We start from the raw sequence: 110,437 nt of genomic DNA, 5'->3' as shown, positions 1-110,437 counted from the left end.
AGGAAAAATATAGCATAGAACCGATGTTAGTTCTATGCCTTTTAGAATACTTAAAATTAAATTCCCGAAGGGAGCGTGGCGAAAGCCACTTTTTTATTTCATATTGAAACACTAATATTCTTTCAGTAGGATATGCTAAAAATTTATAACTCGCTGTCGCTCAGACAAATAAATTTTCTTAACGCATATTCTCCTTCAGGAATAAAGAGTTTCTAAGACTTATTCAGATATTTCCTCCAACTTTATATTATTCTTATAGCTAAAGGAAACAACTCTTCATTACACTCGGAGTTGTAGAATTGATGATATAGGCACTTTCTATGAGGGTAAAACTTCATAGGAGGTGCTTTTTATTTTGCTTTGAAAAACTATGATTCCTTCAGTAGGATATACTAAAAATTTATAACTCGATAACGCACAGACAAATAGATTTTCTTAACGTATTTTCCAATTTAGGAATAAAGAGTTTCTAAGGCTCATTCAAAATTTTATTGATGTTGCAGAGTTGATGGTATATAATTTTGTAAAAAAGTATTAAATTATTTTTAGATAATATGCTATAAAATTTTTATTAAAGATGGTGATTAATATAAATATAGAGGAATTAATTAATGAACTTGCAAAAAATACAGGAAAATCATTATTGCAAAAAGAAGAAGATAACAATGAAATAATAAATTTAGATGAAGCTGATTCATCTGACTATATACGAATACTTTTAAAAAGCCTTGTTCTAAAACATGAGTATAATAATGCTGAGAATATTCTTTTTTAAGAAATTAAGAAAAATAAATCTGAAAAAATTTACAAAATTGCACTTGATTTTTACTATTTATTAATGGATCAAAGCGATGATAAATTGAAAAATGGTAACTTTTCAAGAGAGGAAATTTTTCAAGGTTTGAAAGATGTGAATATAATTTTTAATAAAGAGAGTCTTACAACTATATAAGAGTCTACACTGAAATTAAATGGACAGATACCTGTCCGTTTTTAATATAACATAAAATTAATAATTATCTTTAAATCCTAATGGATAATTAAAGAGTAACATTGGTGCTCTTTAAAATTATACTATAACACTAAATTAACAGTTAAATTTATATATTTAACTCCATAATAAAGGTAGCGTATTAGTTTTAATAGGACTAGTAATAGTAACTACGGTGAATATTTTAGATAAACTGATTGAATTAAATGAATTTGTTGCAGTGGGACTAGATTTAATTGCTTTAGTATGTTTTATTGTTTATTTAGTGGGGTTTTTTAGAAACAAAAAGTAAGAGGTAGTTGAGTATCTTAGTGAGATTAAAAAGTAATAATATATACATTGTTCATGAGTAACTGTATTATTAGTCTCATTATTAGAATGGAGGGGTTATATGAGAATTTGCAAACAATGTAACAGTGAAATGATAGAAGGATTTAATGTTAAAATGGATGGAGCCGGTTATGGAATAAAGATAGTGAAAACTGATGAAGTAATAATTCCAAAAAGCATAGGAAAAACCAAAGCTTGCATTTGTCCTAAATGTGGAGTGGAAAAGCTGAAAAAATATATTGGTAAATAAATTTAACGAAAGTTTTAAGTGTTCAGAATGTGATTATTATAATTTGAAAATAATAGTTGAAAAAGAAAGTAAAAGTTATAATCATATAAGTGGTATTTTAGGAGCTAAATGCTTTGTGTTATAATAAATCAGATGATATAAGTAAATATATATGATTTTTGCAGAAAATGTGAATGGTATACAAAGGATAGAAAGGAATACTTTAATTATGAATAATGATGAAAAAGAAATTAAATTAGAGAGTATTGAAAATCATGGTTGTAATGATAAAATAGAGGAATTTATAGTAGTGCAGAATGCTAGACTTGATTCTGAAGAGATATATTATACAGGGTTTAGTGAAATTGAAGCTTATAGAACTTATAAGAGAATCAAAGGTGGAAAGAAAAATATTTTTAAAGCATATATTAAAAGAGATTTAGTGTTTAATGTGCCCTTTATTGATACATATGAAATCATAGAAGTAATAAGATAAAATCATAATAACAATAGAATTAAGGTAGCTTTACATAGATATTGTAAGGCTACCTTATATTTATATATTAGGATCTATTTTAATTGCAACTTCTTTTTACTGGAGACATAAGCTGACAACCGATATTTATATAAATTCTATTTTATTACATAACAACTGAATTATATCTATAAATTATGTATAATAAGATAATAGTTGTTAATTATAGAGGGTGAAATTTATGAGTGAAAACAATAATAAAAAGAATAATAGTTATTACTTCCCGCTTTTTACTGGAGTAGGAATTATCTTTGGTGTGATATTCAATCAAATACCAATAGGCTTATGTTTAGGGGGAGCTATTGGTCTTACTTTAGATTATAAAAAGAAAAAATAGATTGAATTTGAATATTAATTAATGGGTAATTTAAGGGGAGATATGATGAATTTTAGAATGGCTAAGATGGATGATTTACCAGAGTTTAAAGTGGTATATGAAAAGATAATTGAAGAAATGAATTGTAATAATATTGAGATTTGGAATGAAATAATTGATGATAATCTTACATTACACGAATATGGCTTTGAAAGACAAGTATTAATTTAAAGCATGTTTTAGGGGTTGAGGAAAAGTGTTAGATGATTATAAGTGTCAGTATGTTAGTAGAATACATAAGGTTCAAGATTATATTGAAAATAACTATTGGAGGAATATGTCTACCAAAGAGTTGTCTGATGTAGCTGGTTTTTCAAAATATCATTTTAACCGTATTTTTAAAAGTGTATTACATGAGTCTTTATCTCATTATGTAAATAGAATTCGTATGGAGTATGCTTTGTTTATGCTGGCCCATAGAGAAGATAGAAATATTACTGATATTGCATATGATTTACTGATTCAGCTATTTTTTCAAGAGCTTTTAAAAATTATTATGGAATAAGTCCCTTTGAGTATAGAAAAAAATATAGCACGAAATGCAAAGAAAATATTTTTATATCCATGTACAATAAATCTGAGAAAAAGAAAGAATGGGTAACAAATCCGTTTTCTATAACTGGACAAATTCAACTTAAAAAAGTGGAAGAATTTCAGGTGGTATATATTAGACACACTGGTAACTACACTTCGTTAGCTAAGGAATATGCAAGATTAATGGAAAATCTTTTTAGAGCTGCAGCAAAACAGAAACTTTTGAAAGCTGATGAAAATCAAGTTCTTGCCATGTATCATGATAATCCTGAATTCGGAAAGGAAGAACAGTTTCGAACTAGTTTATGTATAACTGTTCCTAAGTCTTGTACAGCAAAGGAAGACGGAATTCTTGGCGTAATGACTATAGAAGGTGGATTATACAATTTTAGATTTTTTTCCTGATTATATTGTAAAGAAACGTGAAAAAACAATTCAGAGCATTACACTTTATCATATGATAACCATGACTGCTCCATATAAATACAAATATGCACCGTATACAAAGTACTTTACAAGTGAAGATTGGGTGAAATCTTCTTTAGATTTACTTGGGGGAAAAGGAAAGATAGGAGAATATGGTAATTATTATTGCTTCATATTTTAAACCAAGGATTAAGGACAGAATGAAATTGATAAAGGAATATATAGAGCCTATGTGGAAGGAATAGAAGGATTCATATTAATAATGGAAAATAGATAAGCTTATGACATGTTCAGCATAAAAATGAGAGCACCTTTTCTTTGGTGCTCTTATTTTTATAAGTATATTTTTAATTAGATTCATAAAGGTTCTCAGAACATAGAGTTATTTATATTTTTTTACAAATTACAGAAATATGATATTATATTATTAATAGGAAATATTTTGTATTTATATGAATAGAATATTATAAATGGTAAAAAGGAAGGGAAGCTAAATGTATAAGTCGTGTGAAAATGATGAACAAACGGCTAAGTTATATATGATAAACATGGAAATTATAATATAGGACATAGTCTGCATTTTTATTTAAAATGGAGGTTATGTCTTTTTGCATTTATATTTTTTGAAAGGATTAATGAACAAATTTAAATAAATGGCATTCATATAGAAAATGAAGAGTTAAATTAAAGATAAGGGGAAATATGTATGGAAGATAGTATATCGAGTATCTTAATTTTAGTTTTATTAATTACAATGTCTGCTTATTTTTCAGCAACAGAGACTGCGTATTCTTCGTTAAATAAGATTAAGCTAAAAAGTATAGCTAATAAGGGTAATAAAAAAGCAAAGCTTGCTTTAGAGCTTTCTGAAAAGTATGACTCAGTGATATCAACAATTTTAATTGGTAATAATATTGTTAATATTGCCACTGCATCTTTAGCAACAGTTTTATTTACAAAGTTACTAGGTAGTTCAGGTGTTACAGTATCAACTATTGTTATGACTATTCTAATACTTATTTTTGGTGAAATTTCACCAAAGAGTATAGCAAAAGATATTCCAGAAAGTTTTGCCATAGTTTCAGCACCATTGCTTAATGTTTTTTGCATTATTTTAAAGCCTGTAAATCATATATTTTGTCTTTGGAAAAAGCTCATAAGCAAGGTATTAAAAATACAAAAGCATTCAGGTATCACTGAAGATGAAATATTAACAATAGCTGAAGAAGCAGAAAATGAAGGTGGAATAAATCCACAGCAATTAGAAATAATTAAAAGTGCCATAGAGCTTAATGAACAAGAGGTTATAGAAGCTTTCACACCACGTGTTGATATGATTGCCGTAAAAGATAGTTGTAGCAAGGAAGAACTGCTGAACCTATTTATTGAAAGTGGATTTTCAAGAATTCCAGTTTATCATGATAATATAGATAATGTCATTGGTATAATCAATGAAAAGGATCTTATTAATATTGTAGTAAATAATAAGAATGAAGAAATAAGTAGCATAATTAAACCGCTTAATGTTATACAACCTCATATGAAGTTATCGCACTTACTAAAAGTTTTGCAAAATAATAAATCTCATATGGCTCTTATAGCAGATGAGTATGGTGGAACCATGGGGATTATAACTTTAGAGGATATTTTAGAGGAATTGGTAGGAGAAATTTGGGATGAACATGATAAGGTAGTAAATGATATTGAAAAGATAGGTGAAGATGAATATATTGTTAGAGGTAACGCTAATATAGAAAAGGTATTAGAAGAGGTTGATTTGGAAGATGAATTTGAAGTGAATTCAGTTAATGGCTGGGTTATTCAACAGTTTGGAAAGATACCAAAGGTAGGAGAAAGTTTTGAATATAAAAATCTTAAGATAGTAATCCAAAAGGCCACTAAGCGATGTGTTCTAGAAATAAGAATCACAGTAGATGAGCCAATGGAAATATCAAGTTAATTTAGAAGTAGAAAAGTAATAGGATGCAAAAATACATCCTATTACTTTTTAGATTATATATTTTTGATTAATAATTATAAATTTAATAAAAGTTGATGTTTATTTTACAATGGTAGATACTTCACTTAGGGGTTGACGTTTCTTAGGAGTGGCAGGCTTAGCACGGTAACCAAAAGCACAACCAAGGGTTACTTGGAACTTTTTAGTGTCTAGCAAACCTTCCTCCACAAGAATTTTAGTAACAGCTTTCTTATCCATTCCTCCAATAGGGCAAGAATCAATTTCTAGCATAGCAGCAGTAAGCATCATGCTTGATAAAGCAATATATGTTTGTTCAGTTGCATAGGCTTGGAAGGCTTTATCATTATCAAACATATTATCTACATTTTTTAAAAAGCCTTTCATCATATTATAATGTTCATCAGTAAGGTTTTGCACATCTTTTAGTAAATATTCGATGTAATGAGAATCAGATTTGATTTCATCAGCAGTTCTAGTTAATAATACAATAAAGTCACTGCAAGTTTGAATTTGTTTTGCTCCACCAAAGCATACTTCACTTAATTTATCTTTTAGATTTTTATTTTCTACAACAATAAAGTGCCAAGGTTCAATACCTACAGAGCTAGGAGCTAAGCGACCTCCTTCTAGGATAACATCTAAATCTTCTTTACTTATACTTTTTTGGTTATTAAATTCTTTACAGGCATGTCTAAAGTTTAATATATTAATTACTTCATTTTTATTCATAAAAAGCATACTCCTTTATTTATAATTTATATTAAATTAATTTTTATGTATATCAGCATATATTATTATGTTATCTATAAAAAAATAATAATATACATAAAAATTAATAAAAGTTATATTATTATTGTCTTATTTTAACATATATATAAGGAGCGTTTCAATACTGTGAACAGGAATCATCTTTTTAAATCAATGGAAAAATTTTATATAAAGTGGTAGTATAGATTCATATAAAAATATTAAAGTGGGAGCTATATATATGAGTGAAGTAGAAAAAAAATTAAAAGAATTTGCTGAATATTTAAAAAAAATAAATCATTATACTACAGCAGGAAACCTTATGTATTGGGATATGACTACAGGAATGCCAGAAGCTATGGCAGAATCAAGGGCAGAAACATTATCATTTTTTCAAACAGAAGTGCATAGCTTGAATGTATCACCAAAAATTGCAGAATTTATAGAATTTTTTGAAAGTCATATGGATGAATTTGATTATATTCATAAGAGAATGACCGAACAGCTAAAGAAAAAGTATGAAAATCAAAAGAGATATCCAGAAGAATTTATCAAGGAATTTTCACTAGCAGCATCAAGAGGAGAAGTGGCATGGGAAAAAGCAAAAAATGCTAGTGATTTTGATGTGTTTAAACCAGCCTTAGAAAAAATAGTGGATCTTACTAAAAAGTCTATAGAATACAAAGGCTATGAAGATAATAAATATGATGCCCTTCTTGATGATTATGAAGCAGGCCTTACAGTAAATAAGCTTGATAAAGTTTTTGGAGAGTTAAGGGATGGTATAGTAGAAATATTAAATAAAATAAAGGTCACAGGAAAGACAATAGATGATTCCTTCTTCCATAATCATTTTCCTAAATCAGAACAAGAAAGCTTATCTTTAAAGATTTTAGATCTTATGGGTTTTGATTTTAAGAGAGGAAGAATGGATGAAACAGAGCATCCTTATACACTTGATATGACTAATAAGGATGTTAGAATAACTAATAATTACTATGAAAATGATTTTACTTCAGCATTATTTTCAGCTATTCATGAAGGTGGTCACGCACTTTATGAGCAAGATATACCAGATTTATTGGAAGGTACTGGTTTAAATGTTGCTTCTTCTATGGCAGTTCATGAATCACAATCAAGATTTTATGAAAATATCATTGGAAAGAGTAGAGAATTTAGCAATTACTTATATAAGGAAGTAATTAAGCAATTTAATGAACAATTTGATGGAGTTTCAGAAGAAGAGTTTTATAAGGCATTAAATAAAGTTACACCATCGCTTATTAGAACAGAAGCAGATGAGCTAACTTATAGTCTTCATATAATAATAAGGTATGAAATAGAAAAACTTTTAATTAATGATATTATAGAGGTTAAAGACCTTCCAAAAGTATGGAATGAGAAATATAAGGAATATTTAGGAGTAGAGCCTACAAGTGATAAGGAAGGTGTATTACAAGATGTACATTGGTCAGATGGATCATTTGGCTATTTCCCAAGTTATGCATTAGGAAATCTTTATGGGGCACAAATGTTAAATAAGATGATTAAGGATATACCAGAGGTTTATCAAGAAGTGAGCAAAGGAAACCTTGAGCCAGTGCATAAATGGTTAAAGGAAAATGTTCATGAAGCAGCTAATCTTTATGATCCTGGAGATCTTATTAAAAAGATTACAGGAGAAGATTTGCAAGCTAAGTATTTCCTTGAATACTTAGATAATAAATATAAAGAGATATATAATTATTAATATCAGCAAAGAGGTAGGATATAGTAAGCTACCTCTATTTTTACGCAATGAAAAGAGATAAGTGTTAAAATTAATTCTCAGTACTCTTATTAGGATACAATGAAGTATTCTCCTTTAAATTCTTATACATGTGGCCATTAAAAGTTTCTAAGGAAGAACAAATTTTATCGGATAAATTGACCAAAATACTTTCACGATGATGAGGTGGAACTAAGGTTAAAGGAAACATATGATTTTTGATTATATCTATTTCCCTTTTGTTTAAAGAATAATGTTTTAAAGCATTGTTAAGTGCTGTTTTGGGATGCTTGAATCCATGAAACCTATGGGATTTGTCATGAATATGCCAATCATATAAGAAGTAATCATGAAGCAACGCACCATATATAAGGCTTTTTTCATCACATTTAATATTAAAAAACTGTGAAAAACAATATGCATAGTATGCTACTGCAATGCTATGCCAAAGGCAAGTAGTATTTCCATGTTGTATGAAGTTATCAAGCATTAGAAGATTAGTTTCTTCACATATATTTTTTAAACAGTCATTAAAAAATGACATTTGCTTTTCATTTAGCTTAAATGTTTTTGATTTAATCTTTGAAATATTTAAGTAGAGAGTATTAACAAAAAACATTATTATCACTTCTTTTTTTATATTATTTGAAATTAAGTTTCATAAGATTATTTTAACATAAATATAAATAAATTATTAATTAAAATTAAAGATATTTCATGAAGATTTTATTAAAAGTGTATAGAAAATTAGTGAACAATATTATTTATTTGAAAAAACACAAAAAATTTACAAAAGCATAATATATTTATAAAACAATCATTTTAATAAGAGGATACAATGGCAAAAGAAATAACTGATATTATAGAAGAAATACATGAATATTTTGGTGGATATAATGAATTTGTAAGTGCTGAAATGGGAGTTATGGCTGAAGAGATTAAAGAAGCAGTTTATGCAATTAACAATAGAAACTTTAGAATTGGACTTGAAAAATGTGATTTTATTACTGAAAAAGCTGTAGAAGGTGGGCAGTGTTTAGCTAAAATCATCTTGCCAGAGATACAAGTTCCAGAATTAAAGCTAAGCTTATGTAAAAAGACTATGACATTAGAAAATAGCAAAATTAATGAAATTTGTGAAAAATTTAAATCTATGATAAAATTACGATATTTTATTGATGATGAAGAAATAAGATATTACAGTATGGAAGATGAAGGTTGGAATAGGATTGATTTAAGAGAATCTACTACTAAGAAAAAAATTGGAGAAGTTGGAGAAAAGATTAAGACTGCCACCAATACAGCAGTTGAAAAAGTAAGTAAGCAGAAGAAAATAGTTACTGATTTACAAGATAATATGACAGATGCATTAAAAAAAGTAGTGAGTACATTAGAATTACCAATGCCATGTATGCTTATTAGAAAGAATAAAATTAATATAGGAATAGAAGTAAAATATCCATGTAGCTATGATGTTGTTATTAGTAAGGGCTTGTTACTTGCTCAAAAAGTATCAATGTCAGAAGTACTTAAGGTTATTTTAGGAGAAATGCTTCAAGTAGTTACAGATGTTAAAACTAATATTGAAGATATATTAAAAGAAGCGGTTAAAGTTGGAGTTGCTACTTTTAAGGAAACTTTAATTTCAATCTTAAAGATTTTAAGTATATCAGATATTAATTATGATTATATACTTTGCAAAGGAATAAATGAAACTAGTTTAGGAAAATGGGTTGAGTTAAAATCAGATTTATCTAAATCAATTGTAACTAATTAAAAATGCGCATCATTTTGATGCGTATTTTTAATGGAGAGAATAAATTATTATTATAACTATATTCAGCTATATTGACAATAAAAGTAAAAATAAATAAGATATAAATTATATAAGAGGTTGTAATTTAAAGAGGATTATGTGAGGTAAAAATGGATATAAAGCATATAATTAATAAGTTATATTGTGAAAATAATGCAACAAAAGAGGAACTTATATATGTACTAGATACGATAAATGAAGATGAAAGAGATTATTTGATAAAGAAAAGTGATAAGTTAAGAACAAGGTATTATGACAATAAGGTTTATATGAGAGGGCTTATTGAGTTCACTAATTATTGTGTAAGAAATTGTAAATATTGTGGAATAAGAAGCGATAATAGCAAAGCAGATAGATATAGATTATCTTTAGAGGAAATATTAGAATGTGCAGCCATAGGTAATAGATTTGGATACAAAACTTTTGTCCTTCAAGGAGGCGAAGATCCTTATTTTACTGATGAGAGAATGGTGAAAATTATACAAGCTATAAAGGAAAAATATCCAGAAAATGCAATAACATTATCTATAGGTGAAAGAAGTTATGAGTCTTATAAAAGAATGTTTGAAGCTGGAGCAGACAGATATCTTTTAAGACATGAAACTGCAACAAAGAAATTATATGAAAGCTTGCATCCTAATGCCAGTTATGAAAATAGGGTACAGTGCTTATATAATCTAAAGGAAATAGGTTATGAAGTAGGTGCAGGGTTTATGATTGGTTTACCTAATCAGAGTAATGAAGATTTGGTAAATGATCTTTTATTTATAAAGAAGCTAAATCCACATATGTGTGGTATAGGGCCTTTTATTCCACAAAAGGATACACCATTAAGAAATGAAGTAGGTGGTACTGTAGAAAAAACTATGATAATGTTGGCTTTACTACGACTTATGGTGCCTAAAGCTATGTTACCAGCAACTACTGCCTTAGGAAGTATAGATCCATTAGGCAGAGAAAAGGGATTGAAAGCTGGAGCAAATGTAGTAATGCCAAACTTATCACCAAAGCAGGTGAGAGATAAATATGCTTTATATGATGGAAAGATATGTACTGGTGATGAAGTAGCCGAATGTAGAAATTGCATTGAAAGAAGAATAAATTTATCAGGTTATAAAGTGGAAATTGGTAGGGGAGATAGTGTGATAAAGAAAGAGCAAATGAAGGTAGGTGATAATGATGAATAGCACACCGAATTCAAATAGAAAACACATTTCAATATATGGTAAAACCAATGCAGGAAAATCATCACTTATAAATGGGATTTTAGGACAAGACTTATGTCTTGTATCAAATGTACCAGGAACAACAACTGATCCTGTGTTAAAAGCCATGGAATTAATCCCTGTAGGACCGGTGCTATTTATTGATACAGCTGGTCTTGATGATCACACGGAGCTTGGATCAATTAGAATGAAGAAATCCATTGAAATGCTAAAAAGAACTGATTTTGCACTGTATGTAATGGATGGAAATGATATTGATGAAGACAGCTATGATCATATGAAAATAGAATTTAAAAAGTATAATATCTCAAGCATTTTAGTAATTAATAAAATTGATGTAATACCAAGAGAAAGTCTTCACTACTTAAGAAAAAAATATATAGGAGCCTTTTTTGTTTCAGCAGAAACCGGTGAAGGTATTGAGGAATTAAAAAAAGGAATTGCTATAAGATTGGAAGAGGAAGAAGAGGAAATGCCTATAATAGGTGATCTTGTACCTTATGATGGAAAAGTAGTTCTTGTAATACCAGTAGATTCAGAAGCACCAAAGGGAAGGATAATATTGCCGCAGGTGCAATGTTTGAGAGATTGTTTAGATCATGGGATAAAGGCGTATGTAGTAAGAGATACTGAGTTATCATCAGCTCTTGAAGATATTCAGAATGTAGAGTTGGTAGTTACCGACTCACAGGCTTTCAAAAAAGTATCAAGAATTGTACCAGGAGATATTAATCTTACAGGTTTTTCTATATTATTTGCAAGACATAAAGGTGATTTAAAAAGTTTTGTAGATGGAACTGAGAAGATAAAAGAATTAAATGAAAACTCTAAAATACTTATTTGTGAAAGTTGTACACATAATGTTTCCCATGAAGATATAGGAAGAGTGAAGATTCCTAAATTATTAAATAAAGCAGTGGGAGTAGATTTAGAATATCATTATAAGATTGGTCATGACTTTCCAGAGGATTTATCAAAGTATGATTTAGTTATTCATTGTGGTGCATGTATGATAAATAGAAAGACTGTTACATTAAGAGTGAAGAGATGCAAGGAGCAAAATGTAGCTATAACCAATTATGGTGTTATACTTGCTTATTTAAATGGAATCTTATATAGAAGTATAGAAATCTTTGATTTATAAAAAATACTCAAATCCAGGATAGGATTTGAGTATTTTTTTTAGTTTTTGTTATAAGATATTGAAGAATCAAAATATGGAGCATACCAACCATTTTCATCAGCACTTGGAGCTGCTGTATATTGAATATTATTAAAGTAAAGAGAAACTTTATTCACCTTATAATTATAGGCATAAGTATTAATTAAAGTATATATAAGTTCATAGGAAGAAGCAGGGTCAAGATTCATATATTTTTCAAATGAATCATTGAATTTAACTGTAAGTGCATTGTTAGCAGCATCTACTGTGGCACTGCTGACACCAATTTGATTAGATAATAATATAAAGTCAGAGCTGTATTTATTATCTTGTAATGCAGAAGTTAAAGCAGATACTAGGGCATTTTCTTCAACATGAATGTTTTCATCTACATAATATCTTCTTCCGTCAACGGAATTATAAAAGAATAATCTACATGTTTGTGATGAGTAACTAGAGTCTTCAGTAGAAGATAAGTTTTCAACAGTAGTATTTTTTTCAATAGCTGAGGAAGTGTTAGTATTTTCTTTCGGATTTTCAGAGATAGTTGATGTAGAAACATTAGTAGTGGCTTCGTTATCTTGCAAAGTGGATTCATCAACAGATAATGCATCGTTTATTAAAGTTTCATCTTGGGAAGAGATACTAGTATTATCACTAGCTGAAGTGATAATACTAGTATCATTACCATCTAGAGAACTCTTTACTTGGCTACAGCATATAAGTGATAGAGAAAGGAAAAAGCAACAGCTTATACTTAAAAATTTTCTTTTCATAATCATACTCCTTACTTAAAAAATATCATACCTATATTATATTACCAAAATATGTAAAAAAGAATAGTTATTTTAATAAAAATTTATATTTAGTATTAGCTGGCTTAACTTTAATAAAGGATAAAGAAGAAATATCATAAGAGTTTAGAGAAAGTACTAGCTTTCTCTATAATTTTTTTGTAATAAATAATATAGGAAAATACTATAAATAAAAAGGAAAGTAAAATTATAGGGGGATCTTATGAATTATTTAGAAGGTGAAAAGTCAGAAGTATTTGAAAGTCATAAGGCAAAGGTCATAGAAAATATAAATAAAAGTAAATCAATGGGAATGAATAAGATTACAGCAATTTTAGCTATAGATGATGAAGATGAAATAATACAAGGAGCATTAATTAACTGGCTGATAAAAGAAGGATATAGAATATCTTTAATAAAGGAAGATTATAATATTTTAGTTATTGAATGGTGAAGATATTAAATTTTATTTAAGGCTATAATTTTTTGATAAATGATAATGATTTTATTTAACCAAATTGGTATAAAGGAGTTATTAAATGGGCATTAAAATTGTACTGGCAGACGATGATAGTCTTATAAGGGAAAGTTTTAAAATTAATGTACAAAAGCATAGATTGGTCAGATAGAGATGTATTTATTGAGAAAATTTTTCAAAATAAAGAAGAGTTATTAAATTTTACACGAAAAGAGAAGGAAATAGTAAAAGAAATTGCAAGTGGACTTACCAATAAGGAAATTGCAAAGAAGCTGTTTATTTCTGAAGGGGCAGTAAAAAGATATATAAATTCAATATTAAACAAAACAGGATTGGCAAGAAGAATACAAATTGCTATGTTTTATTTAAATGGTACTGTTGTATAAACTTATAAGGTAAGGATGTATCTTGATGAATATTATTTTAGATAGAAAATCTTTTGAAAATTAAAAAATGTTGAATAACAAAGAAAAAAATGGAAATAATTATTCATAAAAGGAGTGATTGATTATGAATAATAATTTCCAAGATTATAATGAAGAAGAATATAATAACGAAGATAAGAAGGAAAATAAAAAAAGAATAAGAAATCGAGTGAACTTATTTATAGTTTTACTTATAGTATGCTTTTTTTCAACTTATTTTATTGTAGATAGATTAACTAATAGTAAATATAAAGATGTCAGTGATAATCAATCTAAAACCGCAGTATATAATAATACCAACTTATTAAGTGATGATATGAAGATAATACTAAAGGTAGATGGAGTAGTAGAAAAATCAGAAACTTTAAAAGACTTTAAACTTGATAATGAAATTGACAGTGTAAATGAACAATTTTTAGTAGATTACTATGCTTCTAAAGGCTATAGTGTGGAAAGTTTAAGTGAAAAGAAAGTAGTGTTAAATAAGGATCAGGAAGAAGTAACAGTTGAACCTAATAAATACTATTTAGGTGAAAAAGACGGATATTTTGCAATATATAAGAGTGATCAAAATGGCAAGGTATTTATAGAAGATGAAAGTGATATATACAGAAGTAGTGGAATGGTGAATACAATTCCAGAAAATGATCAAGAAGATATTAAAAATTTTAAGCTTGGTTATGATACTAAGAATGAAGCAAAAGAAATACTAAGTGGATATATTAGTTAATGAAAGTAAGATCCCATTTTTATGCTATTCTCCCTTTATCATATGTCCTAGCGTTTGTATAACAAAAATGATAAAGGGGGACAATAAAAATGTAAAAGAAATAAAAAACAAAACTAATAAATATCAAAAGTATTTAGTAGCAAAGATGAAATGGAGGGAAGTATATGAATATAGTTCCAAGCAATGAGTATTTGCTAGTTATGCCTAGTGGTAATGTAAAAGGTTTTGATGATTATGCAATGGCAAAAGCATATATAAATAATTATTATTACTATAAAACTAGACGAGTTGAAGAAGTAGAAGCATATGATGATTTAACCAATGATTTTGATGATATAGTAGATACAGTTTGTTATAAAATTGGTATAGAAGAAGGAGAATGTCAACTATATTATACATCTAATATAATTGAAAAATTGCAAGATGAATTAGTATTTAATGAAGAAAAAGAAGAGGTTATTTCAAAACTAATGGCTCATAAAATAGAGTTTAATACATACGATTACGCTATTGATAATATTTTTCGAGATGTTCAATCAATTGATATTATGGAACAATATGGTAGTTCTATTACAGGACAATAGTTTCATTGATTAAAATTATATAAAAGTAAATAAGCTGACAAACAATATTATTTGTTTTGTCAGCTTTTTTCATTGAAAAATAGATATTAAAATGTTAAAGTAGAATGTAGGCGAAATAGTGGGGCAGGAGGATAAATATAGTGTACGAATATATTAAAGGAAAATACATGGGAATAAATAAAGACTATATAATTATTGAAAATAATAATATAGGATATAAGATATTTACTTCCGGTGCAACAATGGCAGAAATGCCAGGAATAAATGATGAAGTTATGCTTTATTTAGAACAAATAGTGAGAGAAGATTTTATTGGGCTTTATGGCTTTAAAGATAGAGAAGAACTTGAAATGTTTAAACTTTTATTATCAATTAGTGGTGTAGGATCTAAAGCAGCTTTATCTTTATTATCTATCAGCAGAATAAATAATCTAAAATATGCTATTATTATGGAAGATGATAAACATTTATGTAGAGCCCCGGGAATTGGTAAGAAAACTGCTGGAAGAATTATATTAGAGCTTAAGGACAAAATTAAGAAAGAAGATATAATGAGCGGTGTTGATATTCAAGAAGGATTTGAGGACTTACAGCCAACGGTAAATACAAATACAGTTGGAGAAGCTTTAGGTGCATTATTAGCTTTAGGATATTCAGAAAAAGAAGCAGAAACAGCACTTAAACAAGTAGATAAAACTGCATCATTGGAGGATATCATTAAAGATTGTTTAAAAGTTTTAATGGGATAGAGGTGAAATAGTGGAGAGAATTATTACACCAGTTGAATTGAAGGAAGATGGCAACAGTGAATTAAGTTTAAGACCACAGAAAATCAATGAATATATAGGTCAGGATAAAGTTAAAGAGAAACTTAATGTATTTATTAAGGCAGCACAATCTAGAGGTGAAGCTTTGGACCATGTCTTGCTTTATGGACCTCCAGGTTTAGGAAAGACCACATTAGCTAATATAATTGCTAAAGAGATGGGAGGAGATCTTAAGATTACATCAGGTCCAGCTATTGAAAGAGCAGGAGATTTGGCAGCTATACTTACAACATTAAAAGATAATGATGTTTTATTTATAGATGAAATACATAGGTTAAATAGAAATGTTGAAGAAATACTATATCCTGCTATGGAAGATTATGCCCTTGATATAGTTATAGGAAAAGGAGCAGCAGCAAAGTCTATTAGACTTGATTTACCACATTTTACACTAATAGGAGCAACTACTAGAGTGGGAATGCTTACAGCTCCATTAAGAGATAGATTTGGTGTAATGTGTAATATGGTTTATTATACAGATGAGCAGCTTAAGGAGATAATAGTAAGGTCTGCTTTTGTTTTAAGTTGTGATATTACAGAAAAAGGTGCCATGGAAATAGCTAGGAGATCAAGAGGAACTCCAAGAATAGCTAATAGGTTATTAAAGAGAGTAAGAGATTATGCTCAAGTATATTCAGATTCCTTAATAAGCTATAAGGAAGCAAGGGCAGCACTGGAATTATTGGAAGTGGATAATAAAGGCTTTGATAATGTTGATAATAAGATATTAGAAGCTATTATAGATAACTTTAAAGGTGGTCCAGTAGGAATAGAAACTTTATCCTATTATATAGGTGAAGAATTGGGGACTATTGAAGATGTATATGAGCCGTATTTATTGCAAAAAGGATTTATTGTAAGGACGCCTAGAGGAAGAATGGCTACAGATAAAGCTTATGAACATCTTGGACGCACAAGAGTAAATAAGAAGAATAAACAGCAAGCAAGTTTTTTTGAGGATTAAGGAGTAAAAGATGAAAACAAGTGATTTTAACTTTCATTTACCAGAAGAGCTAATAGCTCAGCACCCTTTAGAGAAGAGAGATACTTCAAGATTAATGGTGTTAGATAAGGCTACAGGTGAGATAGAGCATAAACATTTTTATGATGTTTTAAACTATTTAAATCCAGGAGATACTCTAGTATTAAATAATACTAGAGTGTTACCTGCTAGGCTAATAGGTGAAAAAGAGAATACTGGTGGGAAAATAGAATTTCTTCTTTTAAAAAGAATAGAAGGAGATAAATGGGAATGTCTAGCTAAGCCAGGTAAAAGAGCAAAGATAGGAACAATATTCACTTTTGGAGAAGGAAAACTTAAATGTAAAGTGGTTGATATAGTAGAGGAAGGAAATAGAGTAATTGAATTCATCTATGATGGAATATTTGAACAAGTTTTAGATGAACTTGGAGAAATGCCTCTTCCACCTTATATCACTGAAAGATTAGAAGATAGGGAAAGATATCAAACTGTATATTCTAAAGAAAAGGGATCAGCAGCAGCACCAACGGCAGGTTTACATTTTACAGAAGAACTTTTACAAAAGGTAAAAGAAAAAGGTGTCAATATTGCATATGTAACTTTACACGTAGGACTTGGAACTTTTAGACCTGTAAAGGTTGATGATGTAAATGAACACGTAATGCATTCAGAATTCTATCATTTAGAGGAAGAAGATGCTAAAATTATCAATGATACAAAGAAAAATGGTGGAAAGATTATTTCTGTTGGAACTACTTCTACAAGAACTTTAGAAACTATTGGTGATGAAAATGGAATGGTTAGAGCACAAAGTGGATGGACTAACATATTCATTTATCCAGGATATGAGTTTAAGGTAGTAGATAAGCTGATTACTAATTTCCACTTACCAGAATCAACACTAATAATGCTTGTATCTGCTTTAGCAGGAAAAGAAAAAGTTATGAATGCATATAATGAAGCTGTAAAAGAAAAATATAGATTTTTCTCATTTGGAGATTCGATGATTATAAAGTAACATAAGTTAAAGGACGTGAAATTTTGAGTAAAAAATATACTTTATTAAAAAAGGAAGGTAAAGCAAGAAGAGGTAGATTTGAAACTCCTCATGGAACAATAGAAACACCAGTTTTTATGAATGTTGGTACTTTAGCAGCTATTAAAGGTGCAGTATCATCAATGGATTTAAAGGAAATAGGATGTCAAGTTGAGTTATCAAATACATATCACTTACATTTAAGACCATCTGATAAAGTTGTAGCTGAAATGGGTGGATTACATAAATTTATGAAGTGGGATAGACCAATACTTACAGATTCAGGTGGATTCCAAGTATTTTCATTATCTGGTATGAGAAAGATAAAAGAAGAAGGGGTGTACTTTAGTTCTCATATAGATGGTAAGAAGATATTCATGGGGCCTGAAGAATCAATGCAAATTCAAAGCAATTTAGCATCTACAATAGCAATGGCTTTTGATGAATGTATACCAAATCCGTCTACAAGGGAGTATGTTCTTCAATCAGTAGCAAGAACAAATAGATGGCTTGATAGATGTATAGCAGAAATGGATAGATTAAATTCACTACCTGATACAATCAATAAAGAGCAAATGCTATTTGGTATTAACCAAGGTGGATGTTATGAAGATATAAGAATTGAACATGCTAAGCATCTTGCTAGTTTAGATATGGATGGATACGCAATAGGTGGATTAGCTGTTGGTGAAACACATGAAGAAATGTATAGAGTAATTGATGCAGTAGTTCCTCATTTACCAGAAGATAAGCCAATTTACTTAATGGGCGTTGGTACACCTGAAAATATTTTAGAGGCAGTGGAAAGAGGAGTTGATTTCTTTGACTGTGTTCTTCCAGCAAGAAATGGTAGACATGGACATTTATTTACTGCCAATGGTAAGATAAATATCATGAATAAAAAGTTTGAAACAGATGAAAGACCAATAGATGAAGGATGTAAGTGTCCAGCTTGTAAACACTATACAAGAGCATATATAAGACACTTATTTAAGGCAAAAGAAATGCTAGCAATGAGACTTGCAGTATTACATAATCTTTATTTCTATAATAATATGATGCAAGAGATAAGAGATAATCTTGATAATGGTACTTTTGCAGAATACAAGGCAGCTAAGCTTGAATCATGGGGATGTAAAAAAGATAAATAAAAATACTTTGCCTATATCTAAATTAATGATATAGGCAATATTTTGATAAATATTAAAAAAATGTTAAGTTTATATTTTAAATTTGACAGTATATTTAAAATGAAGTATGATTTATAGTGATACAAAAGTTATGTAGATTAAATACGGAAGGGTGAACTTAATTATGGCACAAGCTTTAATTCAAATAGTAATACCTTTTGCAGCAATGTTTGCAATAATGTATTTCTTATTAATATTACCAGAAAAGAAAAGAAGTAAAAAATATAATAATATGTTAGCTGAATTACAAGTTAATGATGAGGTTTTAACAAGAGGTGGAATCGTTGGAAAAATCATCACAATAGATGAAGATCAATTAGTAATTCAAAGTGGTCCAGATAGAGTTAGAATAAGAGTAACAAAGAATTCTGTTGCTCAAAAAATAACTAAAGACGCATAAGATGTAAGGAATAATACCTTCTACTGATTCATATTATGAAGCATAGGAGGTGTTTTTTTATGGACTGGAAGAATTATTTTTCTTGTGTCTTAAAGGGATTAATAGGTTCTATTGCAGTAACAGTAATTTTAACAGCAATATTATCTCTATTTATGACATTTGTTAAAATAAGTGAATCTATGTTTAGTGGCCTTTATGTTGTTATTACTTCGCTTGGTTTGGTATTTGGAACAATTTTAGCAGCAAAGCTTCATGGTAAAAACGGATGGTTAGTTGGACTAGCAGTGGGAGTATTCTTTTACATAGCACTATATATAACAGGAGTATTATTAGGTGCCAGCTCAAAGTTTGGAATTTATGAACTTATACGATTTGCATTATGTGTTATAGTAGGTTTTTTATCAGGAATGCTAGGAATAAATATAGGGGAAAGTTAGATATTTAATTATCTAGTATCTATTATCAATTTTAAAAAAATAAAATATCCTGAAAAATTTTATGGAAAAGATTAAATAAAAAGGCAGCTTACATTAGCTGTCTTTTAGTATTAAAAGAAAAATTCAAATATACCCATGGTTATTATGATAATTGCAGAAAATAGCGGTGAATATTCACCAAAAATTTTTGATAAGTACCTTGCTCCAAGTTTTAATCCTATGATCATTGTAATGACGCTAAAAACAAAGGTTAAAATTGTGGTGAGAAATATGCTTATGCCTGAAATACTAGCACCAATTCCTAAAGCAAGATTATTGATGCTTAAGGATAATGCTAAAGTTATTGCTTCACTTATTTCAATGTTTCCAGAGCCGTTTATGTCGGCAGTTTTATTAAGCTCAACTATCTCGTCATAATCTAAAGAGTTAATAAATTCTACTAAGTTTTCTTCCGTATGCTTATGCTTTTTTTTATAATAATCCCAAAGAATATATAAGCCTACTATTATTAACAAACTTGAACCTATATAGGTGCAAATATCAGTGGGAATATAATTACAAATAAGGTGTCCTAAACACATAGCAAGAAATGTTGTTAGCGTTACAATTATGGAAATTACTAAATTAATGATGAGTTTTATTCTAATTTGTTTTACTCCATAGGCAATGCCTATTATCAGACTGTCAATACTTGAGGAAAATGCAAGTAAAATAGAAGAAAAAATATGCATTTTTATACTCCTTTAATTGATATAATATCTAATATATTCGAAAAAACTAAAATTAGTTACTTTAATCTTTTAAATTAATATTGTTATGAGATATATAGGTGATGAAGGAAATAAAAGATTTATCAATATGAATTTAAGCCCAGCACAATTTGCTGGGCTTAAATAATATTAGTAGTTAATTCCAGCAGCTTTGATGTTATTAACATCTCCTTGGCTACATGGTGTAACTCCATATGTCATATTACAATGAGGGCATCTATCAACTAATATTTCCATAGTAAAAGTTTGTCCACAAGAACAATTTATCTCATAAGCATTTCTTAATTTAAGATCAGCTTTTCCTTTACTTCTTACTAAATCTACTACAGCTTTTCCGTCATTTCCTAAGTTTGAACATCCACAACTCATTTTAGTACCTCCAAATTTAAATGTATATTTATTTTGCACATTTAGTATAACCTATGAAGGTATATTAAGGCAATATTAAAATTTATATATTATCCCTAAACTCTCTTGGAGTAAGATGATATTTTCTTTTAAATAACTTATTGAAATACGATAAATTGTTAAAGCCACATTCTAAAGAAATATCTGTAATAGAATAGGCAGTGGATTTTAATAATTCAGCAGCTTTTTCTAATCTATAGTTATTAATATATTTTAAACAAGAAGTACCAGAATATTTTTTAAAAAATCTCATAAAATAATATTCACTGAAATTACATAACTTAGAAATTTCTTTAATAGAAATATCTCTATTGTAATTTTCCTGTACATAATTAAGGATGGTTTTCATTTTATTTTGAATATCATTAGTAAGTTCACTATAGTTATTTTCTTTATGGACATAGTTATATTTATAGAAATTTGCAAAGAGGTTAAACAGCATGGATTTTAGTTCTAATTCATAAGCAATATCTTTTTTATCATATGTAGAAAGGATTTCCTTAATAATTGAATAAATTTTTTTATAACCAGAGCTTTCAGAATTGATTATTACAGGTAGCTTATAACTTTTATTCAGCAAAGGGGAAATATAATTTAGTGAGCATCCATCAGTAAGATGACTTTTAAGCAAATCAAGACTAAATATTATAGTTGTCCATTCCATATCATAACTGTTAATTTTATTGATGGTGTGAAGACTTTCAGGAGAAATAATAACAATATCTCCTTCATTCACTGTAAATGTAGCAAAATCTATTTTATATTCAGCTTTTCCCTTTAAGATTAAGGTCATTTCTATTTCCTTATGCCAATGCAATACCACATGAGGAAAGGCTTCTGTTATTTCACCTTTATAAGTGCTAAGCAAAATATTAAAATCTCCATGATTTTTATTTTCTTTTAAATTAAGTAAATCTGAATTCATAAATCCTCCTAGAGCAGTTTTGTTATATAAAAATGTAATTTTTAATGAAGTATTAAGGTGAAAGTTAATATATAATTACAGTATTATATTAATAATAACATAAATTGTTTATTAAAGAGGAGCTAATTATGAGAAGTGAGAAAGAAAAAATGACTAATGGGGAAATGTATTTATCTGGAGATGAAACTTTAGTAAATGAAAGAATAAATGCTAGAAGACTTACGAGAATTTATAATAATACAATTGAAACTGAAATGGAGAAGAGAAAAGAAATATTAGAAGAACTTTTAGGAGAAGTAGGAGAAAATATATTTATTGAACCAACATTTAAGTGTGATTATGGATATAACATCAAAGTAGGTGATAATTTCTATGCCAATTTTGATTGCGTAATATTAGATGTATGTCCAGTTACTATAGGAAAAAATGTATTTTTAGCACCAGGTGTTCATATTTATACAGCCACTCATCCGCTAGATGCAGTAAAAAGATGTAGTGGTGCTGAATATGGTAAGGCAGTTACCATTGGTGATAATGTGTGGTTAGGTGGAAGAAGTATAATTACACCAGGTGTGACCATTGGAAATAATGTAGTTGTAGCAGCTGGAACTGTTATTGTTAAAGATGTGCCAGACAATGTAGTTGTAGGTGGGAACCCTGCTAAAATAATAAAAGAAAATATATAAAAATAAGAGGGTATTATGATGGAGAAAATTGGGAAATTATTAAGTTATACTATTGATGAAAATACAGTAAGTGTTAATTATGAGAAAAGTACTGCATATATAAAGATTATTACGAAAGATATAATAAATTTCTTTGTACCAAAGATTTCTAAGGAAAGAAAATCTAAGGCTATAGAATATTTAGATAGTAATATATGTAATTTTACAGTGGAGAAAAGAACTGGTGTTATCGACATTATCACAGAAGCTCTTATAATAAAAATTTATGATGAATTTATGATAGATATATATAACATAGAAAATGAGCTTATATGTTCAGATCATCGAGGAAAAAGAAGTCCCTTTATAAGACGTAGTGGTGATTATACTTTACTAGAGGATGAAGGACATGAATATGCTAAAGAAGAAGAGTTTAAAGTGTTTGTCAAAAAAACTATGAATGAGGATACTTTATTTTATGGGTTAGGAGAGAGAACAGGATCTTTAAATAAGCGAGGATATCATTATAAGAATTGGAATACAGATAATCCAGCGCCACATGGAGAAACCTTTGAAGCCTTATATAAATCTATTCCATTTCTAATAGCATTAGAAAAAGGAAATGCCTATGGAATATTCTTTGATAATCATTTTGAAACTCATTTTGATATGGGTAAGGAAAATAGTAATTATTATTACTTTTCAGCAGTAGATGGTAATATTGATTATTATTTTATTAATGGACCACAAATTAATAAAGTGGTAGAGCGATATACTTATCTTACAGGAAGAACACCTCTTCCACCACTTTGGACATTAGGTTATGCTCAAAGTAGATGGTCATATGGCAATGAAGAAAGATTGATGGAAATTGCCGATAGCTTTAGGGAAAAAGATATTCCTTGCGATATCTTATATTTAGATATTGATTACATGGATAGATATAAAGTCTTTACTTGGAATAATAACAGGTTTAGTAACCCAGAGGAAATAATGAAAAAATTAAGGGAAAAGGGATTTAAGGTAGTGACAATTGTTGATCCAGGAGTTAAGAAGGAAAAAGGCTATAGTATATATGATCAAGGACTTAAAAAGGGATATTTTGCCACTGATAAAGATGGAGTGGTTTATGTTAATAAAGTATGGCCAGGCGATGCAGTATATCCTGATTTTATTAACAGTACTGTGAGAAATTGGTGGGGTAATAATCAAAAAATAATGTTAGATTCAGGTGTATCAGGTATCTGGAATGACATGAATGAACCAGCAAGCTTTAATGGACCATTGCCAGATGATGTAATGTTTAATGATGATGGAGTTCCTATGGCCCACAAAGAAGCTCATAATATTTATGGTCATATGATGGCGAAAGCCACTTATGAAGGTTTAAAGAAAGCTACAGGAAAAAGGCCATTTATCGTAACTCGTGCATGTTATTCTGGTACACAAAAGTATTCAACTATATGGACAGGAGATAACCAAAGTACTTGGGAACATCTTAGAATGTCATTACCAATGCTTATGAATTTAGGATTAAGTGGATTAGCATATTGCGGTACTGATGTAGGTGGATTTGGATTTGATTGTACTGGAGAGTTATTAAGTAGATGGGTGCAAGTTGGTACATTTACACCATTTTTTAGAAACCATTCTTCACTGGCAACTAGGGATCAGGAACCTTGGGCTTTTGATAGGGAAACAGAAGAAATAAATAGAAAATATATTAAATTAAGATATAAGTTTATTCCATATTTATATGATGCTTATAGAAAATGCGAGCTTGATGGTACACCAATATTTAAGCCATTATTATACAACTATCAATATGATAAAAACACTTATGAAATAAATGATGAGTTTTTATTTGGTGATAATATATTAGTAGCACCTGTAGTAGAGGCTGGTGCTAGGAAGAGGCTTGTATATTTACCTAAAGGTGATAGTTGGATAGATTATTGGACTAAGGATGAATTTACTGGTGGTCAGTATATCATAAAAGATGCACCGCTAGATACATGTCCTATTTATATAAAGTCTGGATCTATAATTCCTATTATGGAGGAAATGAACTATATAGGTGAAAAGGAAAATAATGTGCTTCATTTAGAAATCTATGGATCAAATAATGGGGTAGAGCATATGGCATATACTCATTATTGCGATGATGGTGAAAGCTTTAATTATAGAAATGGAGAGTATAATGAATATAGGATAGAAGTTTCAATGGAAGAGGAAATGAAGGTAAAACTAAATCTTATTCATGATGGATACAATAGAAAATATGAAAGCTATGACTATATGATTTTTTAATACTCTAAAAGGGAGCCTAGATAGTAAGGCTCCCTTTTAATATTGAAAATTATTATGTTTTTGATAAAGCTTCTAAAGCATAAGCTAAGTATAATTGTGTGCCAATAATCACTGATTTTTCATCTATATTAAACTTTTCACTATGGTTAGGGTGATCACAGCCAATTTCATCATTGCCACTACCTACAAAGGCAAAAGCACCAGGAATCTTTTTCTGATATATGGAAAAATCTTCTCCTAGCATTATAGGAGGAGTTTTAATGAAAGTATTGTCAGTAAAGATTTTTTTTGCACCATTAAGAGCGGTATTTACCACATTTATATCATTAATTACTGCTGGATGGGCAGAAGATTCATAGTCAATATTTACAGTAGCTCCGTAACTTAGGGCAGTAGCATAGCTAATACGCTCAATGGATGCTTTTATATGTTTAGCAGTGGAAACGGAAAAAGTACGTACTGTACCTTCAATAAAGGCTTTACTGGAAATAATATTATGAGTTGAGCCAGATTCAATATGGCCAACGGTTACTACGGCATTATCAAGAGGATCTATCTCACGGCTGATAATTGATTGGAGGTTCATGAGTATGGCAGCGCAAACTAAAGAAGCGTCAATGCATTGGTGAGGAGTGCCAGCATGTCCAGCTTTACCGTTTATATGAATGATGAATTTATCTGAGGCAGCCATTCTAGCACCAGATTCTATAGAGAGTTTTCCACAGTCTATGTCAGTAAATACATGTAGGCCAAATATTTCATCCACATTATCTAAATAACCATGTTCACATATTAGTTTTGCGCCTTTGGCATTTTCTTCAGAAGGTTGGAATATAAGAAGTACTTTTCCTGGAAGAAGATCTTCATATTTTTTTAATACGATGGCAGCACCTATAAGTGAAGCCATATGGGCATCATGACCACAAGCGTGCATAATTCCTTTATTAATTGAAGCATAAGGTACACCAGTATTTTCAGTTATTTTTAAACCATCCATATCACAGCGTAAGGCAATGGTTCTACCTTGATTATTACCGATGGAAGCAATTACTTCCGTTTTTACTTCATTTAAATATGGAACATTTATCTTCTTAAGTTCTTCTTGAATTTTTTTACTTGTTTTAAATTCTTGCATACTTAGTTCAGGATACATATGAAAATATTTCCTTAAGTTTTTAATATAGTTAGCAATAAGTTTTGTTTCAACTACAATATCAATCATTTTAAATTCCTCAAAAAATAATATACCTAATATATATATGCAATACCCATAAAAAAATCTTTTATAAGAAATAAGATAGGGTATATTGATAGATTATTAGTAGATGCAGTTATTTTTATTGTGCTATAATTGTGTATAAAATATAGAGGAATCGGGGTGAAATTTATGGATTTGAATGAAATGCTTGACCTTATATTACTATCAGGATCAAAGATAAGTAGAATTGAAGGAAAAAGGCTTTATCAAAATAAATTGGTAAGTGATATTAAAGGTAAGAAGATAGAAAGTATATATCATATATATGGAAAAGTTAAAGATGAAAAAATTGAGAAGTATTATAATGTTCACATAAAAGTTGACTTACCAAATAAAAAAATTTCAGGTGAAAATTGTAGTTGTGAGGATTTCTTAGATAATAAATATGTACATAGAGATTTTAAATGTAAGCATATGATGGCTGTGGCCTATAAATTTTATATGATAGCAAAAAAGAATGAAAAGAAAAAAGGTAGTAAGGAGCCTATAAAGATTGAAAAAGTTTCCCTTAAAATAGAGCCAAGGCTTAAAGCTATTAAGGAAAATGGTCATGAAAAGTATATTGCTCAGTTGTGGATTGGTGATAGTTCATTAGCACTTATGAAATCTATTAATGAGTTTATTTACTGCATGGAAAATAAGAGATTTTTAAGTCTTAATGATAATTTTGTGTATAATCCTCATAAACATATACTTAATGAAGAGGCAGAAAGAATCATCAGTTATATTAATAAAAATATAATCAGCAAAGATTCCAAGGGAAAAAGGATAATAGGAAGATACTTTGAAATTAAAGCAGAGGAGTTGAAAGAATTTTTAATGCTTTTAGAGGATAATAAAAGTATCATCTTTAATTATGATTATGTTAATTATAAGGCAGAAGTTATTAAGAAAGTGCTGCCAATGCATTTTAATATAAAGATTAAAGAAGGAAAAATATTAGTAACAACTACCAATAAGATGCCAATTCCTTTAAATGATTCTTTAGATGTATTTTTATATGACAGAAAAATATATGTTCCTACTAAAGAGCAAATCAAATTTTTAAAAGTAATCTATAAGCCGTTGATGGATAAAGGACAGGTTATGATTGCTAATAATGAGGAAAGTTTAGTGAAAATTTTAACAATTCTTTCTAATATAACAGAGGACATATCCTTAGGAGAAGGAGTTAAAAGATTAGTTAAAGGTTTAATAAAACCAGAATTTTATTTCATTAAGGCTAATGGTGAAATTTATTGCAAGGTAGATATAAATTATCCCGTAGGAAAAATAACATTGCTTGAAGACGTAAGTAAATTAAGTTTTATCCGTGACAAGATATATGAAGAAAAAATTGTTATGGAAATGGAAAAACTTAAATTTATTAAAGAGGCTAACAAATTTAAATTTATTGGGCAAGATGAAGATATATATGATTTGCTTTCAGTTAGATTTAAAGAACTTTTAAAAGAAGGTAAGGTATACCTGAACAATTCCTTTAAAGATATAAGACTTATTAAAGGAAAAGATTTAGACTATTCATTTATAGAAGAGGATGAAGGGTATTATTTTAAGGTAAAGGGTTTTACTATTAAAGAGCTAAATTCAGCTTTACATGATATGAAAAATAAAAAAGGATTTTATAAGACAAAAAATAATAACTATCTTGATTTAAAGGATAAAACAGTAATTAGAATATTAAATATCTTAGATAGTTTAGATATATCTGATGATAATATAACGATAGATAAAAATAAGATGCTTTATATAAATGAAAGCTTGAAAAATCAAGGAACAGCTTTTGATAAAGGTGAAGAGACCATAAAGGAAATTGATAAAGGCTTAAGTAATAGGAAACAGAGGGAAGTACCTGATGATTTAAATGCTAAACTTAGAAACTATCAAGTAGAAGGATTTAATTGGCTTAATGAAATTGCCAACTTGAAGGTTGGAGGAATATTAGCTGATGAAATGGGATTAGGAAAGACAATTCAAATAATAGCTTTTCTATTAAGTCAAAAAGGTAAAAAATCAATTGTTATCACACCCACATCTCTTATATATAACTGGCGAGATGAGTTTAATAAATTTGCACCAAACCTTAAAGTAGGAATAATTCATGGAGATAAAAAAATAGGTTAGCAATGATAGACGAAGACTTTGATGTCATTTTAACTACTTATGGTCTAATAAAGAGTGATTATGAATATTATAAGGAAAAAAAATTTCATTTTTGTATTATTGATGAGGCACAAAATATTAAAAATTCAAAGGCACAAAACACCAAGTATGTTAAGGCAATAAAAGCTGATTGTCGTATAGCATTAAGTGGAACTCCTATGGAAAATAATTTAATGGAATTATGGTCAATTTTTGACTATATTATGCCGGGTTATTTATTAAGTGAGGCAAAGTTTAAAGAGAAGTATCTTAAAGAAGATATGCATGAGGAGCTTAAAGAACTTATTAAGCCATTTATATTAAGAAGATTTAAAAAGGATGTAATTCAGGAACTGCCAAATAAAATAGAAAAGAAGTTTATGGTAGAAATGGGGAAAACTCAAAAGTCAGTTTATCAGTCCTATATAAAAGAAGTGAGGCAAAAGTTATATAGTGGAGAAGAAAATAAAATTACTGTATTTTCTTATCTAACTAATTTAAGGCAATTATGTTTAGATCCAGCACTTATTTTAGATGAATATGAAGGTAGAAGTGCTAAGATTGAAGCAGCCTTAAATATTGTAAATGGGGCAATTAGTGAAAATAGAAAGGTACTTATTTTTTCACAGTTTACATCTGTACTTAAGAAATTAGGTGGTGAATTATCATCAAAAAGCATAGGGTATTTATATTTAGATGGTAGCACAAAAGCTAATAAAAGAGTGAAGATGGTTAAGGAATTTAATGAAAGTGAGGATTTAAAAATTTTCCTAATTTCCTTAAAAGCAGGAGGTACTGGCCTTAACCTTACATCATCATATTTGGTGCTACATTTTGATCCTTGGTGGAATCCAGCCATTGAAGATCAAGCTACTGATAGGGCTCATAGAATTGGTCAGCAGAATATTGTTGAAGTAATCAAGCTTATAGCTAAAGATTCTGTGGAAGAAAATATCATAAGATTGCAAGAGGATAAGAGAGAGCATATTAATAAAGTCATAAGTGGTGAGGAAATAGGAAGTAATGTCATAGGAAAGCTTTCTAGAGATGAAATAATAGATTTATTCAGTTAATTCTAAATAATATAGATGCAATTTATATTTATTGACCAAAGAAAGAAAATAGTTTTAAATAGATTATGTAAAGAAGAGTTGGGAGGAAATGGTTATGGAATATAATGTGAATAGAGAATTTCTATTAAATACGTCAAATGAAATATTAAGTTTTAATAGTCCAACAGGATTTTGTTTTGAGATAATAGATAAAATTGAAGAGATGCTAAAACCTTATGGATATAATTTTCAAAGAACTAATAAAGGTTGTGCAGTTATAACAATACCAGGAGAAAGTAATGAGAGAGTTGTAGGGCTTTCTGTTCATGTGGATACTTTAGGAGCTATGGTTCGTTCAATAACAGGTAGCGGAACATTAAGATTCACTCTTTTAGGTGGACCTATAGTACCTACTTTAGATGGAGAATATTGTACTATTAAGTACAAGTCCTGCTGCCCATGTTTTTAAAGATGCCAGCACTAAAAAAAGAGATGATGAAAACATGGAAGTTAGAATTGATGAAGTGGTAAAATCAAAGGAAGATGTGGAGAAGCTAGGTATAGCACCAGGTGATTTTATCTTTATAGATCCAAAGACTACCATAACAGAATCAGGTTTTATTAAATCAAGGTTCATTGATGATAAGGGAAGCGTATCAGCACTTATAGCTATGATTGAAATGTTTAAAAGAGAAAATATAACTCCAAAGTATACTACCAAGATAGTTATTTCTACTTATGAAGAAGTAGGACATGGAGCAGCATATATACCAGCAGATATAACTGAAATGATTTCAGTGGATATGGGATGTATAGGAGAAGATTTAAGCTGTAGCGAATATGATGTTTCAATTTGTGCTAAAGATTCAAGTGGGCCATATGATTATAATATGGTAACGGAGCTTGTAAACTTAGCTAAGAAAAATAAATTAAACTATGCAGTGGATATTTATCCAATGTATGGTTCTGATGTTAGTGCTGCTTTAAGAGGTGGAAATGATATTAGAGGGGCATTAATTGGACCAGGAGTACATGCTTCCCATGGTATGGAAAGAACTCATGTTTCAGCTCTTGAGAATACAATCAAGCTATTAACAGCATATTTGGTTTAAGTAACAGAATAAAGTTATTATATTAAATGGTGGTGTGGATTTATGGAATGGTGCAAGGCACTTGTTGGACCAGTTGTAACTATAGTAGGGTTTTTTATTAATTATAATTACACTAAAAAGATGGTAAAGAACGAAATTGCAAAAAAGCAAATTAATATGAGTATCGACAATTTGAAAGATATTCCTAGTGATTTATTAAACATTTTAGATGATTATAAAGAAGTATCATTGTCCAATACATTTAAAAATGGAAGTTGGGAAAATAAAAGATTGATAGATGAAAAGCGTGACAAAACTTTTAATAAAATATTTACTTATGGAAGTAATGATGCAACTAGAATATGCACAGAATTACAAGTGTTTTCTAATAACGTCGATAAGCAGTTTGTTGAAAAAATATTTGTTTATTATATATTATTATTTTGCCAAGTAAAATACGATTTAACAGGGATTAAAACTAATCCAGATCATTGGTATAAATGTAAACTGTATAAGGCTTATATATGTGACGAGGGCAGAAAATATAAAGATGCAAATAATGAAATTGTAAGGCAATTATCATTACCAGAGTTTTTGATTGTAAAGTAAAGTATACTGTATTTTTACAGTATACTTTCTAGTTTAGATGAATAATATTAATTATAAATAGGTTAATTACTAATATTTCAAGTTTAAATAATGGAGTGATATTATAGAAATAGAAAAGGTTGTAGAACTTATAAAGAATACAGATGAGAAATGTCCAGTTAAAATGGCGTATAAAAATAATCATAGATATTGTCATGATTTTATATATGATTAGAAGATTTAAAGATGTTCTGTCAGACTAGAAGTAAAGTGCCCTAATCTAGAAAAAAGATTAAATAGTCAAGATGAAGATGCATTGAAAATTTTTTGTGAGGATAGGATACTAGACTTTAAAGAGGTTATTGATGATTTAACCAATATTATTTATCCACAGATACAAGAAAGCAATTACTGTGGAGTGGAAGTGAAAAAACTCTTATTTTAATATATTAGCATTTTCTTTAAGATTATCATAAGATTTAGATTAATGGTATTTGTATATATTTAGGAATGATGGGGGTTTTACGGATAATTCATTCATAAGTGAAAGTTATGATAATGTTCACACAATACTTCTTACAATACCAATATGCAAGCATATAGAATTGGATAAATATGATGATATAAATATATGGAACTTAGAGAAAACAACAAATATATTATTTCTAAATCCTAAAAATGAACAGTCCGTAATTGGAGAGTATTATATAAAATATGAAATATATATATTTGGGGATAGTACACGTAAATTTCTTTGTTTTCTACAGAGTCAAGATATACAGTTTAGTGAACAATGGAAAAAATACAAATCTTAATGATGAGTTTATACGAAAACTAAAATATATAGAATTTGAAAATAATGACATGAAAATTATAACAAGAGTTTACAGTTATCTAAACAAATAATTGGAGAAATACACATGATGAATAATATAGAATACATAAACGGTTTAAAGATAGATTGGAATTTATATAAAGGGGCTACAAGTGGAAATAATGCAAATAAATCTAAATCTGGATTTGTTGATTTTATTATTAAAGTTAATGAAGTTGGATTTGAGTTAGTTAGTGAATATAAAAACGCTACAAGTGAAGTTGAAATTAAACATAATAATGTACTAATAAAAAGAACTCCAGCTAAATTTAAAGGACGTAGCTATAACCAAATAAAATATTTTTTACATAGGGCTATAGAAAATGGAGACAAATTTATAGAGTTTGTTGGAGTTGATGGAAAAAACTCATTAATAGCTAAAATAGAAACTGTAGATGGTGGTATTATTGAAATATCAATTGAAAAATATAATAACTTTATTGAGACTAGAGATAGTTTTTTTAAAAAAGCTAAAAGTGTAGATGCAGAAATTATAACTCCATATTTAGGAGCTTTTGAAAAGATAACATTAAAAATAGATAGTATTGTTTTAAAAGACAGAACCCCTTCAGAATTTACATCACAAACAATAAAATCAATTAATAAATTTAAGTTAGATTTAATTGAAAATAAGGATAAATTTATTGAATTTAATGGAGCTTCTGAAAATAATGTATTAATAGCTAAAATAGAAACTAGAGATGGTGGAATTATTGAAAAGTCTATTAGTGTATATAGTAAATTTTATAATGCTAGAGAAAAGTTTGAGAAGTTGCTTGAAGAGTTTGGAGTACAAGCATTAACTCCATATTTAGGAAGTATGGAAAAAATATTATTAAAATGGGACGATGCTATTATAGAAACAACTCCTAGCGACTTTAAAATAAAAACACTAAAGAGTGCATTAGTTAATATTAAAAAATGTGAAGTTGAGGGAGATAAGTTTATTAAATTCTCTAAATATATTATAAATGGATTATATATGATTATTAAAGAAGGCAGATTTAATGAAGAAGTAGAAGTTTATATAGGAAATTATAATGATTTTATAAAATCAAGAAAGGATACTTATGATTATTGCAAAGAAAATAATATAGAAGTATTAAGTCCGTATATTGGTAGTGATAAAAAGATATTATTTGATTTTAATTGTGGTCATAGCTTAAATTGGGCAATTCCTCCCAACTTAAAGAAAGGAGCAAGATGTCCTATTTGTTCAGAGAGTAGGGGTGAGAAAATAATAAGAGAATATTGTGATAAAAATAATATTAAATATGACACTCAAAAAACATTCCAGGGAATGAGAGGTAATAGAGAACTGAAGTGTGATATTTTCATTCCTGAATATAACTTAGTAATTGAATATGATGGAGAGCAACATTATAGACCAGTTGATTTTGCTAGTAATGGTGAAAAGTGGGCTTTAGAGGAATTTAAAAAAATTCAAAAAAAGAATACCTTACTGGGAAAAAGACAATATTGATGGCATATTAGATAAGTATTTTAGTGAAGCACACAATAAATAGTTTATAGATTTAGGATTAATAGCTGAAAAATAAATATCTTTTAATGCATAAGGAGCTGATTATCAGTTTTTTTTACATTTTAAGAATAGTGTACGGATAATAAATTAGTATTACAAATATATATAACCAAGGAGATTTAAAATTGATAGAATTAATAACACAATAGCAAGACTTTATGAGAAAGTAGTTGAAGTAAGAAAAGATATTGATAAGAGTGAAAAGAATTTAATAGCAGTAGAAGAAGACTATGGAGATTTATATTTAATTTATGATTATAAGTAAGGTTGGATTATTCCAGCCTTATTTTTTTACAAATATATAACCAAGGAGTAGAGATAATGCCTAAAGAAACAGAACAACTAATGACAAAAACTATAAGTATAAGAATGAGTAGTGAAGAGTATGAGATACTTAAAGATTACTGCTGGGATAATAGAATATTATTTTTCAACTGTTAAGTTTACATTTACTAAACTTAGTAAAGAGAGAGAGGATTAGAAATAGTTTGCAGAAAAACTGATTAAAAAGAAGAAATTTAGGGAAAAACTCATAAGACTTTAGTTGAGAGTGCTATTAAAAGAAAAAAAATTCAATCAGGAAGAAAGTATAATAGCATTAAGTGAAGCTAGCGTTATGAAAGAAGGATTTACTGATAAGAAGTTTGTAAATTATATTTATGCTTATGAAGATTATATGCAAAGAATAAATATAATGTTAAAAACTATGTGCAAATGCATTATAATTTTAAAGTAAAAGCACCATTTTATAAAGAAATGCAAAGGTCTGTAGAAGAAGCATTAAAGGAATGGGATAAGAAGGAATAAAGAAAAAATTATAATATCATAAGATAAAATTAAGTAGCGGAAGTAATCTCAAACCGCTGCTTTTATAGTGTTTTAGGGAATTAATCATAGGAAAAATTGACAATGAGGCAAATATGATTATGATGGATGTAAAAAGTATATGGAAATTCAATATATGTATTGAAAAATGTGTATAGAATTTTATTGGGAAAAATTTGACAAAGTATTATTCATAATGTAATATGAGTTATATAATACTACATAAAAGGGAGGAGAAAACTTTGAGTGCGTTAAAATTAGAGGTAAAAGGTTTAAAGAAGGTTTTTGGCGAAACTGAAGTTCTACATGGAATATCTTTTACAGTAGAAAGTGGAAAAGCCTTAGGGTTATTAGGAAGAAATGGTGCAGGTAAAACCACAACAATTCGTATATTGATGGATGTTTTCAGAGCAAATAGCGGTGAAATATTAATAAATGGGAAAAAATTCAAACCATTGGATTATAAGATAGGATATCTGCCAGAAGAAAGAGGTTTATATCCTAAAAGAAAGGTTGCAGAACAAATAATTTATCTTGCTACTTTAAGAGGATTATCTAAAAAGGAAGCAAAAGAAAATACTTATAAGTGGCTTAAAAAATTAGGTGTAGAAGAGTATGCAGATAGAAAATTAGATACATTATCAAAAGGTAATCAACAAAAAGTGCAATTGGCTCAGACACTGGTAGCTAATCCAGAAATAGTAATACTTGATGAACCTTTCAGTGGACTAGATCCTGTTAATTCACAAATATTGAAAGATTGTATCAATGAACTTATTGCAGATAATAAGTTAGTAATTTTCTCAAGCCATCAAATGAGCTATGTAGAAGAGTTTTGTGAAGACATTGCCATAGTTAATAAGGGAGAAATTATTCTAAGTGGTAACCTAAAGGACATAAAAAAGAAATTTGGTGAAAATAGGCTTGTATTAAGTGCTTGCAACTATTCATTAGAGAAATTAAAGGAAGTTTGTGAAAATAACTTTTCAGAGCTTGTTGACGTAAATGAAGTTAAAAAGGAATTCATTGTATTGGAATTGAAGAAAGATATAAGTAAGAAACAGCTACTTTTAGCACTTATAAATAGTGGAGTAGATATAGAAAAGTTTGGTGAATATGAGCCTACCCTTACTGATATATTTGTTTTGAAAGCAGGTGATAATAATGAATAATTTTTTTAAGGTAGTAGGATTTGAATTAAACAATTATTTTAAAAGTAAGGCATATATACTGACAACAGTTTTAATTACAGCTTTTTTGATAGTAGGAATATGTCTACCATCAATGGTAGATTTATCAGGTATTATTCCACAGCTAGCTACAGAAGAAAAAGCTGAAGAAGATGAAAAAGCAAAGTCAGAGGAAGATAAAAGTAAATATGCCATTTATGATGAAAATAATATAATAGATATGGAGTATTTAAAGAGTTTTTATCCAAATTCAGAATGGCAAACAGCAAGTAGTAATGATGAATTGGAAAAATTAGTGAAAGATGGACAAGTTGAAGGTGGATTTGAAGTTGAAAGCCTTACAAAGTATACATACTTTGTAAAAAATAAAGGATTACATGATTCAGAACAAGCTGTTTTTGATCAAGCTTTAGGGTATATGTATAAGCAACAAGCTATAAGTGAAAAAGGTCTTGATTTTAATGAAATAGATGCAATATATAATATGCCAATAGAATCAAATGTTAATGTTCTTGGAAAAGATAGTTCAGAAAACTACTTCTATGCTTATATATTAGTGTTTGTTTTATACTTTATGATAATCATGTATGGACAGCTTATAGCAACATCAGTTGCTTCAGAAAAAAGCAGCCGTGCTATGGAAATATTAGTAACAAGTACATCAACAAATAGCTTGATTTTTGGGAAGGTAATTGCAGGTACTATCGCCAGTGTTATTCAAGTAGGAGTAATGCTTGGGGGTGGAGTTATTACTTATAAAGTCAATGGAGTAGCTTGGAATGGGTTATTAGATAACTTTCTTGCTATACCAGCAAATATAGTACTAACATTTGCAGTCTTTGGGCTTATAGGATATATATTCTATGCATTTATTTATGCAGCATTAGGTGCGCTTGTATCAAAAACAGAGGATATTGGTAAGAGTATTGGAAGTATCAACTTTGTATTTGTGATTGGATTCTTTATTGCTTTATTTGGATTAATGAATCCTGATAATGTAATTGTTAAGGTGGCATCATATGTTCCATTTACTTCATGTATGACTATAGTTACTCGTGTAGCTCTAGGATCTATTTCAATAATGGAAATGATAGTTTCAGCATTGATTTTAATAGTATCAACTTTATTAGTTGGAGTATTAGCATCAAAAATATATAGAATGGGTACTTTAAGATATGGTAATCCTATAAAATTAACTCATGCAATAAAATCTTTAAGAAAAAAAGAGGATTAATATAATATATAGGATAGCCTTTTAGGCTATCTTATATTTTGTAAATAAAATTAGATAAATATATTTACAAAATGTAAAATATGTATTATTATGGAATGGTAATAAGTTATGTTTTTTTATTAGGTATATAGGGGCATCGTTCAACGGTAGGACAACGGATTCTGACTCCGTCAATGTTGGTTCGATTCCGACTGCCCCCGCCAAGAGCTTATATAAAAAAGATGGGAAAGCTTTTTATTAAAGTTTTTCCATCTTTTTTATTTATATATTAAGTAAAAGGGAGGTTATCAAGTTATTATAAATCTGACAATCTACCTTTAGATTTAAGGTGTGCTATTAATTTTTCGGGATCATTCATTACTAGTTCCTCTGGCATTTGTATTTCCTTTAAAAGCTCAATTCCTTTATTAAATACCCCTATGCATGTGTTAATATGAGCATCAGAAGTTAAAATTACCTTTGTGCCTATTTCTTTGCAAAGAAGGGCAACTTTTTTGCAGTTTACATCACTACCAATTCTTGATGAACCAAGTAATGAACTATTATTTATTTCAATCATAATGTCTTTTTCTTTAGCTTTTTTTATTATGGCTTCATAATTCAGCTGATAGTTAGGATTTCCTAGATGTCCTAGGATTTCTACTTTATCATATTTATCCATAACATTTAATATGGCTAATGTATTTTCTTCCCTTGATCTAGGTTTGAATACAGGTTCATGGAATGAAGCAATCATATAATCAAGATTTTTTGATGCTTCATCTGACATATCTAATGAACCTTCAATGTCTAATATATTGGCTTCACAACCTTTTAAGATGGTAACTCCGTTTATAACTCTAGGAACAACCTTTAAGTTACCAAAGTACCAATAGTGTGGAGCACCAGGCATAGAAGGTGCATGTTCAGAAGTACCTAAAACTTTTATACCTTTTTCTGCACAATAATTTATATTTTCTAATAATGTTGTATATGCATGCCCACTAACTATACTATGGGTATGTAAATCAGATAAATATTTCATATAATTCTCCTTAAAATATTAAATATATTAATATACTTATATAACTTAGTATAGTTGGAAAAAGAAGTTTAATCAACTATTGTTAAGAATATCTTAAAATATTTAGAGAAAGTTTAACAAAAAATATAAATTATACACTCAAAGCTGGTAGAAATATAGTTTCTCCTAAAGGAAGCACATTATTTGGAAGCTCATTTAAATCAATGATAAAGTTCATAAAATTATCTATATCATAATTTTTATAATAAGTATCTCTTATCTTATACCAGGAATCCCCTTCCTTAATTTTATATAAAGTACCACTTACAAAAGTACTTTCAGGTATTTTTAATGTATTTCCAATGGTTAGCTCTTCAGGGTTGGTAATATTATTAATAAGAGTAACCAAATTTATGCTGGTGTTTAAATTGCAGTAAGTATTATATTTGCTACATATAGAAGTTAGTGTATCGCCTTCTTTAATTGTATAGTTTACACAACTAAGTGATGAGGCAAAATCATTTAGTGAAAGGTAAGTCATATTAGCTGTTACTGTTGAAGCTGAAGAACCAGTGGTACTTGCTTCAGAATCAGTGGTAGTGGGTTCAGTATTCTTATTGCTGCTATTATTTTTAGAACCATTAGAATTTGAACTATTATTGGAAACATTAGTATCAGTATCATTACTTCCACTAGTACTGGTAGATGAAGTGTTTTTTATAAGCGATTTATCACTATAATTAAAGTAAAGAAAAGCTGGTATACTTATTATTAAGACTATGACAATTCCAATAATTATTTTAGTATGTTTCATTTTTCTCCCTCCTTCAATAAATTTATCTACAAGTATATCCAAAAGTATTTTAAAATATTCAAGTAAAATATTTACTCTTGACATAAAATATATTTAGTTAAAGAGAAGAAAATAAAGAATTTATTGTAAAAAATATACAAAAATGATAATATAATATTATAAAATAATTATAAAAATTAATTTTTTGAGAATAATAAATAAAAGAGTAAGTTAATAGTAAATTGCGATGAAAAGGAAGAGTATTATAAAAATACAGTTTACAGAGAGGAAATGACTTGGCTGAAATCATTTCTAAATATGATTTATAAGAAGACTATCCTTGAGCTATGGTTTAGTATCATATGAGAAATGCCATCGGCAACGCCGTTATAAAAATAAGATGAATTAAATTTTAATTTAATTTGGGTGGAACCACGGATATAAGCATTCGTCCCATTTGTTTGGGATGGATGTTTTTTATATTTATTAAACAAAAGAAAGTAATAAAAGTTATAACAATATAAAAGAAAATAAAGGTAAAGAGAATTTTGTAAAAAGAAAGGAAGTGAAAAATAATAGTTATCATTATTTTCGGTAGCTATTATATAGATTATGATAAAAGTAAAATTAATTGATGGATGTATGAAAGAAATAGAGGAAGGTAGCAATGGTTATTCTCTAGCAGCATCAATAAGTAAAAAACTTGCTAAGGAAGCAATAGCTGCAAAAATTAACGGTAAGTTAGTAGATTTAAATCATGGCCTTAAAAATGATGATAAAGTGGAAATAATTACAGCAGATAGTGAAGATGGTATAGAAATAATTAGGCACTCTACTGCTCATGTAATGGCTCAGGCGGTAAAAAGAATTTATGGTAATGTAAAACTTGCTATAGGACCTACTATTAAAAATGGGTTTTATTATGATTTTGATTTAGATATATCACTTACTCAGGATGATCTTAAAAAGATAGAAGATGAAATGAATAAAATAATAAATGAGGATTTAAAGTTTAAGAGAGATGATGTTTCAAAGGAAGAAGCTTTAAAGATTATGAGTGAAAAAGGCGAGTATTATAAAGTTGAGCTTATTAATGCTCTTGATGAAAGTGAAAAGATTTCTTTATATGAGCAGGGAGATTTTACAGATCTTTGTAGAGGACCACATATTCCATCTACAAAGTTTATTAAAGCCTTTAAGCTTACTTCTGTTGCAGGAGCATATTGGAGAGGCAGTGAAAAAAATAAGATGCTGCAAAGAATTTATGGAGTGGCATTTTCATCTAAAAAGGAATTAGAGAAATATTTAAATATGATAGAAGAGGCTAAGAAAAGGGATCATAGAAAGCTTGGCAGAGAGTTAAAGCTTTTTGAAATAATGGATGAAGGGCCTGGATTCCCATTTTTCTTACCAAAGGGAGTTATATTAAAGAACATCTTAATTGATTATTGGAGAAAACTTCATAATGAAGCAGGATACGTTGAAATAGAAACTCCTATAATGCTTAACAAAGAGCTTTGGATTAGATCAGGACATTGGGATCATTATAAAGAAAACATGTATACTTCCATGATTGATAACAAAGAATTTGCTTTAAAACCAATGAATTGTCCAGGAGGAATGCTTGTTTATAAGAGTGAAGGGCATTCATATAGAGATTTACCACTTAGAGTAGGAGAACTTGGAAGGGTTCATAGACATGAGATTTCAGGAGCATTGCATGGGCTTATGAGAGTAAGAGCTTTTACTCAGGATGATGCACATATATTTATGTTACCTGAACAAATAAAATCTGAAATTCTCGGAGTAATAAAGCTTATTGATGAAGTGTATGACACATTAGGATTTAAATACAATGTAGAGCTTTCAACTAGGCCGGAAGACTCCATGGGAAGTGATGAAGAATGGAATATGGCAGAACGATCATTAAAAGAAGCACTAGATGAAGGTGGACTAGATTATAAGATTAATGAAGGAGATGGAGCTTTTTATGGACCTAAGATAGACTTTCATATTGAAGATAGCTTAGGCAGAAGCTGGCAATGTGGAACTATCCAGCTTGATTTTCAATTACCACAAAGATTTGAACTGGAATATATAGGCAGCGATGGAGAAAAGCATAGACCAATAGTTATTCATAGAGTAATCTTTGGAAGTATTGAAAGATTTATTGGTATCCTAATTGAACATTTTGCAGGAAAATTTCCAGTATGGATTTCACCTATACAGGTAAAGGTTCTACCAATTTCCGATAGTTTTATGGAATATGGCCATGAAGTTATTGATAAATTAAGAAAATATGGTATAAGATGTGAAATAGATAATAGAAGTGAAAAGATAGGTTATAAGATTAGGGAAGCAAGAAATGAAAGAGTACCTTATATGATTATTGTAGGTGAAAAAGAGAAAAATCATGGAAATATTTCTTTAAGAAGTAGGGATATGGGAGAGGAGGGAAGCACATCACTAGAAGAATTTATTACAAGAGTGTTAAAAGAAGACCAGGAAAAGAAATAATATTAAATTAATTTAAGATAATGAAAAATAGGGGGATTTTATGAAGGTTGTTGATATGCACTGTGATACTATAGGTGCAATATTTGAAAAAAGGAGTAAGGGAATAGTCTGTAATTTAAGGAAGAATGATTTACACCTTGATATAAATAAGATGGAACAAGGAAATTATCTTATGCAGAATTTTGCCATGTTTATCGATTTTAGAAGATATAAAAATACTTATAAGACATTATTGGAGATGATAGAGTGCTATGATAAGGAAATATCAGATAATGGAGATAAGATTGCTAAAGTTTTAAAATATGAAGATATTGTAGTAAATGAAGCAAATGGAAAAATATCAAGCCTTTTGACATTAGAAGAAGGTGGAGCAATAGAAGGAAGTCTAGAAAATTTGCAGCATATATATAAAAGAGGTATTAGAATGATTACTCTTAATTGGAATTATCCCAATGGAATAGGATATCCCAACGTGAAAATTAATGTTGATAAAAAGGGAGAGATAATTGGTAAGCCAGACTTCACTAAGCCAGATAAGAATAATGGCCTTACATCATGGGGATTTGAATTATTAGAAGCTATGGAGTATTTAGGAATAATACCAGATGTATCACATTTATCAGATGCAGGTTTTTATGATGTTTTAAAGCATAGCAAAAAGCCTTTCGTAGCAAGTCATAGTAATGCAAGAAGCATTTGTAACCATGTGAGGAATATGGATGATGAGATGATTAAGCAATTGGCTCATAAAGGTGGAGTTATGGGAATAAATTTTTGTGCTGACTTTATATCCTCAGAAAAGAATGGTTATACTTTTGGAACTATAAGTGATACCATCGAGCATATAAAATACATAAGAAATATTGCTGGAATTGATTGTATTGGTTTAGGTTCTGATTATGATGGAATACCAGGAAACATTGAAATGAAAGACTGTTCATATATGCCAATGTTGGCAGATGAACTATTAAAGCATAAATTTACTTATGATGAAGTGGAAAAGATATTTTTTAAAAATGTCTTAAGACTTTATAAAGAATTATTATAATTAGCATGACTTTATGAAATATTATATGAAAAATTATTTAAAATCAAAGAGGATTTTCTTGTAGATAAGAAAATATAATGAGACATGGAAGGCTTTCATCACTTTAAAATAGAAAGGGGAGTACGAAAGCAGCACATGTCTCATATTTTTCATTTGCTTAGTGTTATTTATTTTGTTTTCTCCAATGACGAGGAGAGATACCTAAAATCGTTTTAAAGGCACGAGAAAAATGTAGTTGATTTTCATAACTAACGGCTTTTCCTATATCTGCTATAGATAAGTCTGTTAACTTTAATAATTCAGTGGCCTTTACCATTCTATAATTCATTAAAAATTCTTGGGGGCTTTTACCTACGTTCTTTTTAAAAATTTTTCCTAAATAACTACGGTTAATTCCACATACTTCAGCAATTTCTTCAATTGAAATATCATTTTGAAAGTTTTGTTCTATAAAATTAATCGCTTCTTTAATATAGTAGTCACTCATCTTGCTTGTTTCAAAGAGACGTTTAGATTTTGAAGAACGAGTAAAATAGTCCCAAAATAGAAATAAGTGTCCAATGAGATGAAAAGGAGTTTCCTTTGGATGTTGTACAATATATAGCATTTCATTGAACATTGATTCTCTTAAATATGTTGATTTATCATTATAAATAGGATTATCTAAGGACAAGTCAGTTAAATTAAGAGCCTCTTTAACTCTTAAACCATCAAACTCAAGCCATGTATACTCCCAAGGATCTTCATTATCAGCAATATAAGTTGTAATTTGTTTAGGAAAAATTAAAAAGCCTTGTCCGCTTTTAATTTGATAAGTTTGAGTAACTCCTTTGGAATCATTTGCCATAAGTGTTCCACTGCCTGAAATTACATAATGAAATAAATAATGATTTCGTGAACTTGGACCGAAAGAGTGAGCAGGAGAACAATGTTCCCAGCCGTATTGATATAATCCTAAGTCAATAAAATTTTTATTTGGAAATATGGAAAATAAAATATCCTCCATGTTATTGCCTCCTTAAATGGGTAATAATTAAATATATACCAAAATGATACATTAATTTAAAGTATAACATAAAATAACTCATTTTGGTATAAATTATCTAAAATGTAGATATTCATAAGTCACATAGTGGTATGTTAAAATAAAATCATAAAGAAAAAATGTATAAAAGAGGTAAAAATATAATGGAAGGAGAGTAAATATGGCAAGAAAGAAAATAGCAATTTTAGGAATGTTATTGGGAACTACTGCATTTATAGGATGTGGACAAGAAATTAGCAATAATGTAATTGAAGTAGAAATGGTATCATATAAACCAGAAGCTGTAGCTGCTTTTGAAGAAATTCAAAACAAATTTAATGAATCACATGATAATATTCATTTAACAATTAATTCACCTAATGAGGCTATGACAATTTTAAAGACAAGATTTATCAAAGAAGATTATCCAGATATTGTTGCAATTGGAGGTGATGTAAACTATTCCAATTTTTTAGATGCTGATTTATTTATGGATGTATCAGATTTTGAAGGAGTTAAGAATATAAAACAGTCTTATCTTGATATGGAAAAAGAACTAGAATTTACCCCGCATGAAGGTATATATGGCTTACCTTATGCAGCTAATGCAGCAGGAATTTTATATAATGAGGATATGTTTGTAGAACATGGATGGGAAATACCAGAAACATGGGATGAATTTATAGCTTTATGTGACACAATAGAAGAGGAAGGTATAGTACCAATCTATTTAGGTTTTAAAGATACATGGACATGCCTTGCACCATGGAATGCTTTGGCAGTTGGATTAACAGATTCAGATGTATATAATCAGGTAAATAAGGGAAACACCACTTTTGAAAAAGAATATAAAGAAGTTGCTGAAAAAATGAAGATGCTGCTAAATTATGCTGAACCAAATCCATATGCTTATAGTTATAATGATGCATGTACAGCATTTGCAAGAGGTGAGGCAGCAATGTATACCATTGGAAGTTATGCAGTACCACAAATTAAATCAGTAAATCCGGATATGAATATTAATTCATTTACATTTCCAGCCAATGAATCAAAGGAAGACAATGTACTTAATTCAGGTATTGATCTTAACTTTGCTGTTATGAAAGAAAGCAGTGAGAAAAAAGAGGCAATTTATGAAGTATTAAGTTTTTTATATGAAGATGAAACTATTCAGATTTATTTAGATGATCAAGGAGGAATCACTTGTAAGGAAGGAAATTTCAAGGTTCCTAATGAGATTGGGGGCATGAGAGAGTATATAGAAGCTGGAAAAGTAGCAGATTTTCATGATCATCATTATCCAAGTGAGATGAGTGTAGATGCATTAATTCAGACTTTCTTAATGGATGAAAGCGATGAAGCTGTGGAAACTTTCTTAAAACGTTTTGATTCTGAATGGGAAAGATATAATAGAGATTTAATAAGAAAAGTAAAAGAGTATTATAAGGAGGAGCATAATGAAGAATAAAATGACAAATAAAGAAAAAACATTCTTAGCAATTATTATACCTGTTGTAATCCTTTTCTTTATATTTAATACATTACCGATGATTAAGGGATTTATATATAGTTTGACAAATTATAAGGGATATGGTTCTTACCAGTTTGTAGGATTTAGAAATTATATAGATTTATTTTCAGATGTCAGAGTAGGAAAAAGTTATTTATTTACTTTTAAGTATGCCTTAGTAGGAACAGTTCTTGTAAATGTTTTAAGTATTATTATGGCCTTAGCATTAAATGCACAAATTCGTTTTAAAAGTGCGTTAAGAGGAATATATTTTGTACCTAATATTTTAGGGGGACTTGTAGTTGGATATATATTTAGTTTCTTTTTTACTTATATATTGCCTGCAGTAGGAGATACATTTAATATTTCATGGCTACAGAATAGTATTTTAGCAAGTGAAAAATATGCATGGATTGCAGTAATAGTTGTAGGAGTATGGCAGGCTGTAGCAATGAATACAATAATTTATATTTCAGGTTTACAAACAGTACCTGAGGAGGTATATGAAGCATCTATGTTAGATGGAGTAAACAAATGGCAACAATTTTGGAAGGTTACTTTTCCTTTAATAATGCCTTTTGTAACAATAAATTTAGTGCTTAGCACAAAAAATATGCTGATGGTCTTTGATCAAATTATGTCTTTAACAAAAGGTGGACCAGCACAGAGCACCGAATCTATATCTTATTTGATTTATCAAAATGGTATGTCAGGTGGGCAATTTGGATTCCAAAGTGCCAATGCAGTGATATTCTTTTTAATTATTGTGGGTATATCACTATTTCAAATGACTGTATTAAATAAAAAGGAGGAGCAACTATAATGAAAAAGATAGGAAAGACAAACTGGCTATTAACCGGTGTACTTATTTTAGGAACTATAACAGTATTCTTCCCTTTATATATGGCATTGATTATTGCTTTTAAGAAACCTAGTGAAATGACTAATGATGTGGCAGGTTCGCTAACACTTCCTGAAAAATTTAGTTTTAGTAACTTTAGTAAGGCCATGGAAGTAACAGATTTTTGGCACTCTTTATTCAACAGTCTTCTGATTACAGTTGTAACTATTATCTTGGCAATATTAATTCACAGTATTGCTGGATATGTTATAGGAAGAAGTATGAATAAGAAAAAGGGGTATAAATTAACATATTTTTATATAGTAAGTGGTATGTTTGTTCCTTTTTCAATCTTAATGATGCCTCTCGTAAAACAAACAGCTCAAATGCATTTAGGAAATCGTGCTGGCGTTATTATTCTTTATTTAGTATTTTATATGCCAATGAATATATTGCTTTATTCAGGATATATGAAGAATATTCCTACAGCTCTTGAAGAAGCAGCGGAAATAGATGGAGCTACTACTTGGAAAACTTATTGGAAAGTTATTTTTCCAATGATGATGCCTATGCATGCAACAGTAGCAATATTAACAGCTCTTGGAACATGGAATGATGTGATGACTCCATTAGTTATTATGTCAGGGACAGGCGAAAATACTCTTCCATTAGCACAATTAAATTTCCAAACACAATTTGGTACAAATTATAATTTAGCATTTGCATCATATATATTAGCCTTAATTCCAATTTTAATTTTCTATATAATTTGTCAAAAACAAATTTTAAATGGAGTTGCTAATGGTGCAGTAAAAGGATAAAGGAGAAGTAATATATGAAACTTAAAAATGAAATTATGTTGATAACTTATGCTGATAGCTTAGGAAAAAATTTAAAGGATTTGCACACGGTATTAGATAAGTATTATAAAGAAGCAGTGGGAGGAGTACACATTCTTCCTTTCTTTCCTTCTTCGGCAGATAGAGGTTTTGCACCAATGTGTTATGATAAAGTTGATGAAGCATTTGGAAATTATAATGATATTGAAAAAATTGGAAAAGACTATTATTTTTTTTGCACCAGGGATTCCACAAATATATTATGTGGGAATGTTAGCTGGTGAAAATGATTTAGAGCTTATGGAAAGAACAAAAAATGGACGTGATATTAATAGACATTATTATTCGTTAGAAGAAATAGAAGTTGAGCAAGAGAGACCTGTTGTAAGAAAGTTAAAAGAATTAATGGAATTAAGAAACAATCATCCAGCCTTTAATTTAGATGGAGATATTAAGATTCAGTGTGAAGGCTCAAAAATGAGAATTACTAGATCTTATAATGCTGATAAAATTGTACTTGTAGCAGATTTAATGAACTATGAATTTGAAATTCAATAAGTAGTAAGGGAGAAAGATATATGGCTATTAAAATAGAGAATAGATTATTTCAAATTGAAACAGAGCATACGTCATATCAAATGAAGGTAGATAAGTATGGCGTATTAACCCATCTTTGGTATGGTGCAAAAACTGAATGTTCTATGGATTATTTATTAGATTATCCAGATGTGGGTTTCTCTGGCAATATATATGAAGCAGAAAATCAAAGAACTTATTCACTAAATACATTACCACAGGAATATTCAACTAGCGGTGTTGGGGATTTTCGTATACCAGCTATTACTGTGACCCATGATGATGGTAGTAGGGCGTTAGATTTAAGATACAGTGGGCATAAAATAAGTAGAGGAAAATATAATATTGATGGTTTACCAGCTGTATATGCAACGGAAGAAGAGGCCGAAACTTTAGAAATAGTGATGGAAGATACAGCTACTAATATTGAAGTAATATTAATGTATGGAGTTCTACCAAAGAAGGATATTATTACAAGAAGTACGGTAATAATCAATAATGGAACTACACCAATTACCATAAATAAGGCTCATAGTTTATGCCTTGATTTACCAGAGGGAAACTGGCAAAGCATTCATTTCCATGGAAGACATGCTATGGAACGTCAAATGGAAAGATGTGAGCTAATTCATGGCATTGAAGAATTCAGTAGTAGCAGGGGAACATCAAGCCATCAGCAAAATCCAACTATTCTTTTATGTGAAAAAGAATGTACAGAAACAAGTGGATTTTGTGTAGGAGCAGCCTTAATGTATAGTGGTGGTTTCCAAACACAAATTGAAAAAGATCAATTAAAGCAAGTTCGTGTTGTAATGGGGATAAATCCTGAAACATTTTCTTGGAAGTTAAATGCCAGTGAAAGATTTAATACACCAGAAGTGATATTATCTTGTTCAATGGAAGGAACAGCTAAATTATCACAGCAATTCCATAAGATAATTAGACATAATGTATGCAGAGGAAAATATCAGTTATCTCAAAGACCAATCTTAATTAATAACTGGGAAGCAACTTATTTTGATTTTGATGAAAAGAAAATATTGGATATTGCTAAAGAAGCTTCAAAAATTGGTATTGATATGTTTGTTTTAGATGACGGATGGTTTGGTAAACGAGATTCAGACAATTCAGGCCTAGGTGATTGGTATGTCAATGAAAACAAGATTAAAGGTGGTTTAGCTACTTTAATTTCTAAAATTAATGATTTAGGAATGAAATTTGGTATTTGGTTTGAGCCAGAAATGGTTTCAGAAGATAGTAATTTATATAGAGAACATCCGGAATGGGCCATTAAGATACCAGGAAGAAATCCTATGAGAAGTAGATATCAATTGGTTCTTGATATGTCAAATCCAGAGGTAATTGAATATTTATATAATTCTATTAGTGATATATTAAAAAACAATAATATTGAATATGTAAAATGGGATATGAATAGAAGTATTAGTGATTGGTATAGTACTTGTTTACCAAGCAGTAGACAAGGTGAGCAGCCTCACAGATATATACTTGGCTTATATGAACTGTTGGAAAGATTAATAACTGACTTCCCACATATTCTTTTTGAAGGATGCAGTGGTGGTGGGGGAAGATTTGATGCCGGAATGCTATATTATTCTCCACAGATATGGTGTAGTGATAATACCGATGCTCATGAAAGAACTTTTATCCAGTATGGAACAAGTTTCTTTTATCCAATTTCTACAGTGGGATCGCATGTGTCAGCAGTACCAAATCATCAAACTGGCAGAATAACTTCCCTTGATACAAGAGGAATAGTTGCTATGGCAGGTAGTTTTGGTTATGAGTTAGACTTAAGCACTTTAACTGAAGAAGAAAAAGAGACTATGAAAGAGCAAGTTAAAAAGTATCGTCAGTATCAATTATTAATTCACAATGGAGATTATTATCGTTTGACTAATCCTCATAATAGTAGAATAGCAGCATGGCAGTGGAATGATAATACTAATGGCAATGTTTTAGTGCAAGGAGTTGTTTTTAGAGCTGTAGCTAATATGGTGAGAGATAAAATTAAGCTTATGGGCGTAGATGCTTTAGCAAAATATAAACTTAAAGGTACCGGTGAAATATATTCAGGCATGGCACTGATGACTGGTGGAATTCTTATACCACGTACTACAGGTGATGATGCTGCTTTTGAACTTTTCTTTGAAAAACTAGCCAATTATGAAGAAAAATAATTGGAATAAGAATAGTAAATAAAAAATAATATATTCATAGTAATAAAAAAGAGATGAGGATATGAAAAAGAAAACAATTTTATCTTTAATACTATGTGCAGCAATGATGATTACATGTACGTGTGGTAATTCAAAGGATAAAGAGAGATTTACTCCAGAAGTAAATGAGACAACTGGAGGTGAAGTTATAAAAAATACTCAGCCTGAGGAAAGCACTGAACTTGTATTAGATGAAGAAATGAGTGAGAAAGTAAAAAATTATATCTTTAATGAGCAAAGTGGTTCAGAAGCAACTAAGATTAAATGGAGTTCTACATTTTTAAATGCTGTTGATATAGATAGTTTATATAAACAGTTTGTGGCCAATGGAGGTGAAGTTGAAGATGTAAGTGGGGTTGCAGCATATATAACAGCTAATGCACCTATAGCAGATAATTGGCAGGAAATGTTTGAGAAAGAAATCAATAGTACTTATGGAGAAAAAATAAGTAAAGTAGAATATTTAGAAGGTGACTTGTACACTGCATATGTTATAAAGGATGGAAAAGAAGTACCTTATGTTACAGTAAATGCAAGAACAGGGTATTTTCATGGATAAATAAGAAGCAGCAGTAGAAATACTGCTGTCTTTTATATGGTTTATAACAGAACATAATTTATAATATATAATAAGGTTAAATGATAAAGGATGTGATATGGAGATGGGTTCAAATAAATGTACTTTAAGAAAAGAAATTAAAAATGAAATAGCAAAATACATAGACAATGAATTTATGAATGAAACCATGAAGGAAATTGTTAATTACATAAATACTACTAGTAAAGTTCTAATTGATGATTCTAATTGATAAAATATGATATAATAAATAAAAACTGTAACGAAGAGGTAAATATATGAGTAAAATATTAGTTTTAGCTGAAAAACCTTCAGTAGGAAGAGATTTAGCAAGAGTTTTAAAATGTAATCAAAATAAAGGTTCATATATAGAAGGAAACAAGTATATAATTACTTGGGCAATGGGACACTTAGTTGGACTTATGGATCCAGAAGGGTATGATAATAAATATAAAGAATGGAAGATGGAAACACTGCCAATGCTACCAAAGCATATGAAGCTTACCGTACTTAAAAAAACTGCTAAGCAGTATAATGAAGTTAAAAAGCTTATGAATAGAAGCGATGTTAGTGAAATAGTTATTGCCACAGATGCAGGAAGAGAAGGAGAGCTTGTAGCTAGATGGATTATTAAAAAGGCAGCAGTTAATAAGCCACTTAAAAGATTATGGATTTCATCACAAACTGACAAAGCTATCTTAGATGGTTTTAAAAACTTAAGGCCTGGTAGAGACTATGACAATCTATATAAAGCAGCTGTTTGTAGAGCAGAGGCAGATTGGTTAGTAGGTTTAAATGTGACTAGGGCTTTAACTTGTAAGCATAATGCTCAATTATCAGCAGGTAGAGTTCAATCTCCAACACTTGCCATGATAGTAAATAGAGAAGAGGAAATTAGAAGTTTTAAGCCTAAAACATATTATACTTTAGGGGCTAATGCCAATGGATATAAATTATCATGGGTTAATAAGGATAATAACTCAAGAATATTTGATGAAGAATTTGCCAAGAAAATTGAAAGTAAGCTAAGAAGTGCTGAAGGGAAAATTGTAAATATAGCAGAAGCTAATAAAAAGAAATACGCGCCAGCTTTATATGATTTAACTGAGCTACAAAGAGATGCTAATAAGATTTGGGGATACTCAGCAAAGCAAACCTTAAGCATAATGCAAAGGCTTTATGAAAATTACAAGATATTAACTTATCCAAGAACTGATTCAAGATATATTACTACTGATATAGTTGCAACCATTCCAGATAGATTAAAGGCTATTGCCATTGGAGAATATAGAGCAACAGCTGATACACTACTTAAAACTAAGATAAATGGTCATAAGGGATTTGTAGATAATTCTAAGGTAAGCGATCACCATGCAATTATTCCTACAGAACAAAAACCTAATTTAGCACTACTTTCTTCAGAAGAAAGAAAAATCTATGATTTAGTAGTTAAGAGATTCTTAAGTGTAATGCTGCCACCATTTGAATATGTGCAAACTACCATTGAAGCTAATGTATCAGGTGAAAAGCTAATAGCTAAAGGTAAAGTTGTTAAATCAAAGGGATGGAAAAAGCTATATGATCATTTAGAGGAGGATAATAGCGAAGAGGATATTAAAGAACAGGTACTTCCACAAGTTAATAAAGGTGATAAAGTTAATTTAACTAAGGTAGAATTAAAGACTGGGCAAACTAAACCGCCGGCAAGATTTACGGAGGCTACACTTTTATCAGCTATGGAAAATCCTCATAAATATATAAATGTAGGAAAAGAGGCAGCTAAGACATTAGGTGAAACAGGTGGACTAGGAACAGTTGCCACAAGAGCTGATATTATTGAAAAGTTATTTAACTCTTTTGTTATAGAAAAGAAAGGTAAAGATATAATACCAACATCAAAAGGAAAACAACTTATAGAGCTTGTACCAGCAGATTTAAAATCACCACTTTTAACAGCTAAATGGGAAAAACAGCTTGATGAAATAGCTAAAGGTAAGAGAAATGATCATGGATTTATTAAAGATATGAAAAATTACTCTGTAGCTTTAGTTGAAGATGTAAAATCAACAAATTCTAAGTTTGTTCACGACAATAAGACTGGTAAAAAATGTCCTAACTGTGGAAAATACCTTTTAGAAGTTAAGGGTAAAAACGGTACAATGAACGTTTGCCAAGATCGAGAATGTGGTTATAGAGAAAGTGTATCTAGAACTACTAATGCAAGATGTCCTGAATGTAAGAAAAAATTAGAAATTAGAGGACAAGGTGAAGGAAAAATATACGTTTGTACGGGAGTTAATTGTAACTTTAGAGAAAAAGCTTCTTCTTTTGAAAAGAGATTTGATAAAAAAGGAAAAGTAGATAAAAGAGAGACTCAAAGAATCATGGCAAAAATGAAAAAAGAAGCAGAAAAGGAAGCAATGGAGGATAATCCATTTGCAGCTTTACTTGGAAATATGAAATTTGATAACAAGTAACAAAAATAAATTATTATATATATATTTATTAACTGAAATCGCTAATAGAAATAAATATAATTATAATCTAATAACAAATAAGTCATATCAAAATTTATTTTGATATGACTTATTTGTTTTATTGTTCTTTTTCCACAATTACAGGAATTATCATAGGTTTTCTTTTAGTTTTTGTATATAGGAATTGTCCAAGTGAATTTTTAATCTTAGATTTAATTGAATACCAATCTACAATATCATTAGCTAGACAGTTTTCTACTTCACGTTCTATTAACGTAGTAGCTTCACTCAATAAATCATTAGAGTCTTTTACATAGACAAATCCTCTGGAAATTATGTCAGGTCCTGAAATGATTTCTTTTGATTCCTTATCTATTGCTAGAACAGCAGTAAGGATACCATCTTGAGATAAGACTTTTCTATCTCTTAATACGATATTTCCTACATCTCCAACACCACTGCCATCAACATAAACAGTTCCAGTATGAATAGATTTTGCTTTTACAGCTTTTTTACCTGTAAGTTCAAGAACATCACCATTATCTAAGAGGAAAATATTTTTTTCGTCCATACCTAAAGATTTTGCCAATTCAGCATGTTCTTTAAGATGTCTATATTCACCGTGTACAGGAACAAAATATTTTGGTTTTATCAGAGAATGAATAAGTTTTAATTCTTCTCTACATGCATGACCAGATACATGGACTTCTTCCATGGCATCATAGATAACTTCTGCACCTTTGCTTATTAATATATCAATAAGTTTTGTAATAAGTTTTTTATTTCCAGGAATAGGAGAAGCAGAAATAATTATATAATCTCCTTCTTTTAAACCTATATTTTTATGGCTACCTGATGCTATTCTTGATAAGGCAGACATTGGTTCTCCTTGGCTTCCTGTAGTGATAATAGTAACCTTGTTATCAGGATACTTATGTATATCATCAAGTTTTATAATAGTATTTTTAGGAACTTTTAAGTATCCTAAATCCATGGCAATTTGTGAAATCTTCTCCATACTTCTACCACTAAATGCAACTTTTCTTCCGTATGTTATAGAAGAATTAATTACCTGTTGAACTCTATGTACGTTAGATGAGAAAGTAGCAACTATTACTCTTCCTTTAGCATTTCTAAATAATCTTGTAAGATTTTGTCCAATTATAGTTTCAGATATAGTAAAGCCTTCTCTTGTAGCATTTGTACTATCAGCCATTAATAAAAGAACTCGTCTCTTACCTATTTCAGATATACGTTGTAAGTCGATAACTTCTCCATCTACAGGTGTATAATCTATTTTGAAATCACCAGTATGGAAGATTACGCCTTGAGGAGTTGTTATTGCTAGTGAACATGAATCAGCTATACTGTGACATGTTCTGATGAATTCACAGGCAAAGTGCTCTGTCTTTATAGGTTCCTTTAAGGTAATTTCGTTTAATGAGCAGCTTGATACCATATTAAATTCAATTAGCTTGCTTTCGATAAGGCTTAAAGTGAATTTACTTGCATAAACTGGAACATTAATTTCCTTTAATATATATGGAAGAGCACCTATATGGTCTTCATGACCATGTGTTATAAAGATACCTTTAACCTTTTCTCTATTTTCTAAAAGATAAGATATATCTGGAATTACTAAGTCTATTCCGTACATCTCATTGTCCGGGAAAGAAAGACCGCAATCAATTACAATTATTTCATCTTCATATTCAATTGCAGTGATATTTTTCCCGATTTCGCATAATCCGCCTAACGGAATTAATTTTACTTTGCTTTTTTTAGTTCTCATATAATCTCCAATTCTTAACGCAATTTATAATAATTATTATTAAAATTTATAATTTTTCCATATTATAATTAGTAGTTTAATTATATATAATGGTTTCTAATTAATCAATAAAATTTTATTAACTTAAAATAATATCAACTTAATTATATTCTTTTTTTTATTCTATGGAAAAAATTTTTGATAAATGAGGTTGATTGTAAGTATAACATAAAATTAACTATGAAATAAATAAATTTTAATATATAATAGTCATAATTACTTTTATGAAGGTAATCATTGTTTAGGTTTTACAATATACTGATAAGGAGAAATAAGGATGAAGAAAATAATTATGGTTATTATTGTTATATTAGCATTACTTTGTGCTTTAATTTTAGGAATAGGTGGCAACTATTTATATAATCTTGCTGTGAACCCTAGTGTTTCGAAAGATATGGTTTTTAATTCATCAAAAAATGATGTGGCACAAGAAGAAACTAGTGGTGATGTTACTGAAGAAACAAAAAATTGGCTGGAGGATGAGAGTGGATATAGTGATGTATATATCACGTCAGATGATGGACTAAAGCTTCATAATTATAAGATTATTAATAAATATACCAGTAATAAGTGGGTTATACCAGTACACGGATATACATCTAATGGAGTTGGTATGGCTTTTTATGCAGAGAAATTTTATAATATGGGATATAATGTAATGATTCCAGACTTAAGAGGACATGGAGAAAGTGAAGGAGATTATATAGGTATGGGGTGGGATGATAGAAATGATATCATGAATCTTATAGATTATATAATTGCTGAAGATAGCAAAGCAGAAATAGTACTGTTTGGTGTTTCAATGGGAGCAGCAACAGTGATGATGGTTTCAGGAGAAGAGCTTCCTTCAAATGTAAAAGCGGTTGTAGAAGATTGTGGATATACGTCAGCTTGGGATCAATTTGCCTATCAGTTAAAAGTATTGTTTAATTTACCAGAATTTCCAATGATGAATATTGCAAATATTATATGTAAGATAAGAGCAGGGTATTTTATTAGCGATGCTTCAGCAATTAAGCAAGTAAAGAAATCAGTGACTCCAACACTATTTATTCATGGAGATAGTGATAGCTTTGTACCTTTTGAAATGCAGGAAGAATTATATGAGGCGTGTAATGCTGAAAAGGAAAAGGTTGTAATAGAAGGTGCAGCACATGCAAAAGCTTCTTCTACTAATCCAGAATTGTATTGGACAAGTATAGTTGATTTCTTAGAAAAATATGTAGAATAGTTAAAGTTAAGTTGTTATAATTAAGGTGTAAAAATAATTGTGTATACTTTTATGAAAAAATTATTTTTATAATAAAAAAATTATAATATACATTGACATTAATAAAATAAAGATATATTATATTAGTATAATATAAATGAATAAAATTTTAGAAGACAACGGCGTTTTCAAATGTTTAGGTATCTTGTTTTGAGATAGATATCTAAAATATTTGAGGACGCCTTTTTTGTTTGATGGAGGTCTGTAATGAGTAGATTAAATGAAATATTTGGTTCAAATGTATTTAATGATTCTGTAATGAAGGAATGTTTACCAAAGGCTACTTATAAAGCGCTAAAAAAGACTATTGAAGAAGGCAAAGAATTAGAGCTATCAGTGGCAGAGGTTGTAGCTTCAGCAATGAAAGATTGGGCAATTGAAAAGGGAGCAACACACTTTACTCATTGGTTTCAACCAATGACTGGAATTACAGCAGAAAAGCATGATGCATTTATTAATCCAACAGGTAATGGAGAAGTTATTTTAGAGTTTTCAGGTAAAGAACTGATTAAAGGTGAGCCTGATGCATCTTCATTTCCTTCTGGTGGTTTGAGAGCTACATTTGAAGCAAGGGGATATACTGCATGGGATTGTACATCTCCTGCTTTTGTAAAAGATGATACACTTTGTATTCCAACAGCTTTCTGTTCTTATAACGGTGAAGCATTAGATAAGAAAACTCCGCTTTTAAGGTCTATGGAAGCTATTTCAAAGCAAGCGGTAAGAGTACTTAGAGCGTTAGGCAATACAAACACCAAAAGAGTTATTACTACAGTGGGACCAGAACAAGAGTATTTCTTAATAGATAAAAAATTATATGATCAAAGAAAAGATTTAATTTTAACCGGGAGAACTTTATTTGGTGCTAAAGCTCCAAAGGGTCAAGAACTAGAAGATCATTATTTTGGAACTATTAAAGAAAGAGTTTCAAACTATATGAAAGAAGTTGATGAAGAACTTTGGAAGCTTGGGATATATGCTAAGACTAAGCATAATGAGGTTGCACCAGCACAACATGAATTGGCTCCTGTATTTACTACTACTAATATAGCAACAGATCATAACCAACTTACAATGGAAGTAATGAAGAAGGTAGCATTAAGACATGGTTTTGTATGTCTTTTACATGAAAAACCTTTTGCAGGGGTTAATGGTTCAGGAAAGCATAATAACTGGTCTATGGCTACAGATGATGGAATAAATCTTTTAGAGCCAGGAAAGTCACCGGAAGCAAATGAACAATTCTTGTTATTTTTAGTGGCTGTAATTAAGGCAGTTGATGAATATGCTCCACTTTTAAGAGCTTCAGCAGCTAATGCAGGTAATGATCATAGACTTGGAGCTAATGAAGCACCACCAGCAATAGTGTCTATGTTCTTAGGGGAGCAACTTACTAATATACTAGAGCAAATTGAAAATGGGGACGAGCTTGCAGTAACAACAAATAAAAAGTTAAGAATTGGGGTAGCAACTTTACCAGTTCTTCCTAAAGATGCAACAGATAGAAATAGGACTTCTCCTTTTGCCTTTACAGGAAATAAATTTGAATTTAGAATGTGCCCATCATCAGGTTCAATAGCTGGTCCAAACTTTATTCTTAATACTATAGTGGCGGAAGTACTTTCAGAATTTGCTGATAGGCTTGAAAGAGCACATGATATAGAATCTGAAGTTAATGACATAATTATTGAAACTGTTAAGAAGCATAAAAGAATTATCTTTAATGGCAATGGATATTCTGAGGACTGGATTGAAGAAGCGGCAAAAAGAGGACTTCCTAATATAACAACAACAGTTGAAGCAATAAAGTCATTGTTAGACAAAAAAAATATTGAAGTATTAGAAAAACACAAGGTGCTTACAAGGGAAGAGGTTCATTCAAGATATGAAATAATTTTAGAAAACTATAGTAAGACAATTAATATTGAAGCATTGACTATGCTTCAAATGATTAAGAGAGAGATATTACCAGCAGTAATAAATTTTGCAGGAAAACTAGCTAAAGGAATTAATGAAATGAAATCTACTGGATTATCACTTAGATTAAATTGTCAAGATGAACTTTTAGAAAAAATATGTATTTTGACAAATAGTGTCGATGAAAAGGTAAAAGTCCTTGAAAATGTTCTTATTAAGGTTGAAGGTATTGAAGAAAGTTATGAACAAGCATATGCTTATAAGTCTGAAGTTGTTGTAGCAATGGATGATTTAAGAGAGGATATTGATGCTCTTGAAACAGTAGTAGGAAAAGAGTATTGGCCTTTACCAACTTATACAGATTTATTATTCAGCATTTAGTTAAAACGTAGATAGAATTTATCTGAAATTTTTATGAATTCCATCATTGGTATAGATATATTTGATATAACTATAGATGATGGAATTTTATATTCTGTAATAAAATTTAAAAAAATTAAAATATTATAGAATAGAATGTCTAAAAATACCATAAGATATTAATGTTGCTTGATATTATAAGATATACATAATATAATGAATAATGATATGAAACCAACAGAGGGGGAAGAACATGAAAACAAAAGGCAGAAGTACAATACTGTTTATACTATCCTTTATTGTTATAATCTTTTTAGCATTTGCAGGTTTTAAAGGTTTTGAAATAGGTGGATGGGAAGTTAAAAATTTTGAAAAAAGTATCACTAAAGGACTAGACTTACAAGGTGGAGTATCTGTCCTAATGGAAATAAAAAATGAAAATGTTAGTGCAGAAGATTTAGAAAAAACTCGTGAATTAATTGACTTAAGAGTTAATAAATTAGGTGTTGCCGAAACTACAGTTATCACAGAAGGAAGCAACAGAATAAGAGTGGAAATTCCAGGAAAATATGATTCTAAACAATTAGTTGACAGTTTATCTGCTACTGGGGAATTAACATTTAAAGATTCAGATGGAAATGTTGTTATAAGCGGTTCAGATATTGAAAGTGCAAGTGTAGTTATGGATAACCAAACTAATAAACCAGTAGTATCATTAAAGCTTAATGCAGAAGGAAAAAATAAATTTGCACAAGCAACAGCTGCAAATATTGGTAAAACAATAAGTATTTATATGGATGATGAATTAATATCAAAACCAAAAGTTCAAAGTGCAATAACAGATGGTGAAGCTATAATATCTGGTAGCTCAAATGTTGAAGAAGCTAAAACATTAGCAAGTTTAATCAATGCTGGAGCATTACCAGTAAGTATAGAAGTGGCATCAATTAGTAATGTTGGAGCTCAATTGGGGGAAGAAGCTTTACCTAATGCTATTAAAGCAGGGGTTATTGGTATAGCAATTATCTTTATATTCATGATTGTATACTATAGAGTTCCAGGAATTATTGCTTCAATGGCATTAACTTTGTATACAACATTAGTGCTTTTAATATTTGCAGAAAATGGTGTTGCACTTACATTACCAGGAATTGCAGCATTCTTGCTTACAGTTGGTATGGCAGTAGACGCTAATGTACTTATATTTGAAAGAATAAGAGAAGAATTAAAGAAGGGATTATCAGTAAAAACAGCAGTTGATAAAGGATTCCATAATGCATTATCTTCAATTTTGGATTCAAATATCACTACTATAATAGCTGGTTTAGTTCTTTACTATATGGGAACTGGAACTGTAAAAGGATTTGCAGTGACATTAATGATTGGTATAGTGGTAAGTATGTTTACAGCGTTAGTTGTAACAAAGACATTAATGAAATTAGGAGTTAACATGGGATTGTTAAAAACTCCAGCTCACTTTAGAGTAAAGAGGGGGTAAGAAAATGATAAAAATTGTAGAAAAGAAGAAAATATGGTTTTCAATATCCCTTACAGTAATATTATTAGGATTAGTTTTATTATTCACTAGAGGGTTAAATTTTGGAATAGATTTTAAAGGAGGAACTAAGCTACAGATAGAGCTTGGGGAAAAGCTTGATACAGCAGCACTGGATGAAATCATAAAAAAATATGATTCATCCGCATCTTGTAAAATTGTTAATAATACTCAGTATGAAATAAAATCAACAGCATTAGATGAAACAACAACTTCGGAACTTTTAAAAGAAATTAAAGAAACTTTTGAACTTGATGATACAGCATTGGTAGAGCAAAATCAAATAGGGGGTGCTGTTGGTAAGGAACTTACTAGAAAATCATTAATTGCAGTTGGAATATCATGTATAGCAATGCTTATTTATATAGCTATAAGATTCCAACTTGCTTTTGGTGTTGCAGCAATCATCGCTTTATTACATGACGTTCTTGTAACACTAACTGTATATTTAGTTTTCGATATAAATGTAAATACTCCATTTATTGCAGCGATGCTTACAATTGTAGGTTATTCAATCAATGATACAATTGTTGTATTTGATAGAATAAGAGAAAACTCAAAAAGTATGAGAAGATCAAACTACACTGAAATAGCTGATAAGAGTATTAATCAAACTTTATCTAGATCAATTAATACATCTTTAACAACATTGGTGATAATTGGTGCTGTAAATGTATTTGTGCCAAGTGTAAGAGAATTTGCTTTCCCATTATTTATTGGTATTGCAGTAGGAGCATATTCATCAATATTTATAGCATCACCATTATGGGTATTAATTAAGGAAAAAAAGAATAAGCATAATGCAGCAAAAGTAACTTAAGGTAATTTACAAAAAGCAGTCGTTCAAATGAATGGCTGCTTTTATTGCGAAAATAGTAGATAAATAGTATATAAGTAAGAAAGTTGGGAAAAAATTATTTTTTTATATAAAACATTTGTAAAGTTCATTAATATACATTATAATATAACTGTTTTCTTAAATATTGTGGAGGAGTTTGTCATGCGTAAGTTTTGGGAAAGTATATATAGTCCAAATTACATAAGTGGATATAATCCCTTTTTACTTAAAGATATGAATAGAGCAATTGAACGAATGGTATCAGCAATAAATACTAGAGAAAAAATTGTTTTATATGGGATACCGAATGTAGATGGATTATGTGCTATTTCATCCCTTATACTGGTTTTGAAATATTTAAATGCAGATATTGAATATGTAGTCCATGATGATTCTTCGGGAAATTCAAAAATCAATTGTCAAGATATAGTGAATAATGTTCATTTTTTAGGTGGAGAGCTACTTATAAATTTAGGAATAGATTTAAATTCAAAAGAAGAAGAAGAATATGTAAAAATCTTGGAATTGATATTATTTCAATTGAGAATAAAAATATAAATACTGATAAAGAATACATATATATAAATCCATGTCAAAAAGGATGTCAATATAGATATAAAAATTTATCTATAAGTGGACTAACATTCAAATTAATGCAGGCTATTGCAATTTATTATAATATAAAAAGTATAAATAAGTATTTAGATTTGATTTTGATTGGAGAAAAATGGGCTAATGTACCATTGAAGGGTGAAAATGGTGTAATATTAAAAGAAGGAAAGAAATTTTTAATAAATACCAATAACTATGGGTTAAGAGCAATAATGGATGCATATGATACTGTTGAAATAGATGATGAATTTATTTGTAAGATAACGGATGTAATTACACCAACAATAAATGTAGTTACAATGATGGATAATGCTCGTATTATAATTGAATTATTAATAACAAATAAAAAGGAACGAGCACAACAAATTACAAAGTATTTAAATAAATCCAGAGAGAATATATAATTATGTATATATAAATATTAGTGATATTGGAGGAAGATTATATGGATCTTAAAGAAAAGATAAGAGTCATTGAAGGGTTTCCTAAAGAAGGAATAAGTTTTAAGGATATTACTACTTTAGTAGCTGATGGAGAAGCATTTAAAGAATCAATAGATAGAATAGCAGAACATTTAAGAGATAAAAATGTAGATGTAATATTAGGACCAGAAGCTAGAGGGTTTATCTTTGGAGTGCCTGTAGCATATGCTTTAGGTGTAGGATTTGTTCCTGTAAGAAAGAAAGGAAAATTACCAGCAGAAACAGTTTCTGTGGATTATTCATTAGAATATGGTGTTGACGTCTTAGAAATTCATAAAGATGCTATAAAAAAAGGGCAAAGGGTAGCTATAGTTGATGATTTATTAGCTACAGGAGGAACTGTTGATGCAGTTGCTAAGCTTGTTGAAAAAGTAGGGGCTGAAGTTGTAGCACTAGATTTTGCTATTGAACTTACTGAATTAAGAGGTAGAGATAAATTAGAAGGTTATGAAATTATGTCATTAGTACAATATGATGTGTAATTTTATTGAAAATAAATGAATTATAATATATAATATTAATAAAAAAATGGCTGGTTAGTTAACCAGCCATTGACTTTAGAGTAATAAATTTATCTTAAGGAGATAAATCTTAATGTTAGAGATGTTAGTAAAAAAAATTAAAGAAAACTGTGTAAATATTAATATGGATATGGTAAATAAAGCTTTTAATTTAGCTTTTGAAGCCCATAAGGAACAAAAGAGAGATTCTGGTGAGCCATACATAATACATCCAATAGAAGTTGCTACTATTTTGGCAGAATTAGGAATGGATACAAGTACTATTGTAGCAGGGCTTTTACATGATGTTATCGAAGACACTGAATATACTTATGATGATATAAAAAAAATATTTGGTGAAGAAGTAGCTAATTTAGTTAGTGGAGTAACTAAAATAACTAAGATGGAATATAAGTCTAAAGAAGAACAGCAAGCAGATAATTTTAGAAAGATGCTTCTTGCTATGGCTGATGATATTAGAGTAATAATAATCAAATTGGCTGATAGACTACATAATATGCGAACACTTAAGTATAGGAAAAAAGAAAAACAAAAGAAAACTGCTATGGAAACGTTAGATATTTATGCACCACTTGCACACAGACTAGGGATTTCTAAGATTAAGTGGGAACTAGAAGATTTATCTTTTAGATACATTCATGAAGAAGAATATTATGACTTAGTTAAGCAAGTTGCAGAAAAAAGAGCAGAAAGAGAAATATACATTAAAAATATTATCGAAGAGATGTATAATAAGCTTGAAGAAGCTGGAATTGACTCAGATATTGATGGTAGACCAAAGCACTTTTTCAGTATATATAAGAAAATGGTCAATAAAAATAAGAGCATAGAGCAAATATTTGATTTGACAGCCATAAGAGTTCTTGTAAACACTGTGAAAGATTGTTATGAAGTCTTAGGTATAGTCCATACAATTTATAAGCCTATTCCAGGAAGATTTAAGGATTATATAGCAATGCCTAAACCTAATATGTATCAATCACTTCATACAACAGTAATTGGTCCACAAGGAAAGACATTTGAAATTCAAATAAGAACTTTTGAAATGCATAGAACAGCAGAATATGGTATTGCTGCACACTGGAAATATAAAGAAGGCGATAACAATAGTGAAACTAAGGAAAAGAACTTTGAAAGCAAGCTAGTATGGCTTAGAGATATGCTTGAATTCCAAAAAGAAACAGCAGATGCAGAGGAATTTATTGAAGGGTTTAAAATAGATTTATTTACTGATGAAATCTTTTTATTTACTCCAAAAGGTGTAGTTATTGATTTGCCAAATGGAGCAACACCAATTGATTTTGCTTATAGAATACATACTGATATAGGTAATAAATGTGTAGGGGCAAAAGTTAATGGTAAAATAGTACCTTTAGATTATAAGCTTAAAACTGGAGAAATTGTTGAAGTATTAACATCAAATAATGCAAAAGGCCCTAATATAGATTGGCTTAATATTGCTAAAAGTAATCAGGCTAAAAGTAAGATAAGATCTTGGTTTAAAAAGTCTAAGAAGGAAGAAAACATCAGTAAAGGAAAAGAAGTATTTGAAAAAGAACTTAAGAAACAAGGTGTTCATTTTGCAGATATTGCAAAAGGGGAAACTTATGAAAAGTTTGTTAAGAGAAATAATATTAATTGTATTGATGACTTATATGCTTTGATAGGTCTTGGAGCAATTTCAGCATCGTCTTTTATATGGAAGCTAAAAGATGAAAATAAAAGTAAAGATGAAAAGGTTATTGAGGAAAATACAAACAAAATTATTGAGGAAAATATTTTTAAGGCAAAAAGAAAAACTGTTGATAATACAGTAGGAATTACCGTAAAAGGTGTTGACAATATAATGATAAGATTTGCGAAATGCTGTAATCCAGTTCCAGGTGATGATATAATGGGGTATATTACCAAGGGAAGAGGGGTTTCTGTACATAGAGCAGATTGTGGAAATTTAAAAAGCTTGATTATGGAAGATGGAGCTAAAGTAGTCGATGTTTCTTGGGGCAGTTCAAATGGAAGAGCTTATATTGCTGAAATACAAGTTAAGGCTGAGGATATAGGTGAATTACTTACTGATATAATGGGAGTAATATCAGAGCTTAATCTTCAACTTAATGCTGTAAATGCAAAATCAGCTAAAGGTAGAATAGCATATGTTAATATAAAAGTTAAAATAGATTCAGTAGATATTTTAAAGAATCTTATGAGAAAGATAAGACATCTTAAAGGCGTTATTGATGTATATAGAGTAAATAATTAAAGGAAGAAAAATATGAGAGCAGTAGTACAAAGAGTTACAAGTTCTAAAGTAGTGGTGGACGGAAAAATTGTAGGATCTATTAATAAGGGAATCAATGTGCTTATTGGAATAAGCTGTGATGACAATGAAGGAGATTTAAAATATATCAAAGATAAAATAATAAATTTAAGGATTTTTGAAGATGAAAACTTTAAGATGAATAAATCTTTAATGGATATTGGTGGAGAAATGCTTGTGATTTCACAATTTACCTTATATGGAGACTGTAGAAAAGGTAGAAGACCTAATTTTATGGCTGCTTTAAGTGGAGAAGAATCAAAAAAATTATATGATAAATTTATTTTAATGCTTAAAGAATATGGTATAAAAGTTGAAACAGGAATTTTTGGAGCTGATATGAAAGTTGACATTCAAAATGATGGACCTGTTACTATACTATTAGATAGCAAAAAGAACTTTTAGCAAAAGGGATGGTGTTTTGTATGATAATTAAGACTTTTCCTGTAGGGATGCTTCAGGAGAATTGCTATATAATAATAAATGAAGAAGTAAATGAAGCTGTTGCTGTTGATCCAGGTGATGAAGGAGATAAACTTATTGCCAATATAGAAAGACTAGGTTGTAGCTTAAAAGCGATCTTATTAACTCATGGTCATGCAGACCACGTAGGGGCAGTTGTTGATTTAAAAAATAAATTCAATGTGCCTGTTTATATAAATGAAAAGGAAATCCTTTGTATGCAAAATGATAATACTGTGTTTGGTAAATTACCAGAGTGTTATGATTTTATAAAAGATGGAGATGAATTGGCAATTGCAGGATTGAAAATCAAATGTATCCACACTCCAGGACACACTTTAGGAGGGATGTGCTTCCTAATAGATAATGAATTATTTACTGGTGATACATTGTTCCAAGGAGCTGTTGGAAGAAGTGATTTTTATGGAGGAAACCATACTGAGCTTATTAATAGTATAAATGAAAAGCTTATGGTACTTGATAAAAAAATAAATATATATCCAGGACATGGACCAAGTTCAACTTTAATGTATGAAGCAATGAGAAACCCTTTTTTACAAGATGATTTGTTTTAAACAAAGGAGAAGAAATGGAAATTAAAATAGCGTTAAATGACCATAAATATAGATATGATGTTTATCAAATGTTTAATATATATTTTGCCTTAGATGAGCTGAAATTTGTGGAAGATGGTGAATATATAATTAATATTGAAGAAAATAAAATAGTTTTTGCTTTTAAGGAATACTATAAGGAAAGATTAATTGGTGAAAATATAAAAGAAGATATTAAAAGGGTAGTATTTGAATCTTTAAAGGATATTACAGGCGAAGAATATCCTTGGGGAATACTTGTAGGAATTAGGCCATCTAAAATTGCTTTAAAATACTTAAATGAAGGAAAAAGCAATGAAGAAATAATAGATATTTTCAAGGAAAAACATTTAGCAGCAAGAGAAAAAGCAGAGCTATGTATTGAAGTGGCTAAAGCTGAGGAAAGTTTCGTAAATAAAGATGAAAAGAAAATAGCTATTTATGTTGGGATGGCATTTTGCCCTACAAGATGCTTCTATTGTTCGTTTGCAGCTAACCCAATAATGGGCAACAAAAAGATGGTAAATCCATATCTAGAAGCGCTTACAAAAGAAATAAGAGCAATGAAAGAATATGTTAATCTTAAAGGGTTAGCAATTGAATCAGTATACTTTGGTGGAGGTACTCCTACTGCAGTAAATAATGATGAGTTTGAAGAAATAATGTCAGAAGTTTATGATGCTTTTGTGAAAGATAAGAAACTTGTGGAATTTACTGTGGAATGTGGAAGACCTGATAGTATAACAAGAGAAAAACTTTTAACAATGAAAAAATTTAATGTTACAAGAATAAGCATTAATCCTCAAACAATGAATGACGATACATTAAAGATGATTGGAAGAGGACATGACTCTGCTAGTGTTATTGAGAAGTTCAATATGGCTAGAGAAATGGGCTTTGATGATATAAATATGGATATGATTATAGGACTTCCAGGAGAAGGTATCAAAGAAGTTAAGCATACTAAGGATGAAATACTTAAGCTTCATCCAGATAGTCTTACAGTACATGGACTATCATTAAAAAGAGCATCAATTCTTTATGAAAACTTCATACTTAAAAAGGGTATCCAAGTGAAAAAGCAAAAGGAACTGGCAGATATGTATGAAGAAAGTAGAATTTTAGCTTCAGAGCTAGGATTAAAGCCATATTATATGTATAGACAAAAAAATATGATAGGTAACATGGAGAATTTAGGGTATTCTAAAAAGGGAAAGGAATGTATTTATAATATTCAAATGATTGAAGATAAACAAACAATCATAGCACTAGGAGCAGATGCTGTTACTAAAGCTGTATTTTTAAAAGAAGATAGAATTGAAAGGTTTGGTAATGCAAAGGATCTTAGAGAATATATTAGTAGAATTGATGAAATGATTGAAGGTAAAATTAAGTTATTAGATAGCCTATATAAATAATAAGAGGATTTTTTATGGACAAAAACATATACACAGTGTGTAGATATGATAAAAGGAGGAATAGTGTAAATGGAAGTTCAAGCACCAAAAGGTACCAAGGATATGTTACCACAAGATGCGTATAAATGGCATTTTGTTGAAAATAAATTTAGAGAAATAGCAAAGTTTTATGGGATGAGAGAAATCAGAACGCCAATGTTTGAGCATACTGATTTATTTTTAAGAGGTGTAGGAGATACAACTGATATAGTACAAAAGGAAATGTATACTTTCAATGATAAAGGAAATAGAAGTATTACTTTAAAACCAGAAGGTACTTCGCCAGTAGTAAGAGCATTTATTGAAAATAGACTATTTAATGAGGCACAGCCTACAAAGCTTTATTATGCAATACCATGCTTCAGATATGAAAATGTGCAAAAGGGAAGACTAAGACAGTTCCACCAATTTGGAACAGAAGTTTTTGGTTCTAAAGAGCCATCAATGGATGCTGAAGTAATAGCTTTTGCCATGGAATTTTTAAAGAGCCTTGGTTTAAAAAGCCTAAGCTTAAACATAAATAACTTAGGATGTCCTAACTGTAGACCTAAGTATAATGAAGCATTAAAGAAATTCTTAGAAGAAAACTATGATGATTTATGTGGATTGTGTCAAAGTAGATTTGACAAAAATCCAATGAGAATTTTAGACTGTAAGAACAAAAATTGTGGTGAAATTACAAAAAATGCACCGATAATATTAGATTATATGTGTGAAGAATGTGATAGTCACTTTGCTGAAGTTAAGAAATATTTAGATATATTAAATATACCGTATACAGTAGATCCAGGAATAGTTAGAGGATTAGATTACTATACAAAGACTATTTTTGAAATATTAAATGATGATTTTACTGTTTGTGGTGGAGGAAGATATGATAGACTTATAGAGCAACTTGGTGGTCCAGAAATGCCGGCAGTAGGCTTTGGTCTTGGAATAGAGAGACTTCTACTTACACTTAAAAATGAAGGTATTGAAATTCCAAGTGAAGGATTATATGATTTATATGTAGGAGCTAGAGGAGAAGAAGGAAAGCTTGCATCATTTAAGCTGGCAAATACTTTAAGAACTAGAGGTATAAAAACTGAAATAAATCATATGGGAAGAAGCTTAAAGGCAGAAATGAAGTACGCTAATAAAATTGGAGCTAAGTTTACTGTAGTTTTAGGTGATGATGAGCTTCAAACTGGAAATGCAAAGCTTAAGAGAATGAGTGATGGTGAGCAGTTTGAAGTGAATTTAAACAATATAGAAGAAATAGTAGCAATACTAAATAGTTAGGAGGAGTTTATAATGGGTGAGGCACTAGGTGGCTTAAAAAGAACTATGATGTGTGGTGAACCTAGAGAAGCAAACATAGGAAGTAAGATTACTCTTATGGGATGGGTTCAAAGAAATAGAAAGCTTGGAGGTCTTGAATTTATAGACCTTAGAGATAGAACTGGAATAATGCAAATTGTTTTTGGTGAGGAAATAAATGTTGAAAGCTTTGAAAAAGCTAAAAGCGTTAGACCAGAATACTGTATAGCTGTTACTGGAGAAGTTGTTAAGAGACAATCTCCTAATGAAAATATGCCAACAGGAATGGTTGAGTTATTATGTGAAGAAATAAAAATTCTTTCAGAATCAGATACTCCACCTATATATATAAAAGAAGATTTAGATGCAGCAGAGAATATAAGATTGAAATATAGATATTTAGATCTTAGAAGGCCTGATATGCATAAAATATTTGCTATAAGAAGCAAAACTACTAAGGTAATAAGAGATTATTTAGAAGAAAATAATTTCTTAGATGTTGAAACTCCAGTTTTAGGAAAATCAACACCAGAAGGTGCAAGAGATTATTTAGTACCATCAAGAAACTATCAAGGAAAATTTTATGCACTTCCACAATCACCACAATTGTATAAGCAATTATTGATGATGTCTGGCTTTGATAGATATTATCAAATAGCTAAATGCTTTAGAGATGAAGATTTAAGAGCTAACAGACAACCAGAATTTACTCAAGTAGATATGGAATTAAGCTTTGTAGAGCAAGATGATGTAATGGCATTAAATGAAGGTTTAATTGCTAGAGTATTTAAGGAAGTAGTAGGAGTAGATGTACAATTACCAATAAAGAGAATGACATTTAATGAAGCTATGGAGAAATACGGTAGTGATAAACCAGATTTAAGATTTGGTATGGAAATTACAAATATTACTGAAGCTGTTAAAGATATGGACTTTGTAGTGTTTAAATCAGCTATAGAAAATGGTGGTTCTATTAGAGCATTATGCTTAAAAGGTGGAGCATCACTTGGAAGAAAACCAATTGATAAATTAGGAGAATTTGTTAAGACTTATAGAGCAAAAGGTCTTGCATGGATTCAATTAAAAGAAGAGGGAGTTAAATCTTCTTTAGCTAAATTCTTAACAGATGAGGTAACAGAAAACATAGTTAAAACTATAGGAGCTGAAACTGGTGATGCAATATTCATCGTTGCAGATAAAGATTCTGTTGTATTACAAAGTTTAGGTGCATTAAGATTAGAACTTGCTAAGCAATTTGATTTAATAAAAGATAAAAATGAATTTAACTTTACTTGGGTTACTGAATTCCCATTCTTTGAATACAGTGAAGAAGAAGAAAGATTTAAAGCTTGTCACCATCCATTTACATCACCAATGGATGAAGATTTAGAATTTGTTGAATCTGATCCAGCTAGAGTTAGAGCTAAAGCTTATGATTTAGTATTAAATGGTGAAGAACTAGGTGGAGGGTCTATCAGAATTCATGATTCTGCCATCCAAGAAAGAATGCTTAAAGCATTAGGATTCACTGAAGAAAGAGCTTGGGAATCATTTGGATTCTTATTACAAGCACTTAAATTTGGAGCACCACCACACGGTGGATTAGCATTTGGTTTAGATAGAATGATAATGTTCTTAGCTGGAACTGAAAATATTAAGGATGTTATTGCTTTCCCTAAAAACCAAAATGCCTTCTGTTATTTAAGTGAGGCACCAAACGTAGTTGATGAAAAGCAAATTGAAGAATTAGGATTAGTAATCGCTAAAAAAGAAGAATAATTTTAAACGGAGCTATTGCTTTAAAGGCATAGCTTCTTTATTTTATCCTTAAGCATAAAAATAATATATTTGCAAAAAATATTAATAAGCTTTTTTATGCTAAAACTTAGGAGGGATTATAATGAAGAACAATTCTATGAATAAGATGAAGAAAGCCATGAAGAAGAACATGAAAAAAAGTAATGTATTAGTTGAAATGGCAGAAGACTTTAAAGATTTAATTACCGATGCTAAAATATATAAGAAATTAACTAAAAAAAAATAATATGTTTTTTTGACCATGGCCCTAGAAAATCTAGGGCTATATTTATTAATTGATTTTTTATTGATTTGTAAATTTAATAAAAAATGATACAATATAACCTATATAGTTAAGTGTAGGAGTGAAAGAAAATGGATAATGATAAATATAGAAAAGATATTTCCAACAGACTTAAGAGAATTGAGGGGCAGGTTAAGGGAATACAAGGTATGGTAGAAAAGGATGCTTGTTGTGATGATATACTTATTCAGATTTCAGCTATAAGATCTGCTATTAATAAAGTTGGTAGTATGATGATAGAGCATTATGCAAATAATTGTATGGGTGTTGAAAAAGATAGTATTGAAGAAGCGAGAATAAAAAAGCTCGTTAAAACTATAAATACATTTATAAAATAATGATGAATTATATAAATATAGTTCATCATTATTTTATATTATTAAATCATTAATGCTTATTGCTGATTAAAGCGCTTACTGGAATGATTTCTTTTAACTCTGAAAATAAGTGAAGTAATGGTGGATATAAAAATTACACCTAAAGCAAGAGTACCAGCATTAGCTAAGGTATTTATTCCTAAATGAACAGCATTTTGTAGGTCACCATTAATGGTAGCAAGCATTGTATAGTACATGCCGCTTCCAGGAACTAACGGAAATAACGCACAAATTACAAAAGAAGTAACCGGAGTTTTAAAGATTCTAGCTAAAACTTCGCTATATGTACTAAATACTAAAGCTGAAATGAATAATGAGGAAACTTCGCTTAGGCCTAGTGATAGCGGTAAGGAATAGCAATACCAGCTTAGTCCTCCTCCTAAGGCGGCAAAAAGAAGCTTTTTACCTTTTATATTAAAAAGTATTCCAAAACCAAAGGTTATTATAAATGAAACAAAAGACATACGTAATAACATATTAAATACCTCCTAGAACTCTCATACAAATACTTAAACCTGCACCTGTACCTACTGCAATAGAAATAGCAATGAAAAATGCTTCAGCTGCTCGTGTAAGGCCAGAAACCAAATCACCTGCTATAGTATCCCTTATGGCATTAGTAATGGCAAGACCAGGCACTAGAAGCATTATAGAGCCAATGATAGTTTGATGTATACCACTAGCAAGACCAAGCTTTTGTAGAATTACTGCTAAAATGGCAGTAAGGGCACCTGAAATTACATTAATAAAGAAAAAGTTTATTCTAAGTTCGTTGCCTTTTAGAGTAATAAGCCTAATTAATAGCCCTATAATAAAGGCTGAAAACATATCTTTTATTGTGCCACCAAAAAGGATTGCACATGAGCCAGCACCAAAAGCCGAAAAGAATAATGTCACCATAGATGAATATCTTTCCCCTTCATTTATTTTTATGAGCTCTTCTTTAAATTGATCAACAGTTAGATTTCTACTTAGAATATTTCTAGACAAGTCATTTACCTTATCTATTTTGTTCAAATCAACTGTTCTGCTGACCACTCTTTTAGTTAAGGAGTATATTTCTCCTTTATGTAATATAGAGGTCATTATTCCAGTAGGAGTAACAAAGCTTTCTGCTTGTTCCGCTCCAAAGGTTTTGCAAATTCTCAAAATAGTATCTTCTACACGATAAGTTTCTCCGCCACTTTCCAAAATAATTTGACCTGCAAATGTTGCAACTTGTAAAATTTCGTTCATGGTTTTATCTCCTATTGTTTTTTTATAACTATATGTATTATAACATATAAAATAAATAGGTAATATATATAAAAATATAGTTGAATATATTATTGATTATATTTATAATTTTAATAAAATATAAAAAATGGGGTGAAAATATGGATTTTAAAAATTTAGTAAAAGTTGATGAAGAGATTTATAGTTTAGTTGAAAAAGAACTAGAAAGAGAGCAAGATGGTATTGAGCTTATTGCATCAGAAAATTTTGCATCAGAGGCAGTAATGGAAGCAATGGGATCATATTTAACAAACAAATATGCAGAAGGGTATCCAAGTAAACGTTATTATGGCGGTTGTCAAGTAGTTGATGAAGTTGAGGAACTAGCGAGAGAAAGAGCTAAAAAGCTTTTTGGAGCAGAACATGCAAATGTACAACCACATTCAGGGTCACAAGCAAATATGGCAGTATACTTTACAATATTGCAGCCAGGGGATACTGTATTAGGAATGAACTTAAGCCATGGTGGACACCTTACTCATGGTTCAGCTGTTAACTTCTCAGGGAGATTATATAACTTTGTTTCTTATGGAGTTAATAAGGAAACTGAAAGGATAGATTATGAGGAAGTAAGGAGGCTAGCATTAGAATATAAACCTAAACTTATAGTAGCAGGAGCCAGCGCATATTCTAGGATAATAGATTTTAAAAAGTTAAAGGAAATCTGTGATGAAGTAGCAGCATATTTTATGGTTGATATGGCCCATATAGCAGGACTTGTAGCAACAGGAGCACATCCTTCACCAGTACCATATGCAGATTTTGTTACTTCAACAACTCATAAGACACTGAGAGGACCTAGAGGTGGACTTATATTATGTAAGGAAAAGTATGCAAAAGCATTAGATAAAAATATTTTCCCAGGTATTCAAGGGGGACCGTTAATGCATACTATAGCTGCAAAAGCGGTATGCTTCAAAGAAGCACTTCAGCCAGAATTTAAGGAATATATAGATAGAGTAGTGAAAAACTGTAAGGTATTAGCAGAAGAATTAGTAAAATATGATTTTAAATTAGTATCTAATGGAAGTGATAACCACTTAATTCTTATTGATTTAAACAATAAGGATATAACAGGAAAAGATGCAGAAAAGCGTTTAGATAGTATTGGAATAACAGTGAATAAGAATACTGTGCCAAATGAAACAAAGAGTCCATTTGTTACTTCAGGTATAAGAATAGGAACAGCAGCTGTAACAACTAGAGGCTTTGATGAAGAGGATATGAAAGAAGTGGCAGCTTTAATAAATGATGCAATAGAAAATAAGGATGAAGACTTATCATCATTAAAAAATAGAGTAAAAGCATTATGCAGTAAGCACCCTTTATATTAATAATGATATAAGCATAGGAGGAAACAATGAAATTAATTTCTTGGAATGTAAATGGATTAAGAGCATGTGTACAAAAGGGATTTTTAGAATATTTTAATAGTGTTAATGCAGATGTGTTCTGTATTCAAGAAAGTAAGCTTCAGGAAGGTCAAATAGAACTAGATCTTCCAGGTTATGAGCAATATTGGAATTATGCAGAGAAAAAAGGATATTCAGGAACAGCAATATTTACAAAGAAAAAACCTTTAAGTGTAAAATATGGTCTTGGAATTGAAGAACATGATCATGAAGGTAGGGTAATTACCTTAGAGTTTGAAGATGAATATGTTATAACTGTTTATACTCCTAATTCACAAAATGAACTGGCTAGACTTGATTATAGAATGAAGTGGGAAGATGATTTTAAAGAGTATTTAAAAGAACTTTCAAAAAAGAAGTCAGTAATCGTATGTGGAGATTTAAATGTAGCACATAAGGAAATAGACTTAAAGAATCCTAAGACTAACCGAAAAAATGCAGGATTTACAGATGAAGAAAGAGAAAAGCTTACTGATTTATTAAAGGCAGGCTTTATTGATACATTCAGATATTTTAAGCCAGATGTTACAGGGATTTATTCTTGGTGGTCATATAGGTTTAATTCAAGAAAGAATAATGCTGGATGGAGAATTGATTATTTCCTAGTATCAGAAGATATGAAGGATAGATTGGTTTCAGCAGATATACACACAGAAGTTCTTGGCTCAGATCATTGTCCAGTAGAACTAGTAATAGAATAATTTACTCAAAATAGACATAAGCTAAAATTTAGTTTATGTCTATTTTTATGGAAAATGTCAATGGAACGAAAGAAAAAAGTATAAAAAAACATATTTTGTTGAAACTATGTAATAAGTAGAGGATTTTGAAAAAATTAAGGAGGTATAAGTGATGTATTGGATAATTAGGGGAGAAGGAAATGGAGTATGCATAAAAAATCTTATGAAACTCATAATAGTTTTGGCTTTGGTTATAGTAAGTACTAGCTCTCTTTTTACATATGCCTATGAGCCTGCAGAAGCTTCTAATGAAAATGTTAATAATAATTTTAAAGTATGTATTGATCCAGGTCATCAAGCTAAATATGATTCTAGGGGGGAGCCAGTGGCACCTGGAAGCAGTACAAAGAAAGCTAGAGTGTCAGCAGGTACAAAAGGAGTTGCCACTAAGAAGAATGAGTATGAAGTAAATTTGGAAGCAGCATTATTATTAAGAGAAATGCTTAATAATAAAAGTTATAATGTAATAATGACAAGGGATAATAATAGCTAATGAAAATAATTCAGATATTGCCATCAGGATACATTGTGATAGTTTACTAGATAGCAGTAAGACTGGAGCTACAATTCTTGTGCCTAATAAAGAATGTGAATGGACAAAAGAGATATATGAAAATAGTTATACATTTGCTACAATACTACAGGAAAAATTAAAAGAAGGAAATATTAAGGTGAATGGAGTATTTGAAAGAAAGGATATAACAGGATTCAATTGGTCTAAGGTACCAGTTATAATTTTAGAGATGGGGTTTATGAGTAATTATAATGAAGATACTATGCTATCTAATCCTAATTATCAAAAAAAGATTATGAATTGTGTATCTGAAGCAATAGATGAATATCAAAATGTTATGATAAAAAGATAAATTTATTTCATAAAGCATAAAAATAGGAATAAAAATATAAAAAGAGGATAAAATATAAGATAAATATTATTTTCCAAAATAATAATGTATAGGAGGTATTTGGTGAAAAGGTATAATTTAATTTATTATTGGCAAAACTTCTTGGCTAATCAAGATGATGTCTCACTTAAACCTAATGCATACGTTATAAAGTTTTGTATAGTAAATAAATATAGTTATGATTATTATTGTAATTGGTATTCGTTTGCAAAAGTGGAAAAATTAATAAGTTTCTTAAAATGTGTAGTAATACCTTCAACATATATAACAAAGGCATTTGGCAAAGATGAAAATACAATATTTCTAGATGCTTTAGATAAATATGAGTGTATGGAGTATTTGGAAAGAGCCAGTGTTTTTGATAAAAGAGAATTATTAAGAAGAGTAAATAGGGAATATGATTTTTTAAGTAGAGTTGAAAAATGTAATTTAGGAATTGAAGGAGTTAAAAAGTATTTAGAATTAATTAATAAATACAATGATAAAAACAGCAAAATATTTCTTGAATTAGAATTTTATAAAAATGTAAATATGATTGGTAAAGGGTTAATAGATGAATATGAAAAGGAAAATATGCTCGATGACTTGGAAGAAAATATGGCTTTAAACAAAAATGAAATATTATCAATGTTTGAAAATATAGATAAGAATATGTTTATGTTAAAAAAACTCAATACTTATTTAAATAATACGCTTACATTCTAGTAAAAAACAAGAGATTAATAAATATCTCTTGTTTTTTTATATGAATAATGAAGGTAAATAGATATTGCATATTAACAAGAACAAAATAAAATGGTATATTAATATAAGTTATATAAAGTATTAGAGATACTTTTATTAAAAATTAGAAATGAGAGATGTGATTAAATGGATAAAAATAGATTTTTACCTATTTCTAAAGAAGATATGAATGAAAGAGGTTGGGAGCAGTGTGATTTTATTATTGTAACTGGTGATGCATATGTAGACCATCATAGCTTTGGTACTGCTATCATTTCAAGAGTTTTAGAAAATGAAGGTTATAAAGTAGGGATAATAGCACAGCCAGATTGGCATAGCACTGATGATTTTATGAAGCTTGGTAAACCAAGACTAGGATTCCTTGTTAATGCAGGAAATATGGATTCAATGGTAAATCATTATACTGTAAGTAAAAGAAGAAGAGAAAAGGATCTTTATTCACCAGGTGGTGAAATGGGATTAAGACCAGATAGAGCTACTATTGTTTATTGTAACAAGATTAGAGAGGCTTATGGCAAAATAAATATATGTATAGGTGGAGTAGAAGCTAGCCTAAGAAGATTTGCTCATTATGATTATTGGTCTGATAAAGTTAGAAAATCAATCTTAATAGATAGTGGTGCAGACCTTTTAATTTATGGAATGAGTGAAAAGCAAATAGTTGAAGTAGCTAGATGCATGAATGAAGGTTTTGATGCTAAGTACATACGACACGTGCCAGGAACGTGTTATTTAGTAGACTCAATGGATGAAGTTTACGAAGAACATATAGTTATTCCATCATATAAAGAAGTGACTGCCGATAAAATAGTTTATGCACAGGCTTTTAAAGTTACATATCAAGAGCAAGATCCTATAAGAGGAAGAACTATTGTTCAAGATCAAGGCGACAAGATACTTGTAGTTAACAAGCCAGAAGTAATTTTAAATAGAGAAGAACTTGATGCAGTATATGCACTTCCATATACTAAAGAATATCATCCATCATATAAGGAAGCAGGTGGAATTCCAGCTTTAGAAGAAGTAAAGTTCAGTATTATGAGTTCAAGAGGATGTTTTGGAAATTGTTCATTTTGTGCCATCACATTCCACCAAGGAAGAGCTGTAGAAAGTAGAAGTGAAGAGTCTATAGTTCAAGAAGCTAAAGAAATGACAGAAATGCCAGACTTTAAGGGATATATCCATGATGTTGGAGGTCCTACAGCTAACTTTAGAAAGCCAGCATGTAAGCATCAATTAACTATAGGTGCATGTAAGGTTAAACAATGTTTAAGTCCAAGTCCTTGTAGAAACTTAGAAGTTGATCATAAAGAATTTTTAAGTGTTCTTAGAAGTGTAAGAAGTTTGCCAAAGGTTAAAAAGGTATTTGTACGTTCAGGTATCAGATATGACTATGTAATGGCAGATAAGGATGATACATTCTTCAAAGAATTAGTAGAACATCATGTTAGTGGCCAGTTAAAAGTAGCTCCAGAACACGTATCTGAAGAAGTATTAAAATATATGGGTAAACCAGCTGGTAGAACATATGAAGATTTTAGACAAAAGTTCTTTAAGATAACAGAAAAGTTGGGAAAGAAACAATATATAATTCCATACTTAATGTCAAGCCATCCAGGTAGCACATTAAAAGAAGCAATAAACCTTGCTGAATACTTAAGAGATATTAAGTATCAACCAGAGCAAGTACAAGATTTCTACCCAACACCAGGAACATTATCAACAACAATGTTTTATACAGGACTTGATCCAATAACTATGAAGCCAGTTTATATACCTAAAACTAAGGAAGAAAAGGCTATGCAGAGAGCACTTCTTCAATTCAGTAATCCTAAAAATTATAATATAGTTTATGATGCATTAATGAAGGCTGGAAGAGAAGACTTAATTGGTAATGGACCTAAGTGCTTAATAAGATCAAAAGAGCAAAGATATATGGATGTTCATGGCTTAGGGTACAAAGGAAAGAGCAAAGGAAAGTCTAAAGATAATAGCGGCAGAGGAAGTAAAAACTCTAAAAATTATAAAGACTCAAAAAATTCAAAAAATAAAAAATCAAATGATACAAGGGATAATAGAAATCCTAGAGATTCAAGAGATACTAAAGCACCTAAGAAATCAAGAGGAAGCTTTAAGGAAAGACAGGCTGCAAAAAATAGAAGAAGCAGATAACAAAAAGATACTACATATGAATGTCAACTGAAAAATGACTTTCATATATAGTGTCTTTTTTGTTTTGTATTTTATAATTACAACAAAATAATGTAAAATATGGTATAATTAATTAAAAATAAGAAGAAATATGATGAATAATCTATATGTTATTAGTCTATTGGGAGAATAGTCTAAAATAAATAAATAAATCTATTCTCTTATACTCAAAGAGCAATTAATTATTTGAGAAATGGAGAATAATATGAAGTTGAAAAATTAAAGTGAGGATAGTATAAATGATTATAGCTAAAAAGATTGTTATAAAGGGAATAGTACAAGGAGTTGGCTTTAGGCCATTTATCTATAAGAATGCCTTTAAAAATAATTTAAAGGGCTTTGTAAACAATACTAGTAAAGGTGTTTTTATTGAAGTGGAAGGTTACCATGAAGATATAATTTCTTTTATTAAGGAAATAAGAGAAAAACCACCAGTTTTATCTAAGGTTACAGATATAAAGATAATAGATAAGGAAATAGAGGGATACACGGATTTTAAAATAATTGAAAGTGTGGAAGAGGAAGAAGCAATAACGTTACTTTCACCAGATATAGCTACTTGTGATGATTGTCTTAGAGATATCAGTGATGTAAATAATAGACGCTATAGATATCCTTTTACTAATTGCACCAATTGTGGACCAAGATTTTCAATTACTAAGAAAGTTCCTTATGATAGAGGTAATACTACCATGAGTGTTTTTGAAATGTGTACTGTTTGTAGAGTAGAGTATACTAATCCTATAGATAGGCGTTTTCATGCTCAGCCCAATGGATGCTCTAAGTGTGGTCCAAAAGTCTTTATTTGTGATAAAGAAGGACAGGAAATTATCTCTAAAGATCCCATAAAGGATATTGCAAAAGAAATAAAGAATGGTAAGATTGTAGCTATTAAGGGAATTGGTGGGTTTCATCTAGCTTGTGCTGCAAAAAGTGCTAAAGTTATAAATGAAATTAGGAAGAGAAAGAAAAGACCTGGTAAGCCTTTAGCTGTAATGATGAGAGATATTGAGACAGTTAAAAAATATTGTCACGTAAATGAATTGGAAGAAAGAATATTGCTTGGTAATAAAAAACCTATTTTACTTTTAGATAAAAAAAGAAATTCTCTTTTACCAAGGGAGCTTACTAATTATCAAAATGGAAAATTAGGTGTAATGCTTCCATATACGCCAGTACATCATATTTTATTTAGCGAGGATATTGATGTATTAGTAATGACTAGTGCTAATATAAATGGTGAGCCTATGGTGTATAAAAATCATGAAGCAATAGAAAAACTAAGAGGAATTGCAGACTTTTATTTAATGAATAATCGTGATATCTATATTCCCATAGATGACGCTGTTTCTAGAGTAGTTTTAGGCAAGGAAAGAGTTATGCGTATTGCCCGTGGATATGCACCTAAAGCAATGGAAATAAAAAATATGGCATATACTATTGCCTTAGGATCTAATAGCAATAATACATTTGCTATAGCTAATGGAGAAAATGTTTTTTTAAGTAATTATATTGGTGATTTAGTAAATTATAATACTTGGCAGCATTATATAAACTCATTAGAACATATGAAAAAAATTTATAAGATTAATCCTAAAAGCTATTTTTATGATCTTCATCCGAATTTTTATCAAAATGAACTATTAAAAGAAATAGAAATTAGGAAAATTGGAATACAGCATCATCATGCACATATAGTATCATGTATGGCAGAACATTCTTTAGAGGAAGAGGTAATAGGAGTTGCTTTTGATGGTACAGGCTATGGCACTGATGGAAAGCTATGGGGAGGAGAGTTTTTTATTTGTGATAGAGAAAGATTTAAAAGACTTGCCCATATAAATTATATTGCCCTTCCAGGAGGCGAAGGCGCGATTAGAGAGCCGTGGAAGATGGCCATAAGTTATTTATATGATACTTTTAAAGAAAATTATACTGTTTATTTGCCTAAGCATTTACAACAAAAGAAACATAAAATTATTACTGAGATAATAAAAAAGGATATCAATTCGCCTAAAGCTAGCAGTATAGGAAGACTCTTTGATGCAGTTGCAGCATTATTAGGATTTGACGATAAAATAACATTTCAAGGAGAAGCAGCTATAGATTTAGAGAATATATCCTGCAAGGATGATGAGTCATTTTATCAATATAATATTTGCTTGGAAGAAGGAAGCTATATAATCGATTGCAAGCCAATAATTAAATCTGTAGTAATTGATATAATAGATGGCATAGATAAAGAACTTATAGCCAGGAGATTTCATAATACTGTTATTGAATTTACCACTGTATTATGTGAAATATTAAGAAAAGAATATCATTTATCTTCAGTTGTATTAAGCGGTGGGGTATTTCAAAATGAAATACTACTAATCAATATATATGAAAAATTAATTAAAAAAGGCTTTAAGGTCTATATAAATGAACAAATTCCTGCCAATGATGAAGGAATAAGTATAGGGCAGATGGTAATAGGTAATGAGATATTAAAAAAGGAGCTTGTTGTTTAGCAAGCCCTTTTTAGTTACTATATAAAAGTTTTGTTATATGCTATTTATCAGTGTTTTTAGTAAAACATAGCTTACATACATTTACCTTGTTGCCAGCACTATCATTAGCTGTCCATGCAAGTTTTACTCTTTTTCTACCACAAAGAGGGCATGTACCTCTCCAGTCAGGAGTAGTTGCTTTAAGATATTTTCCTCTTCTTTGTTTTGCCATAGTATCACCTCCTTAAATTTAATTAATATGGTAAAAGTGTTCTTTAAAGTATATTCATAACTATCTAATAATTGAATAAGAAATATGAAAATTAAGCAAAATAAAATTATTATGATAGCAAGGAGATGATGATGTGAAAAAGATTGACATTGCGTTGCAAAAGACAGTAGCAAAGAGAATGATTGTTGATGGCGAACCCTGGGAAAAGATAATGGATGAAACTCATTTAAGATTGAAGGATTTAAAGATAATTCAAAGAGATGAAATAAATCCTCATTTTTAATATATAGGAGGGATGAAAAATGCAGAATGATAATAAGAGGACATATAACAAGGAAAATTACTTAAGAAATGGAACTAAGAGACAAAATCAATATGCAAAAAACAGCTTTAATAATAATGTTCAAGAACCAGCTTTAAATGAAAGTGGAGAAGAAGCTAAAAGAAGAGGATTTTAAAATAGCTATTGCTACAGTACTAAATATTTAGTGCTGTAGCTTTTTTGTGATACAAAATAAATGTTAAGTAATATTTTTTACCAACTATGTAATATGAGGAAATATGAAACATATATTTATATTGTAAAAAAGTTTAAATGGGAGGAATCATATGAATTTAATAGTTTTAGCTCCTGTAGGAGCAACGGTGGCATTATTATTTGCAGCATATTTTACTTATACAATTTTTAAAGTAGATGAAGGCACTGACAGTATGAAGCATATTGCAGAAAGTATACGTAAGGGGGCAAATGCTTATTTAAAAAGGCAGTATATTGCTGTAGGTAAATTTTTTGCAGCAATTTTTGTCTTGCTTTTAATTCTTTCTTATTTTGATTATGTATCTATATTTATTCCATATGCCTTTATAACAGGAGGATTTTTCTCTGCACTTAGTGGATATCTTGGAATGAAAATAGCTACTAATTCTAATGCAAGAACTGCTAATGCTTGTACTAAGAGTTTGAACAGTGGTCTAAGAGTAGCCTTTTCTAGTGGAGCAGTAATGGGTTTGGTAGTAGTTGGGCTTGCACTTTTAGATATAAGTGCATGGTACTATATTTTAAATTGGTATTATAATGGTGATGCATCATCTATTGCTTCAACAATGCTTACATTTGGAATGGGTGCCTCTGCCATGGCTCTTTTTGCCAGAGTAGGTGGAGGTATATTTACTAAGGCAGCTGATGTAGGTGCAGACTTGGTAGGAAAGGTAGAAATAGGAATACCAGAAGATGATCCAAGAAATCCAGCTGTTATAGCAGACAATGTTGGTGATAATGTTGGTGATGTTGCTGGAATGGGAGCAGATTTATTTGAATCATATCTAGGTGCAATAGTTTCCTCCTCAGCACTGGCTATTTCAGCAGGACTTAAAGGTAATGGTGTAGCACTTCCTCTTATTATCGCAGCAATTGGAATCATAGCATCAATCATTGGTACTTTTTTTGTTAAGGCAAAAGAAGATGTGTCTCAAAAATCACTTCTTGCAGCTTTAAGACGAGGGACATATTCTTCTGCAATAATTATTGCAATTGTAGCATATTTTTTAGTTTCTAATGTTTTAGGAAGTAAATATATAGGCATATATTTTTCTATACTTTCAGGACTTATAGCAGGTATTTTAATTGGCTTCTTAACTGAATACTATACCAGTGATAATTATAAACCAACTAGAGCTATTGCAGAATCCTCAGAAACAGGTTCAGCTACAGTAATTATTACAGGATTATCTGTAGGAATGAAATCCACAGCTTTTCCAGTAATAGTAGTAGGGTTATCAATACTTATAAGTTATGTGGTGGCAGGAGGGCTTGATAGCTATAGTTTAGGGCTTTATGGTATTGGGATTTCCTCAGTGGGAATGCTTTCAACTTTAGGAATAACTTTGGCCACAGATGCTTATGGACCTGTAGCTGATAACGCTGGAGGAATTGCTGAAATGGCAGGATTAGATCCATCTGTAAGAGAAAGGACAGATGCACTAGATTCTTTAGGAAATACTACAGCAGCAACAGGAAAAGGATTTGCCATTGGCTCTGCAGCCTTAACAGCACTTGCTTTTATAGCAGCTTATAAAGATTCAATAGAGCAACTAGTAGAAAGTAACCCTGATTTAAGTTTTCAGTTTGACCTTTCAATTTTAAACCCTAATGTTTTAATAGGTTTGCTTATAGGTACCATGGTTACTTTTGCCTTTTCTTCTTTCACTATGAGTGCAGTGGGTAGGGCTGCTAGTAAGATTGTTATTGAAGTAAGAAGACAGTTTAAGGAAATCAAAGGATTAATGGAAGGTAAAGTAGATCCAGATTATGCATCATGTGTTGATATATGTACTAAATCAGCATTAAGGGAACTTGTAATAATTGCAGCCATTTCACTTATTACACCAATTGCAGTTGGTCTTATCCTAGGGCCCAATGGGGTGGCAGGTTTGCTTGGTGGATCAACTACCAGTGGTTTTGTTTTAGCAGTTATGATGTCAAACTCAGGTGGAGCATGGGATAATGCTAAGAAATATATTGAAGCAGGTAATTTTGGAGGAAAAGGTTCAGAAAATCATAAGGCAACAGTAGTAGGAGATACAGTAGGAGACCCATTTAAAGATACTTCAGGACCAGCTTTAAATATTTTAATTAAGCTTATGTCAGTAATAGCAATTGTTTTTGGTATGGTAATACTTAAGTTTTCAATTTTTTAATCATTAAGTGAAAAGGGAGCAATTTTTATATTGTTCCCTTTATAATATTAATAATGAACATCTAAAAAATGAAATCTAATGTTGTCATTGCTCCATCCTAAATCATATGGAACCAGTAGTCTATCAGTATTATGACATGTAACTAGAGGATAACCTTTAGAATCTAATCCAGTGACTGTAGAAATATGTGTAATTCTTCCTTTTTTTTCGTAACCTACAAAATCTCCAGGCTTTAAATTAAAGGCTGCTTTATAGATATCATTATAGCTTCCTTTGGCAATATATGATGCTCTACCGCTATTAACCATGTAATTTTTAAATTCCTGAGCATTAACCCAAGCTTTAGTACCAGACTTTCCAGAATAACTCCAAGAAGAGTTTTTCTTAAATTCTCCTCCCTCATATAATATTTGAGAAGCAAAGTTAGCACAATCACCACCATCAGGATTAAAGTTTTTGTAATTCTTATTATACTTAAATAAATGTTCTTCATCATCGGATACACCACAATAAGTATGGGCGTAATCAATAGCTTTTTTTGTTCTTTCATCAGGTGTATATTTAGGTGCTTTATGTGATAAAATGTAATTTTTAATTTCATTAGATTTTATGTTGTTTAAATCTAGTGAATCAGCTAAAGGGTCTGTATACCATTCTTTTTCAATGATAAATCTGTTATCATCACTTTTTTTTAAATTCAAATAATGGCATGTGCCTAGTTTAAATCTATTTTCTATACATGGCTCATCTTCATATTTGTAGAAAAATTCTGTGGAAACATAACAGATAACTCCATATAAATTTTTCTCTTTTTCAATGGCTTTACTTATATTCACAATAGAATTAATCCTACTAAAATTAGCTCCTTGTTTTTCACACCAGTTGGAAAAGTATTTAATTTTCTTGATTTCATTTTCATAAGCCCACTGACCAGTTTTTTTATCCAAATTATAAAAAGATTTTAAACCTTCACTATCATTAGATAAGATAGATGAATTTCTATTGAGAAATAAGTTATCTAGTAAGGGTTTAAACTGAGACTTTAAATCTTTGTTATCTTCAATGAGATTATTTTCGTCCTCCAGGGTAGTAATATCGTCTCTAGGTATATTATAACTGTAGCAAGGAATGGAGCACATATTTAAAAGCAAGTAAAAGAAAGAGATTAATTTAACTAATAAACTAATTTTCAAAGATATCAAACCTTTCTATAGCATTTTAGAATGAAAAATACTAATGAATTCAAATATTTAATTATATTTTATGCAATTATAGAATTTTTATAGGTGTTAAATTAATCTTGTAAATGATGTGGAATATGGAAATGGAAAATCATAAAATAATTAAAGTTAAATATAAAGGAGTAGGATTATGTCAAAGAAGGATTTAAGTAGATTATATGATAATGCCTTTACGATACCTTTTAATGATGAGGATAAAATTGTTTTTATGTCAGATGTGCATCGTGGTGATGGAACATATTACGATGCCTTATTAAATAATAGAAATATATATTTGACAGCACTTAGATATTATCTTAGAAATAATTTCATTTATGTAGAAGTGGGAGATGGTGATGAACTATGGAAAAATAGGGATTTTACTGAAATAGCATATGCATATGAATCAGTATTTAGAGTATTTAATAAATTTAGCAAGAAAGATAGGATTTTTATTATATATGGAAATCATGATATAATAAAGAGTAAAAAAAATTTTAAATTAAAGCAAGAAAAATGTATAAATAAAATTGGCACAAAATATGGCAATGAGTTTATGGAATTTATAGATAATAATATATTTTATGAAGGAATTAATTTTTTATATACTCCACTAAATGAAAAGTTTCTTGTAACCCATGGACATCAAATAGATATTACTAATTCTACCTTTAAAGATATAAGTAAAATATTAGTGAGATATATTTGGAAATTTATGTATGGAATAGCAGGTTTTCGTGATCCAACTAATTCAGCAAAAAGTAAAAATAAAAGAACACTTATTGATAATAAATTACAACAATGGGTTAAAGAAAATGGTAAAATGCTTATATGTGGGCATACTCATAATAGTTATTTTCCAGATATTCATGAACCACCATATTTTAATGATGGATGTTGTGTACTTCCAGATGCAGCAACTGCCATTGAAATTTCAGGAGGAAAGATATCTTTGGTGAAGTGGAGCGTACAGGCTCAGGAGACGGGTATACTTTGGGTGAAGAAAGCAATTATTGGGGGTCCTGTATCCATTGAAAACTATTTGTTATGGGCAAGGAATGAAAGAGATAGGTTAAGAAGAGCAGAAGAGGAAGAAAGAAAAAATAAATAAAATTATGTAAGGAGAATCAGAAGATGAATTTAAGCGGTAAAGTTATTTTGGTTACAGGTGCATCAAGAGGAATTGGCAGAGCTATTGCCATTGAACTTGCATCAAAGGGAGCTGCAATAGCAATAAATTACTCAAAAGATGATGAAGGAGCAAAAGCTACATTGGAAAATATTATTAAAAATGGAGGTTATGGTAAGCTTTTTAAAAAAGATATTTCTAATTATAAAAATTGCAGAGAGCTTATTGATGAAGTTATAGGGACTTTTGGTAAGTTAGATGTATTAGTAAATAATGCAGGAATATCAAAGTTTGGATTATTGATGGATATGTCTTTAGAAGAAATAAATGATTTAGTAAACACCAACTTGATGGGAGCAATATATCTTTCTAAACTAGCTATTAATAATATGATGAGAAATGGTGGTAATATAATAAATATTTCATCTGTTTGGGGAGAAGTAGGAGCATCATGTGAAGTTATATATTCAGCAACTAAGGGAGGGCTTAATTTATTTACTAAAGCTTTAGCAAAAGAAGTGGCTTCATTTAATATAAGGGTAAATTCAGTAGCACCAGGAGTTATTAATACGGAAATGAATAATGTACTTGATAGTGAAGAGAAGGAAGTTTTAAAGAATGAAATACCGATGATGAGATTCGGTGAGGCTCATGAAGTAGCAAGAGTGGTTAGCTTTTTATGTGAGGATAAATGTAAATATCTTACTGGACAAATAATAAGAATAGATGGTGGATTTATTTAAATTATAGTAGGAATATATGGTGGAATATTATGATAAAAATAAAGATAGACAAAAATAAAAAAGGTGAGCCTAATTTCAAATTACATTTTAAGAAGATTGATGAAAGAGAAGAAAGGTTTTTAAAGCGAGCATTAATGGAAGGCAGGGAGATAAAGGGAAGTTTTAAATATGAAATTCCTCTTAGGTTTTTTATGCCTATTATCAGGAATATAAAAAAAGAAAATTTAAAGGTTGATAGATATAGTAAAAATACATTTTATGAATTTTCAGATAGGTATGATGAAAAATATTATTATTCATTTGAGATAAATGCAAAGTATATGAAGAAATGGCGTCAGGAAGAGTGTCCAGATATTTTCAAGGTTGAAATAGATAGTGAAACACTAGAGCTAAAAAAAGAAGTTGTATTTAAAAAGATTGATAGAAGAATAAAAGATGCTTAAGATTTTAGCATCTTTTATTTTTAGTTAAGATTATCATTAGCCTTTGATAAGGTAAACTTAAATAACACTCCATTTAAGCTATTGGTCATGGAATAAGCACTATTATGAAGTTCTAAAATTTTCTGAACAATTGCAAGTCCAAGCCCAAAGCTATTGGTAGATCTATCACCAGATTTATCAAGTTTATAAAACTTAATAAATATATTAGAAAGTTCTTCTTCAGGAATATGAGTACCAGTATTTTCAATAGATATTTCAAAGTTATCAGTATTTTCAATGATACTTATATTTATATAATTTCCACAGGGAGTATATTTTATTGAGTTGGTAATTAGGTTTTGAATTACCTGTTCAATTTTAAGGATATCACCTTGTACATAAGCAAAGTCAGGAACAGCTATATAGTTTACTGTAATGTCTTTTTCTTTTAGCTCTAAGTTAAGATTTTTAACTTTAGCACTTATCAGTCTTACTATATTAAAACTTTCTATTTGTAAAAGCATTGAATTTGACTCTAACTTTGAAAGCTCCAGCATACTGGTAACTAGCGTATTCATTTTTCCTGCTTCATCAATAATTGTTTCAAGATATATTTGGGCATTTTCAGGAGAAACAATACCATCTTTTAATCCTTCGGCATAACCACTGATTATGCCAATAGGAGTTTTTAAATCATGGCTTACGCTGGCTACAAAATCTTTACGCATAGTTTCAAGTTCACGTTCTTTTTCTATGTCAGCCTCTAATTTTATATTTTTCTCTTTTAAATCATCAAGAGATTTTTTTAAATTAGCTGATAGAAAGTTCAGTGTCATTGCTAAGCTGCCAATTTCATCATCAGAGGTTACATTACATTTTACACTGAAATCCAAGTTTGACATCTTCCTTGCAATATTATTTAAATTTTTCAATGGTTTAGCTATAAGATTGGCATAAACTATTGAAAGAAATGTTGCAACAATAATAAATCCAATCAGCATATAGAAGTAAAAGGTTTTTATAACTGAACTAGCTTCTTTTATTGGCTGTATTGATGATACAGAAATAAATAATGCATCATTGTTATTTTGTAATGACATAGGTGAAATAATACCAATTTGCTTTGTATTGCTAGAGCGATTAGTAAAAATAGTAGCAAGGGGTGCATTTTCATCTAATACTGTATTAATAAGTTTAGTATTATATAGTAGTTCAGCACAAAAATTTGTAAGTGTAGAAAAAGTATTATCTGAATTTTGATTATTGGATACATAAACAACATCATTTCTATTTAATGGAATAATAGCAACTCTAGAAGAGTTTTTTTCTTCGTAATTTGTTAGTGCAGCAGATAATACCTCATTATTATGTATTTGATAAGAATACATATATCTAAATTCATTAGCTTGATTAAGAAGATAGTCTTTCTTTTTATATAGATAAAATTCTTCAAAAAAAACAAGTTGAAAGAATAAAGTTATAAAAAATACTCCTAATATTAACCCTAAGGTTATGGTAAATAATTTTCTGCTGATACTTTTACTATTGGTTAACATCAAATTTATACCCACTTCCTCTTACAGTTATAATGTAATTTGCTTTTTCTCCAAGTTTTTCTCTTAGCCTTTTAATATTTGTATCTACTGTACGAAGATCTCCATAATAATCTATTCCCCAAACATTATCTAGAATAGTATCTCTAGTTAATGCAATGCCAATATTATCAGATAAATAAACAAGAAGCTCGTACTCTTTTGGTGAAAGGGCAAGTTGAACATTATTAACTTTTATTTCATGAGAAAGCTTATTTATTGTAAGACCATTATAATTTTTTGTAGAAGATTGATTTTCACAAAGATCAGCAGTTCTTTTTAAAAGTGCTTTAACTTTTGCTACAAGAATTTTAGGAGAGAAAGGTTTAGTTACATAGTCATCAGCTCCTATATCATAGCCATAAAGTTTATCTTCTTCCTGACTTTTGGCAGTAAGAAGAATTATTGGAATATCAGATACTGTTCTAATGTTTTCAAGAACAGTTAGCCCATCAATTTTAGGCATCATTATATCTAAAAGGATAAGGTCAACATTATTATTTTTAAAAACCTTAAGACCTTCTTCACCATCACAGGCTTCAATAACAGAAAATCCTTCACTTAATAGATAATCTTTCAGTAAAAAACGTATTCTAATTTCATCTTCAATAATAAGTATTGTTTTATTCATAAATAAGTCCTCCAGTATATACTTAATAATAATTATAGTCTAAAAACTTAAAAATAAAAACATGTTAATATATTATTGTAATTAATATTTAAACATATTATTATAAAAAGAAGTGGATTAAAAATGAATTTTAGCTGTCCATAAAGGCATTTAAAACAATTATAGGAGATGGGAAAGGAAATTATCAGATGATAAAATTAAATTTTGATGTTAAAAAACACAAATTAGAAAACGGGTTAGAAGTATTAACAATAAAAAAGGATACACAAATATCTTCTATTAATGTAGGAATAAAGGTTGGCTCATTAAATGAAAGTAAGGATGAAAAAGGGATTTCACATTTTATTGAGCATATGATGTTTAAAGGAACAATTAAAAGAGGTTTTGAAAAGTTAAATGATGATTTAGAATCATTAGGCGGAGAATATAATGCATACACTGATTATTCCATTACTGTTTACTCTATAAGTTGCTTAGAAGAGGAATTGGGAAATGCAATAGAGTTATTGGGAGATATGGTTACTAATTCTGTATTTTTAAAAGAGGAGATAGAAAAAGAAAGAGGAGTAATTCTTGCAGAAATGAAAGCAAGTATGGATAGTGTAGAAGATTTAAGCTTTAAGAGAGTTAATGAAATTGCCTTTGAAAAAAGCTGTTTAAGATATGATGTGGCAGGAACAGAAAAGAATGTAAAGAAATTTACTAGAAAAGATATTATTAGTTATTATGAAAAGCACTATATACCTAATAATACATTAATAACTATGGTTTCATCTTTAGAGCATGAAGAAGCTTTAGAGAAAATAAAAGAAAACTTTGGGCATTGGCAATCAAAAGAATTAGTTGCAGTAGAAATATTTGATGAGCAGAATAAGGCCATTAGGAAAACAACTTATAAGAAAAATATTGAATTAAGTACTATAATGTATCTATTTACTTTTTACGATTTAGAAAAGGATTTAGAATTACCACTTAGAATACTTAATCATAGATTAGGAGAAAGTTCTAATTCACTTTTATTTAGAGAAGTAAGGGAAATTAGAGGGCTTGCCTATGATATATATTCACATCTTGATATGACCAATCATATAAAGTCATTATACATTTATACCGCTGTAGCTGAAGAAGATGTTAATAAAACAATAGAAGCAATAAATGAAATTTTAGAAGGGGTTAAGAAGAAGAAGATAGAAATTGGAGAAAGGGACCTTGATATAATGAAGAAGGTTCATAAAACAGCTGTTATTTCAACTTTAGATGATTCTTCTGAATTATGCAGTTATATTTTAAATCAATCCATAGAAGATGAGGATATTTATGAGTTTTTACATGATATGGAGAGAATTAATAATATTACAAGCGATGAAATTTATGAGGTAGCTAATAAAGTTTTAAAAAATCCAACTATTCATATATTAAAATCTTAAAAGGTGGATATAATTATGAATATAATTACAAAAATAGAATGTGGAAATCGTAATAAAAATACAGTTAATATATATATTGATGAAGAATATGCTTTTTCGGTGGATATGGAAATTGTATATAAAGAAGGATTAAAAGTTAAAGATTCAGTAGACTATGATAAATTAAAGAAGATTATTGAAGAAGATAATTATATTAAATGTAAAAATGCTGCCATAAAAATAATTGAAAGGTCTTATAAAAGTGAAAAGGAAATAAAAGATAAATTATTAAAAAAGGAATTTGATAATAATACTGTTAATAGGACTTTATCATTTTTAAAAGAATATAATTTAATAGATGATGAAAAACTTGTATCTATGTATGTAAAAGATAGATTAAGAAATCAAGGAGAAAAAAAGATAAAGTATAGTTTGATGCAAAAAGGAATAAATGAGGAGCTTATTTATAGAGAGTTAAATAAGATTAATAATGATGATTTGGAAGATATAGCTTATAATTTAGCATTAAAGAAGTACGAAGTTCTAAGTAAAAGGGAAAATGATAAATATAAATTATATCAAAAGCTTACTAGATATTTAATGGGCAGAGGATATGGATATGATTTAGTCTCTAGGGTAGTGAAGAGAATAGTTAATTAAGAATAATTATGAAGGGAGCCTTTATGAGAGAGTTAGTAGCATATATTATTTGTGCTATAATTGTATTATATGGTATAAGGGAAAGTATACTTACAGCATTTGAAGAAAGAACTTTGAAATATTCAGTATACAAAGTTTTATATTATTTTTCTATTTTGCTGACATTTTTTCTGGTAATTGTTAATTTAAATTTAGTAATGACTATAATTATAAGATTTAAATTGCAATACTTGACCTTTATATATAATACAAAGTATACCAATAGCATTATACTAATTATATTTTTCTGTATTAGCCAGAATATTATTTATGTATTGTTAAAGCTATTATCTCAACATGTTATTTCAGCATTTAAAAGCAATGAAAAGAGGGTTATCCCTTTATACATTATTTCAGGATTTTTAGGGTTTATTAAAGGATTAGTAATTATACTAATAGTATTTGTAGGTGTAATTACTTACAATAGAACCATAGGAGCCAATAATAAAATAGATTTATTTAGTGATTTTTCATCCTATAATAAAATAAAGACTATTATATTTACCAATAGTAGTTTCAATCCTGATATGTATCCGGTGAATGACAACACAATTTCTACAGCTAATAATATTATCTATTATAATGGAGTAACCTTAGAAGAAGGTATACAATCTAATGAGGAAATCGATAATAAGGCTAAAGAAATAATAAAATTTTGTGATGATGATAGAAGTAAGGCCAAGAGGATATATACATGGATAGGTACCAATATCCAGTATGATTCAGAAAAGGCATCAAAGGCTTTAAATGAAGAGGAGCTAGATGGTAGTGGCTCAATTACTGCTTGGCATAGTGGTAAAGGAATATGCTTTGATTATGCATGTCTTTATGTATCAATGGCAAGGGCAGCAGGATTAAAGGTAAGGTTAGTTACGGGAGAGGCATTTGATGGTAATAGTTATGGTTCTCATGCTTGGAATCAAGTTTATCTGTCAGATGAAAGAAGATGGATAAATGTTGATACGACCTTTTATATTTCTGGAGATTATTTTGATAGCAATTTATTTGAAGAAGATCATATAGAAGAAGAAATTGCCGGTGAATGGTAAATAAGAAAAGCACTTTAGCTAAAGTGCTTTTTTATTTTTGGAAAGAATAAGTTTTATTGCCTTTTCGCAGTCAAGATCAGAGCTATCTAAGGCCCAAGCTAAATTGAAATAAATTAGAGCTTTGTTGCTTTCCTGCTTCATAGCATAGCAATATGCTAGGTTAAAATAGTATTTACTTTCTTTTTGAAATTCCAAAGATTTTTTTATCATCTTTATAGCAGAATCAAAATCTCTTAATTTTATATAGCACACACCAATATTATAATAAGAGCATGGAACATTGACATTTGAATCAATTGACAACCTATATGAATTTATTGCTTTTTGAAACTGTTTTTCAGTATAGAATTTATTACCTTCATTGAAGTGATTCATTTTTCCCTCCTATGATTTATAAATATATTTTAATTATGTTCTCCATATGGGAATATTATTCATTAAATTATATTATTTTACAGGGTATATTATGAAAATTATAAAAAAATAGAATGAAAAATTTTCATTAAAATATGTTATAATATAGTAAAAATGGAATATAATATACATAATTGTATATAAATATAAAATAGAAAGAGAGATATATTATGGGGAAGTATAAAGTAGGTATTGATGTAGGCTCAACTACTATTAAAGTATTAGTAATTGATGAAAATAATAATATTAAATATAGCACTTATAAAAGACATTTTTCAGACATAAAAACTACCTTAAAAGAGAGCCTAGAACAATGTTATAAATTTATAGGTAATAGCAATGTTAAAATGATGGTGACTGGTTCAGGTGGACTAGCTGTATCTAAATGGCTAGAGTTATCTTTCGAACAAGAAGTTATTGCTTGTAATAAAGCCATAGAAACCTTTATACCTCAAACAGATGTAGCTATAGAGTTAGGGGGAGAAGATGCAAAGATAACTTATTTTAGCAGTGGGATAGAACAGAGAATGAATGGAAGTTGTGCAGGAGGTACTGGAGCATTTATAGATCAAATGGCAGTACTTTTAAATACTGATGCTATAGGAATTAATGAATTATCTAAAAATGCAGAGATAATTTATCCTATAGCTTCTAGATGTGGGGTATTTGCTAAAACAGACATACAACCATTAATTAATGAAGGTGCAAGAAAAGAAGATATTGCTGATTCAATTTTCCAAGCAGTTGTTAATCAGACTATTAGCGGATTAGCATGTGGTAAACCTATAAGAGGACGAGTAGCATTTTTAGGAGGACCACTTCATTTCTTAGATGGACTTAGAAATAGATTTATTAAGACTTTAAATTTAAAAGAAGGTGAGTACATAGTCCCTAAGGAATCCCACTACTATGTAGCCATAGGAGCGGCGTTATTGGCAAAAGACGAAAAATATGTACAGCTTGATAATATAATAAGAAAAATCAGTACCATAAAAGTAGAAGATGATGGGAAGGGACATATGGAGCCTTTATTTAATGACAATGATGATTATGAAGAGTTCAAGAAAAGACATGAAGATGATAAGGTTAAGAGAGCTGATTTAAACACTTATAGAGGTAAGGCATTTTTGGGAATTGATGCAGGTTCAACAACTACTAAGGCAGCTCTTATTGGTGAGGAAGGTCAACTGTTATATTCATATTATAATAGTAATGAAGGTAGTCCCTTAAATAAGAGTATAGAAATATTAAAGGATTTATATAAAAAGCTTCCTAAAGAAGTGGAAATAGTAAAAAGTACAGTAACAGGTTATGGTGAAGGACTAATTAAGACAGCCTTAGGAATAGATATTGGAGAAATTGAGACCATATGCCATTTTAAAGGAGCAGAGGCTTTTTTGCCAGGGGTAGACTTTATTTTGGATATTGGTGGACAAGATATGAAAGCCTTGAAGATGAAAGAAGGAAATATTGATAATATTTTGATAAATGAGGCATGTTCTTCAGGGTGTGGGTCATTTATAGAAAGTTTCAGTAAATCATTGAATCTTCCTATTAAAGAGTTTGCGAAACTTTCTATTGAAGCTAAGAAACCAGTAGATTTAGGCTCTAGATGTACTGTATTTATGAATTCAAAAGTTAAACAGGCACAGAAGGAAGGTTATGAAGTTGCAGATATATCAGCAGGTTTATGTTATTCAGTAATAAAAAATGCTTTATATAAGGTTATAAAGATACGCAATTTTGAAGAGTTAGGTAAAAAAGTTATTGTACAAGGTGGAACATTTTATAATGATGGTGTTCTTAGAAGTTTTGAAAAGATAACAGGAATAAATGTAGTACGTCCAGATATTTCAGGTATAATGGGAGCTTTTGGTGCAGCATTAATAAGTAGGGAAAGATATATAGAAGGTAAAGAGACAACATTAGTATCAAAAGAGGAGCTAGGAGATATAAAAATAGCAATCAATACTATGAGATGCGGTGGCTGTGGTAATAATTGTCTTTTAACAATTAATAAGTTTTCCAATGGTAAGAAGTTCATTACAGGAAATAGATGCGAGAAGCCTTTGGGAAATATGAAAGGAAAAAGAGAAATCCCTAACTTATTTAAATATAAGTTAGAAAGAGCTTTTGACTATACTCCTCTAGAAGAAAGTCAAGCGGAAAGAGGGGTAATTGGTATACCAAGAGTACTTAATATGTATGAAAATTATCCATTTTGGTTTACTCTTTTAACAAGTTTAAAATTTAGAGTAGAGATATCACCATTATCCAGTAGGAAGATATATGATAAAGGAATTGAGACAATTCCATCAGAATCAGCATGTTATCCAGCAAAAATATCTCATGGACATATATTGTGGCTTATAGAAAAGGGAATTAAAAATATATTCTATCCATGTGTAGCATATGAATACAAAGAAGACCCTACAGTAGACAACCATTATAACTGTCCAATGGTAACATCATATCCAGAGGTTATTAAGAATAATATTGATGAAATAAAGAAGCAGGAAATAAACTTTATTTCACCTTTCCTTTCATTAAGCAATGAAGAAAAATAAGGAAGCTGTTAAGAAGGCTTTTGAAGAAAGAGAAAAATTTGTAACAGATATAAGGAAAAAAGGTGAAGAGGTTATTAAATATATTGAAGAAAATCATATAAAAGGGATAGTGCTTAGCGGTAGACCTTATCATGTAGATCCAGAAATTAATCATGGATTAACAGATATAATTACTTCTTATGGGATGGCAGTTCTTACAGAAGATAGTGTTGCTCATTTAGATAAGGTTGAAAGACCTCTTAGGGTTGTGGATCAATGGATGTATCATAGTAGATTATATAGGGCAGCATCTTATGTAAAAAATAATCCAAACTTAGAACTTATTCAAATTACTTCCTTTGGCTGCGGACTTGATGCCATAACATCAGACCAAGTTAATGAAATTTTATCATCAGCAGGAAAGATGTATACCCTTATAAAGATTGATGAAGGAAGTAACCTTGGAGCAGTAAGAATTAGAATTAGGTCATTAAAAGCAGCGATTGAAGAAAGAGAAAGAAAAGGTATTAAGCTAAAGCCGGTGACACAAGTGAATAAAAGAAATATTTTTACTAAGGAAATGAGGAAATATTATACAATCCTTTGCCCTCAAATGTCACCAATACACTTCGATTTTGTTGAAGTAGCAGCTAAGAGTATTGGATATAATGTAGAAGTAATGCCATCAATTGATAAGGAAGCAATAGAGTATGGATTGAAATATGTGAATAATGATGCCTGTTATCCGTCAATTATTGTGGTAGGACAAATGATTCGTGCTTTGATGTCAGGAAAATATGATTTAAATAAGACTGCTGTAATAATGAGTCAGACAGGAGGAGGTTGTAGGGCTACAAATTATATAGGATTTATTAAAAAAGCCTTAAGGGAAGCAGGTTTTGATAATATTCCAATAATATCATTAAATGCTTTGGGTATGGAAAAGCAGCCAGGATTTGAAATAACACCAGCTTTTGTTAATAGAGGGCTTATGGCTATATTATATGGAGATTTATTTATGAGAGTCTTATATAGGGTAAGACCGTATGAAAAAGTTAAAGGAGCAGCAAATACTTTATATAAGAAATGGAAAGATGTTGCATGCCAAAATGTGAAAAACGGAAAATGGATAGAATTTAGCAAAAATGTTCAAGATATAGTAAAAGATTTTGATGAGTTAGAATTATTAGATATAAAGAAACCAAAGGTGGGAGTAGTAGGAGAAATTCTTGTTAAATTTCATCCAACAGCAAATAATGACATAGTTTCACAATTAGAAAAGGAAGGTGTTGAAGCTGTTGTACCAGATCTTCTAGATTTTTTCTTATATTCATGTTATGATGCTGAATTTAAATATAAATATCTTTCTGGAAGCTATAAATCCATGCAGTTAAATAAATTAGCAATTAGGATAATAGAGTTATATAGAAAGAAAATTAAAACAGAATTAAGCAAGAGTAAGAGATTTGAATATCCAATGCATATAAAGGATTTAGGGAAGAAAGCATCAAAAGTATTGTCTCTAGGCAACCAAACAGGTGAAGGGTGGCTTCTTACAGGAGAGATGCTAGAACTTATTGATACAGGTGTAAATAATATTGTATGTGTACAGCCTTTTGCATGTTTACCTAATCATGTTACAGGTAAAGGAATGATAAAGAAACTTAAGGAACTTTATCCTTTATCAAATATAGTAGCAGTTGATTATGATCCTGGTGCATCAGAGGTAAATCAGATCAATAGAATTAAACTTATGCTGGCTGTGGCATTTAAAAATATAGATTTAGAAAATAAGTATAGTGAAAAGTATGAAATTAATGAAGAAGCAGTAAGTGAAGTTGCAATAAAATTAAATAATTAACAGTGAAATAAGAGAAAAATAAAAAAGATACGACATTTTTTTATTTTTCTCTTTATTTTTTTCGGACTTTTGACTATAATGTATGTATGTTTTAAAGGGAAAATTAATGGCAGGAGAGATAATATGAACGAAAATAATCCATATATACTAGTACTGGGGGCATCAATAGTAGATATAATTGGTTTTAGTAAGAGAGAATTTAAGGCAAAGGATTCAATTCCAGGATCTATAAAGATTTCGCTTGGGGGAGTTTGCAGAAATATTGCTGAGAATTTAGCTAGGGTAGGTATAAACACAGAATTCATTTCTATATTGGGAGATGATGCTAATGGGAGAAATATCTTAGAACATTCTAAGAGAATAGGTTATAAGATGGACAATTCATTAATATTAAAAGATGAATGTACACCTACATATATGGCAATACTAAATGAGCATGGTGAAATGGAGTCTGCAATAGTAGATATGGATAGCTTAGATAAAATGGAAAGTAGTTTTATAGATTCAAAAGCTGAAATTTTTGAAAATGCTGAGTATACTATTGTAGATTCAGACAACCCTGAATTATTAGAGTATGTTTTAAAGAAATTTCAAGGAAAAACTAAATTTATATTAGATCCAGTTTCAGCAAATAAAGCAACAAAAATAAGCCACTTGATGAAGTATTTCCATACAATAAAACCAAATAGATTAGAGACTGAAGCTTTATGTGGTTTTAAAATCAATGGTTATGAGGATTTGCAAAAAGCAGGAAGATACTTCTTAGAGCAAGGTGTTGAAAATGTATTTATAAGTTTAGATGCAGATGGGATTTACTATCTTACAAAAGGTGAAGAAGGTACTATATGCCAAAATGATAAGATAGACATAAAAAATGTAACAGGTGCTGGAGATTCGTTTGTAGCTGGATTAGGATTAGGATATATGAATGGGTTATCTATAATTGAAACATTAAAGTATGCAATTGCAATGTCAATAATTACTATTACACATGAAGATACTATTAATCCAGCAATAAGTAATGAATACGTTGAAAATTACATGAATAAAATGAGTTGGAAATAATTGTTTTTAAGAGATGCTTAGCGTCTCTTTTTTTTATGCTTAGGAAATAGTTAAAAAGAAAGTATGATTTTACATAATAAAAATAAAGGGATATTTATATAAGAGATAAGAAATAAAAAAAAGTATATAGGCGTAAATAAAATACTCGTAAATGAGTATAATAATTAATAAAACACTGCACAAATAAACTTTCAGTATAAATACTAAATAGATGGACAAAATATTTATGAGGTGATAAGTATGGGAAGTAAATTAAAAATTAATAAGAAAGAAAATAAGAATATAAGTCATAATCCTCGAGCAGAAAGTGTTAAATCATGTTTTGGAGAACCTAAAGCAAAGCCATATGATCCAACAGATTTTAAGATTTAATTTTTTGAGCATTCTAGCAATTTTTAGTCAGTGTTTAAGGCTGTAAAAAATAAATTTAATTATTGGGAATAGTTGAATGAAGATAGATAATAATAAAAAAGTTATAAGATTTATCAGTTGATGAAAAATAAATAAAATATATAAATGAACTGGAACCTATAAGATAGACACTTATAAAATAGATTCTATCTATATAGGTTCTTTTCGTGTACAATAAATAAATGTTGATATACATATTAAGTATTTAATATAATTATATTATAAATAATACATAATGCTTATTATTTGGAGGGGACTATATGGAACATGATGTTGTAACTAAAGAAAAAGGTAAAATAAAAGTAAAGGAGCCTAAAAAATATAGTGTCATTATGGAAAATGATGATTTTACAACAATGGAATTTGTCATTGATGTATTGATGAGCGTGTTTAATAAAGATAGTGTAGAGGCTAATAGAATAATGCTTGATGTACATTCTAAAGGAAGAGGAGTAGTAGGAACTTATCCATATGATATTGCTGTTACAAAAGTATCAATAGCAATGGATATGGCTAAAGAAGAAGGATTTCCCTTTATGATAACTATTGAGGAGGTTTAATGTATGCAGGTGACAAAAGAAGTTAATGAAGTAATAGTTGCTGCAATTGAATATGCTAGAGAAAATAAGCATGAATATGTAACAGCTGAACACATATTATATAAATGTACTTTTATAGAAAAAGTACAAAATGCCATGGAGAAATGTGGTGCAGATATTGAAAATTTAAGAAAAAATCTAAATGAATATTTTAATGAGTATATAAAGACTACAGAAAATACAGGTATTCAAGAAAGCTATAGTTTTCAGCAAGTGATATTAACATCTGGAGAGCAGGCTATGGCTTCTGGTAAAAATGTCATAGAAATTGAACATATTTTATCAGTTATATATATGATGGAAGATAGTTATGCTTTATATTTTTTAAATTTAGAGGGAATAGATAAAAGAAATCTTCTTTTTACTTTATGTCATAAAGAAGGGAATGTAAAGTCAGAAGAAGGTGGAGAAAAATCATCAAAAAATAAAGGTGAGCAAAAAGGCAGTAATAAATCTATAATTGAGAAGTATACTGTAAATTTAAATGAATTTGTTAAAGAGCAAGATAGTAATTTGCTTATAGGGCGTCAAGATATTTTAGATAGAACTATACAGATTCTATGCAGAAGAACTAAAAATAATCCTATTCATGTTGGAGAGCCAGGTGTAGGAAAGACATCTATAGTGTTAGGGCTTGCTAGACTTATTAATGAAGGTAAGGTTCCAGAAAAACTTAAGAACTCAGAAATATATTCTCTTGATATTGGTGGGTTATTGGCAGGAACTAAGTATAGAGGCGATTTTGAAGAGAGAATAAAAAAAGTGCTAGAGCAGATTAAGCATAGAGTTAATCCAATAGTTTATATTGATGAGATACACTCAATAGTAGGAGCAGGAGCTTTAGGTGGTGGTTCTTTAGATGCATCTAATCTTCTTAAGCCATATTTAATGGAAGGAAAGATAAAATTTATTGGTGCAACTACTTTTGATGAATATAAAAAACATTTTGAAAAGGATAAAGCTCTTACAAGAAGATTTCAGACAGTGGAAGTAAAGGAGCCTAGCATTAACGAAACTGTTGAAATTATTAATGGAATTAAAAAGTCGTATGAAGAATATCATAATGTATCTTATACTGATAAGGCTATTGAAAGTGCAGTTATTTTAAGTAATAAGTATATAAATGATAAATTCTTACCGGATAAGGCTATTGATGTTATAGATGAAGCTGGTGCATCTATTTCTATGGAAAATAGTGAAGAAAGAACATTAATTGATGATGTTAAAATTGAAGAAATAATTTCAAAAATGTGTCATATTCCTAAGAAAACAGTTGAAAAGGATGAAATTGAAGCTTTAATGACTTTAGAAAATAAATTAAAGCTTAATATTTTTGGACAAAATGTTGCCATAGATGAAGTTGTAAAATGTATAAAGATGTCAAGAGCTGGACTTAAAGATGAAGGCAAACCTGTTGCTTCAATGCTTTTTGTTGGACCTACAGGTGTAGGGAAAACAGAAATATGCAGAGTGTTATCAAAGGAATTAGGGATAAAACTTATTAGATTTGATATGAGTGAATATGGTGAAAAGCATGCAGCATCTAAGCTTATTGGAGCGCCACCAGGTTATGTAGGGTATGAAGAGGGGGGACTACTTACGGATTCAGTCCGTAAGAATCCATATTCTGTATTACTATTAGATGAAATTGAAAAAGCTCACCCAGATATTTTAAGTGTATTACTTCAGGTAATGGATTATGCTACACTTACAGATAACCAAGGTAGAAAAGCTGATTTTAGAAATGTAATACTAATTATGACTTCCAATGCAGGTGCCAAGGAAATTGGCAAAAATAAGGTAGGCTTTGGTGAAAGAGTAGTACAAGTAGAAGCCATCAAGGATGAAGTAAAACGATTCTTCACTCCAGAATTTAGAAATAGATTAGATAAAATTGTGGTATTTAACCATATAGATAAAGAAATGGCAAGAAATATAACTATAAAAGAAATCGGTTTATTTAAAGAACAATTATTAAGTAAAAATATAATATTAGAATTTGATGAGTCTGTTATAAATCATATAAGCAATGAAGGGGTTTCTAAAGAATATGGAGCAAGAGAAATCAGTAGAATAATAAATTCAGAAATTAAGGCATTGTTAATTGATGAAGTATTGTTTGGTAGATTAAAAGATGGTGGAAAGGCTAAAGTTGTATTTAATGATAGTAAATATGATATAGAGTTTTAGAAAATATAAAATTAACTATTTTTAAAGATAAATTTTATTGACAAAAAATATTTTATAGAATAATATAAAAACAAATAATATAAATTAAAAACTGTGATAAAGAGGAGTACGGATTAGGAAGTATTAAGAGAGGAAGGTCTTGGCTGAAAGCCTTCTATATGGAATATCCCGAAGGTAGCTTTTGAGTTTCTTTGCTGAAAGTTTAGTAATTAGTAGGCAAAGACGGCGTTCATAGTCGTTATTGAATTAAGAGCCCATAATAATGGCCAATATTTATTTAGTATAGTTTAAAGTTGAAATGCTAAAATAGTATTGTGCCTGTGGGAATAAAGGTGGTACCGCGAGTCTTCGTCCTTTTTTAGGACTTAGGCTCTTTTTTATTTGTACAATTTATTAAACTAAGGAGGTTTCTGTAATGGAAGAAAAAAACAATTTACCTACCACGTATAATCCAAAAGAATTTGAAGAAAGAATTTATAAAATTTGGGAAGAAAAGAAATATTTCACACCAGTAGTTGATAAGAGCAAAAAGCCTTTTTCAATTGTTATGCCACCGCCAAATATAACTGGTAGATTGCACTTAGGGCATGCATTAGACAATACTCTTCAAGATATGCTTATTAGATTTAAAAGAATGCAAGGATACTGTACTTTATGGTTACCAGGACAAGATCATGCATCTATTGCTACAGAAGTTAAAGTTGAAAATGAGTTATTGAAGCAAGGATTAGTAAAAAAAGAAATGGGAAGAGAAGCTTTCCTTGAAAAAGTTTGGGAATGGTCTGATGAATATAGAGGTCATATAAGAGAACAACTTAAGAAGATGGGAGTATCTGCGGATTTCTCAAGAGAAGCGTTTACAATGGATGAAAATTTAAACAAAGCTGTAAGAACTGTCTTTGTTAAGTTATATAATGAAGGACTTATATATCAAGGAAACAGAATAACTAACTGGTGTCCTAAATGTACAACAGCATTGTCAGATGCAGAAATAGAATACGAAGAAAAAGAAGGAAGCTTCTGGCACATAAATTATCCATTATCTGATGGTTCAGGATTCTTAGAAATAGCAACAACAAGACCAGAAACATTATTAGGAGATACAGCAGTTGCTGTTAACCCAAATGATGATAGATTTAAACATTTAATTGGTAAGACATTAAAGTTACCGCTAACTGATAGAGAAATACCAGTAGTTGGTGATGAATATGTTGATATAGAATTTGGAACTGGTGCTGTTAAAATAACTCCTGCACATGATCCAAATGATTTTGAAGTTGGTAAGAGACATAACCTTCCACAAATAAGAGTTATGGATGACCATGGTATAATAAATGAATTAGGTGGAAAATATCAAGGGCTTGATAGATATGAAGCTAGAAAACAAATGGTTGAAGATTTAGACAAATTAGGTCTATTAGTTAAGATAAAACCGCATACTCATAATGTTGGAACACATGATAGATGTGGAACAGTTATTGAACCAATAATATCTAAGCAATGGTATGTTAAGATGGAATCTTTAGCTAAGCCAGCTATTGAAGCTGTAAGAGGCGGAAAAACTAAATTTGTTCCAGAAAGATTTGATAAAATCTACTTCAACTGGATGGAAAATATTCAAGATTGGTGTATATCAAGACAATTATGGTGGGGACATAGAATACCAGTTTACTACTGTAATGATTGTGGACATATGATGGTTGAAGTTGATGCACCATGTAAATGTTCAAAATGCGAAAGCACTAATTTAAGACAAGAAGATGACGTTCTTGATACATGGTTCTCATCTGCACTTTGGCCTTTCTCAACTTTAGGATGGCCTAATAAAACAGAAGATTTAGAATACTTCTATCCAACTAACGTTCTTGTTACAGGATACGATATAATCTTCTTCTGGGTAGCTAGAATGATATTCTCAGGGATTCATAATATGGGAGAAACTCCATTTGATACAGTATTAATCCACGGTATTATAAGAGACTCTCAAGGTAGAAAGATGAGTAAGTCACTTGGTAATGGAGTAGATCCATTAGAAGTTATTGAAGAATATGGTGCTGATGCCTTAAGATTTATGCTTGTAACAGGTAATTCACCAGGAAATGATATAAGATATATTCCTGAAAGAGTTGAAGCAGCAAGAAACTTTGCTAACAAAATGTGGAATGCATCAAGATTCGTTATGATGAACTTAGATAAAGAAGTTATGGCTAAATATGCTGAATGCAAAGAATATAGCTTAGCTGATAAATGGATTTTATCTCAAATGAATACTCTTGTTAAAGAAGTAACTGAAAATATGGAAAAATACGAATTAGGAATAGCACTTCAAAAAGTTTATGACTTTATGTGGACTGAATTCTGTGATTGGTATATAGAACTTGTTAAACCAGTATTCTTCAGCGATGATGAAAAGCAAAAAGGAATAGTATACAACGTATTATATACTGTATTAACTACAGGATTAAAATTATTACATCCAGTAATGCCATTCATTACAGAAGAAATATATACTACTTTAACTGATGGTGAATCAATAACTATCTCAACTTGGCCAAAATTCAACGAAACATTAGTTGATGCTAAGGCTGAAAAAGATATGGAATACATCATAGAAGCTATTAAATCTTTAAGAAATGTTAGAGCTGAAATGAATGTACCACCATCAAGAAAAGCTAAAGTAATAAGCTATATTAATGATGAAGCTAGAGATGCATTTAATGCAGGTACAGCTTATATTGAAAAATTAGCTTCAGCTTCAGATGTTGAATTTATAAATGATAAAGCATTAGTTCCTGAAAATGCTGTATCAGTAGTAGTTAAAGGTGGAGAATTATTTATGCCACTACTTGACCTAGTTGATAAGGAAAAGGAACTTGAAAGATTAAATAAAGAAAAGAGCAAACTTGAAGGTGAAATAACTAGAATAGAAAAGAAACTTTCTAATGCAGGATTTGTTGCAAAAGCTCCAGAGGCTGTAGTAGAAGGTGAAAAAGCAAAAATGGCTAAATATCAAGAAATGCTTGATGCTGTTTTAGTTAGAATAGATACTTTAAAATAGTTTATAAAAAATGGATATCTACGTTGGTAGATGTCCATTTTTTATAAGAAAAATTTAAGATGAATCTGTTAAATAGTAGAGCAATAAATTTTGCATTTTTGTTAATTATACATTATATTTAAATAAAGGTGAAAATAAAAAATAAAATTTTGGGGTGGTTTGATGAAATACCAAGAAGCAATAAAATATATAACAGAAGTAGGGAATTTTGGCTCTAATTATGGCTTAGAAAGAACATATAAATTATTGGAATTTCTTGATAATCCGCATGGGAAACTAAAAATAATCCATGTAGCAGGGACAAATGGTAAGGGGTCTACCACGGCAATGATTACTTCTATGTTAAAGGAAGCTGGATATAAAGTAGGCATGTACACTTCTCCATTCTTAGAAGAATTTGAAGAGAGAATTCAAATTAATGGGAATAATATACCTAAGGAAAAACTTGCACAGCTTATGACAAAGATTAAGTATGCTGTAGATAAGGTGATAGAAGAGGGGTATAATCATCCTACGGAGTTTGAAATAATAACAGCATTGATGTTTTTATATTTTGCTACTGAAAAGGTGGATTTTGCAGTAGTGGAAGTAGGACTTGGAGGAAGACTTGATTCTACTAATGTAATAACACCTATCTTGTCTGTAATTACTTCTATAAGTTTTGATCATACAAATATTTTAGGAAATACCTTAGAAGAAATTGCTAGAGAAAAGGCTGGTATAATTAAGGCAGGTATACCCACTTTAATATATCCTCAAGAAGAGATAGTAGAAAAAGTGCTGAGCGAAAAATGTGAGGAGTTAGGTGCAAAGCTTTATAAGATAAATAAAGATGATGCAAAATTAGTTGAGATAATTAAGGAAGATAAGATATATCAGCTAGTAAAGGTGAAGTTAGATGATGAATATGATGTTAAGCTTCAACTATTAGGTGAGCATCAGATTTTAAATTTAGCAGTGGCTTTGAAGGCCTTAGAAATTATTAAAGATAAAGCAGCAAAGTTAAGTAAGGAAAGTATAATAAAAGCCCTGTCAGAAGTTAGATGGAATGGAAGACTAGAAGTAATGAGTAATGAGCCATGTGTTGTAATAGATGGAGCACATAATATTCAGGGAATAACGCAACTTGATAAAAATATTAAAAAATATTTTAAATATGATGATTTATATTTAATATTAGGAATATTAGCAGATAAAGACGTTGATCATATGGTTAAGGTTATTACTCCTCAAGCAAAGAAGGTCTTTACAGTAACACCTAATTCAATAAGAGCTGAAACATCAGAAGAGTTAATGGGAGTGGTAAAGAAATATAATCAGGATTGTCAAGCTTATAGTGATTATAAAAATGCTTTTGAAGATGCTTTAAAGCTTTGCAAGAAGGATAATTTACTGCTTATAAGTGGTTCATTATATATGATAGGTGAAATGAGAGGAATAATAAAAAAACATTTTAGTAAATAATACTTTGTTTACTAAAATTCACTAATATAGTATACTGATATAAAAAAATATATTAAATAAATATGTTCAATTTGAGGAGGAAAAAATATGTCAGCACATTTACATATTATGGCTAAGGAAGGCTCTATAGCAGAAACAGTATTATTACCAGGAGACCCTTTAAGAGCTAAATTTATAGCAGAAAACTTTTTAGAAGATGTAGTTTGTTATAATGAAGTAAGAGGAATGTATGGATATACTGGAACCTATAAAGGAAAGAGAGTTTCAGTGCAAGGAACAGGAATGGGATTACCATCACATTCTATTTATGTAAATGAACTAATTAAATTCTATGGAGCAAAGAGACTAATTAGAATAGGTTCAGCTGGATCTATAAATGACAATGTAAACGTAAGGGATTTAGTTTTAGCTCAAAGTGCATCAACGAATTCAGGAATTAACAAAAGAAGATTCCAAGGACTAGATTATGCACCAACAGCCAACTTTGAGCTATTATATGATGCATATAATATTGCTAAAAATAAAGGTGTTAATGTAAAAGTAGGAAATGTATTATCTAGTGATTTATTCTATGATGATACAAATGGGTTTGGAGCTAAGAATTGGGCAGAGTATGGCTGTCTTGCTATTGAAATGGAAACAGCAGAGCTTTATACATTAGCTGCTAAATATAATGTTGAAGCACTTTCAATATTAACTATATCTGATCATGTATTTAGAGGAGAAGAAACATCTCCAGAAGAAAGACAAAATACATTTACTGATATGATGGAAGTAGCTTTACAATTAATAAAATAAACTTTAATACAAAAAAGATGATTTTATATATCATCTTTTTTTGTATATTATGATTTTATTTTATTTTTAATATTAATGAACATTGATAGATATTTATTAGATTTAGCATTTTGTGTTTTTGAAATAGTAAAGCAATAAAAAATACAATTAAGAATTGAAACAAAACCACTAATAATAACACCTACTTTTAGAGAAAGATTAATTATAGTTCTTTGAGAAGAGTATAATTTTTTATTTCTTTCGTAATCTTCAATTAGGAAATTATTTACTCCATCAATAAAAGCTCTATAATCATTTTCAGAAATTTCCTCTCTATTCATAAATTCATTGTAATATTTAATATATTTTTCTTCTTCAGTATTTACAACGTCTAATACTGTATCTATATGGCTTATAAATACAGAATTAAGCACCTTATAGCCTACGAATAAAAATGTACAAAATATTAAACATGCAATAATTCTAAATATAATTTTAAAAGTTTTCACATTTATTCTCCCTAAGTTTTAATATTTTCCACTATATTATCGGTTAATATATGAAAAAATTAATATTAAATTTATTAATAATTTTAATTTTTTTAGTTAATATATTTAAGTAAAGGGAGAAGTGAAAATATTAAAAGTGCATTTAAAAATATAAGTGATATTTTTATAATATTTATTTCTTGTATTACTATGTATAATAGGTTATAAATATGGAGTTATTAATGTAAAAAAGTAGTTATAATGATATTTAATAATATATTATATATGTATAATAAATAAAATAAAAAGACAATCTTCTAAAAAGTATTACAAATAGCACCCATTAAAAGAATACAACATATAATGAAATTACAGTGTATCTTTTAAAGGAGGTGTAATATTGAAATCATTAATTCTATGCACAACAGCAAGTGATTCAATTTGTAAACTAGTATTAGATAGCTTAGATATGAAAAAAATAAGGTTAAAACATTGCGATAAACCAGTTGGGCCACATGGTATAAGGTCATATTCAGATACTGTTATTACAGCGAATAGTTATAATGATTCTGTATCTTTTTTTTATGGTGAAAATCTTATTGAGGACAAGGTTATAAGTGTTGGGCCAAAGCCAAATGATTTATTAATGCATGATTATAAAGTTTATGTAATTTGTGGAGAGTCTAATTCAATGGTTATATATGACCTTAAGGAAGATAAAAGTATAGGTGAAGTAGCTACTGAAAGTTGGCCGCATAGTATTGACATGGATTTTAATAATAAATTATTATTTGTGTCAAACTTGGAAAGTGATAGTATTACAGTAATATCCATGGATAATTATGATACTGTTGAAAATATTCAAGTGCCGGAATATCCTACAAAAATAAGGGTATCCAATGATAAAAAGAGGATTTATATCTGTTGCAGTTATTTAGGAAAAGATAAACGAGGATATATAGATGTAATTAATATTGGTAATTTTCAAAAAATAGCAAGGATTATGGTTGGATATTCACCAATAGATATGATTGAAGATGATGATAATATTTATGTTTCTAATTTTACCGATGGAACAATTAGTGTAATAGCCAAAAGAACATATACGGTAGAAAAGGTTATTTATGTAGGTGGAATGCCAAAGGGAATTTTTAAGTATGGATCAGTGTTATATGTAGCTGATTATTTAAAGAGTAAACTTATTTTAATTGAAGATGATAAAGTAATAAAAGTCATAGCAATCGAGTCTGAACCCAATGCCATGACTTTATTTTAATCATTGTCATCAAATAAGCTTTGAATTATTTTTGTATAAATAGTAGAAGGATCATCTTTCCATTTTGAACATAAAGAATTGGCTTGTTTTTTGCTAGGAACAGATACCTTTAAATCAATTAATAAGCTTTCATCTTCAAAGGCTCTTAAATTTACAATATAGGAATCATTATTATCAATGGTATAATCGCTATAAATTGTCAGCTCCTTTTTTATATTTTCAATAGTTGCGGAGATATAATTATTGATTATATCTCTTTTTATTGGAGCAATCCTGTCGGTGAAAAATGATAAAACATTTTCTCCTTTATCAGTTATGGAAATTAATTTTTTCGCATTTTTTTCAATATACTTTACAAAGTTAGAATATTCTAACTCGCTTATGTATTGTTGAAGAGTAAAGTAATTTATAAAGTTATTTTCTAAAATTATTTCTGTTAACTGTGTATTTGAAATGGGTTGTTTTAATGATTTTATAACATATAAAACTAAAAGTTTATTTTCTGCTAGTTCTGCTGAGTTTTCGTACATATTAAACCTCCAATTTGAAAGTATCTATATTATTATAACATAAATTTTAAACACTGTAATATTATTGTCATTAAAATTATACATTAAGAATATAAATTAGTAAAAATTAAGTTAAGAGGTTTTTTATGCTTAAAGGAAAAAAAGTTGTTATAGAAGTAATTTTGCTTGTATTTATAATTATTCTGTCATTTGCTGTAAATAAACGCAATATTAGTGTAAGCACTAATAATCAAGCTAAACTACCTATATTTAGAGTGAATACAGAAGAAAAAGAAATAGCACTTACCTTTGATATTAATTGGGCAGAAGAGGAGCATTTAGATGAAATTCTACAAGTATTAAAAAAATATGATGTAAAAGGTACTTTTTTTATTATGGGTGGTTGGATAAATTATACAGATGATAATAAAGAAAAGCTTAAAAATATATATAATGATGGTCATGAAATAGGTAATCATAGCTATATACATCCTAACTTTGTAAATATTACAGAAGAAAGAATGAATGATGAATTACAAAAGACGGAAGATATTATTTATGAAACAATTGGATGTAATACAAAATTATTTAGATTTCCAAGTGGCTCATATAATGAAAAAGCATTAAATTATGTTTTATCAAAAGGATATAAATGTATTCAGTGGGATGTTGATTCAGTTGATTGGAAACAATCGGGGGCAGATGTGGAATATAACAGAGTAATGAAAAATGTAAAAGCAGGGTCAATATTATTATTTCACAATAATGCTAAATATACTCCAGAGAATTTAGAGAGGATTATTAATAAATTGACAGGTGATGGCTATAAATTTTTAACAGTTAGTGAATTAATTTATGATGATGATTATTATATTATTGATGAAAATGGAGCACAAAATAAAAAATAAATATTATAAATATATTGAAAAGTACACATGATTTGTATTATAATGGAAATAAATTCTTATATGGTAATAAATTTATAAATAAGCTAAAAAATTACTAATGGAGAGAGGGGTAAAGATGGACAATTTGATGTTAAATAATAAAATTTATCTTGAAGGGAAGATTGTAAGCAAACTTGAATTCAGTCATGAAATGTATGGAGAAGGATTTTATACATTTTTTATGGAAGTTACTAGATTAAGTGATTCTGTTGATTTACTAAATATAACAGTATCAGAAAGATTAATTAGTAATATGGACTTAAGTATTGGAAAAGAAATAATAGTATTAGGACAATTAAGGTCGTATAATAAGTTTGTAGATGGATCTAATAAGCTTATACTAACTGTATTTGCTAGAAACATAGAACCATGCATTGAAAAAAGCAAAAATCCTAATGAAATATTCCTAGATGGATATATATGTAAGGAACCTGTTTATAGAAAAACACCTTTTGGTAGAGAAATTGCAGATGTATTATTAGCTGTAAATAGAGCTTACAATAAATCAGATTATATACCAACAATAGCTTGGGGAAGAAATTCAAGATTTTGCCAAACTTTAGAAGTTGGAGATAATATAAGGGTATGGGGAAGGCTTCAAAGCAGAGAATATCAAAAGAAAATCAGTGAAACAGAAGTAGTTAAGAAGATAGCATACGAAGTTTCTATTTCTAAGATGGAAAGAGTAACTGAAGAAAATGATGAAAACTTCAATAGTGAAGAACATGAAAATACGCATGTAACTGAAAAAGGTGCTATATAATTTTAAAAATATATAGCTTAAATAATAACAAGCTCCGTAGTGGAGCTTGTTATTATTTTCAGACTGTTGACAAAGTGTCAGCAGTCTTTATTTTTATCCAAATATGTAATATAATTTAAAATATATAAATTTGTTACATAGAGGTTTTATCAAT

The 110,437-nt window shown here is 29.5% G+C and carries 100 protein-coding genes, 4 pseudogenes and 2 other annotated features; of the genes and pseudogenes, 84 read left to right on the top strand and 20 right to left on the bottom strand.

What is annotated here, in order from left to right:
* The first annotated feature begins 580 nt into the window (after positions 1 to 580).
* From BHW04_RS01875 to BHW04_RS01835, 9 genes are all read left to right on the top strand, one after another.
* Positions 581 to 775 carry a hypothetical protein gene (locus BHW04_RS01875; protein ID WP_302698671.1) on the top strand — a complete coding sequence of 65 codons (195 nt, stop codon included), beginning with the start codon at positions 581 to 583 and terminating at the stop codon, positions 773 to 775.
* A 3-nt stretch (positions 776 to 778) separates the two neighbouring features.
* Positions 779 to 952: a DUF6483 family protein gene (locus BHW04_RS12230; RefSeq protein ID WP_368072951.1), complete on the top strand. Its 174-nt coding sequence runs from the start codon at positions 779 to 781 to the stop codon at positions 950 to 952.
* Positions 953 to 1,382: 430 nt separating this feature from the next.
* Positions 1,383 to 1,571 carry a nucleic acid-binding protein gene (locus BHW04_RS01870; RefSeq protein WP_302698670.1) on the top strand — a complete coding sequence of 63 codons (189 nt, stop codon included), beginning with the start codon at positions 1,383 to 1,385 and terminating at the stop codon, positions 1,569 to 1,571.
* A 208-nt stretch (positions 1,572 to 1,779) separates the two neighbouring features.
* A complete protein-coding gene (locus BHW04_RS01865) occupies positions 1,780 to 2,046 on the top strand; it encodes a hypothetical protein (protein ID WP_302698669.1) in 267 nt (88 codons plus the stop codon).
* Between the two features lie 220 nt (positions 2,047 to 2,266).
* The gene (locus tag BHW04_RS01860) at positions 2,267 to 2,422 is read left to right on the top strand and encodes a hypothetical protein (RefSeq protein ID WP_302698667.1); all 156 of its coding nucleotides are present in this window, start codon (positions 2,267 to 2,269) and stop codon (positions 2,420 to 2,422) included.
* A 45-nt stretch (positions 2,423 to 2,467) separates the two neighbouring features.
* Positions 2,468 to 2,632, top strand: coding sequence for a hypothetical protein (locus BHW04_RS01855; RefSeq protein ID WP_302654283.1), 165 nt, complete (start codon positions 2,468 to 2,470; stop codon positions 2,630 to 2,632).
* A 25-nt stretch (positions 2,633 to 2,657) separates the two neighbouring features.
* Positions 2,658 to 2,966 (top strand): helix-turn-helix domain-containing protein, encoded by a 309-nt coding sequence (locus BHW04_RS01850; RefSeq protein WP_302631279.1) that lies wholly within the window; start codon positions 2,658 to 2,660, stop codon positions 2,964 to 2,966.
* A 59-nt stretch (positions 2,967 to 3,025) separates the two neighbouring features.
* Positions 3,026 to 3,400 carry a GyrI-like domain-containing protein gene (locus tag BHW04_RS01845; protein WP_302698665.1) on the top strand — a complete coding sequence of 125 codons (375 nt, stop codon included), beginning with the start codon at positions 3,026 to 3,028 and terminating at the stop codon, positions 3,398 to 3,400.
* Between the two features lie 727 nt (positions 3,401 to 4,127).
* Positions 4,128 to 5,381: an HlyC/CorC family transporter gene (locus tag BHW04_RS01835; RefSeq protein ID WP_302654281.1), complete on the top strand. Its 1,254-nt coding sequence runs from the start codon at positions 4,128 to 4,130 to the stop codon at positions 5,379 to 5,381.
* A gap of 99 nt (positions 5,382 to 5,480) precedes the next feature.
* Here BHW04_RS01835 and BHW04_RS01830 read toward each other — a convergent pair whose 3' ends face one another.
* Complete coding sequence (locus BHW04_RS01830) at positions 5,481 to 6,131, bottom strand: NAD(P)H-dependent oxidoreductase (protein ID WP_022211696.1); 651 nt, start codon at positions 6,129 to 6,131, stop codon at positions 5,481 to 5,483.
* Between the two features lie 259 nt (positions 6,132 to 6,390).
* On the opposite strand from BHW04_RS01830, the gene BHW04_RS01825 reads away from it, so the two are divergent.
* The gene (locus BHW04_RS01825; RefSeq protein ID WP_302698663.1) at positions 6,391 to 7,899 is read left to right on the top strand and encodes a carboxypeptidase M32; all 1,509 of its coding nucleotides are present in this window, start codon (positions 6,391 to 6,393) and stop codon (positions 7,897 to 7,899) included.
* Positions 7,900 to 7,969: 70 nt separating this feature from the next.
* Here BHW04_RS01825 and BHW04_RS01820 read toward each other — a convergent pair whose 3' ends face one another.
* Positions 7,970 to 8,536 carry a hypothetical protein gene (locus BHW04_RS01820; protein WP_022211698.1) on the bottom strand — a complete coding sequence of 189 codons (567 nt, stop codon included), beginning with the start codon at positions 8,534 to 8,536 and terminating at the stop codon, positions 7,970 to 7,972.
* Positions 8,537 to 8,755: 219 nt separating this feature from the next.
* Here BHW04_RS01820 and BHW04_RS01815 point away from each other — a divergent pair, with 219 nt between their 5' ends.
* From BHW04_RS01815 to hydF, 3 genes are all read left to right on the top strand, one after another.
* On the top strand, positions 8,756 to 9,694 hold the full coding sequence (locus BHW04_RS01815; RefSeq protein WP_302652915.1) for a hypothetical protein: 939 nt from the start codon (positions 8,756 to 8,758) through the stop codon (positions 9,692 to 9,694).
* 149 nt (positions 9,695 to 9,843) lie between these two features.
* A complete protein-coding gene (gene hydE, locus BHW04_RS01810; RefSeq protein WP_302698661.1) occupies positions 9,844 to 10,920 on the top strand; it encodes a [FeFe] hydrogenase H-cluster radical SAM maturase HydE in 1,077 nt (358 codons plus the stop codon).
* A complete protein-coding gene (hydF, locus tag BHW04_RS01805) occupies positions 10,913 to 12,103 on the top strand; it encodes a [FeFe] hydrogenase H-cluster maturation GTPase HydF (RefSeq protein WP_302698659.1) in 1,191 nt (396 codons plus the stop codon). Before hydE ends, hydF begins: the two co-directional genes overlap by 8 nt.
* Positions 12,104 to 12,141: 38 nt before the next feature.
* On the opposite strand, the gene BHW04_RS01800 is transcribed toward hydF, so the two are convergent.
* Positions 12,142 to 12,897, bottom strand: coding sequence for a GerMN domain-containing protein (locus tag BHW04_RS01800; RefSeq protein WP_302698658.1), 756 nt, complete (start codon positions 12,895 to 12,897; stop codon positions 12,142 to 12,144).
* 241 nt (positions 12,898 to 13,138) lie between these two features.
* Between BHW04_RS01800 and BHW04_RS01795 the strand changes: the two genes are divergently transcribed.
* From BHW04_RS01795 to BHW04_RS01750, 10 genes are all read left to right on the top strand, one after another.
* On the top strand, positions 13,139 to 13,369 hold the full coding sequence (locus BHW04_RS01795; protein ID WP_022211703.1) for a hypothetical protein: 231 nt from the start codon (positions 13,139 to 13,141) through the stop codon (positions 13,367 to 13,369).
* Positions 13,370 to 13,515: 146 nt separating this feature from the next.
* A complete protein-coding gene (locus BHW04_RS01790; RefSeq protein ID WP_302698656.1) occupies positions 13,516 to 13,779 on the top strand; it encodes a response regulator transcription factor in 264 nt (87 codons plus the stop codon).
* Between the two features lie 124 nt (positions 13,780 to 13,903).
* On the top strand, positions 13,904 to 14,548 hold the full coding sequence (locus BHW04_RS01785; RefSeq protein WP_302698654.1) for a hypothetical protein: 645 nt from the start codon (positions 13,904 to 13,906) through the stop codon (positions 14,546 to 14,548).
* Positions 14,549 to 14,712: 164 nt separating this feature from the next.
* Positions 14,713 to 15,132, top strand: coding sequence for a hypothetical protein (locus tag BHW04_RS01780; RefSeq protein ID WP_302652919.1), 420 nt, complete (start codon positions 14,713 to 14,715; stop codon positions 15,130 to 15,132).
* Between the two features lie 140 nt (positions 15,133 to 15,272).
* Complete coding sequence (ruvA, locus tag BHW04_RS01775) at positions 15,273 to 15,881, top strand: Holliday junction branch migration protein RuvA (RefSeq protein ID WP_302698652.1); 609 nt, start codon at positions 15,273 to 15,275, stop codon at positions 15,879 to 15,881.
* Between the two features lie 10 nt (positions 15,882 to 15,891).
* Entirely contained in the window at positions 15,892 to 16,923 is a 1,032-nt protein-coding gene (gene ruvB / locus BHW04_RS01770) for a Holliday junction branch migration DNA helicase RuvB (RefSeq protein WP_022211708.1), read from the top strand.
* Between the two features lie 10 nt (positions 16,924 to 16,933).
* Entirely contained in the window at positions 16,934 to 17,959 is a 1,026-nt protein-coding gene (gene queA, locus BHW04_RS01765; protein ID WP_302698649.1) for a tRNA preQ1(34) S-adenosylmethionine ribosyltransferase-isomerase QueA, read from the top strand.
* 20 nt (positions 17,960 to 17,979) lie between these two features.
* Complete coding sequence (gene tgt, locus BHW04_RS01760) at positions 17,980 to 19,128, top strand: tRNA guanosine(34) transglycosylase Tgt (protein WP_302623478.1); 1,149 nt, start codon at positions 17,980 to 17,982, stop codon at positions 19,126 to 19,128.
* A 163-nt stretch (positions 19,129 to 19,291) separates the two neighbouring features.
* Positions 19,292 to 19,567, top strand: coding sequence for a preprotein translocase subunit YajC (gene yajC, locus BHW04_RS01755; RefSeq protein WP_022211711.1), 276 nt, complete (start codon positions 19,292 to 19,294; stop codon positions 19,565 to 19,567).
* A gap of 59 nt (positions 19,568 to 19,626) precedes the next feature.
* Entirely contained in the window at positions 19,627 to 20,004 is a 378-nt protein-coding gene (locus tag BHW04_RS01750) for a TIGR04086 family membrane protein (RefSeq protein ID WP_302698648.1), read from the top strand.
* A gap of 110 nt (positions 20,005 to 20,114) precedes the next feature.
* On the opposite strand, the gene ytaF is transcribed toward BHW04_RS01750, so the two are convergent.
* The 3 genes from ytaF to BHW04_RS01735 form a co-directional block, all read right to left on the bottom strand.
* Positions 20,115 to 20,735: a sporulation membrane protein YtaF gene (ytaF, locus tag BHW04_RS01745; RefSeq protein WP_302698647.1), complete on the bottom strand. Its 621-nt coding sequence runs from the start codon at positions 20,733 to 20,735 to the stop codon at positions 20,115 to 20,117.
* Between the two features lie 168 nt (positions 20,736 to 20,903).
* Positions 20,904 to 21,143: a hypothetical protein gene (locus BHW04_RS01740; RefSeq protein WP_022168123.1), complete on the bottom strand. Its 240-nt coding sequence runs from the start codon at positions 21,141 to 21,143 to the stop codon at positions 20,904 to 20,906.
* Between the two features lie 82 nt (positions 21,144 to 21,225).
* Positions 21,226 to 22,107, bottom strand: a complete 882-nt coding sequence (locus tag BHW04_RS01735; RefSeq protein WP_302698645.1) for an AraC family transcriptional regulator — start codon at positions 22,105 to 22,107, stop codon at positions 21,226 to 21,228.
* A gap of 128 nt (positions 22,108 to 22,235) precedes the next feature.
* On the opposite strand from BHW04_RS01735, the gene BHW04_RS01730 reads away from it, so the two are divergent.
* Both BHW04_RS01730 and BHW04_RS01725 read left to right on the top strand, forming a co-directional pair.
* Positions 22,236 to 22,793 carry a maltose acetyltransferase domain-containing protein gene (locus BHW04_RS01730; RefSeq protein ID WP_302698644.1) on the top strand — a complete coding sequence of 186 codons (558 nt, stop codon included), beginning with the start codon at positions 22,236 to 22,238 and terminating at the stop codon, positions 22,791 to 22,793.
* Positions 22,794 to 22,808: 15 nt separating this feature from the next.
* Positions 22,809 to 25,082 carry a glycoside hydrolase family 31 protein gene (locus tag BHW04_RS01725; RefSeq protein ID WP_302698643.1) on the top strand — a complete coding sequence of 758 codons (2,274 nt, stop codon included), beginning with the start codon at positions 22,809 to 22,811 and terminating at the stop codon, positions 25,080 to 25,082.
* A gap of 52 nt (positions 25,083 to 25,134) precedes the next feature.
* On the opposite strand, the gene BHW04_RS01720 is transcribed toward BHW04_RS01725, so the two are convergent.
* The gene (locus BHW04_RS01720; protein WP_022211717.1) at positions 25,135 to 26,304 is read right to left on the bottom strand and encodes a M20 metallopeptidase family protein; all 1,170 of its coding nucleotides are present in this window, start codon (positions 26,302 to 26,304) and stop codon (positions 25,135 to 25,137) included.
* A 165-nt stretch (positions 26,305 to 26,469) separates the two neighbouring features.
* Here BHW04_RS01720 and BHW04_RS01715 point away from each other — a divergent pair, with 165 nt between their 5' ends.
* From BHW04_RS01715 to BHW04_RS01680, 8 genes and pseudogenes are all read left to right on the top strand, one after another.
* Complete coding sequence (locus BHW04_RS01715; protein WP_302698642.1) at positions 26,470 to 28,464, top strand: SNF2 helicase associated domain-containing protein; 1,995 nt, start codon at positions 26,470 to 26,472, stop codon at positions 28,462 to 28,464.
* A 2-nt stretch (positions 28,465 to 28,466) separates the two neighbouring features.
* A complete protein-coding gene (locus BHW04_RS01710; protein WP_302698641.1) occupies positions 28,467 to 29,555 on the top strand; it encodes a DEAD/DEAH box helicase in 1,089 nt (362 codons plus the stop codon).
* A 94-nt stretch (positions 29,556 to 29,649) separates the two neighbouring features.
* Positions 29,650 to 30,646 (top strand): annotated as a pseudogene (locus BHW04_RS01705) (M42 family metallopeptidase).
* Positions 30,647 to 30,688: 42 nt separating this feature from the next.
* The gene (locus tag BHW04_RS01700) at positions 30,689 to 31,234 is read left to right on the top strand and encodes a hypothetical protein (RefSeq protein ID WP_302698640.1); all 546 of its coding nucleotides are present in this window, start codon (positions 30,689 to 30,691) and stop codon (positions 31,232 to 31,234) included.
* A 902-nt stretch (positions 31,235 to 32,136) separates the two neighbouring features.
* A complete protein-coding gene (locus tag BHW04_RS01695) occupies positions 32,137 to 33,570 on the top strand; it encodes a hypothetical protein (RefSeq protein WP_302698639.1) in 1,434 nt (477 codons plus the stop codon).
* 604 nt (positions 33,571 to 34,174) lie between these two features.
* The gene (locus BHW04_RS01690) at positions 34,175 to 34,366 is read left to right on the top strand and encodes a hypothetical protein (RefSeq protein WP_302698637.1); all 192 of its coding nucleotides are present in this window, start codon (positions 34,175 to 34,177) and stop codon (positions 34,364 to 34,366) included.
* 331 nt (positions 34,367 to 34,697) lie between these two features.
* Positions 34,698 to 35,627 carry an ABC transporter ATP-binding protein gene (locus tag BHW04_RS01685; RefSeq protein ID WP_022168132.1) on the top strand — a complete coding sequence of 310 codons (930 nt, stop codon included), beginning with the start codon at positions 34,698 to 34,700 and terminating at the stop codon, positions 35,625 to 35,627.
* Entirely contained in the window at positions 35,620 to 36,879 is a 1,260-nt protein-coding gene (locus BHW04_RS01680; RefSeq protein ID WP_302698636.1) for an ABC transporter permease, read from the top strand. The genes BHW04_RS01685 and BHW04_RS01680 overlap by 8 nt, the downstream gene beginning before the upstream one ends.
* 295 nt (positions 36,880 to 37,174) lie before the next feature.
* Here the strand turns inward: BHW04_RS01680 and BHW04_RS01675 are convergent, their stop codons facing one another.
* On the bottom strand, positions 37,175 to 37,903 hold the full coding sequence (locus tag BHW04_RS01675; protein WP_022211723.1) for a phosphatase: 729 nt from the start codon (positions 37,901 to 37,903) through the stop codon (positions 37,175 to 37,177).
* 130 nt (positions 37,904 to 38,033) lie between these two features.
* The gene (locus BHW04_RS01670; RefSeq protein ID WP_022211724.1) at positions 38,034 to 38,696 is read right to left on the bottom strand and encodes a lytic transglycosylase; all 663 of its coding nucleotides are present in this window, start codon (positions 38,694 to 38,696) and stop codon (positions 38,034 to 38,036) included.
* A 217-nt stretch (positions 38,697 to 38,913) separates the two neighbouring features.
* Positions 38,914 to 39,134 (top strand) — a binding site (T-box leader).
* A 153-nt stretch (positions 39,135 to 39,287) separates the two neighbouring features.
* Between BHW04_RS01670 and thrS the strand changes: the two genes are divergently transcribed.
* Both thrS and BHW04_RS01660 read left to right on the top strand, forming a co-directional pair.
* Positions 39,288 to 41,192 carry a threonine--tRNA ligase gene (gene thrS, locus BHW04_RS01665; protein WP_186834773.1) on the top strand — a complete coding sequence of 635 codons (1,905 nt, stop codon included), beginning with the start codon at positions 39,288 to 39,290 and terminating at the stop codon, positions 41,190 to 41,192.
* A 40-nt stretch (positions 41,193 to 41,232) separates the two neighbouring features.
* Complete coding sequence (locus BHW04_RS01660; RefSeq protein WP_302698635.1) at positions 41,233 to 42,240, top strand: dipeptidase; 1,008 nt, start codon at positions 41,233 to 41,235, stop codon at positions 42,238 to 42,240.
* Between the two features lie 163 nt (positions 42,241 to 42,403).
* Here BHW04_RS01660 and BHW04_RS01655 read toward each other — a convergent pair whose 3' ends face one another.
* Positions 42,404 to 43,246 (bottom strand): AraC family transcriptional regulator, encoded by an 843-nt coding sequence (locus BHW04_RS01655; RefSeq protein ID WP_022211727.1) that lies wholly within the window; start codon positions 43,244 to 43,246, stop codon positions 42,404 to 42,406.
* Positions 43,247 to 43,445: 199 nt separating this feature from the next.
* Between BHW04_RS01655 and BHW04_RS01650 the strand changes: the two genes are divergently transcribed.
* The 9 genes from BHW04_RS01650 (at position 43,446) to BHW04_RS01615 (ending at position 52,324) form a co-directional block, all read left to right on the top strand.
* Positions 43,446 to 44,732, top strand: a complete 1,287-nt coding sequence (locus BHW04_RS01650) for an ABC transporter substrate-binding protein (protein ID WP_022211728.1) — start codon at positions 43,446 to 43,448, stop codon at positions 44,730 to 44,732.
* Between the two features lies 1 nt (position 44,733).
* Complete coding sequence (locus tag BHW04_RS01645; protein WP_366461205.1) at positions 44,734 to 45,597, top strand: carbohydrate ABC transporter permease; 864 nt, start codon at positions 44,734 to 44,736, stop codon at positions 45,595 to 45,597.
* Positions 45,597 to 46,436, top strand: a complete 840-nt coding sequence (locus BHW04_RS01640; RefSeq protein WP_302698632.1) for a carbohydrate ABC transporter permease — start codon at positions 45,597 to 45,599, stop codon at positions 46,434 to 46,436. Before BHW04_RS01645 ends, BHW04_RS01640 begins: the two co-directional genes overlap by 1 nt.
* A 14-nt stretch (positions 46,437 to 46,450) precedes the next feature.
* Entirely contained in the window at positions 46,451 to 46,738 is a 288-nt protein-coding gene (locus BHW04_RS12225; protein ID WP_022211731.1) for a hypothetical protein, read from the top strand.
* On the top strand, positions 46,725 to 47,012 hold the full coding sequence (locus tag BHW04_RS12220) for a hypothetical protein (RefSeq protein ID WP_022211732.1): 288 nt from the start codon (positions 46,725 to 46,727) through the stop codon (positions 47,010 to 47,012). The genes BHW04_RS12225 and BHW04_RS12220 overlap by 14 nt, the downstream gene beginning before the upstream one ends.
* Positions 47,013 to 47,032: 20 nt before the next feature.
* Positions 47,033 to 49,231 carry an alpha-galactosidase gene (locus tag BHW04_RS01630; RefSeq protein ID WP_302631254.1) on the top strand — a complete coding sequence of 733 codons (2,199 nt, stop codon included), beginning with the start codon at positions 47,033 to 47,035 and terminating at the stop codon, positions 49,229 to 49,231.
* Between the two features lie 61 nt (positions 49,232 to 49,292).
* Positions 49,293 to 49,829: a hypothetical protein gene (locus BHW04_RS01625; protein ID WP_022211734.1), complete on the top strand. Its 537-nt coding sequence runs from the start codon at positions 49,293 to 49,295 to the stop codon at positions 49,827 to 49,829.
* Between the two features lie 103 nt (positions 49,830 to 49,932).
* Entirely contained in the window at positions 49,933 to 50,079 is a 147-nt protein-coding gene (locus BHW04_RS01620) for a hypothetical protein (protein WP_302698631.1), read from the top strand.
* 46 nt (positions 50,080 to 50,125) lie between these two features.
* Entirely contained in the window at positions 50,126 to 52,324 is a 2,199-nt protein-coding gene (locus BHW04_RS01615) for a DNA topoisomerase III (RefSeq protein ID WP_302698629.1), read from the top strand.
* 118 nt (positions 52,325 to 52,442) lie between these two features.
* Here the strand turns inward: BHW04_RS01615 and BHW04_RS01610 are convergent, their stop codons facing one another.
* The gene (locus BHW04_RS01610) at positions 52,443 to 54,116 is read right to left on the bottom strand and encodes a ribonuclease J (protein WP_302698628.1); all 1,674 of its coding nucleotides are present in this window, start codon (positions 54,114 to 54,116) and stop codon (positions 52,443 to 52,445) included.
* Between the two features lie 316 nt (positions 54,117 to 54,432).
* On the opposite strand from BHW04_RS01610, the gene BHW04_RS01605 reads away from it, so the two are divergent.
* From BHW04_RS01605 to BHW04_RS01540, 14 genes and pseudogenes are all read left to right on the top strand, one after another.
* Complete coding sequence (locus BHW04_RS01605; protein WP_302698627.1) at positions 54,433 to 55,386, top strand: alpha/beta hydrolase; 954 nt, start codon at positions 54,433 to 54,435, stop codon at positions 55,384 to 55,386.
* Between the two features lie 246 nt (positions 55,387 to 55,632).
* Complete coding sequence (locus tag BHW04_RS01600; RefSeq protein WP_302698625.1) at positions 55,633 to 57,723, top strand: glutamine synthetase III family protein; 2,091 nt, start codon at positions 55,633 to 55,635, stop codon at positions 57,721 to 57,723.
* Between the two features lie 232 nt (positions 57,724 to 57,955).
* Complete coding sequence (gene secD / locus BHW04_RS01595) at positions 57,956 to 59,200, top strand: protein translocase subunit SecD (protein WP_302698623.1); 1,245 nt, start codon at positions 57,956 to 57,958, stop codon at positions 59,198 to 59,200.
* A gap of 4 nt (positions 59,201 to 59,204) precedes the next feature.
* Positions 59,205 to 60,077 (top strand): protein translocase subunit SecF, encoded by an 873-nt coding sequence (gene secF / locus BHW04_RS01590; RefSeq protein ID WP_302652941.1) that lies wholly within the window; start codon positions 59,205 to 59,207, stop codon positions 60,075 to 60,077.
* 180 nt (positions 60,078 to 60,257) lie between these two features.
* Positions 60,258 to 61,111, top strand: a pseudogene (locus BHW04_RS01585) (DHH family phosphoesterase).
* Positions 61,112 to 61,152: 41 nt separating this feature from the next.
* Entirely contained in the window at positions 61,153 to 61,671 is a 519-nt protein-coding gene (locus BHW04_RS01580) for an adenine phosphoribosyltransferase (protein WP_022211743.1), read from the top strand.
* Between the two features lie 112 nt (positions 61,672 to 61,783).
* Positions 61,784 to 63,970, top strand: coding sequence for a RelA/SpoT family protein (locus BHW04_RS01575; RefSeq protein WP_302698621.1), 2,187 nt, complete (start codon positions 61,784 to 61,786; stop codon positions 63,968 to 63,970).
* A gap of 12 nt (positions 63,971 to 63,982) precedes the next feature.
* Positions 63,983 to 64,432, top strand: coding sequence for a D-aminoacyl-tRNA deacylase (gene dtd, locus BHW04_RS01570; protein WP_302698620.1), 450 nt, complete (start codon positions 63,983 to 63,985; stop codon positions 64,430 to 64,432).
* Between the two features lie 20 nt (positions 64,433 to 64,452).
* Entirely contained in the window at positions 64,453 to 65,064 is a 612-nt protein-coding gene (locus tag BHW04_RS01565) for an MBL fold metallo-hydrolase (protein ID WP_302698618.1), read from the top strand.
* Between the two features lie 14 nt (positions 65,065 to 65,078).
* Entirely contained in the window at positions 65,079 to 66,500 is a 1,422-nt protein-coding gene (locus BHW04_RS01560) for a coproporphyrinogen III oxidase (protein WP_302698616.1), read from the top strand.
* A gap of 69 nt (positions 66,501 to 66,569) precedes the next feature.
* Positions 66,570 to 67,820, top strand: a complete 1,251-nt coding sequence (hisS, locus tag BHW04_RS01555) for a histidine--tRNA ligase (RefSeq protein WP_022211748.1) — start codon at positions 66,570 to 66,572, stop codon at positions 67,818 to 67,820.
* Positions 67,821 to 67,832: 12 nt separating this feature from the next.
* The gene (gene aspS / locus BHW04_RS01550) at positions 67,833 to 69,617 is read left to right on the top strand and encodes an aspartate--tRNA ligase (RefSeq protein WP_022211749.1); all 1,785 of its coding nucleotides are present in this window, start codon (positions 67,833 to 67,835) and stop codon (positions 69,615 to 69,617) included.
* A 121-nt stretch (positions 69,618 to 69,738) separates the two neighbouring features.
* Positions 69,739 to 69,882: a hypothetical protein gene (locus BHW04_RS01545; protein WP_022211750.1), complete on the top strand. Its 144-nt coding sequence runs from the start codon at positions 69,739 to 69,741 to the stop codon at positions 69,880 to 69,882.
* A 128-nt stretch (positions 69,883 to 70,010) separates the two neighbouring features.
* Positions 70,011 to 70,277 carry a metal-sensitive transcriptional regulator gene (locus tag BHW04_RS01540; RefSeq protein WP_022211751.1) on the top strand — a complete coding sequence of 89 codons (267 nt, stop codon included), beginning with the start codon at positions 70,011 to 70,013 and terminating at the stop codon, positions 70,275 to 70,277.
* A gap of 56 nt (positions 70,278 to 70,333) precedes the next feature.
* On the opposite strand, the gene BHW04_RS01535 is transcribed toward BHW04_RS01540, so the two are convergent.
* The gene (locus BHW04_RS01535; protein WP_022211752.1) at positions 70,334 to 70,792 is read right to left on the bottom strand and encodes a threonine/serine exporter family protein; all 459 of its coding nucleotides are present in this window, start codon (positions 70,790 to 70,792) and stop codon (positions 70,334 to 70,336) included.
* Position 70,793: 1 nt separating this feature from the next.
* Entirely contained in the window at positions 70,794 to 71,552 is a 759-nt protein-coding gene (locus BHW04_RS01530) for a threonine/serine exporter family protein (protein ID WP_022211753.1), read from the bottom strand.
* A gap of 140 nt (positions 71,553 to 71,692) precedes the next feature.
* Between BHW04_RS01530 and glyA the strand changes: the two genes are divergently transcribed.
* The 6 genes and pseudogenes from glyA (at position 71,693) to hypF (ending at position 80,116) form a co-directional block, all read left to right on the top strand.
* A complete protein-coding gene (gene glyA, locus BHW04_RS01525) occupies positions 71,693 to 72,925 on the top strand; it encodes a serine hydroxymethyltransferase (RefSeq protein ID WP_186834780.1) in 1,233 nt (410 codons plus the stop codon).
* Between the two features lie 26 nt (positions 72,926 to 72,951).
* A complete protein-coding gene (locus tag BHW04_RS01520; protein WP_022211755.1) occupies positions 72,952 to 73,704 on the top strand; it encodes an exodeoxyribonuclease III in 753 nt (250 codons plus the stop codon).
* Positions 73,705 to 73,855: 151 nt separating this feature from the next.
* A pseudogene (locus BHW04_RS01515) lies at positions 73,856 to 74,609 on the top strand (N-acetylmuramoyl-L-alanine amidase).
* A gap of 102 nt (positions 74,610 to 74,711) precedes the next feature.
* A complete protein-coding gene (locus BHW04_RS01510; protein ID WP_022211757.1) occupies positions 74,712 to 75,353 on the top strand; it encodes a hypothetical protein in 642 nt (213 codons plus the stop codon).
* 165 nt (positions 75,354 to 75,518) lie between these two features.
* Positions 75,519 to 77,564 carry a YgiQ family radical SAM protein gene (locus tag BHW04_RS01505; protein ID WP_022211758.1) on the top strand — a complete coding sequence of 682 codons (2,046 nt, stop codon included), beginning with the start codon at positions 75,519 to 75,521 and terminating at the stop codon, positions 77,562 to 77,564.
* A gap of 278 nt (positions 77,565 to 77,842) precedes the next feature.
* Positions 77,843 to 80,116, top strand: coding sequence for a carbamoyltransferase HypF (gene hypF / locus BHW04_RS01500; RefSeq protein ID WP_022211759.1), 2,274 nt, complete (start codon positions 77,843 to 77,845; stop codon positions 80,114 to 80,116).
* 40 nt (positions 80,117 to 80,156) lie between these two features.
* On the opposite strand, the gene BHW04_RS01495 is transcribed toward hypF, so the two are convergent.
* Entirely contained in the window at positions 80,157 to 80,327 is a 171-nt protein-coding gene (locus tag BHW04_RS01495) for a hypothetical protein (protein ID WP_022211760.1), read from the bottom strand.
* 133 nt (positions 80,328 to 80,460) lie between these two features.
* Between BHW04_RS01495 and BHW04_RS01490 the strand changes: the two genes are divergently transcribed.
* From BHW04_RS01490 to BHW04_RS01480, 3 genes are all read left to right on the top strand, one after another.
* Complete coding sequence (locus tag BHW04_RS01490; RefSeq protein ID WP_302698614.1) at positions 80,461 to 80,610, top strand: hypothetical protein; 150 nt, start codon at positions 80,461 to 80,463, stop codon at positions 80,608 to 80,610.
* Between the two features lie 19 nt (positions 80,611 to 80,629).
* On the top strand, positions 80,630 to 80,785 hold the full coding sequence (locus BHW04_RS01485; protein ID WP_022211762.1) for a hypothetical protein: 156 nt from the start codon (positions 80,630 to 80,632) through the stop codon (positions 80,783 to 80,785).
* A 151-nt stretch (positions 80,786 to 80,936) separates the two neighbouring features.
* Entirely contained in the window at positions 80,937 to 83,024 is a 2,088-nt protein-coding gene (locus tag BHW04_RS01480; protein ID WP_302623470.1) for a sodium-translocating pyrophosphatase, read from the top strand.
* 47 nt (positions 83,025 to 83,071) lie between these two features.
* Here the strand turns inward: BHW04_RS01480 and BHW04_RS01475 are convergent, their stop codons facing one another.
* Positions 83,072 to 84,211, bottom strand: coding sequence for an amidase domain-containing protein (locus BHW04_RS01475; RefSeq protein ID WP_441294412.1), 1,140 nt, complete (start codon positions 84,209 to 84,211; stop codon positions 83,072 to 83,074).
* 184 nt (positions 84,212 to 84,395) lie between these two features.
* Here BHW04_RS01475 and BHW04_RS01470 point away from each other — a divergent pair, with 184 nt between their 5' ends.
* From BHW04_RS01470 to BHW04_RS01460, 3 genes are read left to right on the top strand one after another with little or no spacing between them, the layout of a single operon-like run.
* Positions 84,396 to 85,355 (top strand): metallophosphoesterase, encoded by a 960-nt coding sequence (locus tag BHW04_RS01470; protein WP_186834786.1) that lies wholly within the window; start codon positions 84,396 to 84,398, stop codon positions 85,353 to 85,355.
* Positions 85,356 to 85,378: 23 nt separating this feature from the next.
* Positions 85,379 to 86,116: an elongation factor P 5-aminopentanone reductase gene (gene ymfI / locus BHW04_RS01465; RefSeq protein ID WP_302631842.1), complete on the top strand. Its 738-nt coding sequence runs from the start codon at positions 85,379 to 85,381 to the stop codon at positions 86,114 to 86,116.
* A gap of 29 nt (positions 86,117 to 86,145) precedes the next feature.
* The gene (locus tag BHW04_RS01460; RefSeq protein ID WP_022211767.1) at positions 86,146 to 86,559 is read left to right on the top strand and encodes a hypothetical protein; all 414 of its coding nucleotides are present in this window, start codon (positions 86,146 to 86,148) and stop codon (positions 86,557 to 86,559) included.
* Between the two features lie 20 nt (positions 86,560 to 86,579).
* Here the strand turns inward: BHW04_RS01460 and BHW04_RS01455 are convergent, their stop codons facing one another.
* Together BHW04_RS01455 and BHW04_RS01450 are read right to left on the bottom strand one after the other, a co-directional pair.
* Complete coding sequence (locus tag BHW04_RS01455) at positions 86,580 to 88,094, bottom strand: sensor histidine kinase (RefSeq protein WP_302698672.1); 1,515 nt, start codon at positions 88,092 to 88,094, stop codon at positions 86,580 to 86,582.
* A complete protein-coding gene (locus tag BHW04_RS01450; RefSeq protein WP_022211769.1) occupies positions 88,081 to 88,761 on the bottom strand; it encodes a response regulator transcription factor in 681 nt (226 codons plus the stop codon). The genes BHW04_RS01455 and BHW04_RS01450 overlap by 14 nt, the downstream gene beginning before the upstream one ends.
* 188 nt (positions 88,762 to 88,949) lie before the next feature.
* Between BHW04_RS01450 and BHW04_RS01445 the strand changes: the two genes are divergently transcribed.
* The 3 genes from BHW04_RS01445 to BHW04_RS01435 are packed head-to-tail and all read left to right on the top strand — an operon-like array spanning position 88,950 to position 91,915.
* Positions 88,950 to 90,188, top strand: coding sequence for a M16 family metallopeptidase (locus tag BHW04_RS01445; protein WP_022211770.1), 1,239 nt, complete (start codon positions 88,950 to 88,952; stop codon positions 90,186 to 90,188).
* A gap of 15 nt (positions 90,189 to 90,203) precedes the next feature.
* On the top strand, positions 90,204 to 90,827 hold the full coding sequence (gene recX / locus BHW04_RS01440) for a recombination regulator RecX (protein WP_302698610.1): 624 nt from the start codon (positions 90,204 to 90,206) through the stop codon (positions 90,825 to 90,827).
* Between the two features lie 23 nt (positions 90,828 to 90,850).
* Positions 90,851 to 91,915: a transglutaminase-like domain-containing protein gene (locus BHW04_RS01435; RefSeq protein ID WP_302698609.1), complete on the top strand. Its 1,065-nt coding sequence runs from the start codon at positions 90,851 to 90,853 to the stop codon at positions 91,913 to 91,915.
* An 18-nt stretch (positions 91,916 to 91,933) separates the two neighbouring features.
* On the opposite strand, the gene BHW04_RS01430 is transcribed toward BHW04_RS01435, so the two are convergent.
* Positions 91,934 to 92,290, bottom strand: a complete 357-nt coding sequence (locus tag BHW04_RS01430) for a tetratricopeptide repeat protein (RefSeq protein WP_022211773.1) — start codon at positions 92,288 to 92,290, stop codon at positions 91,934 to 91,936.
* A gap of 209 nt (positions 92,291 to 92,499) precedes the next feature.
* Between BHW04_RS01430 and BHW04_RS01425 the strand changes: the two are divergent.
* From BHW04_RS01425 to deoD, 8 genes and pseudogenes are all read left to right on the top strand, one after another.
* Positions 92,500 to 96,736 (top strand): annotated as a pseudogene (locus BHW04_RS01425) (acyl-CoA dehydratase activase-related protein).
* Positions 96,737 to 96,859: 123 nt separating this feature from the next.
* The gene (locus BHW04_RS01420; protein WP_022211775.1) at positions 96,860 to 97,801 is read left to right on the top strand and encodes a carbohydrate kinase family protein; all 942 of its coding nucleotides are present in this window, start codon (positions 96,860 to 96,862) and stop codon (positions 97,799 to 97,801) included.
* A 240-nt stretch (positions 97,802 to 98,041) separates the two neighbouring features.
* The gene (locus BHW04_RS01415) at positions 98,042 to 98,173 is read left to right on the top strand and encodes a CPC_1213 family protein (RefSeq protein WP_022211174.1); all 132 of its coding nucleotides are present in this window, start codon (positions 98,042 to 98,044) and stop codon (positions 98,171 to 98,173) included.
* A gap of 299 nt (positions 98,174 to 98,472) precedes the next feature.
* Positions 98,473 to 98,772, top strand: a complete 300-nt coding sequence (locus BHW04_RS01410; protein ID WP_022211173.1) for an ATP-dependent Clp protease adaptor ClpS — start codon at positions 98,473 to 98,475, stop codon at positions 98,770 to 98,772.
* A 3-nt stretch (positions 98,773 to 98,775) separates the two neighbouring features.
* Positions 98,776 to 101,001 (top strand): ATP-dependent Clp protease ATP-binding subunit ClpA, encoded by a 2,226-nt coding sequence (clpA, locus tag BHW04_RS01405; protein ID WP_186834792.1) that lies wholly within the window; start codon positions 98,776 to 98,778, stop codon positions 100,999 to 101,001.
* An 84-nt stretch (positions 101,002 to 101,085) separates the two neighbouring features.
* Positions 101,086 to 101,360 (top strand) — a binding site (T-box leader).
* A 56-nt stretch (positions 101,361 to 101,416) separates the two neighbouring features.
* Positions 101,417 to 104,059, top strand: a complete 2,643-nt coding sequence (locus BHW04_RS01400) for a valine--tRNA ligase (RefSeq protein ID WP_022211171.1) — start codon at positions 101,417 to 101,419, stop codon at positions 104,057 to 104,059.
* A gap of 162 nt (positions 104,060 to 104,221) precedes the next feature.
* The gene (locus BHW04_RS01395) at positions 104,222 to 105,523 is read left to right on the top strand and encodes a bifunctional folylpolyglutamate synthase/dihydrofolate synthase (protein WP_302698606.1); all 1,302 of its coding nucleotides are present in this window, start codon (positions 104,222 to 104,224) and stop codon (positions 105,521 to 105,523) included.
* An 87-nt stretch (positions 105,524 to 105,610) separates the two neighbouring features.
* Positions 105,611 to 106,321, top strand: a complete 711-nt coding sequence (gene deoD, locus BHW04_RS01390) for a purine-nucleoside phosphorylase (protein ID WP_302698605.1) — start codon at positions 105,611 to 105,613, stop codon at positions 106,319 to 106,321.
* 47 nt (positions 106,322 to 106,368) lie between these two features.
* On the opposite strand, the gene BHW04_RS01385 is transcribed toward deoD, so the two are convergent.
* On the bottom strand, positions 106,369 to 106,809 hold the full coding sequence (locus BHW04_RS01385; RefSeq protein WP_302698603.1) for a hypothetical protein: 441 nt from the start codon (positions 106,807 to 106,809) through the stop codon (positions 106,369 to 106,371).
* Between the two features lie 379 nt (positions 106,810 to 107,188).
* On the opposite strand from BHW04_RS01385, the gene BHW04_RS01380 reads away from it, so the two are divergent.
* A complete protein-coding gene (locus BHW04_RS01380) occupies positions 107,189 to 108,064 on the top strand; it encodes a YncE family protein (RefSeq protein ID WP_302698602.1) in 876 nt (291 codons plus the stop codon).
* Here BHW04_RS01380 and BHW04_RS01375 read toward each other — a convergent pair.
* On the bottom strand, positions 108,061 to 108,594 hold the full coding sequence (locus BHW04_RS01375) for a DUF4364 family protein (RefSeq protein ID WP_302698600.1): 534 nt from the start codon (positions 108,592 to 108,594) through the stop codon (positions 108,061 to 108,063). The two genes, BHW04_RS01380 and BHW04_RS01375, sit on opposite strands and share 4 nt — an antisense overlap.
* Positions 108,595 to 108,719: 125 nt before the next feature.
* Here BHW04_RS01375 and BHW04_RS01370 point away from each other — a divergent pair, with 125 nt between their 5' ends.
* The gene (locus BHW04_RS01370; protein WP_302698598.1) at positions 108,720 to 109,481 is read left to right on the top strand and encodes a polysaccharide deacetylase family protein; all 762 of its coding nucleotides are present in this window, start codon (positions 108,720 to 108,722) and stop codon (positions 109,479 to 109,481) included.
* Positions 109,482 to 109,596: 115 nt separating this feature from the next.
* Positions 109,597 to 110,283, top strand: a complete 687-nt coding sequence (locus BHW04_RS01365) for a single-stranded DNA-binding protein (RefSeq protein WP_022211164.1) — start codon at positions 109,597 to 109,599, stop codon at positions 110,281 to 110,283.
* Positions 110,284 to 110,437 lie beyond the last annotated feature (154 nt).

This window comes from Clostridium sp. 29_15 (assembly GCF_001916075.1).
Classification (GTDB): Bacteria; Bacillota; Clostridia; order Clostridiales; family Clostridiaceae; genus Clostridium; species Clostridium lentum.
Note: the sequence above shows the minus strand (reverse complement) of the source record. Positions and strands in the feature narration are given on the sequence as shown.

Coding starts and splice junctions, on each gene's coding strand:
- BHW04_RS01710 (WP_302698641.1), top strand. CDS start 28,467: ATGATAGACGAAGACTTTGATGTCATTTTAACTACTTATGGTCTAATA.
- BHW04_RS01625 (WP_022211734.1), top strand. CDS start 49,293: ATGAAAAAGAAAACAATTTTATCTTTAATACTATGTGCAGCAATGATG.
- BHW04_RS01815 (WP_302652915.1), top strand. CDS start 8,756: ATGGCAAAAGAAATAACTGATATTATAGAAGAAATACATGAATATTTT.
- glyA (WP_186834780.1), top strand. CDS start 71,693: ATGGATTTTAAAAATTTAGTAAAAGTTGATGAAGAGATTTATAGTTTA.
- hypF (WP_022211759.1), top strand. CDS start 77,843: ATGATTATAGCTAAAAAGATTGTTATAAAGGGAATAGTACAAGGAGTT.
- BHW04_RS01520 (WP_022211755.1), top strand. CDS start 72,952: ATGAAATTAATTTCTTGGAATGTAAATGGATTAAGAGCATGTGTACAA.
- BHW04_RS01795 (WP_022211703.1), top strand. CDS start 13,139: ATGAATTATTTAGAAGGTGAAAAGTCAGAAGTATTTGAAAGTCATAAG.
- BHW04_RS01505 (WP_022211758.1), top strand. CDS start 75,519: ATGGATAAAAATAGATTTTTACCTATTTCTAAAGAAGATATGAATGAA.
- BHW04_RS01470 (WP_186834786.1), top strand. CDS start 84,396: ATGTCAAAGAAGGATTTAAGTAGATTATATGATAATGCCTTTACGATA.
- BHW04_RS01600 (WP_302698625.1), top strand. CDS start 55,633: ATGAGTAGATTAAATGAAATATTTGGTTCAAATGTATTTAATGATTCT.
- BHW04_RS01375 (WP_302698600.1), bottom strand. CDS start 108,594: ATGTACGAAAACTCAGCAGAACTAGCAGAAAATAAACTTTTAGTTTTA.
- BHW04_RS01695 (WP_302698639.1), top strand. CDS start 32,137: ATGAATAATATAGAATACATAAACGGTTTAAAGATAGATTGGAATTTA.
- BHW04_RS01700 (WP_302698640.1), top strand. CDS start 30,689: ATGGAATGGTGCAAGGCACTTGTTGGACCAGTTGTAACTATAGTAGGG.
- BHW04_RS01725 (WP_302698643.1), top strand. CDS start 22,809: ATGATGGAGAAAATTGGGAAATTATTAAGTTATACTATTGATGAAAAT.
- BHW04_RS01560 (WP_302698616.1), top strand. CDS start 65,079: ATGGAAATTAAAATAGCGTTAAATGACCATAAATATAGATATGATGTT.
- BHW04_RS01400 (WP_022211171.1), top strand. CDS start 101,417: ATGGAAGAAAAAAACAATTTACCTACCACGTATAATCCAAAAGAATTT.
- BHW04_RS01790 (WP_302698656.1), top strand. CDS start 13,516: ATGTACAAAAGCATAGATTGGTCAGATAGAGATGTATTTATTGAGAAA.
- BHW04_RS01870 (WP_302698670.1), top strand. CDS start 1,383: ATGAGAATTTGCAAACAATGTAACAGTGAAATGATAGAAGGATTTAAT.
- thrS (WP_186834773.1), top strand. CDS start 39,288: ATGATAAAAGTAAAATTAATTGATGGATGTATGAAAGAAATAGAGGAA.
- hydE (WP_302698661.1), top strand. CDS start 9,844: ATGGATATAAAGCATATAATTAATAAGTTATATTGTGAAAATAATGCA.
- BHW04_RS01820 (WP_022211698.1), bottom strand. CDS start 8,536: ATGTTTTTTGTTAATACTCTCTACTTAAATATTTCAAAGATTAAATCA.
- BHW04_RS01865 (WP_302698669.1), top strand. CDS start 1,780: ATGAATAATGATGAAAAAGAAATTAAATTAGAGAGTATTGAAAATCAT.
- BHW04_RS01845 (WP_302698665.1), top strand. CDS start 3,026: ATGTACAATAAATCTGAGAAAAAGAAAGAATGGGTAACAAATCCGTTT.
- BHW04_RS12220 (WP_022211732.1), top strand. CDS start 46,725: ATGTTAGCTGGTGAAAATGATTTAGAGCTTATGGAAAGAACAAAAAAT.
- ymfI (WP_302631842.1), top strand. CDS start 85,379: ATGAATTTAAGCGGTAAAGTTATTTTGGTTACAGGTGCATCAAGAGGA.
- BHW04_RS01605 (WP_302698627.1), top strand. CDS start 54,433: ATGAAGAAAATAATTATGGTTATTATTGTTATATTAGCATTACTTTGT.
- BHW04_RS01480 (WP_302623470.1), top strand. CDS start 80,937: ATGAATTTAATAGTTTTAGCTCCTGTAGGAGCAACGGTGGCATTATTA.
- BHW04_RS01675 (WP_022211723.1), bottom strand. CDS start 37,903: ATGAAATATTTATCTGATTTACATACCCATAGTATAGTTAGTGGGCAT.
- secD (WP_302698623.1), top strand. CDS start 57,956: ATGAAAACAAAAGGCAGAAGTACAATACTGTTTATACTATCCTTTATT.
- BHW04_RS01565 (WP_302698618.1), top strand. CDS start 64,453: ATGATAATTAAGACTTTTCCTGTAGGGATGCTTCAGGAGAATTGCTAT.
- hisS (WP_022211748.1), top strand. CDS start 66,570: ATGGAAGTTCAAGCACCAAAAGGTACCAAGGATATGTTACCACAAGAT.
- BHW04_RS01670 (WP_022211724.1), bottom strand. CDS start 38,696: ATGAAACATACTAAAATAATTATTGGAATTGTCATAGTCTTAATAATA.
- BHW04_RS01740 (WP_022168123.1), bottom strand. CDS start 21,143: ATGAGTTGTGGATGTTCAAACTTAGGAAATGACGGAAAAGCTGTAGTA.
- BHW04_RS01800 (WP_302698658.1), bottom strand. CDS start 12,897: ATGAAAAGAAAATTTTTAAGTATAAGCTGTTGCTTTTTCCTTTCTCTA.
- BHW04_RS01750 (WP_302698648.1), top strand. CDS start 19,627: ATGGACTGGAAGAATTATTTTTCTTGTGTCTTAAAGGGATTAATAGGT.
- BHW04_RS01545 (WP_022211750.1), top strand. CDS start 69,739: ATGAAGAACAATTCTATGAATAAGATGAAGAAAGCCATGAAGAAGAAC.
- BHW04_RS01575 (WP_302698621.1), top strand. CDS start 61,784: ATGTTAGAGATGTTAGTAAAAAAAATTAAAGAAAACTGTGTAAATATT.
- BHW04_RS01495 (WP_022211760.1), bottom strand. CDS start 80,327: ATGGCAAAACAAAGAAGAGGAAAATATCTTAAAGCAACTACTCCTGAC.
- aspS (WP_022211749.1), top strand. CDS start 67,833: ATGGGTGAGGCACTAGGTGGCTTAAAAAGAACTATGATGTGTGGTGAA.
- BHW04_RS01640 (WP_302698632.1), top strand. CDS start 45,597: ATGAAAAAGATAGGAAAGACAAACTGGCTATTAACCGGTGTACTTATT.
- BHW04_RS01535 (WP_022211752.1), bottom strand. CDS start 70,792: ATGTTATTACGTATGTCTTTTGTTTCATTTATAATAACCTTTGGTTTT.
- BHW04_RS01825 (WP_302698663.1), top strand. CDS start 6,391: ATGAGTGAAGTAGAAAAAAAATTAAAAGAATTTGCTGAATATTTAAAA.
- BHW04_RS01460 (WP_022211767.1), top strand. CDS start 86,146: ATGATAAAAATAAAGATAGACAAAAATAAAAAAGGTGAGCCTAATTTC.
- recX (WP_302698610.1), top strand. CDS start 90,204: ATGAATATAATTACAAAAATAGAATGTGGAAATCGTAATAAAAATACA.
- BHW04_RS01455 (WP_302698672.1), bottom strand. CDS start 88,094: ATGTTAACCAATAGTAAAAGTATCAGCAGAAAATTATTTACCATAACC.
- secF (WP_302652941.1), top strand. CDS start 59,205: ATGATAAAAATTGTAGAAAAGAAGAAAATATGGTTTTCAATATCCCTT.
- BHW04_RS01860 (WP_302698667.1), top strand. CDS start 2,267: ATGAGTGAAAACAATAATAAAAAGAATAATAGTTATTACTTCCCGCTT.
- BHW04_RS01720 (WP_022211717.1), bottom strand. CDS start 26,304: ATGATTGATATTGTAGTTGAAACAAAACTTATTGCTAACTATATTAAA.
- BHW04_RS01630 (WP_302631254.1), top strand. CDS start 47,033: ATGGCTATTAAAATAGAGAATAGATTATTTCAAATTGAAACAGAGCAT.
- BHW04_RS01655 (WP_022211727.1), bottom strand. CDS start 43,246: ATGGAGGATATTTTATTTTCCATATTTCCAAATAAAAATTTTATTGAC.
- BHW04_RS01660 (WP_302698635.1), top strand. CDS start 41,233: ATGAAGGTTGTTGATATGCACTGTGATACTATAGGTGCAATATTTGAA.
- BHW04_RS01420 (WP_022211775.1), top strand. CDS start 96,860: ATGAACGAAAATAATCCATATATACTAGTACTGGGGGCATCAATAGTA.
- BHW04_RS01645 (WP_366461205.1), top strand. CDS start 44,734: ATGACAAATAAAGAAAAAACATTCTTAGCAATTATTATACCTGTTGTA.
- dtd (WP_302698620.1), top strand. CDS start 63,983: ATGAGAGCAGTAGTACAAAGAGTTACAAGTTCTAAAGTAGTGGTGGAC.
- ytaF (WP_302698647.1), bottom strand. CDS start 20,735: ATGCATATTTTTTCTTCTATTTTACTTGCATTTTCCTCAAGTATTGAC.
- BHW04_RS01650 (WP_022211728.1), top strand. CDS start 43,446: ATGGCAAGAAAGAAAATAGCAATTTTAGGAATGTTATTGGGAACTACT.
- hydF (WP_302698659.1), top strand. CDS start 10,913: ATGAATAGCACACCGAATTCAAATAGAAAACACATTTCAATATATGGT.
- BHW04_RS01415 (WP_022211174.1), top strand. CDS start 98,042: ATGGGAAGTAAATTAAAAATTAATAAGAAAGAAAATAAGAATATAAGT.
- deoD (WP_302698605.1), top strand. CDS start 105,611: ATGTCAGCACATTTACATATTATGGCTAAGGAAGGCTCTATAGCAGAA.
- BHW04_RS12225 (WP_022211731.1), top strand. CDS start 46,451: ATGAAACTTAAAAATGAAATTATGTTGATAACTTATGCTGATAGCTTA.
- BHW04_RS01620 (WP_302698631.1), top strand. CDS start 49,933: ATGGGTTCAAATAAATGTACTTTAAGAAAAGAAATTAAAAATGAAATA.
- BHW04_RS01450 (WP_022211769.1), bottom strand. CDS start 88,761: ATGAATAAAACAATACTTATTATTGAAGATGAAATTAGAATACGTTTT.
- BHW04_RS01735 (WP_302698645.1), bottom strand. CDS start 22,107: ATGAATTCAGATTTACTTAATTTAAAAGAAAATAAAAATCATGGAGAT.
- BHW04_RS01830 (WP_022211696.1), bottom strand. CDS start 6,131: ATGAATAAAAATGAAGTAATTAATATATTAAACTTTAGACATGCCTGT.
- BHW04_RS01835 (WP_302654281.1), top strand. CDS start 4,128: ATGGAAGATAGTATATCGAGTATCTTAATTTTAGTTTTATTAATTACA.
- clpA (WP_186834792.1), top strand. CDS start 98,776: ATGCAGGTGACAAAAGAAGTTAATGAAGTAATAGTTGCTGCAATTGAA.
- BHW04_RS01370 (WP_302698598.1), top strand. CDS start 108,720: ATGCTTAAAGGAAAAAAAGTTGTTATAGAAGTAATTTTGCTTGTATTT.
- yajC (WP_022211711.1), top strand. CDS start 19,292: ATGGCACAAGCTTTAATTCAAATAGTAATACCTTTTGCAGCAATGTTT.
- queA (WP_302698649.1), top strand. CDS start 16,934: ATGAAAACAAGTGATTTTAACTTTCATTTACCAGAAGAGCTAATAGCT.
- BHW04_RS01540 (WP_022211751.1), top strand. CDS start 70,011: ATGGATAATGATAAATATAGAAAAGATATTTCCAACAGACTTAAGAGA.
- BHW04_RS01485 (WP_022211762.1), top strand. CDS start 80,630: ATGCAGAATGATAATAAGAGGACATATAACAAGGAAAATTACTTAAGA.
- BHW04_RS01785 (WP_302698654.1), top strand. CDS start 13,904: ATGAATAATAATTTCCAAGATTATAATGAAGAAGAATATAATAACGAA.
- BHW04_RS01730 (WP_302698644.1), top strand. CDS start 22,236: ATGAGAAGTGAGAAAGAAAAAATGACTAATGGGGAAATGTATTTATCT.
- BHW04_RS01435 (WP_302698609.1), top strand. CDS start 90,851: ATGAGAGAGTTAGTAGCATATATTATTTGTGCTATAATTGTATTATAT.
- BHW04_RS01365 (WP_022211164.1), top strand. CDS start 109,597: ATGGACAATTTGATGTTAAATAATAAAATTTATCTTGAAGGGAAGATT.
- BHW04_RS01410 (WP_022211173.1), top strand. CDS start 98,473: ATGGAACATGATGTTGTAACTAAAGAAAAAGGTAAAATAAAAGTAAAG.
- BHW04_RS01445 (WP_022211770.1), top strand. CDS start 88,950: ATGATAAAATTAAATTTTGATGTTAAAAAACACAAATTAGAAAACGGG.
- BHW04_RS01610 (WP_302698628.1), bottom strand. CDS start 54,116: ATGAGAACTAAAAAAAGCAAAGTAAAATTAATTCCGTTAGGCGGATTA.
- BHW04_RS01615 (WP_302698629.1), top strand. CDS start 50,126: ATGAGTAAAATATTAGTTTTAGCTGAAAAACCTTCAGTAGGAAGAGAT.
- BHW04_RS01715 (WP_302698642.1), top strand. CDS start 26,470: ATGGATTTGAATGAAATGCTTGACCTTATATTACTATCAGGATCAAAG.
- BHW04_RS01580 (WP_022211743.1), top strand. CDS start 61,153: ATGGATCTTAAAGAAAAGATAAGAGTCATTGAAGGGTTTCCTAAAGAA.
- BHW04_RS01780 (WP_302652919.1), top strand. CDS start 14,713: ATGAATATAGTTCCAAGCAATGAGTATTTGCTAGTTATGCCTAGTGGT.
- BHW04_RS01530 (WP_022211753.1), bottom strand. CDS start 71,552: ATGAACGAAATTTTACAAGTTGCAACATTTGCAGGTCAAATTATTTTG.
- BHW04_RS01855 (WP_302654283.1), top strand. CDS start 2,468: ATGAATTTTAGAATGGCTAAGATGGATGATTTACCAGAGTTTAAAGTG.
- BHW04_RS01395 (WP_302698606.1), top strand. CDS start 104,222: ATGAAATACCAAGAAGCAATAAAATATATAACAGAAGTAGGGAATTTT.
- BHW04_RS01680 (WP_302698636.1), top strand. CDS start 35,620: ATGAATAATTTTTTTAAGGTAGTAGGATTTGAATTAAACAATTATTTT.
- BHW04_RS01430 (WP_022211773.1), bottom strand. CDS start 92,290: ATGAATCACTTCAATGAAGGTAATAAATTCTATACTGAAAAACAGTTT.